This window comes from Paenibacillus sp. J2R1T-4 (assembly GCF_059692235.1).
Genome location: NZ_JCAUBA010000006.1, coordinates 115,343 through 230,685, shown reverse-complemented (window position 1 = coordinate 230,685; position 115,343 = coordinate 115,343). Strand labels below are relative to the sequence as shown.

Annotated in this window: 104 protein-coding genes and 1 other RNA gene (1 of these 105 cut by a window edge); 87 read left to right on the top strand and 18 right to left on the bottom strand. The window is 47.2% G+C overall.

What is annotated here, in order from left to right; all coding sequences use genetic code 11:
• The 6 genes from AC58QD_RS13140 to dnaJ all read left to right on the top strand — a co-directional run.
• Nucleotides 1-373: the 3' portion of an N-acetyltransferase gene (locus AC58QD_RS13140; protein ID WP_497333833.1), read on the top strand. Its footprint begins 95 nt before the window's first position; only the last 373 of its 468 coding nucleotides appear in the window; the start codon falls outside the window, past its left edge; the stop codon is at nucleotides 371-373.
• A 117-nt stretch (nucleotides 374-490) separates the two neighbouring features.
• Nucleotides 491-1,516, top strand: coding sequence for a heat-inducible transcriptional repressor HrcA (gene hrcA, locus AC58QD_RS13135; protein ID WP_497333831.1), 1,026 nt, complete (start codon nucleotides 491-493; stop codon nucleotides 1,514-1,516).
• Between the two features lie 33 nt (nucleotides 1,517-1,549).
• Nucleotides 1,550-3,082: a TCP-1/cpn60 chaperonin family protein gene (locus tag AC58QD_RS13130; protein WP_497333984.1), complete on the top strand. Its 1,533-nt coding sequence runs from the start codon at nucleotides 1,550-1,552 to the stop codon at nucleotides 3,080-3,082.
• 97 nt (nucleotides 3,083-3,179) lie between these two features.
• Nucleotides 3,180-3,818, top strand: coding sequence for a nucleotide exchange factor GrpE (gene grpE, locus AC58QD_RS13125; RefSeq protein WP_497333829.1), 639 nt, complete (start codon nucleotides 3,180-3,182; stop codon nucleotides 3,816-3,818).
• Between the two features lie 57 nt (nucleotides 3,819-3,875).
• Nucleotides 3,876-5,717 carry a molecular chaperone DnaK gene (dnaK, locus tag AC58QD_RS13120; protein WP_497333827.1) on the top strand — a complete coding sequence of 614 codons (1,842 nt, stop codon included), beginning with the start codon at nucleotides 3,876-3,878 and terminating at the stop codon, nucleotides 5,715-5,717.
• A gap of 87 nt (nucleotides 5,718-5,804) precedes the next feature.
• A complete protein-coding gene (dnaJ, locus tag AC58QD_RS13115; protein ID WP_497333825.1) occupies nucleotides 5,805-6,953 on the top strand; it encodes a molecular chaperone DnaJ in 1,149 nt (382 codons plus the stop codon).
• A 69-nt stretch (nucleotides 6,954-7,022) separates the two neighbouring features.
• Here the strand turns inward: dnaJ and AC58QD_RS13110 are convergent, their stop codons facing one another.
• Complete coding sequence (locus tag AC58QD_RS13110; RefSeq protein ID WP_497333824.1) at nucleotides 7,023-7,388, bottom strand: c-type cytochrome; 366 nt, start codon at nucleotides 7,386-7,388, stop codon at nucleotides 7,023-7,025.
• Nucleotides 7,389-7,575: 187 nt separating this feature from the next.
• Between AC58QD_RS13110 and lspA the strand changes: the two genes are divergently transcribed.
• From lspA to AC58QD_RS13090, 4 genes are all read left to right on the top strand, one after another.
• A complete protein-coding gene (gene lspA / locus AC58QD_RS13105) occupies nucleotides 7,576-8,064 on the top strand; it encodes a signal peptidase II (protein WP_497333822.1) in 489 nt (162 codons plus the stop codon).
• A 76-nt stretch (nucleotides 8,065-8,140) separates the two neighbouring features.
• A complete protein-coding gene (locus tag AC58QD_RS13100) occupies nucleotides 8,141-8,326 on the top strand; it encodes a hypothetical protein (protein WP_497333820.1) in 186 nt (61 codons plus the stop codon).
• A gap of 141 nt (nucleotides 8,327-8,467) precedes the next feature.
• Entirely contained in the window at nucleotides 8,468-9,445 is a 978-nt protein-coding gene (locus AC58QD_RS13095; protein WP_497333818.1) for a formylglycine-generating enzyme family protein, read from the top strand.
• Nucleotides 9,446-9,542: 97 nt separating this feature from the next.
• Nucleotides 9,543-10,814, top strand: a complete 1,272-nt coding sequence (locus AC58QD_RS13090) for a glucuronate isomerase (protein ID WP_497333816.1) — start codon at nucleotides 9,543-9,545, stop codon at nucleotides 10,812-10,814.
• Between the two features lie 52 nt (nucleotides 10,815-10,866).
• Here the strand turns inward: AC58QD_RS13090 and AC58QD_RS13085 are convergent, their stop codons facing one another.
• Nucleotides 10,867-11,817: a helix-turn-helix transcriptional regulator gene (locus AC58QD_RS13085; protein WP_497333814.1), complete on the bottom strand. Its 951-nt coding sequence runs from the start codon at nucleotides 11,815-11,817 to the stop codon at nucleotides 10,867-10,869.
• A 115-nt stretch (nucleotides 11,818-11,932) separates the two neighbouring features.
• Here AC58QD_RS13085 and AC58QD_RS13080 point away from each other — a divergent pair, with 115 nt between their 5' ends.
• On the top strand, nucleotides 11,933-13,012 hold the full coding sequence (locus AC58QD_RS13080) for a Gfo/Idh/MocA family protein (protein ID WP_497333812.1): 1,080 nt from the start codon (nucleotides 11,933-11,935) through the stop codon (nucleotides 13,010-13,012).
• Nucleotides 13,013-13,096: 84 nt separating this feature from the next.
• On the opposite strand, the gene AC58QD_RS13075 is transcribed toward AC58QD_RS13080, so the two are convergent.
• From AC58QD_RS13075 to AC58QD_RS13065, 3 genes are all read right to left on the bottom strand, one after another.
• A complete protein-coding gene (locus tag AC58QD_RS13075; RefSeq protein ID WP_497333810.1) occupies nucleotides 13,097-13,834 on the bottom strand; it encodes an anti-sigma factor domain-containing protein in 738 nt (245 codons plus the stop codon).
• Between the two features lie 3 nt (nucleotides 13,835-13,837).
• A complete protein-coding gene (locus tag AC58QD_RS13070; RefSeq protein ID WP_497333809.1) occupies nucleotides 13,838-14,404 on the bottom strand; it encodes an RNA polymerase sigma factor in 567 nt (188 codons plus the stop codon).
• 159 nt (nucleotides 14,405-14,563) lie between these two features.
• On the bottom strand, nucleotides 14,564-16,603 hold the full coding sequence (locus tag AC58QD_RS13065) for a plastocyanin/azurin family copper-binding protein (protein WP_497333807.1): 2,040 nt from the start codon (nucleotides 16,601-16,603) through the stop codon (nucleotides 14,564-14,566).
• A 262-nt stretch (nucleotides 16,604-16,865) separates the two neighbouring features.
• Between AC58QD_RS13065 and prmA the strand changes: the two genes are divergently transcribed.
• From prmA to AC58QD_RS13050, 3 genes are all read left to right on the top strand, one after another.
• A complete protein-coding gene (gene prmA / locus AC58QD_RS13060) occupies nucleotides 16,866-17,849 on the top strand; it encodes a 50S ribosomal protein L11 methyltransferase (protein ID WP_497333805.1) in 984 nt (327 codons plus the stop codon).
• Between the two features lie 15 nt (nucleotides 17,850-17,864).
• The gene (locus AC58QD_RS13055; protein WP_497333803.1) at nucleotides 17,865-18,527 is read left to right on the top strand and encodes a site-2 protease family protein; all 663 of its coding nucleotides are present in this window, start codon (nucleotides 17,865-17,867) and stop codon (nucleotides 18,525-18,527) included.
• A gap of 171 nt (nucleotides 18,528-18,698) precedes the next feature.
• Nucleotides 18,699-19,568 (top strand): AraC family transcriptional regulator, encoded by an 870-nt coding sequence (locus tag AC58QD_RS13050; protein ID WP_497333801.1) that lies wholly within the window; start codon nucleotides 18,699-18,701, stop codon nucleotides 19,566-19,568.
• A gap of 112 nt (nucleotides 19,569-19,680) precedes the next feature.
• Here AC58QD_RS13050 and AC58QD_RS13045 read toward each other — a convergent pair whose 3' ends face one another.
• Complete coding sequence (locus AC58QD_RS13045; RefSeq protein WP_497333799.1) at nucleotides 19,681-20,640, bottom strand: alpha/beta fold hydrolase; 960 nt, start codon at nucleotides 20,638-20,640, stop codon at nucleotides 19,681-19,683.
• A 290-nt stretch (nucleotides 20,641-20,930) separates the two neighbouring features.
• On the opposite strand from AC58QD_RS13045, the gene AC58QD_RS13040 reads away from it, so the two are divergent.
• The 4 genes from AC58QD_RS13040 to deoC all read left to right on the top strand — a co-directional run bounded on the left by AC58QD_RS13040 (nucleotide 20,931) and on the right by deoC (nucleotide 24,320).
• Nucleotides 20,931-21,692 (top strand): RsmE family RNA methyltransferase, encoded by a 762-nt coding sequence (locus AC58QD_RS13040; protein ID WP_497333797.1) that lies wholly within the window; start codon nucleotides 20,931-20,933, stop codon nucleotides 21,690-21,692.
• 4 nt (nucleotides 21,693-21,696) lie between these two features.
• Nucleotides 21,697-23,073, top strand: a complete 1,377-nt coding sequence (gene mtaB, locus AC58QD_RS13035; protein WP_497333795.1) for a tRNA (N(6)-L-threonylcarbamoyladenosine(37)-C(2))-methylthiotransferase MtaB — start codon at nucleotides 21,697-21,699, stop codon at nucleotides 23,071-23,073.
• A gap of 99 nt (nucleotides 23,074-23,172) precedes the next feature.
• Entirely contained in the window at nucleotides 23,173-23,607 is a 435-nt protein-coding gene (locus tag AC58QD_RS13030) for an NUDIX hydrolase (protein WP_497333793.1), read from the top strand.
• Nucleotides 23,604-24,320 carry a deoxyribose-phosphate aldolase gene (gene deoC / locus AC58QD_RS13025; protein ID WP_497333791.1) on the top strand — a complete coding sequence of 239 codons (717 nt, stop codon included), beginning with the start codon at nucleotides 23,604-23,606 and terminating at the stop codon, nucleotides 24,318-24,320. The genes AC58QD_RS13030 and deoC overlap by 4 nt, the downstream gene beginning before the upstream one ends.
• On the opposite strand, the gene AC58QD_RS13020 is transcribed toward deoC, so the two are convergent.
• A complete protein-coding gene (locus tag AC58QD_RS13020; RefSeq protein WP_497333982.1) occupies nucleotides 24,274-25,260 on the bottom strand; it encodes a Na/Pi cotransporter family protein in 987 nt (328 codons plus the stop codon). The two genes, deoC and AC58QD_RS13020, sit on opposite strands and share 47 nt — an antisense overlap.
• Before the next feature lie 145 nt (nucleotides 25,261-25,405).
• Here AC58QD_RS13020 and AC58QD_RS13015 point away from each other — a divergent pair, with 145 nt between their 5' ends.
• Nucleotides 25,406-26,839, top strand: a complete 1,434-nt coding sequence (locus tag AC58QD_RS13015) for a class I SAM-dependent rRNA methyltransferase (protein WP_497333789.1) — start codon at nucleotides 25,406-25,408, stop codon at nucleotides 26,837-26,839.
• 130 nt (nucleotides 26,840-26,969) lie between these two features.
• On the opposite strand, the gene mgrA is transcribed toward AC58QD_RS13015, so the two are convergent.
• Nucleotides 26,970-27,959 (bottom strand): L-glyceraldehyde 3-phosphate reductase, encoded by a 990-nt coding sequence (mgrA, locus tag AC58QD_RS13010; RefSeq protein ID WP_497333787.1) that lies wholly within the window; start codon nucleotides 27,957-27,959, stop codon nucleotides 26,970-26,972.
• A gap of 298 nt (nucleotides 27,960-28,257) precedes the next feature.
• On the opposite strand from mgrA, the gene AC58QD_RS13005 reads away from it, so the two are divergent.
• Nucleotides 28,258-30,015: an ABC transporter ATP-binding protein gene (locus AC58QD_RS13005; protein WP_497333785.1), complete on the top strand. Its 1,758-nt coding sequence runs from the start codon at nucleotides 28,258-28,260 to the stop codon at nucleotides 30,013-30,015.
• A gap of 5 nt (nucleotides 30,016-30,020) precedes the next feature.
• On the top strand, nucleotides 30,021-32,042 hold the full coding sequence (locus tag AC58QD_RS13000; RefSeq protein WP_497333783.1) for an ABC transporter ATP-binding protein: 2,022 nt from the start codon (nucleotides 30,021-30,023) through the stop codon (nucleotides 32,040-32,042).
• A 212-nt stretch (nucleotides 32,043-32,254) separates the two neighbouring features.
• On the opposite strand, the gene AC58QD_RS12995 is transcribed toward AC58QD_RS13000, so the two are convergent.
• Nucleotides 32,255-32,746 (bottom strand): DnaJ family domain-containing protein, encoded by a 492-nt coding sequence (locus AC58QD_RS12995; protein WP_497333781.1) that lies wholly within the window; start codon nucleotides 32,744-32,746, stop codon nucleotides 32,255-32,257.
• Nucleotides 32,747-33,022: 276 nt separating this feature from the next.
• Here AC58QD_RS12995 and AC58QD_RS12990 point away from each other — a divergent pair, with 276 nt between their 5' ends.
• From AC58QD_RS12990 to AC58QD_RS12950, 9 genes are all read left to right on the top strand, one after another.
• Nucleotides 33,023-33,760, top strand: coding sequence for a glucosamine-6-phosphate deaminase (locus AC58QD_RS12990; protein ID WP_497333779.1), 738 nt, complete (start codon nucleotides 33,023-33,025; stop codon nucleotides 33,758-33,760).
• 147 nt (nucleotides 33,761-33,907) lie between these two features.
• Nucleotides 33,908-34,948 (top strand): LacI family DNA-binding transcriptional regulator, encoded by a 1,041-nt coding sequence (locus AC58QD_RS12985; protein WP_497333777.1) that lies wholly within the window; start codon nucleotides 33,908-33,910, stop codon nucleotides 34,946-34,948.
• An 11-nt stretch (nucleotides 34,949-34,959) separates the two neighbouring features.
• The gene (locus AC58QD_RS12980; RefSeq protein WP_497333775.1) at nucleotides 34,960-35,400 is read left to right on the top strand and encodes a VanZ family protein; all 441 of its coding nucleotides are present in this window, start codon (nucleotides 34,960-34,962) and stop codon (nucleotides 35,398-35,400) included.
• 22 nt (nucleotides 35,401-35,422) lie between these two features.
• Nucleotides 35,423-36,091 (top strand): zinc dependent phospholipase C family protein, encoded by a 669-nt coding sequence (locus AC58QD_RS12975; protein ID WP_497333773.1) that lies wholly within the window; start codon nucleotides 35,423-35,425, stop codon nucleotides 36,089-36,091.
• A gap of 47 nt (nucleotides 36,092-36,138) precedes the next feature.
• A complete protein-coding gene (locus AC58QD_RS12970; protein WP_497333771.1) occupies nucleotides 36,139-36,606 on the top strand; it encodes an NUDIX hydrolase in 468 nt (155 codons plus the stop codon).
• Nucleotides 36,607-36,971: 365 nt separating this feature from the next.
• Entirely contained in the window at nucleotides 36,972-40,511 is a 3,540-nt protein-coding gene (gene addB, locus AC58QD_RS12965) for a helicase-exonuclease AddAB subunit AddB (protein WP_497333769.1), read from the top strand.
• Nucleotides 40,512-40,542: 31 nt separating this feature from the next.
• Nucleotides 40,543-44,529 carry a helicase-exonuclease AddAB subunit AddA gene (gene addA, locus AC58QD_RS12960; RefSeq protein ID WP_497333767.1) on the top strand — a complete coding sequence of 1,329 codons (3,987 nt, stop codon included), beginning with the start codon at nucleotides 40,543-40,545 and terminating at the stop codon, nucleotides 44,527-44,529.
• 20 nt (nucleotides 44,530-44,549) lie between these two features.
• On the top strand, nucleotides 44,550-45,746 hold the full coding sequence (locus AC58QD_RS12955; protein ID WP_497333765.1) for an exonuclease SbcCD subunit D: 1,197 nt from the start codon (nucleotides 44,550-44,552) through the stop codon (nucleotides 45,744-45,746).
• Entirely contained in the window at nucleotides 45,743-49,288 is a 3,546-nt protein-coding gene (locus tag AC58QD_RS12950) for an SbcC/MukB-like Walker B domain-containing protein (RefSeq protein WP_497333763.1), read from the top strand. Before AC58QD_RS12955 ends, AC58QD_RS12950 begins: the two co-directional genes overlap by 4 nt.
• Before the next feature lie 74 nt (nucleotides 49,289-49,362).
• Here the strand turns inward: AC58QD_RS12950 and AC58QD_RS12945 are convergent, their stop codons facing one another.
• Complete coding sequence (locus AC58QD_RS12945; protein WP_497333761.1) at nucleotides 49,363-51,159, bottom strand: putative bifunctional diguanylate cyclase/phosphodiesterase; 1,797 nt, start codon at nucleotides 51,157-51,159, stop codon at nucleotides 49,363-49,365.
• Between the two features lie 320 nt (nucleotides 51,160-51,479).
• Here AC58QD_RS12945 and AC58QD_RS12940 point away from each other — a divergent pair, with 320 nt between their 5' ends.
• The 5 genes from AC58QD_RS12940 to AC58QD_RS12920 all read left to right on the top strand — a co-directional run bounded on the left by AC58QD_RS12940 (nucleotide 51,480) and on the right by AC58QD_RS12920 (nucleotide 57,632).
• Nucleotides 51,480-53,792 carry a sensor histidine kinase gene (locus AC58QD_RS12940; RefSeq protein ID WP_497333759.1) on the top strand — a complete coding sequence of 771 codons (2,313 nt, stop codon included), beginning with the start codon at nucleotides 51,480-51,482 and terminating at the stop codon, nucleotides 53,790-53,792.
• Nucleotides 53,793-55,442, top strand: a complete 1,650-nt coding sequence (locus tag AC58QD_RS12935; RefSeq protein WP_497333757.1) for a GAF domain-containing sensor histidine kinase — start codon at nucleotides 53,793-53,795, stop codon at nucleotides 55,440-55,442. It abuts the gene before it with no gap.
• Nucleotides 55,439-56,101: a response regulator gene (locus AC58QD_RS12930; RefSeq protein ID WP_497333755.1), complete on the top strand. Its 663-nt coding sequence runs from the start codon at nucleotides 55,439-55,441 to the stop codon at nucleotides 56,099-56,101. The genes AC58QD_RS12935 and AC58QD_RS12930 overlap by 4 nt, the downstream gene beginning before the upstream one ends.
• Before the next feature lie 174 nt (nucleotides 56,102-56,275).
• Nucleotides 56,276-56,845: an NADPH-dependent FMN reductase gene (locus AC58QD_RS12925; protein WP_497333753.1), complete on the top strand. Its 570-nt coding sequence runs from the start codon at nucleotides 56,276-56,278 to the stop codon at nucleotides 56,843-56,845.
• Nucleotide 56,846: 1 nt separating this feature from the next.
• Nucleotides 56,847-57,632: a VOC family protein gene (locus tag AC58QD_RS12920; RefSeq protein WP_497333751.1), complete on the top strand. Its 786-nt coding sequence runs from the start codon at nucleotides 56,847-56,849 to the stop codon at nucleotides 57,630-57,632.
• Here AC58QD_RS12920 and AC58QD_RS12915 read toward each other — a convergent pair whose 3' ends face one another.
• Complete coding sequence (locus AC58QD_RS12915) at nucleotides 57,633-59,549, bottom strand: FAD-dependent oxidoreductase (RefSeq protein ID WP_497333749.1); 1,917 nt, start codon at nucleotides 59,547-59,549, stop codon at nucleotides 57,633-57,635.
• A gap of 189 nt (nucleotides 59,550-59,738) precedes the next feature.
• Here AC58QD_RS12915 and AC58QD_RS12910 point away from each other — a divergent pair, with 189 nt between their 5' ends.
• From AC58QD_RS12910 to rnpB, 26 genes are all read left to right on the top strand, one after another.
• Complete coding sequence (locus tag AC58QD_RS12910; protein WP_497333747.1) at nucleotides 59,739-60,509, top strand: hypothetical protein; 771 nt, start codon at nucleotides 59,739-59,741, stop codon at nucleotides 60,507-60,509.
• 42 nt (nucleotides 60,510-60,551) lie between these two features.
• A complete protein-coding gene (locus AC58QD_RS12905; RefSeq protein ID WP_497333745.1) occupies nucleotides 60,552-60,902 on the top strand; it encodes a histidine triad nucleotide-binding protein in 351 nt (116 codons plus the stop codon).
• Between the two features lie 149 nt (nucleotides 60,903-61,051).
• Nucleotides 61,052-61,225 carry a 30S ribosomal protein S21 gene (gene rpsU, locus AC58QD_RS12900; protein ID WP_010491812.1) on the top strand — a complete coding sequence of 58 codons (174 nt, stop codon included), beginning with the start codon at nucleotides 61,052-61,054 and terminating at the stop codon, nucleotides 61,223-61,225.
• A gap of 15 nt (nucleotides 61,226-61,240) precedes the next feature.
• Nucleotides 61,241-61,684: a GatB/YqeY domain-containing protein gene (locus AC58QD_RS12895; protein WP_497333743.1), complete on the top strand. Its 444-nt coding sequence runs from the start codon at nucleotides 61,241-61,243 to the stop codon at nucleotides 61,682-61,684.
• A gap of 289 nt (nucleotides 61,685-61,973) precedes the next feature.
• Nucleotides 61,974-63,389, top strand: coding sequence for an NfeD family protein (locus AC58QD_RS12890; protein WP_497333741.1), 1,416 nt, complete (start codon nucleotides 61,974-61,976; stop codon nucleotides 63,387-63,389).
• A 75-nt stretch (nucleotides 63,390-63,464) separates the two neighbouring features.
• Nucleotides 63,465-64,460 (top strand): flotillin-like protein FloA, encoded by a 996-nt coding sequence (gene floA, locus AC58QD_RS12885; RefSeq protein ID WP_497333739.1) that lies wholly within the window; start codon nucleotides 63,465-63,467, stop codon nucleotides 64,458-64,460.
• A 32-nt stretch (nucleotides 64,461-64,492) separates the two neighbouring features.
• Nucleotides 64,493-65,005, top strand: coding sequence for a YqfB family membrane protein (locus AC58QD_RS12880; RefSeq protein WP_497333737.1), 513 nt, complete (start codon nucleotides 64,493-64,495; stop codon nucleotides 65,003-65,005).
• 7 nt (nucleotides 65,006-65,012) lie between these two features.
• Nucleotides 65,013-66,218, top strand: coding sequence for a PQQ-dependent sugar dehydrogenase (locus AC58QD_RS12875; RefSeq protein WP_497333735.1), 1,206 nt, complete (start codon nucleotides 65,013-65,015; stop codon nucleotides 66,216-66,218).
• Between the two features lie 957 nt (nucleotides 66,219-67,175).
• Nucleotides 67,176-67,457 carry a sporulation protein YqfC gene (yqfC, locus tag AC58QD_RS12870; protein ID WP_497333733.1) on the top strand — a complete coding sequence of 94 codons (282 nt, stop codon included), beginning with the start codon at nucleotides 67,176-67,178 and terminating at the stop codon, nucleotides 67,455-67,457.
• Between the two features lie 41 nt (nucleotides 67,458-67,498).
• Entirely contained in the window at nucleotides 67,499-68,683 is a 1,185-nt protein-coding gene (gene yqfD / locus AC58QD_RS12865; protein WP_497333731.1) for a sporulation protein YqfD, read from the top strand.
• 47 nt (nucleotides 68,684-68,730) lie between these two features.
• Complete coding sequence (locus AC58QD_RS12860) at nucleotides 68,731-69,675, top strand: PhoH family protein (RefSeq protein ID WP_497333980.1); 945 nt, start codon at nucleotides 68,731-68,733, stop codon at nucleotides 69,673-69,675.
• Between the two features lie 67 nt (nucleotides 69,676-69,742).
• Nucleotides 69,743-71,980: an HD family phosphohydrolase gene (locus AC58QD_RS12855; RefSeq protein WP_497333978.1), complete on the top strand. Its 2,238-nt coding sequence runs from the start codon at nucleotides 69,743-69,745 to the stop codon at nucleotides 71,978-71,980.
• Nucleotides 71,970-72,533 (top strand): rRNA maturation RNase YbeY, encoded by a 564-nt coding sequence (gene ybeY, locus AC58QD_RS12850; protein WP_497333729.1) that lies wholly within the window; start codon nucleotides 71,970-71,972, stop codon nucleotides 72,531-72,533. Before AC58QD_RS12855 ends, ybeY begins: the two co-directional genes overlap by 11 nt.
• 5 nt (nucleotides 72,534-72,538) lie before the next feature.
• Complete coding sequence (locus AC58QD_RS12845; protein WP_497333976.1) at nucleotides 72,539-73,237, top strand: diacylglycerol kinase; 699 nt, start codon at nucleotides 72,539-72,541, stop codon at nucleotides 73,235-73,237.
• 30 nt (nucleotides 73,238-73,267) lie between these two features.
• Nucleotides 73,268-73,711: a cytidine deaminase gene (gene cdd, locus AC58QD_RS12840; RefSeq protein ID WP_497333727.1), complete on the top strand. Its 444-nt coding sequence runs from the start codon at nucleotides 73,268-73,270 to the stop codon at nucleotides 73,709-73,711.
• The gene (gene era / locus AC58QD_RS12835; RefSeq protein ID WP_497333725.1) at nucleotides 73,708-74,604 is read left to right on the top strand and encodes a GTPase Era; all 897 of its coding nucleotides are present in this window, start codon (nucleotides 73,708-73,710) and stop codon (nucleotides 74,602-74,604) included. Before cdd ends, era begins: the two co-directional genes overlap by 4 nt.
• Before the next feature lie 141 nt (nucleotides 74,605-74,745).
• Nucleotides 74,746-74,880, top strand: a complete 135-nt coding sequence (locus AC58QD_RS12830) for a YqzL family protein (protein ID WP_497333723.1) — start codon at nucleotides 74,746-74,748, stop codon at nucleotides 74,878-74,880.
• Between the two features lie 32 nt (nucleotides 74,881-74,912).
• Nucleotides 74,913-75,659, top strand: a complete 747-nt coding sequence (gene recO, locus AC58QD_RS12825; protein ID WP_497333721.1) for a DNA repair protein RecO — start codon at nucleotides 74,913-74,915, stop codon at nucleotides 75,657-75,659.
• Nucleotides 75,660-75,797: 138 nt separating this feature from the next.
• The gene (locus AC58QD_RS12820; RefSeq protein WP_497333719.1) at nucleotides 75,798-76,607 is read left to right on the top strand and encodes a pyruvate, water dikinase regulatory protein; all 810 of its coding nucleotides are present in this window, start codon (nucleotides 75,798-75,800) and stop codon (nucleotides 76,605-76,607) included.
• Between the two features lie 94 nt (nucleotides 76,608-76,701).
• The gene (locus tag AC58QD_RS12815; RefSeq protein WP_497333974.1) at nucleotides 76,702-77,172 is read left to right on the top strand and encodes a YaiI/YqxD family protein; all 471 of its coding nucleotides are present in this window, start codon (nucleotides 76,702-76,704) and stop codon (nucleotides 77,170-77,172) included.
• A gap of 38 nt (nucleotides 77,173-77,210) precedes the next feature.
• Nucleotides 77,211-79,046, top strand: a complete 1,836-nt coding sequence (dnaG, locus tag AC58QD_RS12810) for a DNA primase (RefSeq protein WP_497333717.1) — start codon at nucleotides 77,211-77,213, stop codon at nucleotides 79,044-79,046.
• A gap of 63 nt (nucleotides 79,047-79,109) precedes the next feature.
• Complete coding sequence (gene rpoD, locus AC58QD_RS12805; RefSeq protein WP_497333715.1) at nucleotides 79,110-80,225, top strand: RNA polymerase sigma factor RpoD; 1,116 nt, start codon at nucleotides 79,110-79,112, stop codon at nucleotides 80,223-80,225.
• 89 nt (nucleotides 80,226-80,314) lie between these two features.
• The gene (locus tag AC58QD_RS12800) at nucleotides 80,315-81,142 is read left to right on the top strand and encodes a hypothetical protein (RefSeq protein WP_497333713.1); all 828 of its coding nucleotides are present in this window, start codon (nucleotides 80,315-80,317) and stop codon (nucleotides 81,140-81,142) included.
• Entirely contained in the window at nucleotides 81,142-81,909 is a 768-nt protein-coding gene (locus tag AC58QD_RS12795) for a tRNA (adenine(22)-N(1))-methyltransferase (RefSeq protein ID WP_497333711.1), read from the top strand. The genes AC58QD_RS12800 and AC58QD_RS12795 overlap by 1 nt, the downstream gene beginning before the upstream one ends.
• Nucleotides 81,885-83,000, top strand: a complete 1,116-nt coding sequence (locus AC58QD_RS12790) for a Nif3-like dinuclear metal center hexameric protein (RefSeq protein ID WP_497333709.1) — start codon at nucleotides 81,885-81,887, stop codon at nucleotides 82,998-83,000. The genes AC58QD_RS12795 and AC58QD_RS12790 overlap by 25 nt, the downstream gene beginning before the upstream one ends.
• Nucleotides 83,001-83,072: 72 nt before the next feature.
• Nucleotides 83,073-83,486, top strand: an RNA gene (rnpB, locus tag AC58QD_RS12785) — RNase P RNA component class A.
• A gap of 210 nt (nucleotides 83,487-83,696) precedes the next feature.
• On the opposite strand, the gene AC58QD_RS12780 is transcribed toward rnpB, so the two are convergent.
• On the bottom strand, nucleotides 83,697-85,553 hold the full coding sequence (locus AC58QD_RS12780) for a S8 family peptidase (protein ID WP_497333707.1): 1,857 nt from the start codon (nucleotides 85,551-85,553) through the stop codon (nucleotides 83,697-83,699).
• 204 nt (nucleotides 85,554-85,757) lie between these two features.
• Here AC58QD_RS12780 and AC58QD_RS12775 point away from each other — a divergent pair, with 204 nt between their 5' ends.
• The 14 genes from AC58QD_RS12775 (at nucleotide 85,758) to AC58QD_RS12710 (ending at nucleotide 96,435) form a co-directional block, all read left to right on the top strand.
• Nucleotides 85,758-86,261 carry a YpuI family protein gene (locus AC58QD_RS12775; RefSeq protein ID WP_497333705.1) on the top strand — a complete coding sequence of 168 codons (504 nt, stop codon included), beginning with the start codon at nucleotides 85,758-85,760 and terminating at the stop codon, nucleotides 86,259-86,261.
• 152 nt (nucleotides 86,262-86,413) lie between these two features.
• Nucleotides 86,414-86,629 carry a DUF1540 domain-containing protein gene (locus AC58QD_RS12770; RefSeq protein WP_497333703.1) on the top strand — a complete coding sequence of 72 codons (216 nt, stop codon included), beginning with the start codon at nucleotides 86,414-86,416 and terminating at the stop codon, nucleotides 86,627-86,629.
• A 14-nt stretch (nucleotides 86,630-86,643) separates the two neighbouring features.
• On the top strand, nucleotides 86,644-87,051 hold the full coding sequence (locus AC58QD_RS12765; protein WP_497333701.1) for a hypothetical protein: 408 nt from the start codon (nucleotides 86,644-86,646) through the stop codon (nucleotides 87,049-87,051).
• 162 nt (nucleotides 87,052-87,213) lie between these two features.
• Nucleotides 87,214-87,909 (top strand): lytic transglycosylase domain-containing protein, encoded by a 696-nt coding sequence (locus AC58QD_RS12760; protein ID WP_497333699.1) that lies wholly within the window; start codon nucleotides 87,214-87,216, stop codon nucleotides 87,907-87,909.
• Nucleotides 87,910-88,042: 133 nt separating this feature from the next.
• Complete coding sequence (locus AC58QD_RS12755) at nucleotides 88,043-89,191, top strand: cysteine desulfurase family protein (protein WP_497333697.1); 1,149 nt, start codon at nucleotides 88,043-88,045, stop codon at nucleotides 89,189-89,191.
• Entirely contained in the window at nucleotides 89,191-90,393 is a 1,203-nt protein-coding gene (gene thiI / locus AC58QD_RS12750; protein ID WP_497333695.1) for a tRNA uracil 4-sulfurtransferase ThiI, read from the top strand. Before AC58QD_RS12755 ends, thiI begins: the two co-directional genes overlap by 1 nt.
• Nucleotides 90,394-90,425: 32 nt before the next feature.
• Nucleotides 90,426-91,091, top strand: a complete 666-nt coding sequence (locus AC58QD_RS12745) for a TerC family protein (protein ID WP_497333693.1) — start codon at nucleotides 90,426-90,428, stop codon at nucleotides 91,089-91,091.
• A 115-nt stretch (nucleotides 91,092-91,206) separates the two neighbouring features.
• Nucleotides 91,207-91,689, top strand: a complete 483-nt coding sequence (locus AC58QD_RS12740; protein WP_497333691.1) for a hypothetical protein — start codon at nucleotides 91,207-91,209, stop codon at nucleotides 91,687-91,689.
• Nucleotides 91,690-91,839: 150 nt separating this feature from the next.
• On the top strand, nucleotides 91,840-93,681 hold the full coding sequence (typA, locus tag AC58QD_RS12735; protein ID WP_497333689.1) for a translational GTPase TypA: 1,842 nt from the start codon (nucleotides 91,840-91,842) through the stop codon (nucleotides 93,679-93,681).
• A gap of 86 nt (nucleotides 93,682-93,767) precedes the next feature.
• Nucleotides 93,768-94,037, top strand: a complete 270-nt coding sequence (locus AC58QD_RS12730; RefSeq protein ID WP_497333687.1) for a YlaH-like family protein — start codon at nucleotides 93,768-93,770, stop codon at nucleotides 94,035-94,037.
• A gap of 63 nt (nucleotides 94,038-94,100) precedes the next feature.
• Nucleotides 94,101-94,559 carry a hypothetical protein gene (locus tag AC58QD_RS12725; protein ID WP_497333685.1) on the top strand — a complete coding sequence of 153 codons (459 nt, stop codon included), beginning with the start codon at nucleotides 94,101-94,103 and terminating at the stop codon, nucleotides 94,557-94,559.
• Nucleotides 94,556-94,831, top strand: coding sequence for a hypothetical protein (locus tag AC58QD_RS12720; protein ID WP_497333683.1), 276 nt, complete (start codon nucleotides 94,556-94,558; stop codon nucleotides 94,829-94,831). Before AC58QD_RS12725 ends, AC58QD_RS12720 begins: the two co-directional genes overlap by 4 nt.
• A gap of 16 nt (nucleotides 94,832-94,847) precedes the next feature.
• Nucleotides 94,848-95,846, top strand: coding sequence for an LCP family protein (locus AC58QD_RS12715; protein WP_497333681.1), 999 nt, complete (start codon nucleotides 94,848-94,850; stop codon nucleotides 95,844-95,846).
• Nucleotides 95,847-95,982: 136 nt separating this feature from the next.
• Complete coding sequence (locus AC58QD_RS12710; RefSeq protein ID WP_497333679.1) at nucleotides 95,983-96,435, top strand: pyridoxamine 5'-phosphate oxidase family protein; 453 nt, start codon at nucleotides 95,983-95,985, stop codon at nucleotides 96,433-96,435.
• Nucleotides 96,436-96,476: 41 nt separating this feature from the next.
• On the opposite strand, the gene AC58QD_RS12705 is transcribed toward AC58QD_RS12710, so the two are convergent.
• Nucleotides 96,477-97,046 (bottom strand): YhcN/YlaJ family sporulation lipoprotein, encoded by a 570-nt coding sequence (locus AC58QD_RS12705; RefSeq protein ID WP_497333677.1) that lies wholly within the window; start codon nucleotides 97,044-97,046, stop codon nucleotides 96,477-96,479.
• 103 nt (nucleotides 97,047-97,149) lie between these two features.
• Between AC58QD_RS12705 and AC58QD_RS12700 the strand changes: the two genes are divergently transcribed.
• On the top strand, nucleotides 97,150-98,481 hold the full coding sequence (locus tag AC58QD_RS12700; protein WP_497333675.1) for a PhoH family protein: 1,332 nt from the start codon (nucleotides 97,150-97,152) through the stop codon (nucleotides 98,479-98,481).
• 32 nt (nucleotides 98,482-98,513) lie between these two features.
• Nucleotides 98,514-99,788: an AGE family epimerase/isomerase gene (locus tag AC58QD_RS12695; protein ID WP_497333673.1), complete on the top strand. Its 1,275-nt coding sequence runs from the start codon at nucleotides 98,514-98,516 to the stop codon at nucleotides 99,786-99,788.
• Nucleotides 99,789-99,853: 65 nt separating this feature from the next.
• On the opposite strand, the gene AC58QD_RS12690 is transcribed toward AC58QD_RS12695, so the two are convergent.
• Nucleotides 99,854-101,152, bottom strand: coding sequence for an alpha-glucosidase/alpha-galactosidase (locus AC58QD_RS12690; RefSeq protein ID WP_497333671.1), 1,299 nt, complete (start codon nucleotides 101,150-101,152; stop codon nucleotides 99,854-99,856).
• A 157-nt stretch (nucleotides 101,153-101,309) separates the two neighbouring features.
• Between AC58QD_RS12690 and AC58QD_RS12685 the strand changes: the two genes are divergently transcribed.
• Both AC58QD_RS12685 and AC58QD_RS12680 read left to right on the top strand, forming a co-directional pair.
• A complete protein-coding gene (locus AC58QD_RS12685) occupies nucleotides 101,310-102,179 on the top strand; it encodes an AraC family transcriptional regulator (RefSeq protein ID WP_497333669.1) in 870 nt (289 codons plus the stop codon).
• 92 nt (nucleotides 102,180-102,271) lie between these two features.
• Nucleotides 102,272-103,192 carry a dienelactone hydrolase family protein gene (locus AC58QD_RS12680; protein ID WP_497333667.1) on the top strand — a complete coding sequence of 307 codons (921 nt, stop codon included), beginning with the start codon at nucleotides 102,272-102,274 and terminating at the stop codon, nucleotides 103,190-103,192.
• A gap of 5 nt (nucleotides 103,193-103,197) precedes the next feature.
• Here the strand turns inward: AC58QD_RS12680 and AC58QD_RS12675 are convergent, their stop codons facing one another.
• Nucleotides 103,198-103,689, bottom strand: a complete 492-nt coding sequence (locus tag AC58QD_RS12675; protein WP_497333665.1) for a hypothetical protein — start codon at nucleotides 103,687-103,689, stop codon at nucleotides 103,198-103,200.
• 142 nt (nucleotides 103,690-103,831) lie between these two features.
• On the opposite strand from AC58QD_RS12675, the gene AC58QD_RS12670 reads away from it, so the two are divergent.
• Nucleotides 103,832-105,253, top strand: coding sequence for an extracellular solute-binding protein (locus tag AC58QD_RS12670; protein WP_497333663.1), 1,422 nt, complete (start codon nucleotides 103,832-103,834; stop codon nucleotides 105,251-105,253).
• A gap of 1 nt (nucleotide 105,254) precedes the next feature.
• Here the strand turns inward: AC58QD_RS12670 and AC58QD_RS12665 are convergent, their stop codons facing one another.
• The gene (locus AC58QD_RS12665) at nucleotides 105,255-106,340 is read right to left on the bottom strand and encodes a hypothetical protein (RefSeq protein WP_497333661.1); all 1,086 of its coding nucleotides are present in this window, start codon (nucleotides 106,338-106,340) and stop codon (nucleotides 105,255-105,257) included.
• Nucleotides 106,341-106,409: 69 nt separating this feature from the next.
• Nucleotides 106,410-107,345: a hypothetical protein gene (locus AC58QD_RS12660; protein WP_497333659.1), complete on the bottom strand. Its 936-nt coding sequence runs from the start codon at nucleotides 107,343-107,345 to the stop codon at nucleotides 106,410-106,412.
• Between the two features lie 85 nt (nucleotides 107,346-107,430).
• Here AC58QD_RS12660 and AC58QD_RS12655 point away from each other — a divergent pair, with 85 nt between their 5' ends.
• Nucleotides 107,431-108,540 (top strand): class I SAM-dependent methyltransferase, encoded by a 1,110-nt coding sequence (locus tag AC58QD_RS12655; protein WP_497333657.1) that lies wholly within the window; start codon nucleotides 107,431-107,433, stop codon nucleotides 108,538-108,540.
• 83 nt (nucleotides 108,541-108,623) lie between these two features.
• On the opposite strand, the gene AC58QD_RS12650 is transcribed toward AC58QD_RS12655, so the two are convergent.
• Nucleotides 108,624-108,854, bottom strand: coding sequence for a DUF2626 domain-containing protein (locus tag AC58QD_RS12650; protein WP_497333655.1), 231 nt, complete (start codon nucleotides 108,852-108,854; stop codon nucleotides 108,624-108,626).
• Nucleotides 108,855-109,104: 250 nt separating this feature from the next.
• Between AC58QD_RS12650 and AC58QD_RS12645 the strand changes: the two genes are divergently transcribed.
• The 6 genes from AC58QD_RS12645 (at nucleotide 109,105) to AC58QD_RS12620 (ending at nucleotide 115,315) form a co-directional block, all read left to right on the top strand.
• The gene (locus AC58QD_RS12645) at nucleotides 109,105-109,758 is read left to right on the top strand and encodes an RsfA family transcriptional regulator (RefSeq protein ID WP_497333653.1); all 654 of its coding nucleotides are present in this window, start codon (nucleotides 109,105-109,107) and stop codon (nucleotides 109,756-109,758) included.
• A gap of 206 nt (nucleotides 109,759-109,964) precedes the next feature.
• A complete protein-coding gene (locus AC58QD_RS12640; RefSeq protein ID WP_497333651.1) occupies nucleotides 109,965-110,933 on the top strand; it encodes a ketopantoate reductase family protein in 969 nt (322 codons plus the stop codon).
• Nucleotides 110,934-110,982: 49 nt separating this feature from the next.
• Complete coding sequence (locus tag AC58QD_RS12635; RefSeq protein WP_497333649.1) at nucleotides 110,983-111,378, top strand: DUF3397 domain-containing protein; 396 nt, start codon at nucleotides 110,983-110,985, stop codon at nucleotides 111,376-111,378.
• 23 nt (nucleotides 111,379-111,401) lie between these two features.
• On the top strand, nucleotides 111,402-111,659 hold the full coding sequence (locus tag AC58QD_RS12630; protein ID WP_497333647.1) for a late competence development ComFB family protein: 258 nt from the start codon (nucleotides 111,402-111,404) through the stop codon (nucleotides 111,657-111,659).
• Nucleotides 111,660-111,894: 235 nt separating this feature from the next.
• A complete protein-coding gene (locus tag AC58QD_RS12625; RefSeq protein ID WP_497333645.1) occupies nucleotides 111,895-113,520 on the top strand; it encodes a response regulator in 1,626 nt (541 codons plus the stop codon).
• Nucleotides 113,513-115,315, top strand: coding sequence for a cache domain-containing sensor histidine kinase (locus tag AC58QD_RS12620; protein ID WP_497333643.1), 1,803 nt, complete (start codon nucleotides 113,513-113,515; stop codon nucleotides 115,313-115,315). Before AC58QD_RS12625 ends, AC58QD_RS12620 begins: the two co-directional genes overlap by 8 nt.
• The last annotated feature ends 28 nt before the right edge of the window (nucleotides 115,316-115,343 follow it).

Below are 115,343 nucleotides of genomic sequence, written 5' to 3'. Positions count from 1 at the left end.
GCCGCGTTCGAGGGAAGCCCTGCTGCGGCATATTCATACATTTATTGTAGCGGAAGCAGATGGACACTTCGTTGGCTGCGGATCGCTGTTCAAGTTAGGTCAAGATTTGGTGGAGATTCGCTCCCTGGGTGTGACGGACGGTCATAAAGGTCTCGGGATAGGTCGTAAGGTCGTTGAATTTCTGGTCGATGAGGCGCGTAAGGAAGGAATTCCTAAGATTATGGCGTTGACCTATGAGGTTGCTTTTTTTCAAAAAAACGGATTCGAGGTTGTCCCCAAAGAGATATTCCCTGAAAAGGTTTGGACGGATTGCGTCCATTGTAAAAAGCAGCATTGCTGTGATGAAATAGCTGTATTGAAGCGCCTTGACTGACTTGACAAGGTGCTTTTCTTTTTGGTATTTTGATAGTAGGAATTAGCACTCCTTTCAGGTGAGTGCTAACGATGGAAGTTGAACGTTCATGCAGGAATCCAGTTGGGGGGCGAGAATATGTTGTCTGAACGTCAGAGATTGATTTTGAGCGCTATAGTAGATGACTATATTCGTTCGGCTGAACCAGTCGGCTCGCGTACGATTTCCAAGCGAAACGATGTAAGCTTCAGTCCGGCGACAATTCGTAATGAAATGTCCGATCTCGAGGAACTGGGCTTTCTGGAGCAACCGCACACGTCAGCAGGCCGTATTCCTTCTAATAAAGGTTACCGTTATTACGTGGACCATTTGGTCAAACGAGGTCACTTGTCCAAACAAGAGCTGGACGTGATCAAATTGTTTTTCGCTGAGAAGTTAGATGAGATGGAGCGGGCTATTCAGCACGTGGCGGTTATTTTGTCGAATATGACGAATTATACGTCCATTGTGTTAGGACCCGAGCTGCTCAGTACAACGCTTAAGCATCTGCAGATTGTTCCGCTGAATGATCATTCGGCCGTTGCTATTGTTGTAACGAACACGGGACATGTCGAGAATAAGGTTGTTACGATACCGGAAGGTGTCTCGGTCTCGGAGATTGAGCGGATTGTCAATATGTTGAACGCTCGACTAAGCGGTGTGCCGCTCGTTCATTTCAAATCGAAGCTCTTTAATGAGATTGGCAGTGAACTGAGCCATTATACGAATCAGTATGAAGAATTGGTTAAACTAATAGAAGGTGTTCTGCTGCATGATGAGGATGACCGAATCTTCATAAGCGGTGCTACGAATATGCTTACTCAGCCTGAATTCAGAGACGTCGGCAAAGTGAAGGGCATTCTAGATTTATTCGATGAAACCCAGACCTTGGTTCGACTCGTGTCAGCGGCTTCTCAGGGCATACAAGTTCGGATTGGAACTGAGAATACGGTCCAAGCGATTAATAATTGCAGTCTTATTACCGCTTCTTATTCTATTGACGGTCATTCCCTCGGTACCATTGGTATTCTAGGGCCAACGCGTATGGAGTACGGGAAAGTGATCAGCTTGCTCGACGTGTTATCCAAGGACATGGCTGCCCTTATGGGACGATGGTATAGGTAACGGAGTTAGACGATTATGAAGGATGAGATCCGTATGAAACAGGGGAATTTAGAAGGCGAGGATCGTTATGCCACACTGCTGAATAATGCAGGGGCGATCCGGGCTATATGCGCAGCTGTCGAAGGAACACTCGGTCCTAAGGGTCTCGATACGATGCTAGTCGGAAGCCGCGGCCAAGTGTTGGTCACCAACGATGGGGCGACGATCCTCGAGCAGATGGATGTAACGCATCCAGCTGCTCGGATGCTCGTGCAGGTTGCGAAGTCGCAGCAGGAGCGAGTAGGCGACGGTACGACTACTGCGACGGTACTGGCCGGCGCGCTCGTTGCGGAGGGCGTTGCGCAAGTGACACGCGGCGTGCCGGTCTCTAAGGTTGTGACTGGGTTGCAGGACGGAATTCGGCTTGCAACGGAATTGTTGCAAGCGCGGAGCCGGACGCTTGCGGGGTTGCACGACCCGATGCTGTACCGGGTCGCCTATGTGGCTGCACGCGAGGACAGGCAATTGGCCGAGCTTGTGATGGCTGCGGCCGAGCGGCTGGGCGTCGACACGTTACGTGATGACGGGTATCGGCTGGCCGACTCGATTGCAGCTCACGACAAGCCCGTGAGCGAGGTGTGGTCCGGCTTGCTGCTGAAGCACAAGCCGATCCATGCGCAGATGCTGGCGATGGAGCTGCAGATGCCGAAGGTGCTAGTTATGCATGATGCGCTGGAGCCGGAGAAGCAGGACGAGGAAGCTATGATGACCGATGCAGGCTTCCAACGCTACCTGCAGCTGAAGGAAGAGTTCCAAGCGAACCTTGGCAAACTGCTCGAGCTCGATGTTCGCTTCATCGCATTAGACCGGGGTGTCGATCAAGAGGCAGAGCAGTTCTGCGCCGACCATGGGATTATCGTGCTGCAGCGCGTACCGAAGCGTGAGCTTCAGCGCATCTGCGAGCACACAGGCGCGCGGCCGATTCGCCGCACGGTGCTGAAGAAGGCGCCCGCGGAGCTTGCGCCTTATCTCGGCGCCTGCGAGACGCTCGCGTATGACGCGCGCATCGAGCAGGTGCGCCTCACGGGCGGCGCGGGCTTGCCCGCCGCAACCGTGCTCGTCGGCGGAAGCACCGCCGACGTCGTGGGCGAGCGGGCGCGAATCGCCCGCGACGCTGCCGCTGCCGTGCAAGCCGCAGTGCGCGGCGGCTACTTGCCCGGCGGCGGCGCCGTGGAGGTAGCGGTCGCGCATGAGCTCGACCGCTACCGCGAGACCGTCAAGGGCATGGAGGCGTTCGGCGTAACAGCCGTCGTGCAGGCATTGCACAAGCCGCTTGCTCAGATGGTGCTGAACGCAGGCTTTAATCCGCTCGAGCAAGTGGAGCAGGTGCGGGCGGCACAGTTGGCTCAGCAATCAGACAGTATAGGAATTGATTGCGATACGGGCCAACTGATGGATGTTCTGAAGAAGGGGATCGTAGACCCCGCACCGGTGAAGATCCATGCGCTTTTAGCAGCAGGAGAGGTGGCTGCGGCCGTGCTGAGAATTCACACAGTCATCAAGATGAGATCTAATGAAGACGGTTGAAGGTGAGCCGTTAGGCGTGCCTGTAATGCCGTTTATTCATAAATCATAAATAGAGAGAATTGCCGTGAGGGCATTGGAAAAGGAGGTGAACTTAAAGGTGACGAAACCAGAACATTCAACTAAAGAACAGATGGAAGAGAACCTTAATAGTTCAAATAGGGAAGAAACGGTCGAGGAGGCTATTGCTGGAATTGATTCCCAGCAAGGTGTAGATTCAGATGACTCGGTGAATGAAGCAGAGCAGTCTTTTGAAGAAACAGGCGATGTTCATGTATTATCCGCGCTTGAGGTCGAGCTGCAAGAGCAGCGCAAGCTAGCTGATGAGAACTACCAGAAGTATCTGCGTACCCAGGCTGACTTCGATAACTTCCGCAGACGTTCCCGTCTGGAGAAAGAGGATTTCGCGAAGTACGCTTCGGCCAAATTAATCGAGCAGCTTCTGCCGATTGTGGACAATTTCGAGCGTGCGCTTGGGGTATCCCGTGAATCCAAGGATAACGATGCTTTGATTAAAGGGGTGGATATGATATTCCGCCAGCTGGATCAAGTGCTTGTTGGGGAAGGTCTTACTCCGATTCAGGCTGTAGGTCAACCATTCAATCCTGAATATCATCAAGCGATTATGCAGGTTGAGTCTGAGGACCACGAAGAAGGTATTGTTTTGGAAGAAATTCAAAAGGGTTATATTCTTAAAGATAAAGTTTTACGTCCATCGATGGTCAAAGTTAGCCAATAATCTAAGTAAGTGCTTAAACACACATATACTACCCATTTTGATTAGGAGGAACATTTCATGAGTAAAGTAATTGGTATTGACTTAGGAACCACGAATTCTTGTGTAGCAGTAATGGAAGGCGGCGAAGCAGTCGTCATCCCTAACGTAGAAGGAAACCGTACTACTCCTTCTGTAGTAGGCTTCAAGAAAGACGGTGAGCGCATCGTCGGTGAAACGGCTAAGCGTCAATCCATCACGAATCCAGATCGTACAGTAATGTCGGTCAAACGTCATATGGGTTCGAACCATAAGACAACGATTGACGACAAAGATTACACGCCGCAAGAAATATCAGCTATGATTCTACAGAAGCTTAAGGCTGATGCAGAAGCATACCTGGGATCAACGGTAACACAAGCAGTAATTACAGTTCCGGCTTACTTCAATGACAGCCAGCGCCAAGCTACCAAGGATGCAGGTAAGATTGCCGGTCTTGAAGTGTTGCGGATCGTCAATGAGCCAACTGCAGCAGCGCTTGCTTACGGCTTGGAGAAAACAGAAGATCAAACTATTCTAGTCTATGACTTGGGTGGCGGTACGTTCGACGTGTCCATTCTTGAGCTTGGCGACGGATTCTTCGAAGTTAAAGCTACAAGCGGGGACAATCGCTTAGGCGGAGACGATTTCGACCAAGTAATCATTGATTATCTTGCTGCTGAATTCAAGAAAGAACACGGGATCGACTTGAGTAAAGACAAATCAGCGGTTCAACGTCTGAAAGATGCGGCTGAGAAAGCCAAAAAAGAACTTTCGACTGTTCTTACAACAACAATCTCGCTTCCTTTTATCACCGTTGTGGACGGCGTTCCCCAGCATCTTGAGGTGAACCTGACTCGCGCCAAATTCGACGAGATTTCCGCTTCTCTGGTTGAGCGTACATTAGGCCCAACTCGCCAAGCATTGAGCGATTCCGGACTGTCGGCCAAAGAGATTAATAAAGTGGTTCTAGTCGGAGGATCCACACGGATTCCTGCCGTACAAGAAGCTATCAAGAAATTAACAGGTCAAGATCCACACAAAGGCGTTAACCCTGATGAAGTAGTTGCTTTGGGCGCAGCTGTTCAAGCAGGCGTTCTGACAGGCGATGTAAAAGACGTTGTATTGCTTGACGTTACTCCGTTGTCACTGGGAATCGAAACAGCTGGCGGTGTATTCACGAAGATGATCGACCGCAATACTACAATCCCGACAAGCAAATCTCAAGTGTACTCCACATATGCGGATATGCAGACGAGCGTAGAAATTCACGTGCTGCAAGGTGAACGTTCAATGGCTGCAGACAACAAAACATTGGGTCGCTTCATGTTGGGCGATATCCCGGCTGCACCGCGCGGTGTTCCTCAAATTGAAGTTACCTTCGATATCGATGCGAACGGGATCGTGAATGTATCCGCCTTGGATAAAGGAACAGGCAAGAGCCAAAAAATTACGATCACTTCTTCAAGCGGTCTATCCGATGAGGAAATTGAAAAAATGATGAAGGATGCCGAGGCTAATGCCGAAGAAGACCGCAAGCGTAAAGAAGCGGTTGAAACTCGCAACCAGGCAGACCAATTGATCTACTCTGTAGACAAAACATTGAAGGATCTGGGCGACAAAGTAGATCAAGGCGAGATCGACAAAGCGAATGCTGCCAAAGAAACGTTGAAGCAAGCTCTTGAAGGCAACGATCTTGAAGCGATTAACAAAGCATCGGAAGAGTTGACTGAAATTGTTCAACAGCTATCCGTGAAACTATACGAGCAAGCGGCTCAAGCAGCACAAGGGGCTGAGGGAGCTGGCGGTCCAGGCGCAGGCGGAGACAGCAAGAAGGACAACGTCGTAGACGCTGACTATGAAGTAGTTGACGAGAAGAAGTAAGTGGTCCATCTTTCTTGGGTAGGAGCTCAAAGCCAGGCACTTTGTTGCCTTGGCTTTGACTTTCGTTCAAGGACTCGCATATAGTTAATGGGTGAGCAGAGCAATTGGGAGGTTGAAGCGGTGAGTAAGCGTGATTTTTACGATGTACTGGGCGTTGACAAAGGGGCTTCTGATGATGATATCAAAAAAGCCTACCGAAAATTAGCGCGCCAATACCATCCGGATGTTAATAAAGCAACAGATGCAGAGCAGAAGTTCAAGGAAGTAAAAGAAGCTTACGACGTGCTTAGCGACGATCAAAAGCGGTCCACTTATGATCAGTTCGGTCATGTAGATCCTAATCAGGGTGGAGGGTTCAACGGTCAAGATTTCGGCGGCTTCGGCGATATCTTCGATATGTTCTTTGGCGGCGGAGGTCAGCAGCGTCGTAACCCTAACGCGCCGCAACGTGGTTCAGATCTTCAATACACGATGACAATAGAGTTCAAAGAAGCGATCTTTGGGAAGGAATTAGATATCACGATTCCCCGCACAGAGACTTGCGACACTTGTCACGGATCTGGAGGGAAGGCTGGTACAAAGCCAGAGACCTGTACCGTATGTAAAGGCAGCGGTCAACAAGAGGTTGTCCAGAACACAGCATTCGGCCGCATTGTGAATCGCAGGGTTTGTTCAGCTTGTAACGGTCAAGGCTCCATTATCAAGGACAAATGTGGAACTTGTAACGGTGCAGGTAAAGTGAAGAAACATCGTAAAATACATGTGAAAATTCCTGCTGGTGTAGATGAAGGTGCACAACTTCGAGTTTCGGGTGAAGGCGAAGGCGGCACAAAAGGTGGACCATCAGGCGATTTGTTCATTGTAATCCGCGTGAAGCCGCATGATTTCTTCGAGCGTGACGGGGACGATGTGTACTGTGAGGTTCCTCTTACTTTTGCACAGGCAGCGCTTGGGGATGAGATTGAGATCCCCACGTTGACCGAAAAGGTGAAGCTTAAGATTCCGGCGGGCACACAGACGGGCACCTATTTCCGTTTGAAGGGCAAAGGGGTGCCTCGTTTGCGCGGTTACGGTCAAGGTGATCAGCATGTCAAGGTAGTTGTGGTAACTCCGACTTCGCTAACTGATCAGCAGAAGGATCTGCTGCGTGAATTTGCAGGGCAAGATGTCGAGAATTCATCCGAGCATCACGAATCGATCTTCGAACGGATGAAGAAAGCGTTCCGTGGTGATTGATAGGTTATAAGTGAAACAGCAAAAGGTGCCTTCCTTAGGGAGGGCACCTTTTGCGTTGAGAATGAGCGGTTACTTATGTTCTGCTAACCAAAGAGAGAGGTTGGCCACTTCTTCTTCCTTCAGGGAGCTTTTGAAGGCAGGCATACCGCCTCTACCGTCCCAAATAATCTTATACAATTGTTCTTTGGTGTACTTGGTTCCTATCTTTTGAAGATTGGGTCCCATTGTTCCCTGCAATTGATCGCCGTGACAGGAAATACATGACTTCTTATAGATAGCTTCAGCAGCCGATGCATCTAACTGTACAGCAGGAAAAGCAGGTGCTGGTGTTTCATGTTTGTCTCCAGGTGCGTTCTGGATCGATGTAACCGTGAGGAGGATAACTCCAAATAAGCACGCTCCAAAAAACAATACTGCCATAATCCATTTCTGCATGGGGATCACTCCTTTTCAAGGTTATATTAACATGGTTTCCCATTCAAAAGAAATAGCTCGAATTAGTCATTCGATCATTGTGGCTTTGACCCTATTTGCTTATGAATCACAAGTTAGTTACACTATATTAGTGGGGAAGTAATTTCTGCTGAGCCTACTCTTATTGTGGGTAGAAGGAGCGATAACTATGTTTTTTTATTTAATTATTTTGTTTACTGTGGCTGTTGACCAGGGTTCAAAGTTATGGATTCGCACACATCTCCATCTGGGAGAGATCATTTCAGCCTGGGAGCCCTATGTCACGTTCACCTATTATCTTAACAGCGGCGCCGCTGGGAGTTCCTTTCAAGGGTATGGCGTTTATTTCATCCCAGTAGGTGTGTTCTTTGTAGCTGCGCTTATTTACTATCGACGAAAAGGTGTGCTGCAAGGAGTTATTCTGGAGAGTGGTGCTGCTTTCCTAGCAGGCGGTGCTATTGGCAATACGCTTGATCGGATCTTGTATGGAAAAGTTACGGATTTCCTGGTGTTCGGTTCAGGTAACGGGGTGCTTAATCTGGCTGATCTTGCATTGAACCTAGGTGTTATTTTGATGCTGTTGGATATGATAATCGGGGCTATAAGAACAAAAATCAAGAAACGCAAAGATACAATTCCCATTGCATCAGGTGAATAATTCAGTTTTGCTCGAAGAACACTACTCTATAGGATTGTACAAACCCAACCCTATGTTAGAGGAAGTGTAAAAAGAGATGGATATTGCAGTATCAGCTACTTTCCCGAGTTCAGCCCATGCGGAATCCGCTGCAGCGAAGCTTCGGGCATTGCGCGTAGATCCGGTGCAAATCGTTGGAGGCGATACGCTCTCCGTAGTAGTTGCTGAGACGATTCACCCGCAAACGATTCGGGTTATTGAGCAGTGCGGCGGACTTCAATAGGGAATAAGACTATACTGAGGAGGCGTTCATGAACGCCTTTTTGTCGTGCTGCCTCTCATTTCATAGCTTCATGCTCGTATGTAAATATGATAGAATGATAGCAAACAAAGTATAGCAATTCAAAAGGGGATGCGTGGCGATATGTCAGACAATGCAACAGGTTCGTGCTGTTCTTCTAGTCGAAGCGCGTTCACTGCGAATGAGAACCCAGTACCGCAAGCGGCGATGAGTAGCAGCAGTTGTGCTCCACTATCGACTCCGGGAAGAGAAGGTATGTTGTTTCTGGATGGGGGCACTTTCTCGATGGGGAATAGCGGAAAAGCTGGCTTTCCGGCTGATGGGGAAGGGCCTGTACATGATGTAACGCTTCGTCCTTTCTACGTCGATCCTACTACCGTGACTAATGCCCAGTTTGACCTATTCGTACGTTCGACTCGCTATAAGACGGAAGCGGAACGATTCGGCTGGTCCTATGTCTTTGCACCATTTTTGTCGGCAGCTAACAATCGACTGATCATGGGATCTCCGCAAGGAACACCATGGTGGTATGCGGTGAAGGAAGCCTATTGGTACCAACCGGAAGGACCGGGCACCGATCTGGAAGGGCGGATGGACCATCCGGTGGTACATATCTCCTATCATGATGCACTTGCCTACTGTAAGTGGATGGGCAAACGCTTACTAACAGAAGCGGAATGGGAATATGCGGCGCGAGGCGGTCTAGACCAGAAAGTATACCCATGGGGTGATGAGCTTACTCCTGATAACGAGCATATGTGCAACATCTGGCAAGGAACTTTTCCAGAGAAGAACACAGCTCGGGACGGCTACATCGGAACCGCTCCGGCTCAATCCTTCCGACCTAATGGATTCGGCCTGTATAATGTTTCCGGGAACGTATGGGAATGGACGTCGGATTGGTTCAGCGCCACAACATATACGGCTGGTCCACGTGATAACCCGACGGGGCCAGATCAAGGAGAGCGGCGCTCCATGCGCGGAGGTTCCTTCTTATGTCACAAATCTTATTGCAACCGATACCGAGTTGCTGCCCGGAGCTCCAACACACCGGACAGCTCTTCCAGCAATATTGGGTTCAGATGCGCAGCCAATGTGTAGAAAACACAGGTTAAGCTGAAATAAATCCATTTACAGAAAATTGAAAGTAAGATAGTCTAATTTATCATATGTATCCATAACTCAGGAGGAAGCTCAAATGGTGATTCAAACGAAGGAACAACTGCGTTCATTTTTGCATGAAACGGTTCAGACGACTCCCATCACAGATATTCACTCGCATTTGTTTACCGAAGATTTCGGCAATCTTCTCCTATGGGGAATTGACGAGCTATTAACGTACCATTATTTGGTTGCAGAGACGTTCCGTTTTCACCCCAATTTGGCGTACGACGCTTTCTGGGCCATGTCGAAGACCGAGCAAGCAGATCTGGTATGGAAGACGTTGTTCCTGGAGCACTCTCCCTACAGTGAAGCTTGTCGAGGTGTGTTAACTGTACTTAACCGGCTTGGACTTGACGTGAGTACCCGTGATCTAGCTTCTTATCGCTCGTTCTTCGCATCTATGAGCACCGCTGAGTATCTGAACCTCGTCTTCAAGCTTTCCAATGTGAATACGGTATGTATGACGAATGATCCCTTCGTTGATGAAGAGAGAGATCAATGGGAGACAATAGGCGAGATTGATCCGCGTTTCCATACTGCTCTCAGGCTTGATCCGCTTCTGAACGGGTGGGACCAAACTTGGCGCCGGCTGAAGTCGTGGGGTTATGCAGTTGAGGAATCTTTTTCTGAGAAAACAATTGAGGGTGTGAAAGCTTTCCTTCGCGATTGGATCCGCAGAATGGATCCGTTATACATGGCCGTATCGTTGCCGCCTTCGTTCCAATATCCGGAAGAGTCTAATCGGGCGCGTGTTATTGAAACTTGTATTCTCCCGATCGCAAGAGAATTCGATATTCCATTCGCTATGATGATTGGTGTGAATAAACGTGTTAATCCGGCTCTGAACGATGCTGGGGATAGCGTTGGACCAAGTGATGTGCGTGCCGTGGAGCGTTTGTGCGCAGCTTTCCCCGACAACAAGTTCCTATGTACTATGCTGGCGCGTGAGAATCAGCACGGTCTCACCGTCGCGGCACGCAAATTCCGTAATCTACACGTATTCGGGTGCTGGTGGTTCTTGAACAACCCGAGTCTGATTGAAGAGATGACACGGATGCGCTTCGAATTATTAGGTGTAAGTGTAACTCCACAGCACTCGGACTGCCGCGTGTTGGATCAATTGATCTACAAATGGGATCACTCCCGGTTCATTATTGAGAAAGTATTGCTGGATAAATACAGTGATCTCATGGACACTGGATGGCAGCTTCGGGAGACTGAAATTCAGCGAGATGTTTCCGATCTGTTTGGAGGATCGTTCTGGAGCTTCCTGGGGCGTCCGAATCCAGCGGCAGTAAAAGGATAATAAGATATGTTAAAAAGTCCAGCTCAAGAAAGATCGCTGGACTTTTTTAATTCTAACAAAAGTCGTTCTGAAAAGCCTCAACCGGCGTGGAGCGGGATTTCTTTCCTTCAAGTGTACGTGTAAGGGCCTTGGCGCTCCGTGCATATTCGGACGGGGTCATGCCTGTTGCCTTCTTGAAATTTTTGGAGAAGTAATGAATGCTGTTGTACCCGAGACGCTCACCTATCTCTGTGAAGTTGTAGGACGTTTCGCGAATCATCACTTTGGCCTCTTCGATCTTCAGGTCATTGAAGGTCTCCATGATGCCGGAGCCATGAGCCGACTTGAAAGCTTTTTTTAACTGAGACTTGCCTACGCACAGTGCAGCGCATATATGATCAACCGTTATGTCTTCGGACAAATGCTCCTTCATATAGGCCGTAACTCGCTCTGTAAGCTCGGCCTCTTTGTTGTTCTGGAGCAGGGAGGGCAGCTTGCTTGGAGTCGCTTCCTTCTGATACTGCTTACGCGCCAGCACAATCAATAACGTCTCGAGATATAATCGGATCAACTGCTCACTGCCGAATGTCACGTTCGAAGATCGGGTTAAGACAGATACTCTCGGCGTATGAATGGGGCGATCAAAAACGTTCCCCCCTTCCTCCATAAGCTGAGCAATTAACCGCCGCTCTTCATCGCCGAGTGAGAATATTTGCCCGCCGAAGCAGTTCATGGCAGGTGCATAACAATCGAATGCCACGATGAATAAATTGGGGGCGGTTACGTGATTTGTCCGAAGACTATGGTACTCGTTGGGACGATAGAATACCAGGTCACCCTGCCTCATTGCATGTTCGCCGGATTCGGTTGTGATTAGCACTTCTCCCTTATCCACATAAGCGAATTCCCAGAAATCATGCTTCTCACCCTGATGGGAGTATTCGTTTGACAGCTCTTTATAGGAGAACGAAATCAGCCTGCGCACAAACAGCTCGTCCCGTAACTCGAACCGTACATATTCCATAGGAACTATCTCCTTTACTCCCATATGACAAAATAAATAACGGATTGAACAACTACTTTTGATGTCCGCTTTTTTATTATAATAGTATCATAGAACTACAGAAAGGTTGAGAGAAATGAATAAGATCAAGATAGGGATTATTGGATGCGGCAATATGGCTGGCTCTCATGCGAGGGGATACGATGATCTGAAGGATCGCATGTCGGTCACCGCCACTTGTGATATAGATTATGAGCGGGCTGTCAATGCTGCGCAATTATATGGAGCAGAGAAAGTGTTTCAGAGCTATAGGGATGTGACCCGGCATGTAGACGCCGTGCTGATCGCACTGCCGCATGACCTTCATTATGAAGCTGGAATGACATTCCTGGAAGCAGGCAAGCACGTCCTTATGGAGAAGCCGCTTGCGAATACGGAGCAGGAATGTATAGATCTGATACAAGCTTCCAATAACAGAGGCAAGGTTCTAATGACGGCCTATCCGGTCCGCTACCACCCACTTGTAAAGCGTCTTAAGGAATTGCTTGACACAAAAGCATATGGGGATGTATTTCAGATCTCGATCTTCACTGAGCAGCATACAGAGTACCCCGACGGCCATTGGTCCAGATCAGGCAAAAAACTGGGGGGCGGTCAGTTATTCAGCCATGGTTGTCACTATGTTGACGTATTACTCTGGCTTCTAGGCCGACCTGTTAGGGGAACACATCTAGGTACGAATTATGGAACGCCTTGGATGGAGCGAGAAGGGACCAGCAATGTATCCATCGAATTTGAAAGCGGAGCTATTGGAATGCATTTCGGCACATGGGGAGCTAGGGCAACGCGGCTAGGGTATTCGATCCACGCTCATTGCACAGGAGGTTTGCTAGAGATCGATATTATGAACCGTAAATTGTACGCTCATACCAAGAGGAAGGATGAGCGATCAGACAGCATGCAATCGCATTGCGATCTATTGATGGAGGTTCACGAGGGAGGAAAGTTCACGCATCACGAAATCAATCACTTCCTGGATTGTATCGAACAAGGGGCCCAGCCCCTTTCAGATGCGGCGGGAAGTCTACAAGGCCTGAGAGTGATCTGGAAGCTGTATGAGGGAGAAGCAGAGAATCGGATTGCGGATCTGCGCGGACTGGGGCTTATGGATGATTGGAGCCGAGTTCCGTTAAGCTATTACGGGAACAGAACATAATGCTGCATAGTCAGGATTGAAGGAATGAACAAACCCCTTGGACATGGTTGCACACGAGGTGCAGCTTTTCCAAGGGGTCATTTATTAGGTGCCGAGAACCTTGCTGCCTCGGGGCTGTTTGCCATTGGCATCCGGCTCTAATGTAACGCCGATCGCATCAAACTCTGTATACCTGGCGTCCATCTCGTAGGTCAGGACACCCGTGCCATTCTCATCTACATAAAATGTACCGCAGTTATAACGTTTTCCATTTTTGATTAACCAAGCCTGATAGGCATTCTCACCTTGGGTTTCCTTAAGGCCCTGGAGTTGGATGATAATATGTTGGGAATCACCTTGCTTCATTACCCAAGCCATCCCTTTGGCAAGCGGCATAGAGCTGTCGGCTGTTTTGAGTTCTAAGGTCTTCAGCAGTTCTGCAGGGGCGCTTGGTCGTACTATCGCTGTATGAACGGGCTGGCGGGTAATAGCCTCATTCCCCACGACTCCAATTAAGATGCCCACTACAATCGCACTCGCCAGTCCCGCGACCCAAGTAAATGGGATTGACCGTTGTTTCTTCGTTGCGGGTTGTTGAACGGTGACTTCTTGATCGAGCTTATCGATAGCTGCCATTACATCTGATTTCAGATCCTGGGGAGCTTCAACTGCTTCCATCTGAAAAGGAAGAGCATTCCAAACCAATTGCAGCTCCTTTAATTCTTCTCTGCACGAGGCACAGGAGCGCAAATGCTTTTCGTATGCTACTCTTTCAAACTCCGAGCTTTCGCCCGTTAAATAGCTGATTAGGCCATTGCAACCAATGGGTTCATGTTCATGCATTTGTCATCCCTCCCTCAGTGCAGTTAAATGCTTGCGCAATACTTTTAAGCATTGATGCAGACGGCTCTTGATCGTTCCAACCGGTTCGTTCGTAAGATGAGCTATTTCACTTAAAGAATATCCCTTCCAATACATCATATTAATCAGCTCAACCTGACTTTCGCTTAAATGGACATAAGCCTGCTGAATCTCTTTCTTTATCCACTTACGGAAAAACTCAGACTCTGGGTCGTTTTCGTTGGAATCCAATGTATGGTCCCACTCCTGCGGCCCCACTGGATAGGAGAATGCTTGTCTGCGCTGCATGCGAATGTGATCAATGGTAATATTGCGGGTTATCGTAATAATCCAGTTCACAAATCGGCCTTTGCTATCATCAAATCCTGTATCCGAGGTCCACAGACGCGTAAATACAAGCTGCACAATTTCTCGTGCTGCTTGTTCTTCCCCGGTCGATTTCATTGCAAATGAAAAGACAAGCTTCACATATCGATTGTAAAGCTCCTCCAGAGCAGGACGCTGCTTATTTCTAACAAACTGCATTAACTCTACGTCTGTTCGACTATGCATCTATCAGCACTCCCTGAGTCGAGAAACGACTTCTCATTAGAATGAATGAATCTTTTACAATATAAAGGATAAGAAGCCAAAAAGCTAGAGAAATACTGATACAATCAGCATTCTCCAGCCTCGGTATGCAATGGCTTGCAGCCTGGTACCTGTTCTGAATTATTGGACGATAATCTTGGCCTTCATAAATGATTTGTGAGGCTCGCAGAAGTACTCGTATTCGCCTGGTACGGTGAAGGTGAAGGAGCCGGATTTGCCTTGTGCAAGTAAGGGCAAGGCAAAGGAACCGTTAACTGCGACTGCATTATGCTCCATCTCATCTTTGTTAATCCAGGTAACAGTCGATCCTGCTTCAATCGTCAATACACTCTGGGAGAAGTCGAAATTTTCGATATTAATCGTGTAGGTCTTTGGTGCAGGGATTGGCGCTGGTGCAGGTGTAGGTGCAGGTGCTGGATTTGGTGCTGGTTCTGGAGCAGGCATAGGCGCATGACTGTGATCGGGAGCAGGCGGTTCCACCACACGGTATGCTACTGCTTCAGGATTCAGCACAAACCATACATTTCCTACATTTTGACCTGTCGTTTCACCGGGATGCTGGTCTTTTACCCAATAATACAGCGGCCATCCTTTATAGGTGCTTTGCATCTTGCCGTCGTTACGCATGAAGGAACCGAAATCACTGCTGTTCAGATCAGAGGAAACAGTCAGGTTCTCGCTGTAGTAGATAGGCCAGTTCTCGATACATTTACCTGTACATGAATTGGGGTTCGTCGAATCCTTCAAGAATAAGTACAACGTCATACCGTTCGCATCTACAAAATACGAACCCAAGCTGTCGGATTTACTGAACTTAACCTCAGCATTAACAGCAGTAGTGCCACTGAATTTGACAGGGTCAACGACGAACCATACATTGTTGACGTTATGTCCAGTGGTATCGCCGCGCAATTTGTCTTTTGCCCAGTAATATAATGGGAAACCTTTATAAGTCGTTTGCTTAGAACCATCAGCGCGAACAAGCGTTCCGAAGTCGCTAGCCGAGGTGCCTGTAGGTGCTGATAATTGAGGAGCATAGTAAGCCGGCCAATTCACCAAGCAGGAGCCCGAGCAATTGCTAACCCCTTTTGTATCCTTATCGAAATAATAAAGCGCTCTGCCGCTTGAGTCAGTTAGATAATTCCCAAGATCGGTCTTGGTCCCGATAGCGATTCCGTTCGAAGGTTTGATTATGTACCATATGCCCCCGACTGCCTCGCCTTTTGTATCGCCAGCATTCACGTCTTTGGCGAAGTAATAGAGCGGCCATCCTTTGTAGGTCGTTTGCTTGGTGCCGTCTGGACGGACGTTCACGCCAAAGTCAGCTGCATTAAATTCGGCTGGAACCATTAATTTCTCACCATAATAAACTGGCCAGTTCGTTAGACACGTGCCAACACAGGAATTCGGATCGGCTACATCCTTAGTGAAATAATACAACGTTTTTCCAGTCGAATCGGCCAAGTAATCACCCAATGAAGCGCTGTGCGCCACATTTAGTCTGGTGTAGCTAAGGGCCGAGAGCTTACTTGAGTCTATGATCTTCTTGTCAACTAGCTCGGCTGCTAACGTTTTCGTGCTGCCGTTCAGCTTAGTATTAAGAGCTTCAATCGTTGCAGTGGCGATATTTAAATTTTTGAACGAGTGTACGTTCGCAATTCTTGTTAATCCTTTTTGTCCGGCAAAAGCAATCGTATTGGCGTACTCGAAATCTGTACCCTGCTTGTAGCCCAGAGCTTCCAACATAACCTTGTAATATTGTTGGGCTGTGATTCCGGCGAGCGGGTCGAATTGACCTCCGCCTACTCCTTCCCACCCTAGCTTGGGATTGGATTTCAGATACGCCAGAATCGGTTGAATGCCTTGCCCTATAAGAGAGGCATCTGTAAAAGTATCGGTTCCGCTGAAAGCTAACGCTTCTTTTTCCAATCCTTTCAATCGAAGAAATAGAATAGCCGCTTGGATTCTGGTCGTTGACTTGTTTAGATATTCCTCTGTCAATCCGTTGCCATCTCCTTGGAGGATACCGAGGTCGCCGACTACTTGTGTTTCCGATTGGATATTCACGTCCGTTGCTGCCATCGCCGTAAAAGCTGTTCCTACCATGACCATAATGAAAACCATAATTGCTGACACAACTAATTTCTTAAGCCTATTCATAGTTTAATATTCTCCTCCTTCAAGATGATATCTTGCACAAATTCCTGGTTCTACCTAGTAAACGAAGGTTAGGTAGAAACGGTTTGATGAATGCGCAAAAAAATTTCAAGATTGCTTTTAAATCCAAACAGGTTTTACTAGCCAGCAAAGAATATAGTACAATAGAAAGGACTACAAGACGTCCCGGCTCTTTAGGAGTGCGGGTCGTTTGTTCGATATCAGAAAGACTTGGGTTGGGAACTATGAAAGGGGTTATTAGGAAATGCTGTGGCAAGAAATATCGATACATACAACAGAAGAAGCAATTGAGATGATCTCCAACTTCTTTCACGAGCTGGGAGCAGGCGGGGTTTCTATTGAAGAATCCGGTACGCTTAACAAAGTTCGGGACACGACTTATGGTCAATTGTACGACACACCATTGAATGATATCCCGGAAGGCGAAGCTGAGATCAAGGCGTATTTCGGCGAGCCTGCAGAGGAAATGGATGGATATGTGGAGCAGTTGAAACAATTCATTATCGTTCTGAGGGATGAAATCGGGATCGATGTGGGACATGCAGCAATTGAGCATCGTGAAGTGGATGAGGAGGAATGGGCAACAGCCTGGAAGCAATACTACAAGCCGCTGCGCATCTCCGAGCGAATCACGGTCAAGCCAACTTGGGAGACATATACCCCGGAACGTGCGGATGAATTAATCATAGAGCTTGATCCTGGAATGGCCTTCGGAACAGGGACTCATCCCACGACCTCGTTATGCTTACAGACGTTGGAGAAAAAGCTGCAGCCAGGCATGAATGTTATTGATGTTGGAACGGGTTCCGGTGTTCTGGCGATTGCAGCAGCCTTGCTTGGGGCAGGAAGAGTGTTAGGGCTTGATCTGGATCCGGTAGCCGTTAACAGTGCTCGTGAGAATGTCACCCTCAACAAGCTGGATGACAAGATTATGATTGCCGAGAGTGACTTATTAGGAATATTGCGGGATGACAGCCTGTCGGCGAATGGGCAGCTTGGGCTCCAACTGCCTGTAGAGTTGGTAGTAGCTAACATATTAGCAGAGGTTATCCTGTTGTTCGTTAGTGATGTATACGAGGCACTCCTCCCTGGCGGCGTCTACATTGCATCCGGCATATTCAAGAATAAGGAAGAGGCTGTGTCACAAGGTTTGTTGGCAGCAGGCTTCATGATTGAATCTATAGAACGCGATCAGGATTGGGTAGCATTTGTAGCGAAGAAGGGATAGGTGGTTCGTATGGACATGGGTTCATTTTTTCGGTATTCGCTGGAAGAGCTCCCGTTTGTCATTCTTGTCTTAATCATTGCCTTTACAGTCCATGAATTCGCGCACGCTTATTCGGCTTACAAATTCGGGGACATGACCGCCTACAATGCAGGCAGAGTCACCTTGAATCCGATGTCCCATCTGGATGTATTAGGCACATTGCTCATCCTGATCGCCGGATTCGGTTGGGCCAAGCCAGTGCCCGTTAACCGGGGACGGTTCAAGCATCCTCGATTAATGGGAGTGATCGTCTCGGCGGTTGGACCTCTGAGTAATTTATTGATAGCGTTCATTGGTGCAGCGATATTTGGCGCTTTGCTGAATTTCGGAGTTCTGGCTGAGGCATCCGATGGCGTGATCAAAGCGGTTCAGATGTTCTTCTTGTATTTGATCCAATTGAATGTGCTTTTATTCCTTTTTAACTTGATTCCTTTACCGCCGCTCGATGGATATCGAATTGTCGAGGATCTGGCTCCTCTGCATGTCAGGCTCAAGATGGCGCAGTATGAACAGTGGGGGATTTATGCTTTTCTAATTATGGCACTCATACCTCCGATCAGCCGTGTGACCATTCAGCCGATCTTAGCTTATACTTCTGATATTACGATTGCTTTGTTGAGAATGTTCGGGGTTATGTGAGGTAGCAACTATATATGGAGGGACTGTCCAAAGGTAGATTAATGACCTGGGGCAGTCCCTTTGTTCAACAATAGAAGACCGTTAATGCTTAACCCTTCATAATTGTGCACGAAATGTCGGATAGGTACATACAATTCCTGCTATTCTATTGGTGAGAGGGAGGTGACATAAATGGATTTGCTTGAAAAAATGAATGGAGCGTTAAACTTTATTGAAGAAAATCTTGATCATGAAATCGACTTTAAAGAAGTAGCGAGGCTTGCTCTTTGCTCAGAATATCATTTTAAAAGAATGTTTTCTTTCCTTGCAGGAGTTACGCTGTCGGAGTACATCCGCCGCAGACGCCTTACTCTTGCAGCATTTGAACTTAATAACAATCATACTCGGGTAATTGATGTTGCAATTAAATATGGCTACAACTCACCAGACTCTTTTACAAGAGCTTTTCAAAGCTTGCATGGTGTAACACCGTCAGAAGCCCGAAATAATGGTCAATCACTAAAAGCTTATCCACGAATGTCCTTCCAGTTATCTATTAAAGGAGGAATTGAAATGAACTATCGAATAGAAGAAAAAGAGGCATTTCGCATAGTGGGTATCAAGAAAAGAGTTCCATTGATCTACCATGGCGTTAATCCGGAGATTGCCTCTATGTGGGAAAATTTAAATCTTGAGACGATCAATGAACTTAAGAAACTTTCTAATGTCGAGCCTCTGGGACTTCTTAGCGCATCCACGAACTTTTCCGAAGGCCGACTTGAACATGGGGAGCTTGATCATTATATCGGTACAGCAACAACCCGTGAATGTCCTGATAACCTAACACAACTTGAAGTTTCTGCCTCAACATGGGCTGCATTCGAAGCCGTCGGACCATTTCCTGATACGCTGCAAAATGTCTGGGGACGCATTTATTCTGAATGGTTTCCATCCACAAGCTATGAACAATCAGAAGGGCCTGAAATCTTGTGGAACGAGTCAAAGGATATAACTTCACCAACTTTTAAGAGCGAAATATGGATACCGATATTGAAAAAGTAATACTAAAAACCTGACCGGTGTGACGGTCAGGTTTTCTTTGAAGTGGGAGGACCGTCCGGAAACCGGATGGTCCTTAAAGTTGGCATGAAACTATATTTGAAATGCTGACAATCTATACGCTGAGCAAAAATTGCATCACCTTGTCCTGGTAGCCAGGCAGACCTTCATGGCCGAAATCAGGGAAGATTTCGAGCCTTTTTGTTGCTGTAATCTTGTTAAAGGTCGCAAACTGCGTTGAAGGCGGACAAACTGTATCCATCAGGCCAACGCCCATAAGCACTTCCCCGCGGATGCGGTTGGCGAGATACTGGATGTCGATGTAGCCGAGCCGAGTGAAGATCTCGTCCTCGCGCTCATGCTGGGGATCGAAGTGACGGAAGAATGTCTTCAGCTCCGCATAGGCGTCCTTGGCTTGGTCCATCTCCCAGACACGGCGGTAGTCGCTGAGGAACGGGAACGTCGCCGCGGCACGCTTGATGCGCGGCTCCAACGCTGCGCAGGCGAGCGTCAGTGCTCCGCCTTGAGAGCCGCCCATGGCAACGACACGCTCAGGATCCACCTCCGGCAATCCGATCGCGATACCGGCCAACTGCGCCGTGTCCAGGAATATATGGCGGAACAGCAGATTGTCCGGGTGGTCGTCCAGCCCGCGGATGATATGCCCTTGGTGTGTATTACCCTTCACGCCGCCGGTATCTTCCGACTTGCCGCCTTGACCGCGGCAGTCCATCGAAAGGACGGAGAAGCCGAGAGAGACGTAGTTCAGCTTGTCCTGCCAGTCCCCTGCATGACCCGTATAGCCGTGGAACTGTACGACTGCTGGATGCGGCTCTTGCACATTCTTCGGACGCAAATATTTGGCATGGACGCGAGCTCCACGTACACCAGTGAAATAAAGATCAAAGCAATCAGCGGTCGGCACCTGAAAAGTGCTCGGGATCAGCTCAACCTGAGGATCAATCGCGCGCATCTCTTCCAGGGCGCGTTCCCAATATTCGTCGTGATCGCCCGGACGCGGGTTGATGCCTTGGTACGTTTTCAATTTCTCAAGCGGCATATCGACTAACGGCACAATAGTTCATCCTTTCGTCTTCCATGAATTGTGAATGTCACTTCCCATGTTAGCGCTATTAATGCGACTCTGTAAAGCAAAAAATGGGACGTAACAACAGGTTTAAGCCTCTTTTATAGACAGGGATCGAAAAGGTCTTCGATAAGAGCTTCAAACCTGGCAGCTATGGAAGAAACTGATCTCTGACTTCATACGGATCCGCCCTATTGTAGCTTTTTCGTACAAAAAGCTGTAAGATGTAGGGTGGACAATGCAACATTAGTCCCAGCTATAATTGAGAGGTTCTGAACATGCAGAGATATTTCATTAACCCCGATCAATTCACAGAAAACGAAGCTATTCTGACCGGTGATGATTCGCATCATTTGCAGAAGGTCATGCGTGCTCGAGTTGGTGAGCAGGTGATTTGCAGCAATGGACAAGGCAGAGAAGCGCTAGTTAAAATTACTGAAATGCAAGCTGGACTGGTGAGAGCAGCTATAATCGAAGAACTGCCTCTTCTAGCAGAGCCAGGCGTACAAGTATGGATTGCCCAGAGCCTGCCGAAAGGCGATAAATTAGAAACCGTGATCCAAAAAGGGACGGAGATTGGCGCCGTCCGCTTCATTCCTTTTTTGTCTGCAAGAACGGTTGTTCAGTACGATGAACGGAAAGAAGCGAAACGAGTAGACCGTTGGCGCAAGATTGCCAAGGAAGCGGCTGAACAAGCCCACCGCAATCGGATTCCTGAAGTGGATGCGCCAATCCCCTGGAAGCAGTTGCTGAAGCAGGCTGGCCTTGCTGATGCGGCGTTCTTTTGCTATGAGAAGGAGAATGGTCAGCATTTGCGGGCTGGACTGAGACACGCGTTTCCAGATCCCGCTGAAGCGAAGGGAAGAACCGTTCTGCTCGTAATTGGACCAGAGGGCGGGTTCACAGAACAGGAATTGCAGGAAGCCGAAGCAGCAGGCTGTGTTGCTGTCGGATTAGGAGCTAGAATTCTTCGCACGGAGACGGCCGGTATGGTCGGACTAACGTGTGTATTATATGAAACCGGAGAAATGGGAGGCTGACGAGATGTCTACAGTAGCGTTTCATACACTGGGCTGTAAAGTCAACTTTTACGATACAGAAGCGATCTGGCAATTGTTCAAGAATGACGGCTACGAGCAGGTTGATTTCGAGCAAACGGCGGATGTATATGTCATTAACACTTGCACAGTTACGAATACAGGTGATAAGAAAAGCAGGCAAATTATTCGCAGAGCGATTCGGCGGAATCCAGATGCAGTAGTCGCGGTAACTGGCTGTTATGCGCAAACTTCGCCAGCTGAACTGCTAGCTATACCTGGTGTTGATCTAGTAATTGGAACACAGGACCGAGATCGGATTCTTCCGCTGATTCGACAGTACGAGCAAGAGCGTCAACCGATCAATGCCGTGCGTAATATTATGAAAACACGAGAATTCGAGGAATTGGATGTGCCTCAGTTCGATGATCGCACGAGAGCGTTTCTGAAGATTCAAGAGGGCTGTAACAATTTTTGTACGTTCTGTATCATTCCTTGGTCGAGAGGCCTTATGCGAAGCCGTAAACCGGAAAGTGTGATCAGGCAGGCGCATATGCTTGTGGAAGCCGGGTATCAAGAAATCGTATTGACTGGTATTCATACAGGCGGCTATGGAGAAGATATGGAAGAATACGGATTGGCCGACCTTCTCTGGGATTTAGACAAGGTGGAGGGCTTGAAGCGAATTCGCATCAGCTCTATTGAAGCCAGTCAGATTAATGATCGAGTGATTGAGGTGCTCAATACTTCACCTAAAATGTGCAGACATTTGCATATTCCGCTTCAATCGGGCAATGACCAAGTACTATCCCGCATGCGGCGCAAATACACCACGGCTGAATTCGGTGAGAAGATCGAGAAGATTCACCAAGCGATGCCTGGCGCAGCGATCACGACCGACATTATTGTAGGCTTTCCGGGCGAGACTGAGGAAATGTTCCGAGAAGGGTTCTCCTTCATAGAACGAATGGGCTTCGCCGAAATGCATGTGTTCCCGTATTCCAAACGGACGGGTACACCAGCCGCGCGGATGGAAGATCAAGTTGACGATGAAGTGAAGAATGAACGCGTTCATGAGCTCATAGACTTATCAGAGCGGATGCAACTTCAATACGCAGAGAAATATGTGGGCAAAATGCTTGAAGTCATTCCTGAGCGTGTATACAAAGGAGCTCCGGACGGCGGTCTGATTATGGGATACTCGGACAACTATTTGAATGTCGTGTTTGCGGGTAATAAAGATATGATAGGCAAAGTATGCCAAGTGACGGTTACGGAGGCCGGCGTGAATGAGTGTCAGGGTGAGTTAGTCCAGGTATTGGATCGCTTGCCGGTTTCATCTCCTTCGGCTCATGCAGCTTCAACTCTTTTGCCAGTAAGTTAGGTAAGGCAATAACAGGAACACAGGCAGGATTTCGTTCTCTAGAGCATTAGGGGCGGAGTCCTTCTTGCATCTTGGAATTTTCGAAAGGAGAGGATTAGGATGAAAGAACTATCCGCAGGAGGCGTTGTTTTTCGCCGTTCAGGTGATGTTTTGGAGATTCAAATCATTCAGGACCGATACGGCAAAGTTACTTTGGCCAAGGGGAAGATGGAGCCAGGCGAAACAGAAGAACAGACTGCGCTGAGGGAGATTGAAGAGGAAACGGGCATTCGCGGACGGATTCACCAGGCGCTCGATGCTGTAACTTATCAATATACCCATCCGACCAAGGGACAAGTGGACAAAATCGTGCATTATTACCTGGTGCAAGCGATGGATGGAACTCATCAACCGCAGGTCGAGGAAATTCAATCTGTTGAATGGGTGTTGCCGGAAGAAGCTTGGCAGAGACAAAAACAGTTCGGATATTCCAACAATCATCAAGTACTTAGACGCGCTCTGCAACTACTAGGAAAAGAGGTAATCGAGGAATGACAGAACAGACAAAAGGACAAGGAACAATTGGGATTACAGAGCTGCCGCGTTATATTGACCATACTTTGCTTAAAGCGGATTCTGCTCTGCCTGCGGTTCATAAGCTATGCCGGGAAGCGGCTCAGTTCGGCTTCTACAGTGTGTGCGTGAACGGGTACTGGGTGCCTTTCTGTCGGGAGGAGCTTGCTGGTACTTCAGTCCAAATAAGCGCGGTTGTCGGATTCCCGCTTGGCGCTAATGCCTCAGTAGTCAAAGCATTCGAAGCGGCTCGGGCAGCCGAGCAAGGCGCCAGCGACATCGATATGGTGCTCGCTGTCGGTTTGCTTCTGGAGGGTAACCGAGCAGCGGTTCAAGCAGATATCCGCGAGGTCGTGAAGGCTGTGGAAGGGCAATCCATCGTAAAGGTGATTCTGGAGACGGGATTTCTTAACGACGCACAGAAGCGGGAGGCGTGCGAGCTTGCTGAGCAAGCTGGCGCGCATTTTGTGAAGACGTCCACCGGGTTTGGCCCTGGAGGGGCCACGGTGGACGATATTCGTTTGATGCGGGCGGCCGTGTCGCCGCGTGTGCAAGTGAAGGCGTCCGGCGGCGTACGCGACTGGGCGACAGCGCTTGCCATGATCGAGGCGGGCGCTACCCGTCTCGGAACCAGCTCCGGCGTCGCGCTTATGAGCGGTCCGGAGGGGACTTCGGCTTCGCCTGCCAGTTACTGATGGCAGGCAGGTAACACAGCGGCAGCGCGATGAGCGAGCAGGCGATGTTGAAGAGCGTCTGCGCATGAGCGATTTGCCCGGAGGGCGAGTCGCTCAGGAGTGCCGACGCTTGGTGCAGCAGCGACAGCAGCGGCAGGAAGAGCAAGGCGCCGCCCAAGTTGAGCGTGATATGCGCCCACGCCACGAAGCGGCCGCTGCGGCTGCCTCCGATGCTGGCGATCAGTGCGGTGGCGCAAGTCCCGACGTTCGCGCCCAGTACGATAGCGATGCCGAGTTCCACCGGCACCGCTTGCACTGCGGCAAGCCCCATCGTCATGGCTATGACTGCGGTGCTGCTATGGATCAGCGCGGTTATGGCCGCGCCGGCTACTACACCCCAGAGCAGGCTGCGCTGCGACTGCTCCACGAACCAGGCGAACAGTCCGCGCGACTGCAGTTCGGGCACGATCGTCTGCATCACCTCGACGCCAAGCATGACAGCGGCGAAGCCGCACGTAGCAAGCGACAAGCACCTTACGCTGTGCAGCCAACGCCGCACTCGGAACACGCGAATCGGGACAAGCGCCAGCGTCAGGAGCCAGACCGCTGCTGCGCCGAGCAAGACAGGCAAAGCCAGCTTTGTAAGATTCAGACCGATTAGCTCAGTCGTTAGACACGTCCCGATATTCGTCCCTAGGATAATGCCTAGCGTTCGAGGGAACGTCATAAGGCCGGCATTTACTAGTCCGATACATATAACCGTAATGGCGCTGCTGCTCTGGAGCACCGCGGTCACTCCTGTTCCGACCAACATGCCGCGAACAGGCGTGCGAGTGAATCGCTCGATGATGCGGGTCAAATAGGGACCAGCCCATTGGTGGAGCGCAAGTTCCATCACTTTCATGCCAATCAGAAATACGCCTAGTCCGATCAATAGAGGAAATATAATGTGTAGAAGCATAGAGTCCAGGTCTCCTTTAACAGTCTCCTTGCATGGTTGTGCAGGGTGTAGGGTCAATAGGAAGCTATATCTATGTAAGAATATGTGTGGAGAGGGACGGGCATGACAAGCAATTGTGTCAGCTTGATAACCTGAGGGGGCAAACATGACTAACGTAGTCTTAGATCGCAAAAGAAAAAAAAGAATCGAACAAGGCCATCCATGGATTTTTCAGAATGAAGTAGAGCGTATCGACGGCGAATATCAACCAGGGGACCTTGTTCAGGTAGTGACCCATCAAGGGCAGTTTCTGGCTACAGGGTACATAAATCCAAATTCGCAGATTGCTGTAAGAATTGTGTCCTATGCGCCGCTTGAGCAAATGGATCAATCGTTCTTCGCGGGACGACTGCGTCAGGCTGCCGAGCATCGATTGCGTTTTGTCCATGATACAGATGCCTTTCGGTTAGTGTTTGGGGAAGCAGATTTCTTGCCAGGTCTGGTGGTGGACAAATATTCAGATATTCTGGTCATCCAGATATTATCACTTGGTATGGACATTCACAGGGAAGAGATCGTAGCCGCTTTGGTGGAAGTATTCCAGCCTCAAGGCATATACGAGCGAAGTGATGTTCCTGTCCGGCGTTTGGAAGGATTGGAGCTGCGAACGGGCATCTTATATGGGGATTGTCCCCGTCATGTGCGCATTCAAGAGAATGGGCTTCACTTGGAAGTCGATATAGTAGAAGGGCAGAAGACCGGATATTTCTTCGATCAACGCGAGAATCGAGCATCTCTCTCCAAGCTGATGAAAGGTTGGGGACGCAGAAGCGGAATCGAGCTGCGTACGGTGGAAGCAGAGGGAGACAAGCCTGCAAGAACCGCTCCTTTCAACGCGAACGGCAAAGAAGTAACATTTCCGTATTGGGATGGGGCAACCGTTCTGGAGTGCTTCTCTCACACGGGCAGCTTCACCTTGCATGCTTGTCAGTATGGAGCGAAGAAGGTAACTTGCCTGGACATCTCCGAGCATGCTGTTGATAATGCAAGACGGAATGTGGCGTTGAATGGTTTTGAGGAACGTGTGGAGTTTGTTGTCGCGGATGCGTTCGACTATTTGCGTGATCAGGTACGCGGACTGGATGAACGCCGCAAGAGAGGGGAAGTCTCGGCGTCGGTTTCTCCTGGTAGTGGTCTCGTTGCTGGTACTAATGCCGCTGTGGCAAAAACACAAAAAGTAGATACATCCAAACCTATGGCGGCCCAAGGACGTACTTGGGATGTAGTGATTCTAGATCCTCCCGCATTCGCCAAATCCAAAGGCTCGATAGAATCAGCCTGTCGTGGATATAAGGATATTAATCTGCATGCAATGAAGCTGGTGAATGAAGGCGGCTATCTGGTAACGGCCAGCTGCTCGTATCACGTTCGTCCAGAGTTGTTTCTTGAGACCATTCATGCAGCTGCTGCAGATGCGAACAAAATAGTGAGGCTCATTGAGTTCACTGGAGCGGGCAAGGATCACCCTCATATTCTAGGTGTAGATGAAGGGGATTATTTGAAGTTTGCGGTATTGGAAGTGCGTTCGCGTTCGATCTAATCAGGGGATATTTTCGCTCAGGCAAAAAGTGTATATAGAGAAATAAAACAACCGCATTCCCTCCCTTCTCATACGAAGGCAAGAATGCGGTTGTTTTTATTCTGGCATACTTTCGTGCATAGAGCAGCAATTACTTAACAAGCTCATCGATTCTGCGCAATTCCTCTTCGGTAAAGGCGAGGTTGTTCAGTGCAGCCACATTCTCATCAATCTGGGAAGAACGGCTTGCTCCGATTAAGGCTGAAGTCACCCGGCCGCCTCTTAACACCCACGCCAAGGACATTTGTGCTAACGACTGTCCGCGATCCGCAGCTATTTCATTTAGTGATCGAATGACATTAAGCTTCTCTTCGGTAATATCCTTGCTTTTCAGAAAACCGCTTGGCTTCGAGGCTCTGGAATCCTCCGGTATACCCGTCAAGTACTTATTTGTCAGCAAGCCTTGAGCCAAGGGGCAAAATGCGATACTGCCGATCCCTTCTTGGTCCAATACATCCTGCAGGCCGCCTTCGATCCATCGATTAATGATAGAGTAGCTCGGCTGATGAATGAGCAGAGGAGTACCCAGCCGCTTCATAATAGCTGATGCTTGGGCTGTTTGTTCGGCGCTGTAAGAGGAAATTCCTACATACAGAGCCTTTCCTTGACGCACAAGCTGATCTAATGCAGCCATTGTTTCTTCTAGCGGAGTCTCAGGATCAGGACGATGAGAATAGAAAATGTCTACATACTCTAGTCCCATACGTTTCAGGCTTTGATCAAGACTTGCCACAATATACTTTTTGGAGCCCCACTCGCCGTAAGGACCCGGCCACATCAAGTAACCGGCTTTTGTTGAGATAATCATCTCATCTCTGTAAGCACGCAGGTCTGCAGCAAGGATACGTCCAAAATGCTCTTCCGCTGATCCCGGGGGAGGACCATAATTGTTAGCCAAGTCGAAATGAGTGATACCAAGATCGAAAGCTCTGGTCAGCATGTCGCGCATATTATCCTGACGGTCAACACCGCCAAAATTATGCCAAAGCCCGAGTGAAATGGCAGGAAGCTTGAGCCCGGACTTTCCGCATCGGTTGTATTTCATTGAATCGTATCGGGTTGATAAAGGGAAATATGCCACTATGTCAGCCTCCTAATCAATAATCGTGCATGCATTCGTCCTCATCATATCTATTTACCTTTGTCGAAGCAAGTACGAAACGAACAATGATTCTTTTAAATCGTATGATCACGGAGCGAGGAAATCAGGAAAAAACGATTCTCATAAGAACTCTCCCTGCTTAAATGGTATGAGATTTGGTATGCTATTAAAGTCGCTCTTTGGCACAAAAAAAGGTATACCAAATATTAGCAGTCGTGTATAATGGGAAAATACTCAATAAATGGAACGTATGTTCCGAATGGACCGGGGTGTTAATATGAATTTTGTATCAAAGTTATCATGGTTTTTCAAAGAACGGTGGATGCACTACTCCTTATCGATTGTCACCATTATCCTTGTGAATTTGATCAGTATAGTTCCTCCCAAGATGCTTGGATCAGTGATCGACTCCATACGATCGGGAACACTTACAGCACCTGATTTGACCACAACGATTATGACCTTAATAGGACTGGCCTTATTCGTGTATGTATTGAATTTCATCTGGGTCAATACCTTATTCGGGAATTCCGCCGTACTTGAGACGAGTCTTAGATCGAAGCTATTCCAACATTTAATGAGGATGACACCTTCTTTCTTCCACCGCAACCGTACAGGTGATTTGATGGCATTAGCGACCAATGATGTGCTTGCCATAAGTCAGACGGCAGGGTTCGGAGTGCTGACACTCATCAGTACACTTGTCGGAACGACAGTTGTTCTAGTGACGATGGTTGTATTAATTGATGTTAAACTTATGCTTGCTGCTTTGTTGCCGCTGCCTTTCCTGGCACTTGCCATTAACATTCTCGGGAAAAGAATGCGTTTCAAGTTTGTGGATGCTCAAGCGTCCTTTGGGCGCATGAATGATCATGCCTTGGAATCGATCTCCGGACTTCGTGTGTTACGTTCTTACGTGCAGGAAGGAAAGGATATGGAAGCATTTGATCGCGTAACCCAGGATGTTATGGAGAAGAATCGGAAGGTTGCGTTCATTAACTCCTTATTCCAACCGATTATATCTACTATTGTGGGCGTCAGCTATTCAATTGGTATAGGCTACGGTTCATATCTGGTCTTTCATAATGAACTTACTTTAGGGCAGCTCGTATCGTTTAATATTTATTTAGGTATGTTGATATGGCCTATGATCTCTTTTGGGGAGTTTATTAATATTTTGCAACGGGGAAGCGCCTCGGCAGATCGGATGTATGCCTCTTTCGGACAACAGGCAGATGTACGCGAATCAAGTGACCCTGTTCAAGTTGAGGTTCCGACTTCGATCGAGTTCCGGGATTTGACCTTCCGATACCCCTCAGCTTCTGTTGATAGTCTGAAGGATGTTTCATTCCGACTGCAGAGCGGAGAGACCCTTGGTATCGTCGGGCGAACGGGCAGCGGCAAGAGCACCTTGTTGAAGCAATTATTAAGGCAATATCCTGTTGACGAACAAAAGGTTCTGATTTCGGGCATCCCAGTCGAACGCATCTCCCTGGATCGGGTGAAAGGTTGGATTGGTTATGTGGCGCAAGAGCATCTCCTGCTCTCTAAGAGCATTCGCGATAATATCGCACTAGGGAAGCATGATGCAAGCCGTGATGAGCTGGATAAAGTAGTAGCAATGGCGTCCTTTACAGAAGATATCGCTCAGATGAAGGAAGGGCTGGAGACCGTCATCGGGGAGTATGGTGTTATGTTATCAGGCGGTCAGAAGCAACGAGTCGGCATATCCAGAGCTTTACTTGTTAATCCTGAGATACTCATTCTGGATGACGCTTTGTCAGCCGTGGATGCAAGGACCGAGAATCGGATTATCGGCAATATTCGCAGCGAACGGGCAGGAAAGACGACCTTGATAGCGACGCATCGTCTATCCGCCGTTCATCATGCTCATTTAATCCTTGTATTGGATGAAGGGCGAATTATAGAACGCGGTACTCATGAGCAATTGATGGCTCTAGGCGGCTGGTACAAAGAACAATATGAACGCCAGCAAATGGAATCATCGCTCATGAATGAACTGGAGAAGGAGTGAGGGCTGTGGAAGATCTGAAGGAGTCAGTGGGTAAGAAATCGGTTATTAATCGATTGGTCAATTATGCACTGTTATATAAAGGCAGAATTTCACTGGCCTTGTTCATTCTCGTAATAGCTGTGGGGACTCAGCTTGCAGGTCCGTATATCGCCAAAGTTATTATCGATAAACACATATTAGCGATAGAAAAGCCATGGTATCAGTTAGGAATCGATCAAGTTCCAGCGGATGCGAAATCCGTTGATTTTCAAGGTAAAGCCTACATTAGAGAAGATTGGATCGACCAGGCGCAGTTGCCTACCGGGACACCTTCTGTCTCTATCAAGCAACGAGAATCTTCCTTTCTCATGACTAATGTTCCTGGCGGGGCGGAAATTCCCCTGAGCTCTCAAGACGTAATGGACTTCTACGAAGAGGATATTAACCCTATCCTAATGTTAATCGGATTGTACTTAGTCTTGCTTGTTGTATCGGGGGGACTGACATTCACTCAGTCTTATATGCTTCAGTCCGCAGCGCTTCATATCATTAAGCGGATGAGGATGGATGTAATGAAGCAGGTTCATCGTATTCCAGTCCGGTATTTCGATAATACTCCTATTGGTCAGGTCGTATCCCGAATTGCTAATGATACAGAAGCGATTCGAGATCTGTTTATGAGCTTTATGGCGACCTTCGTAGTTAGCGGGGTTAATCTAATCGGGATATTCGTAGCAATTGCGATACTCGATCTTAAGCTGGCTCTGATCGCGCTGTTGCTTGTTCCTTTTTTCTACATCGTCATGCGGGTGCATCTCAAATATGCCAAGGGCTATGTGAAGGTAATGCGAGCCCGACTAAGTGATATGAATGCGATGTTGAACGAGACGATTAATGTAATGCCGATTATTCAAGCTTTTCGCAGGGAGAAAGGGCGGATCGGGGAATTTGAAGCACTTAATAATGAGCGTTACGTCAATATGCGCAAGCAGTTCCTGCTCTACTCCTTATCTGCAAGGAACATTGTTGGGTTAGTAGGGAGCTTGTCCACTGCGTTAGTTTTATGGTATTTTGGCGGGTTATCTCTGGAATCTTCGATTTCTTTCGGTGTTTTATACGCATTTATTGATTATTTGGGAAGGGTATTCCAGCCGATTATTGGGATATTCGATCAATTAACGAATGCCCAGAGAGCTTTTGTATCAGCTGAACGGGTATTTGCGTTGTTAGATCAAGAAGGGGTCGATGTCGAGGACCAGCCTCAACAGAAGCGCCCTAATGGCCATGTGAAATTCGATCATGTATCTTTTGCCTATAAGGGTGAGGAATACGTTCTGAATGACATCTCTTTTGAAGCCAAGCAAGGGGAAACGATCGCACTAGTAGGTCATACCGGATCAGGAAAAAGCTCCATTATGAACTTGCTCCTGGGCTTCTACGAACCGACACTTGGAAGTATTTCCATAGACGGAATTGATATCAAGCAACTGTCCAAGCAAGAGCTCAGACAGCATATGGGAATTGTTCTTCAAGATCCATTCCTGTTCACGGGGGACATTGGGTTCAATGTCGGATTATATAATCAGGCCATTGATCAGTCTGCAATACGCAAAGCGCTGCGTGATGTTGGCGCAGAGAACTTCGTAGATCAGCTCCCGGGAGGTCTGAAGGAGCCTGTAGTGGAGCGTGGGAATACGTTGTCTGCTGGTCAGCGACAATTGATCTCATTTGCTCGCGCACTCGCCTTTAATCCAGCCATTCTTATCCTGGATGAAGCAACAGCCAGTATTGACAGTGAGACAGAGGGTGTCATTCAAAAAGCATTGCATGTGCTTAGAGAAGGCCGTACAACCTTCGTAATTGCTCATAGATTATCTACGATTCGTGATGCAGACCGCATTCTCGTGTTGCATCGAGGGGAAATTGTAGAGAGCGGTAATCATGATCAACTCATGGAGCTTCAGGGACGCTATTATAAGATGTACCAACTGCAAAAGGGTGTCGCATCAACAGACGGTGCCGTTAGTATTGCTGCACAAACGCTATAGGATAGATTCCCAATATTACCCCATTGAACCCTCAGTAGTTGCATGGAAACAATCGTTTAGCGCATATAACAACGTTAACAGAGAGAAAGGGATGGTGATTGACACCATCCCTTTCTTTTCAAGTCGCGCAACCTGGAGCACCTATTCTCAGTCTCGTGAACACTCACCTGTACTCAACATTCAAAAGTGAGGGCATTCCCTAGTTAAAACCTTTACAACCAAATCTGAACTTGCTCTCGAATGCTATTTTCTGCAAGGCGTCCCTTTTGTAGAATTGGTGTAGGGACGGAGAGATTGTACTTTATGATTTGCTGATTAATGCGGTTTATATCATCCGTTACATCTTGTTGTCCGAGATTCATTCGTTCGATCAGCAGCAGTATTTGTTTGCGTATTTCGTGCTGTAATTCCAGCCAAGGAGGCAGAACGTTTGCATTTTTCAGCATAGAGTTTAGAGGATCTCCTCCTTTAACAACTACAGGCTTTCCTTTGTTGTCCAGGTTATCCATTCCGCCATTCTGAACACATTCACGAAATGCATCGTCTAGCCAGGTATTCATGTTACGTGCTCTCACAATAGTCTGGGCAGCATCTTCGTTGACTAGTGAAGGTGAAGGTGCTGAGTTTCCACCCTTACTTGTTTCCGTTGCTACAACTACTGTTTTTGTGCTGCCATCTTTCTTCCGAAACCACTTCAGTTGCATGCGAATCCCCATCCCTTCAGCATGTTAACCCTTTCATTACCAATTATAGTATTCAGAATGTATTGGTGTTCGGTATAATAGCGAGAAAATTGTGACAATTCGATGAGGGTTTTGTGTCATACAACAGATAGGAATCATGAACATAATCAATCATCAAATTAACGAAATGAATGACAGAATTAGAAGCGTATGTTACACTTAATGTATAAAAGAAATCGATTACTATTTCATTTAGTTTAGAGAAATTTCATTTATCCCATAATGGAGGTCACAATCATGAACGTACAAGTGAAGGAGACTGCTGAACAATTAGGCACGGAGGCAGCTAACAAGGCGGCTGTTATTATTCGCGATAGAATAAAACAGCAGGGCTATGCAAGAATTGTGCTTTCCACAGGTGCATCGCAGTTCACATTTCTGGAAGCCCTTAAGGAACAAGAAGTCGATTGGAGCAAGGTAGAAATGTTCCACCTCGATGAATATGTAGACTTACCTGAAACACATCCGGCCAGCTTTCGCAAATATTTGAAGGAGCGGTTTTTGTCCTATGCGCCGGTAGCCAAAGCTCATTTGGTTAATGGTGAAGGGGATGTGGCCTCTCATATCGAACAACTATCAGCAGAAATTCGCAAAGCTCCCATTGATCTCGCCTTAATTGGAATTGGTGAGAATGCTCATATTGCCTTTAACGATCCGCCGGCTGACTTCGATTCATTGGACGCTTATAAAGTAGTCGAGCTGGACGATGCTTGTAAGGCCCAACAAGTACGTGAAGGCTGGTTCGCATCTCTCGATGAGGTACCTAAGCAAGCTATTACCATGACCGTTCAGCAAATATTGAGCAGTCAAACCATCATTTCTTGTGTACCGCATCAAGTGAAAGCAGAAGCCATTAAGAAATCACTTGAATCTGGTGTAACAAATCTGGTACCAGCCTCGATCCTAAAAACACATTCGGATTGGTGGCTGTATCTGGATGCGAATTCGGCATCGGGCATTAAACAAAATAACTAGTAATATACAACAACCCCGGTAGTCATTAGGCTGCCGGGGTTGTTGTACGTGACGCTCCAAAGAAAGGATTGTGGTATACTTATATAATAGAATCAGAAGTCCGTATCTTGAAACGGGTCGGAAATTTAATAGATGGTGGTTGTAAAAATGACAAAAAGAGTAACCATTCACGATATTGCCAGAATGGCAGAGGTATCCTCAGCAACCGTTTCGCGCGTATTAAGCAGCAGCACCTATCCTGTGAGCGAAAAACTTCGGAATAAAATCCAACAGCTGGCTGAGGAAATGAACTACATTCCTAATATGATCGGAAAACAACTAAAGACAGACCGAAATATGACACTAGGGGTCATCATTCCATCCATAAGCAATCCTTTTTATGCGTCCGTAATGCTAGGGGTAGAGGAAATTGCCCGAAAAAGCGGTTATCATGTCCTTCTTTGCAACTCGTTGCAAGATGGCAAGCTAGAGGAAGGGTATCTGCAAACCTTATTCGAGAAACAGGTAAAGGGTGTCATTATCTCCTCGATCTCAGGCAATAAGAAACTTATGAATCATTTAATTAGTCTAGGACTTCATCTTGTTGTAATTGATCAGAAGATCGATCTCTCAGATGTGTTACAGATCGAATTTGACTATCGGCAGGGCGGCCATATGGCTGCCGATTATTTGCTGCAGCAAGGACATCGCCGAATCGGTTATGTGACCGCGCCATTTGACAGGCCTAGCCGCATTAATATTTATCAAGGATTCATGGAGGCAATCCATGAGTCGGGTACCCCGTTCAACGAAGATTATTTGCAAGTATCTTCTGTTGAGAAGGGTCTCTATGACGGGATATTCGAGTTTGAGAATGGCAAAGCGCTCACTTGTAACTTACTGCAGCTGCCCGAGCCGCCAACCGCGATTTTTGCATGCAATGATTTGACGGCATTCGGAGTGATCAATGAATTGAACGCTCACGGCTTAAGGGTACCCGACGATATATCGGTTATGGGATTCGACAATATTGAGTTTAGCCAAATGATTACTCCATCACTTACAACGATCAAGCAACCGGATTATGAGATGGGCAAGCTTGCATGCAATATGTTGTTGGAGAAGCTACAGGATGGGAGCAGCCAAGAGGTGGAGGTTATGCTGCAACCGAAGTTAATCGTGCGTAACTCCGTCCGACAACTCGGCTGAAATAGGACAATATGACTTCCAAACGTTTATTAAAAAATAGATTTTTTTACTTTGTAGCTGTGTTGCTCTGTCTGTTCTACGCTTATATCATGATTCAACTCCTGTTTAACAGAGGCAGCAGTGCTTTTTACCCTACATATCGGTATAATCTAATTCCATTTAAGACCATTTCTAATTACATCGTGAATTTCTCACGCTTTAATTTTGAGACCTGGTTTAAAAACCTGTTCGGTAATATCGTAATGTTCATTCCGATTGGAGTATTTGCCCCTTTACTGAATAAAAGATATCTTAGATTTTTCCCCTTCCTAGGGTTTACATTTCTCATTCTTACAGCAGTGGAGACGATTCAATTAATATCACGTGTCGGAAGCTTTGATGTGGATGATCTGATTCTGAATCTGTTCGGAGCCATAATTGGCTACCTATTCCTAAGAGGGCTTATTAAATAAACCGATTCAGGGAGGAGTACCCATGCCTTTTCCAATGGTTCATCTAGCTGTTTCCGTGCAATTATTCGAGCTGGTAAAGATGGAGCCAAACGCAGATTTCCTTCTGGGCAGCCTCTCACCAGACAGTATACATATGCGCACTGGAGCCACAAAGGAAGCAAAGAGCACAACGCATTTGAGGCTGCTCCCTCTAAATATAGTACCTGATGGATTTGATAAACAGAGTCAGTTTAAAGCATTTATAGATGCGAATGATACAGGGGAGCTGTCTCGCAGAGCTTTTCTGTACGGCTATATCTCCCATATCCTCACAGATCTCTACTGGTTGCATTCCTTGCATAGGGTGTTCCGTGATCGAATTCCAGATGGAATGTCCGCGCAGGATAAAAAGAAGCTTTATACCCTGGAGCGATCACAGCTCGATTATAACTTGTATAATAATGCGGAATGGTCCGCTTCGATTTGCAGCCTGGTTATGAGTGGGCAAGGTTTTGATCTATCTGAGCAGATGTTAACGGCCCAAGAGATTTCGGGCTGGAGAGATCAGGTAATTCTAGCCTTTACCCAGCAACCGAAGCCTTATATCGTAACCCAATATATTACAGTGGACGAAGTAGAAGGTTTTGTAAGGGACGCAGCCGATCGATTAGTCAATGACTTCAGCATGATGGGAATTGATCTATCGCTCTAACCCTATTTTGTTGATGTTTCATGCCGAACAAGGGGAGAATGCCACAGATGTACAAATATACAATATGTTTCATTAAGCAAGGTACCAAGCTGCTGATGCTGAATCGGGTGAAAGCCCCGACAATGGGGTTATGGAACGGTGTCGGCGGTAAACTGGAGCTCGGTGAGACTCCGCTAGAATGTGTGATTAGAGAGGCACTCGAGGAAACTGGAATTGTGATAGAAGAGCCTAGCTACAAAGGCATTGTCACTTGGGAGATTGATGAATCCCATACAGGCGGGATGTATGCTTATGTTGCTGAACTATCTGAGGAATACATATATCCCACTCCACGCATGATTCCGGAAGGCATACTCGATTGGAAAGAAATAGACTGGGTAATGGCCGAAGGTAATCATGGTGTGGGTGAGCTAATCCCCCGGTATTTGCCATTGATGCTTAGCAGTGAAGCTATCTATGAGCATAAATGTAAGCTTGTGAACAGGAAGTTAGTAGAGTATGAGACTAGGATGTAAGCTTGTGAACAGGAAGTTAGTAGAGTATGAGACTAGGGAACCCTTACTCTCTTCGGATGTCCTTACACACGCCAACTGAAATCATACGTCAAAGAACTCTGGAGGAATTTTTCACAAGAGTTTTTAATATAGAGCACCTAAGTAGATGAGAGATCTTTAAAAATATAATCAAAAGAATCCAAGTACAACAGCGATTGTAGCCCATTTTTCTGACCTCCCAAGCGTCTAACTGAACTCATCCGTCAAGGACCTCGGAGTAATCTTTCCAGAGGTTTTTTAATAATTCATTCTTTTTCCAAAAGCAAGAGTTGCCCAAATATGATAGAATAGTTAAAAAGAGAACACTTGTTTGTTAGGAGGCTTACATGGCGATTCGATATATAATCGGTCGAGCAGGAAGCGGGAAAACCCGTCGATGTCTGGATGAAATACGGAATAAGCTTGTTCAAGCGCCAGAAGGCGATCCCATTCTATTACTGGTCCCGGAGCAGGCAACCTTTCAAGCAGAAGCCGCATTAGTAGCAACTCCTGAATTAGGCGGTTTGATCCGAGCACAAGTGCTCAGCTTCCGTCGACTGGCGTTCCGTGTGATGCAAGAAACGGGTGGAATGGCTCGAATACATATAGATGATAGCGGTAAGGCGATGCTTCTGCATCGGATATTGCAGCAGCATAAGGATGAATTGCGTATTTTCAGCGGATCTGCGGAAAAGGCAGGTTTTATTGAGAATCTAAACACATTGTTCACGGAGTTCAGACGCTATGGAGTTGATGAAGCGAAGCTTACGCAACACGTGCGCAAGCAAACCAGTTTAGAGCATACTTCTGCATCAACAGCAGATAAGCTCCATGATATACGAATGATTTATGCCCACTTCGAACAAGTATTGGTACAACAATACGTCGATTCCGAGGACTACCTTACTTTGCTTGCAGAGCAAGTGGGGGATACAGGGTTCATGTCGCGTGCGGAGATTTGGATCGATGGGTTTCACGGTTTTACCCCTCAGGAATATCGGGTGCTTGAACAGTTGATGCGTCATTGCCGAAGCGTGACTATAACCAATTGCGGAGAGCGGGATTATGAGGCCTCTGAAGAACCGGACGAGCTTGATCTGTTCAATCCTACGGCAAGGACTCTGATCAGGCTCAAGCAATTGGCGGAGCAAATGGGAGTTGAGCAAGAAAGTGTTCATATCCTGAACGCTGATCCAGCCATCAGGTTCAAACACAGTCCCATGCTTGCCTATTTGGAAGCGAGCTTTGGTAACCGTACTGCACCGCCATTCTCGAATTCTGTAGGTGAATACGTGGATGTTTCCATTCAGAGTGCTGTTAATCGCAGGGCAGAAGCAGAGGGTCTGGCCCGCGAGATGATCCGTCAAGTGAGGGAACGGGGCTACAGATGGCGTGATATGGCTGTACTTGTTCGCAATATGGAGCAGTATAGAGACCTACTGGCTACAACATTTACGGATCATGGCATTCCTATTTTTTTCGATCAGAAAAGGTCCCTACTACATCATCCGTTATCTGAGCTAATCCGTTCGTCCTTAGAGGTAGTGAGCGGTAATTGGCGGCATGATGCGGTGTTCCGTTGTGTCAAGACCGATCTTTTGCTACCGCACGAAAAGTCCGATCAAAAGCCCTATGCGTTGGGACTACTAAGGGGTGGGATGAATCAGCTCGAGAACGTGGTATTGGCGTTCGGAATTCAGGGATATCGCTGGAAGGAGGCGAGGCGGTGGGAGCCTGCTATGCGATCTTCACTCGAAGATAATGGAATAACTCCTGCACCTGACGAGCCACTTACGGAGCTGCTTCATTACTGCCGAGGGTTGATTGTACATCCGTTATCCTCACTGGAGCAATCACTCAAGAAGGCTGACTCTGTCCGAGATATGGCGCAGGGGTTATACATGTTCCTGGCCGACCTGCAGTTAGCGGAGAAACTGGAGCTGCAATCTCAGTCTTATATAGAAGCAGGCAATCCGGAAGCTGCAAAAGAGAATGGTCAAATATGGGACAGTGTTATGGATCTATTAGATCAGATTGTAGAAATGCTTGGGGATGAAAAGCTAACCATATCGATGTTCTCTGAACTGATCGAAACGGGACTCGACCAGATCAAACTCGCGCTCATCCCGCCTGCTTTGGATCAAGTGCTTATTGGCAGCATGGACAGAACAAGGTCCAGCCGGATTAAAAGAGTGTACATATTAGGTGTTAATGACGGGGTCATGCCAGCAAAGCTGAACGAGGATGGATTGTTAACGGAGGCAGAACGGGAACGGTTTATCGAAGGCGGCATGGAGATGGCCGACGGAAGCAAAAGGAAGCTGCTGGATGAACAGTTTCTCATTTATACTGCGCTAACAACTCCTAGCCATCATCTATGGATCAGTTATCCTCTTGCCGATGAAGAAGGAAAGTCATTGCTGCCTTCAGAGGTTGTCAAACGATTGCGCAGGATGTTCCCTATGGCCGCGGAGCAGATGCTGCTCTCAGAGCCGGCAACGGGTGCTTCAGATGATGAAACTTTGGAATTCATAGCTCAACCAGACCGAGTCCTGTCGATGCTGAGCGTCCAACTTCGTGAATGGATCAAAGGTAAGACAATCACGAATGTATGGTGGGAAGCCTACAATTGGTTCGCGGGGCAATCTGCTTGGAAAGAGAAGCTCGAACGGGCATTGCGTTCCCTGCTATACACGAATCATGAGCATTCCTTAACGGTCCCGGTCAGCCGAGCCCTATATGGAGAAAGACTGCGAGCGAGTGTATCACGAATGGAGAAGTTCGTTGCATGCCCGTTCTCGCAATTTGCTTCGCATGGACTTCGATTGGCCGAGCGACGTATATATAGACTTGAAGCGCCTGATATCGGGCAACTATTCCATGCTGCATTAAGCAGAGTAGCAATGCGGCTGCAGCAAGAAGGTGCTGCATGGTCGGCTCTGACAACGGAGCAATGCTTTGCACTGGCATCGATGGCCGTGGATGAGCTTGCCCCCCGCTTACAAGCCGAAATATTATTAAGCTCTAACCGACATCGTTATATTGCCCGTAAGCTTAAACAGATCGTAGGACGTGCTTCTGCTGTATTAGGGGAGCATTCCAGGCACGGATCGTTTGTACCGATAGGATTAGAGTTAGGATTCGGACCTGGTCAAACACTGCCTCCACTCGAATTTCATCTGGATAACGGCTGCACGATGGAGATTATTGGTCGAATTGACCGCGTGGATCAAGCTTTCGGTGATCGCGGGATGCTGCTTCGCGTTATTGATTACAAATCCAGTCCAACCGACCTTAAACTAACCGACGTGTTCTACGGTATGTCATTACAAATGCTCACTTATCTGGATGTTGTAATCACACATGCCGAGCAATGGTTGGGCCGTAAAGCCAAGCCGGCCGGGGTCCTATATTTCCATGTTCATAATCCGATGCTGCAGCGCAAAAATGTGCTGACTGTAGATCAAGCGGAGAAAGAACTATTGAAACGGTTCAAAATGCGCGGTCTTGTTCTGGATGATGCAGATACCGTCCAGCTTATGGATAGCAGACTTCGAGAGCAAAGCGGGTATTCCAACCTGATTCCGGTAGCAATGAAAACAGATGGAAGCTTCTATAAAAGCTCATCACTTGCTACAGAAGAGCAATGGAATGGACTGAGAGGTTACGTACGCAATGTCATCAAAGACATTGGAAGTCAGATTACAGACGGGCATGTAGACATTCGTCCTTATCGTATGGGTCCCAAGTTAGCCTGCACGTTCTGCCCATACAAGCCGGTTTGCAGATTCGAGCCCAATGCAGAGATGCAGTCATATAATCGATTGCAGGTCATCCCCAAAGAACAGGTTTGGCAGGCAGTTGAGGCTAGCCGCATGGACAATTGAAATCTAAGTACAAGATTGAGGAGACTTTATAATGAATGCAGATAGTGAAAAAAAACTTGCAGATTTTGTCTCCGCAACTGGTCTTGGGGACAAGCCTGTTGGCAGTAAGTGGACGGATGGACAGTGGGAAGCGATCCGCACACGCGGGAGCAATGTGTTAGTAGCTGCTGCTGCTGGATCAGGTAAAACAGCGGTGTTAGTGGAAAGAATTATACGCAAGATCACAGACGAGCACCATCCCATTGATGTCGATCAATTATTGGTCGCCACGTTCACGAATGCCGCAGCAGGAGAGATGCGCCAGCGCATTCGTGAAGCTCTGGAGAAGGAGCTGCTGCATCATTCACAGTCTGTGCATTTGCGCAAACAGATTTCACTCATTCATCGGGCTTCCATAACGACCTTACATTCCTTTTGTTTGGAAATTGTTCGCCGTTATTTCTCGCGTGTTCAGCTAGATCCGTCCTTTCGCATTGCTAACGAGACGGAAGCTGAGCTAATGCGGCAAGATATTTTATCTGAGCTGTTGGAAGAGCAATATGGGGTAAGCGAGGAGAACAGTCCGTTCTGGGAACTGGTCGACTGGTTTGGCGGGGAACGAGGAGATGAAGCGATCTCCAGATTCATACAGAACTTGTATGACTTTTCTCGAAGTCACCCTTGGCCAGAGCATTGGTTAGATGAAGTAGTTGCTGCCTTCGATCCCGCGGACTCCACTTCATCCTCACAATCAGGGTTTGAGCAGTGGCAAGCAAGTCTGATCGGAGATGTTCTATTAGAGCTAAGAGGAGTTCGCGGATTAATTCAAGAAGCATTACATCTATCGGAGAGCTCTGGAGGGCCAACAGCTTATATCGATAACTTAAGAGCCGATCTGTTAGTCGTTACTGAATTATTGAATGCTGCTGGTATGTCGTGGGATTTGTTGTATGACCGGTTCCAAACGGCAGGGTTCGGCAAGCTGAATGCAAGCAAGGGCAATGATGTGGACAAGGAGCTTCAGGAGCGGGTTAAGAAGCTGCGGGAACAGGCCAAGAAACAACTGTATACCTTGCAGGAAGAATTATTCCAACGCACACCTGAGCAATACAAGGCGGAATTGGCTGCAATGGCTCCAATTATGGCCAAATTGACAGAGATCGTTATTGCTTTTGGGGTGCGGTTCAGAGAGCAGAAGGCCGCTCGCGGACTCGTTGACTTTGCTGATCTGGAACATTACTGCTTGAGTATACTTAGACATCCCGACTCTACTCCTGAGCATTCGATTCCGTCTGACGCGGCTGTTCAATACCGACAACAGTTCGAGGAAGTATTGCTGGACGAGTATCAGGATACGAATATGGTACAGGAAGCTATAGTGGACTTACTGTCCAAGGAAGCGCCTGGTAATCGATTCATGGTTGGCGATGTGAAGCAGAGTATTTACAGGTTTCGATTGGCTGAGCCAGGGTTATTCCTGCACAAATATAAGATATACCAGAACAATCCCGGGGGGCTCGGACAGCGCATAGATCTCGCGCGAAACTTCCGAAGTCGTCAAGAGGTAGTCGACGGGGTTAACTTCCTGTTCAAACAGTTAATGAGTGTTACGGTTGCAGAGATGGATTATGATGAAGCAGCCCAGCTCGTGTGCGGCGCCGCCTATCCGCCCAGTCCGAATGATTGTTCCATAGAAGTGCTTCTAGTGGATAAAACAGGAGCTGGGAATGGAGCTGAAGCATCTGATGCGGATGGTGAGGATGAGGACGATAACAATCAGACTGGTGATGCAACAACAGATCGTGCTGAGCAAGAAGAGCAAGCGGAGACGGCTCAACTGGAAGCAAGACTTATTGCGGCTACAATACATAAGCTTCGCGGCGAGACGGGCGAGCAGCCTTTTCAAGTGTACGACCGTGAGTCTGGCGGGTATCGTAAAGTTGAATATCGGGATATCGTCATCCTGCTGCGCTCTCCTTCGAACTGGTCTGCCGTTCTGATGGAGGAGTTAAGATTAGGGGGAGTACCTGTGTATGCTGACTTGAACAGCGGCTATTTCACAGCTACTGAAGTAGAGACCCTTCTATCCTTGCTCAAAGTTATTGATAATCCTTATCAGGATATCCCGCTTGCAGGCGTGCTTCGTTCTCCGATTGTCCAATTAACAGCTAACGAGCTTGCGCAGGTTCGGTTATCCAAACGCAACAGCCCCTATTATGAAGCTGTGCTTGCCTGCGTATCTGCAGAGGAAAGCCCGGGGGGGAGCGCTACGAGTGGCGGCTCTGCCGATGAGGTTGATCTGTTGGATCACGAAGCTCTTGAGAAGCTGCGCGGTAAGCTAACCTCATTCCTGTACAGACTCAGCGGATGGCAGGAGGCTGCACGCCAAGGGTCATTGGCGGACCTTATATGGTCATTATTCCGGGATACGGGATTCTATGATTATGTCGGGGGGTTGCCTGGGGGACTGCAAAGACAAGCCAACCTACGCGCCCTGTATGACCGTGCTCGACAATATGAGGCTACCTCTTTCAGAGGACTGTATCGATTCTTGCGATTCATTGAGCGGATGCAGGACAATGGCGGCGATCTGGGAACGGCGAGAGCATTAGGTGAACAGGAAGATGTCGTTCGAATCATGTCCATTCACAAAAGCAAGGGTCTGGAGTTCCCGGTCGTATTTGTTGCTGCGTTGGGTAAAAGATTCAACATGATGGATTTAACCGGTTCATTCCTTATGCACAAGCAGCTGGGCTTCGGACCCAAATATGTCGATACCTCTTTGCGTGTAAGCTATCCGACTCTGCCTTTGTTAGCGATTCGTAAGCGGATGAGGATGGAGATGCTTGCTGAGGAGCTTCGTGTGCTGTATGTGGCACTGACTCGGCCTAAGGAAAAGCTTTTCCTGCTAGGTACACTCCCAACGCTTGACAAGCATGTTCAAAAATGGGGAGCTCTAGCGGAATATAAGGAATGGGCGCTGCCTGACTATGAGGTGGCCAAAGCCCGTTGTTTCCTGGATTGGCTAGGTCCTGCGCTGATACGGCATCCTCATGCCCAGACATTGCGGTCCTGGGGCCAATTGCCAGAATCCATTAGCAGGGGGCCATCCATTATGGAGGAAGAATCCTCCAACTGGTCTATAGGTGTCATAGGGACGGCAACCTTGACACAAGCAGCAGCAGCTATCGAAGCAAGGTTCGCGGATAATCGAATGGAAGCAATAGGTCAACTTGAGCCTGTTGATGATATAGAGAGTGTCCACAGGGAGCAACTGAACAAAAGATTGAGCTGGAGCAATCCTCACGAGAGCCTGTCCAAGCTGTTCTCCAAAACATCGGTAACCGAGTTGAAACGATTGGCGGACCCGCACAGGGACCAGGATGAAGAAGGAGAACCAGCTGTCATTTGGCTTCCGAAGGCAGCCTCCGAACAATCGGTTGGTCCTGGCAGTGAAGCGCGTCAAGTTCAGCATTCCCTCGGTAAGAGACCGAAGTTCATGGAGCAGAGGAAGATGAATGCAGCTGAGCGCGGCACAGTCTATCATGCCATCATGCAGCATGTTCCGCTTCATAATGCGATGATGACAAAAGATATTATCATTGCCACGATGGATCGTATGGTCAACCGTCAGATGATTACACAAGAACAGCGCGGTCAAGCAGATGCGGATATCTTGTTACAGTTCTTCACTTCACCTTTAGGCGAGAGAATTTTGCGTGCGCCGCATGTTAATCGCGAGGTCCCGTTCAGCTATGGACTTAGGGCTGGCGATGTTTATTCGGGTATCGAGGAAACCAGTCAAGAAGAGATGATATTGATTCAAGGGGTCATTGATTGTCTGTTCGAAGAGAATGGAGAGCTAGTGCTGCTAGATTACAAAACCGATGCGATACTTGGAGATGGCTTAGCCAATGTGGTGGAGCGATATCGCCTTCAAGTGGAACTGTATGCTCATGCGATTGAACAGATATGGAAGCGTCCTGTGAAAGAGAAAATGTTGTACTTTTTTGACGGATCCCACACAGTCGAGTTGTAGGTTAAGGAGTGAAAAATTAGATGCGGGTATTACATACAGCGGACTGGCATCTGGGACGTTTGCTTGAAGGCCGCAGCAGGCTGGAGGAACAGGCCCAGTTTCTTGAGGAGCTAGCGGTGCTGGTCAAGGAGCAACAGATCGACCTACTAATGTTGGCAGGTGATGTATATGACTCTGTGAATCCTCCGGCTGCGGCGGAACAGCTGTTCTATGATACGATTGCTAGAATTGCCGATGGCGGGCGGTGTCAGGTTGTTGTTATTGCGGGTAACCACGATAATCCGGAGCGTCTCGCGGCTTCAGCTCCGCTCGCAGTACGTCAAGGAATAACGCTTATTGGAATGCCGACGGCAGATCCTGTGATGGTTGAAGTTGCTCGAACAAGGGAGATAGCCGTTATCGCGGCGCTTCCTTATCCTTCTGAATCGAGGCTGCGCGAACTGCTCACTGATGAATTCGATCAAGAAACTTTGCGAAGCGCCTATTCGGATCGGGTTACCGCTCTAATGCTGAGACAGGCGCAGGCTTTTGGTTCGGATAAGGTTAACTTGGCTATGAGCCATTTATATGTTCTTGGGGGCTATGAATCCGATTCGGAACGGCCCATTCAAGTAGGTGGCGCTTATACCGTCGATCCGAGAGCCTTTGATATAGGAGCTCAATACACGGCATTAGGACATTTGCACAGGCCTCAAGAAGTAAAAGGTCCCGCACGGATCCGGTACAGCGGCTCGCCGATAGGCTACAGCTTCTCAGAAGCAGGTCAAGCGAAATCAGTAACTCTGCTCGATGTTCGGCCTGGAGAAGCACCTGAGGTTACAGAGCTGTTTCTAACTGCCGGAAGACCGCTTGTTCGCTGGCAAGCCAAGGAAGGGCTTGAGCAGGTGCATCGGATGATTGATGAAGGTCGAGATGCAAGGGCTTGGATCGAGCTTGATATCCATCTGACAGAAACAATGGGAATGGAACAAATCCAGCAGCTGCGCAAAAGACATGCAGGAATTGTTACGATTCGACCGATCTATCAGAGCACAACAGAGTCTCAATCCGATGAAACGGATGTAAGGGAGAGGCTTCCTGCTGATGAATTGTTCAGGCGCTTCTATACGCGTCAGACTGGCGGTGCTGAAGCGGAGCCTGAGCTCGTCCAGCTGTTCATGGAGCTGCTGCTTGAAGGAAGTTCCGCAACAGATGAGGAAGGAGGAAAAGAAATTTGAAGCCGATTCAGTTAACGATCGCGGGTTTGCAGAGCTATCGGGATAAGCAGACCATAGATTTCACTAAGCTTTGCGATGCTGGTGTGTTCGGGATATTCGGACCTACAGGCAGCGGCAAATCGACCATATTGGATGCGATGACGCTTGCCTTGTATGGTGAAGTAGAGCGTGCGAGCGGTGGAACGCAGGGTATTCTGAATCATGCGGAGAACACGCTGTCCGTGTCTTTTACGTTCGAGCTTTCCAGTCCTTCGGGACGCGAGCGCTATCGTGTTGATCGTCAATATAAACGCAGCGGTGATACTTCTCTGCTCCAAACCGTAAGTCGGTTTGTCCAGTTGGGCATGGGTTTAACTGCTAATGGTGAATCTGTTGATGTTGAGGGGAGCGTAGTATTAGCAGATAAGAGTAAAGAAGTAACTCGCATGGTTCAAGAAACATTAGGTCTCTCCATGCATGATTTCACTCGAGCTGTAGTTCTTCCTCAAGGGAAGTTCGCCGAATTCCTGTCGCTGAAAGACAGCGAGCGTCGACAAATGCTTCAGCGCTTGTTCGCATTAGAAGCTTATGGGAACCAATTGAACGGAAAGTTAAGCGGACGCGTAAAGGCTTCGGAGTCCACCCTGAAGCAAATTGCAGCCGAACAGCAAGGGCTGGGCGATGCATCGGAGGAAGCGTTGATGACAGCGATAACAAGGCTGGATGAAGCGAGGCGCAAGGCGAAGCAACAGCGCGAGCGGTTGCACGCAAGTCAGACCCGGCGCGATGAGTTGAAACAGCACTGGGACTGGCAGCAAGAGCGCGACAAGCTTGGGCTTGAATTGGACAAGCTGGCTTCCCAGGAGGGGGCAATCGCGGACTGGGAACGATCCCTTCTGCTAGCAGAAGCGGCCGATCGGCTGATGCAGTTCCTGCGAGAGCGGGAGGAGACCGCACGCTTATCCGAGGCTGCCGGCCGCGAACAGGAGGCTGCGGCTGAGGCCCTGGCTGCGGCAACGAACGGGCATAGCGCCGCGGTTGCCGCACATGCCGCTGCGCAGCAGGCGCTGCTTGCGGGCGAGGCCGGACTATCCGTCCGGCTCGAGCGGCTGCGCCAGGCGCTGGCGCTGCAGCAAGAGCTGCAGCGCCTCGCGGCCGAGCTCGCGCAGCTGAATGCGGCCCGCGAGCAGACCGCGGGCGCCCATGCCGCGAGCACAGCGCGGCTGCAGCAGCAGGCGGAGCTGCGCGAACGCGCGCAGCTGAAGCAAGCTGAGCTGCAGCAGCAGCTCAAGCGGCTCGAAGTGCCGGCCGGGGACCGGCACAAGCTGCAGGCAGCTGCGCTCGACAAGCAGCAGCTCGCAAGCGCGGCGCTGCAGGCGGCCGAGCTGGCCGCCGAGGCCGCCCGCAGCGCGCAAGCGCTCGAGCGGCTGCAGCAGCAGCGCCGCGAGCTTGCAGCGCGCGACGCCGCGCTCGGCGCGCAGCTCGCCGCAGACGTGGCCGGCGCTGCCGCCGAGCGCGAGGCGCTGCGCGAGCTGGCGCGCGAGGCGAGCCGCCTGCAGGCGGCAGCCGCAAGCGAGCTCGCGCGCCAGCAGCGGCAGCGCCGCGAGCGCGAGACCGCGCGGCTCTCGGCGCTGCTGGCGGCGACGCTCGCGGAGGGCGAGCCGTGCCCGGTGTGCGGCTCGCACGAGCATCCGCGGCTCTCGGCCGAGCACGAGCATGCTCCGGCAAGCGCTGCCTTGCTCTTGCAAGACGAGCAGGCAGACGCCGCCATCGAGCAGCTCGAGCAGCTCCGTGAGCCGCTTCAGCAATTGCAGTTCAAGCTGTACCAACAGGCGGAGAAGCTGGATGAGTTGGCTGCGCGTTGGAAAGTTGACACCTCCAATTCAACCGCTCACAACGCTGAATCGTATGCAGAAGCGGCTGCTGCCCATGCAACCGTTATAGACCCGCCGATTGACTTATCAGCAGAGGCTTACTCTATTGCGTCATCAACAAGCGCAGAAGACTCTAGCTCCGTTACAATTCCGGTCATCACAGAAGCTGTCGCCAAGCTCGATGATCGCACAGCCGCAGCCATGAACCGTGTTGGCCGAATCGAGGAAGCGTTCAAGCTGCAGCAGCAGCAACAACGCCAACTGGAGCTGCTTCACAATGAACTTACAGCTCGTATGGAAACCGCTCAAGCTGCTTCTGCTAATGCTGCTGATAAGCAGCAAGCGCATCAATCGCATATCGGTCAGCTGCAAACCGCTTGGTCTGAGCGCTACGATGGCAAGTCCGTCGAACAAATCGAGCAAGAGTTATCTTTGCTCCATGATCAAGATCGTCAAGCGGAAGAGCTGCGAGAGCGATTGGCTAAGAGCGTTCCGTTCCTGGAGAATACAACGAAGCTAATGGATGACTTACATAAAGAGAGCGTACAATTGGAGAGGGAGCTTGTACAGCTCCATGCCCAGTGTGATGCCCGAACACATGCGGCAGAAGAGAAAGGCAAGCAGCTTCGAGAATGGATGGAAGATGGCGATGATGTTGCCAAGCAAATGAGTGACACGCAGTCACAGCTTCAAACGATCCGTGTTAATGAGCGATCTGCAAGACAACAGGTTTCCGAGCTGCAATCGTCCCTTCAACAATGTATTGAACGTCAGAGCACAGCGGCTCAAGCTAAACGATCGGCACACGAAGCAGCAGCCAAAGCTGACCGTTACTGGCAGGAAGCAATTAGCAGCACTATATTCACTTCTCAGAAGGAAGTGGAGGAAGCTAGACTGCCTGAACAAGAGAGAAGCTCGAGACAATCGAGCATTCTTCTTCATCGAGAACAAGAGCAGAAGTGCAAATTGAAAGTACAAACACTGGATGAACAACTGCAAGGCTTGGTCATTACGGAAGAGCAGTGGAATGAATGTCTGGCTGAATGGTTGTCTGCCAAAGAGCAGGATGAAGCTGCGCTGCAGGAGACAGCTAAGGCAGAACGAGATCTGGAAGATGTAGAAACGAAGCACGTGAAGTGGAGCCAACTCCAGGGTAGACGAACGGAGCTGGAAGTTTTACTTGCACGGTTGGCCAAATTGCAAAGTGTGCTTCGAGGAAACGCTTTTGTAGAATATGTCGCCGAAGAACAGTTAACGGTTGTAAGTCGAGCAGCCTCACAGCGCTTAGGCGATCTGACGGGGCAAAGATATGCGATTGAGGTTGATTCTACGGGTGGATTTCTGATTCGGGATGATGCGAATGGGGGTGTGAAACGTCCTGTTTCTACCTTGTCTGGAGGAGAGACATTCCTTGCCTCACTTGCGCTAGCCCTAGCGCTATCGGCACAGATTCAACTGAGAGGCCGATATCCGCTTGAGTTCTTTTTCCTGGACGAAGGCTTCGGCACATTGGATCAAGAGTTGCTGGAGTCGGTTATTGCCTCGCTGGAGAAGCTGTATATGGAAAGGTTAACGGTAGGGGTGATCAGTCATGTTCCCGAGCTTAGGGCCAGATTGCCCCGCAGGCTGATCGTACAACCTGCAGATGCAGAAGGCGGCGGAAGCCGCGTAACAGTTGAATCTGGTTAATGCACTGCGTTTTGAATCTAGTTGCATTTCGTTTTGAATCTGGTTAGTACAACGTTTGAAGCTACGTTCTTTCCCTAGAACATTAAGCTTTCTTCTGACATATGTAAGTTCAGCCAGTCTTCGAACGTATCCACAGGCATCGGCTTGCCGAACAAGTAACCCTGAATCTCGTCGCAGCCTTGCTGCTGCAGGTAGGCGTATTGCTCCTCAGTCTCCACGCCTTCAGCGGTCACCTTTAATTTGAGGGTGCGGGCAAGTACAATAATAGCGGTTACGATGGCGGCATCGTCGGCATCCTCGTGAATCCCGTTAATGAATGAGCGGTCTACCTTCAAGCCGTCAATAGGGAATCGCTTCAAATAACTAAGTGATGAATAGCCTGTTCCGAAGTCGTCGATGGATATCTTAACACCCATTTCCTTCAGATCGCGCAGCATCAGAATGTTACGATTGACATTCTGCATCGCTGCGCTTTCTGTTATTTCTAGCTCCAGATACTCAGGAGCTAGCTTCGATTCCCTTAAGATGCGGTGAACCAGCACAGGGAGATTCTGCTGTCTGAATTGGAGCGGTGATAAGTTAACACTGACCCGCAACGATGAATAACCTTCGAGCTCTTGCCACATCCGCACTTGCCTGCATGCTTTGCGCAGAACGAGCTCTCCTAAAGGCACAATCAACCCGGTCTCTTCTGCGAGCGGAATGAAATCAATGGGCTGAATAAGTCCGAGCTCTGGATGAATCCATCGGACAAGCGCTTCTACACATACTAGTTGTTCAGAACGGGTGCTTACCCGCGGTTGATAATAGACTACTAGTTCGTCTTTCTCCAAGGCCTTACGCAGCATAGCCTCCATGGCAAACCGTTCATAAGGCATCTGAACACCTTCTGGGGGGCTGTAGAACTGATAATGATTGCGGCCTTGCTCCTTGGCGCGATACATAGACACATCCGCATTCTTCATCAACTGTTCACTGGTTCTTCCATGATCCGGGTATAGGGCGACTCCAATACTTGTAGTTATGTACAATTCCTGTTCGTTCAGGATTACTGCATCTTGCAGAGACTGGAAAATAGCTTTGCATAAGTTGACGACATCCTCCATTTTCTCGAAGTGAGGGATCAGGATGGCGAACTCGTCTCCCCCCATTCGGGCTAATGTCGCTTTGCGCGGCAAGATAGCTACAATTCGCTCGGATACTGTTCGGAGTAAAGTATCCCCGGCTTCGTGCCCCATCGTATCGTTCACATGTTTGAATTTATCCAGATCCAAAAAAAACACGGCAACTGGTGAAGATTTAGATTTTGTTTTTTGCAGAGCAGTGTTCAATCTATCTTTGAAAAGCTCTCGATTAGGCAAGCGAGTCAAGGTGTCAAAGAAAGTCATACGGTTAAGATTCGTTGATACTCGGCTGATAAAGATAATGAGCAACAGCAAGCTCAACACGATAAGGAACGTATCAAAGGAAAAAAAAGAGCCGCCCTGTGTCAGATTAAACAGGAACAGTGCGAATGCCCCGAAGAGACTAAGAACGAGCGTGGAGCCGATCCCAGTTTCGGAAGCATAAAGAGGCACGATGAACAACAATAGCCAGGTAGGCCTCAGATTCGACATCCAATCCGGCAATACGAACACCATAATCAATAGCAATAAATCAACAGCCATCAGCAGAAAAAGCCCAGGCATTTTCATAAAACGGGTCAGATCTTGAACCGAGAACGCTCTCCACAAGAGGAAGGTTGTGAAGGCAATGGCCAGGCCAGCTATGAGCAGAAGCACCGATTGTGGGTCTCTTCCGTAGAGCAAAAACAGGAGTATCGGTACTATGGAATGACCGAGCGCAAAAGCTTTGGCGTTCTTATGAATCATGATACACCCCTAAACATGATGGAATTACAAGTGCTGCTCTTATAAAAATAAAACTCATTTTCAGATGATAGAAAGAAGTAGAAATATTTTCTAGTTACCCTTTAGGAAATTATAACTGATTTTAGGATCAGATTCTATGACAAAACTATATAATTTGTCGAATCTTGTTTGAAACTGCTCTACAATATGTAAAAACAGATTGTTAACTGGAAAACTCTGTTATACAATCCTTTTGCGGTTTGATAGTATGTTAGAGAGTAAGATTAGGGCTCCAGGCAACGGTTCTGCACGATTTAATACTTGTCGAAAAGGTGAGTTTGATGAAGAAGATCACTCTAGTCAGCGCCGCTATTCTTCTATTCCTATTGATTCAAATATGGTTTCTATTTCTAACTTTCCGCTATCCTCATACTGGTATTTTAATAGGGCAGGACAAACAGAACCAATGGGTGATTACGGCTTTTGAAGAGAGTGCTGTATCGTCTAGAGTTGGAATGGAAATTGGTGATCGTGTTGTTAGTGTGAATAATAAGCCGACTGAGGAACACTTCTCGGTGAAGAAATGGCGAACGATCGATCAAGCGGATCGAATGGTCATCGAACGGAGCGGTGTCATAACGGAAGTTACCATGGAGAGGACTAGAAGCTTCATAGATTACATGTCGCTGACTGCGGAGTTCGTCTGTTTCAGTATCTCAGCAGCTATCCTGCTTACTATGAGAAGCTCTCGGTCGGCGATCTATTTAGCTGTTGTATTCCTAACGATTGGGCTAATCTTTATGAGTCTGCTAGCTTCCATTCGAGGTGATTATTTAGGAAAAGTGATCATCAACACTTCAATGATGGTACTTCCAGTCGTATTCTATCATTTCTTGCATGTTTTTTTTCTTGAAAAAGGCCATGTGCGGTCTTCGAAGAAGTTCCTCCATACGTTGTATGGGGTAGTATTGGTGACGTTTTTTTTACGCTTGATTCTTTTCAGTGCAAGTGATGCTTACCCTTATTATGCTTATAGCAATACAATTACGATAGTTGTCTTCTTGTTGGGGATGGGCTTGAATTTCTATAGCTTAACATCAATGCTCATAAGACATTGGAGAACGAATGAGGCCGTAAGCCAACTGATCAAAGCCGTATGGCTATCCATTCTTATCTCTTTTTTCCCATTTTCCTTCTTGTCTTTTTTGCCCATCCTATTGTTCAAACAACCTTGGGTTTCTACTTTTCATACGGGTATCGTAATTTTGTTTTTCCCTCTATCCTTTACTTATTTGATCGCTACCAAGCAGTTGTTTGATATCCATATTGTCCTTCGTCGACTGTCGATGACCACTGTTATTGCCTTAGTCCCAAGCTTGCTGATTACTGCCCTGGATATGAGCATTTATCGTAATGAGACTACCCTTGCGCATGCCTTCTCCTTGTTCTGTGTCGTCCTGTTCATAATTTCGATCGTACTATATGCCTTGGAGTATTTCTCTACCAAATTAGAACGCATCATGTTCCCGCGCAAGCATGTCTTACAATCAGCCTTGAAAAAAATTTCCAAGCGGCTTGGGACGATAACTAGTTTTCGCGAGCTAAAAGAAACGATCCTGGTGGACATCGTTACAGCTTTACAGCTGCATGGAGGTGCGATCGTATTCCGGTATAAAGAGGAACATGAGGTGTTCGGGGTTGGGCAGATTGATCTGGCTGAGGTCGAAAAGCTTGTAAGGGAAGAGCACGAGGAACATCCTGAATATTTAATCTACGAGCTCAATTCTAATGAAGAGTACACCGGTTATTTGATTATTACACGCAAAAAAACGAACACTCTGCTAGGAATGGAGGATTTGCAATGGTTGAATCTGATTATCAGCTACTTATCCGTCAGTATTGAGAATATATTCCTGATCCGGAAGCTCACCATGAAGCTGGAGCATTTGGCTGCTCAGATGCCGAGTGAGCATGACGCCAAGGACTTGACCTGGTTCCGCAAGCTGATGTTCGAATTACAGGAGAAGGAACGAATTCGAATGGCTAACGATATTCACGATACGACGATGCAAGATTTATTTTTCTTGAAACGACGACTTCATAATGTCCTGAGCCGATCCATTCAAGCAGAGGAGGACAGGCAGCAGATGACCGGGTTAATTGACTACTTGGAAGTTATCAATACAAATTTAAGGCAGAGCTGCTTTGAGCTTCATCCCCACTTACTGCGTGAAATCGGTCTGCTGCAGACGCTTCACAAGTTAATTGAGCAGGAGCGCGCGGCTAGTCCATTCGAGATTGAACTGTTTACGGAGCAGGCGGAAGCTGCAGAGCAATTCAACCTGGATTCCAAGAGGCACATATTCCGTATCACGCAGGAACTGTTGAATAATGCTAAAAAACATTCATCTGCTAACAAAGTAATTATTCAATTATATTGTGTCGGCGGGTTATTCTATTTATCCTATGAGGATGACGGAATCGGGTTCGAGCCGCTTTTTGCAGGGAATGAAACGAATCTATCAGGAATAGGAGTGGAACAGATGCGCAGCCGTATCTTAACCATGAATGGGAAACTTGAGCTGATCTCCGGGGTTGGGATTGGAGTTAAGATTACAATTGAACTCCCGATGCAGGAAGGGATGGATACATAAATGAAACACTATAACCGGGAAGAGCAACTACTAGCCCTGCAGAGCATCTCGGAAATATTAAACCGATCCAACGAGACTCATGAAATGCTACAGGCGGTCCTGATCAAGCTGCTCGAAGTAACAGGACTTACAACCGGCTGGATGTTCCTTGCGCACGAGGAGCCTCATTATACTTTTATTGCTAGCAGCGGGTTACCTCAAGCGCTGAGTTGGGGAGAAGCAACCCCGATGTGCACGGGCCGATGTTGGTGTCTGGACCGCTTATGGGATGGGCGGTTAAGCCGCGCAGCCAACATCATATCCTGCAAGCGCATTGAGAACGCTGAGAAATACATGTGGGGGGACACGGAGAATATTGAACACCATGCCTCTGTTCCTTTAAAGGCGGGGGATGAACTGATGGGGGTGTTGAATCTCGCCGCACCTGGAAAAAAGCATTTTTCAAATGAAGAGCTTCTTTTGTTGCATACAGTTGCCTATCAAATCGGCTCTGCAATCAAGCGCACTATGTTCTTTCACTCAGAACGCAGAAGAGCGGATCGTTTAATGAAATGGAATGAAGCATCTCGGTTCATCTCAGAAGGGATTGAGACCGGACTTCTACCAGAGCAGATCGTGCACGGGATTGGCACGTCATTCGGTTGGCCTAATACAGTTCTGTTCTTACATGATGGACAAGCTTTATACTTAAGTGCGCGGTATTGTTCGGGCAATAGTATTTCAGAGGGTGTCAGGATGAGTCTCTCGAATATCAATCCGGTGACTACTGCGTTTACTGGGTCCACTACGGTGCTCCAGATTCATAATGTAAAGCCCTATCAAGAGCTGGAGGCCGTAGGGATTAAACCGTTCCAATCGGCGCTCTCCGTGCCTCTCTATCGGGCTAATTCGGTCTTTGGCATCCTGCTTGTAACAGATGAGCAGCCGCGTCAATTCGATCAGCAGGATGCAGAGGTGTTAGAAGCTTTATCTGCACAGCTTGCTCTTAGTATGGAGAAAGCGAAGCTAGTCATTCAGCGCCGCGAATTAGCCAAGCAAGAGGAGCGTCATCGGCTCGCAAGGGATTTGCATGACTCCGTGTCGCAAACTTTATTCTCGCTAACACTTACGGCTCGCGGCGCTGCCTCACTGCCAGAAGGAAACACAGAATTACTGAAGAACACTCTGCTAGAGATGCAAAATTTATCTCAGCACGCGCTGAAGGAGATGCGCTCGCTAATCGCCAATCTTCGCCCTCCAGGCCTTGAGCATGGACTTGCAACAGGTTTGCAGAAATATGGGGAGAAGCTTGGGCTGAACATAGCGACTAATGTTACAGGAATTCACGAGCTTCCGCAGACGGTAGAAGAAGCGTTATGGAGAATCGGACAAGAGTCTATGAATAATGTGAGTAAGCACGCACAAGTCAATGAGGCGAAGCTCACCCTTCATTACAAGAGTGAAAGTGTGCGGCTGGAGGTTTCGGATCAGGGTAAAGGCTTTGTTCCCGGTCGTTCTGCATCGGAGGAGGGACAATCTGCAGGTATGGGCTTGGTCAGTATGCGGGAGCGTGCTGCTATGTTGGGAGGTTTTGTCCATATTATCAGCAAGCCTGGAGCAGGGACAACGATTGTAATTGAAATCCCATTCATTCGGAGTGAACCTATATGAATCGAATTAAACTTTTATTAGTGGATGATCATGCTATTTTATTGAAAAGCCTTGGATTCTTCTTGAATACACAACCGGATTTGGAATTGACTGGTGAAGCGCGAAACGGCGAGGAGGCTCTGTTGAAGGCAGTAGAATTGCAGCCTGACCTCGTCTTAATGGACATGCTCATGCCTGGAATGAATGGAATCGAGACTACAAGACGGATGCTTGAGCTTGTCCCTGGAATGAAGATTCTCGTTCTCACGAGTATGGCTGAACAGGATTATGTGCGCTCGGTGCTGCAAGAGGGAGCAATTGGTTATTTGCTCAAGGATATAGAGCCCGATCAGCTCGTTGAGGCAATCCGCGGTGCGTATCACGGCAATGTGCAATTGCATCCCGAAGTGAAGAACCTGCTCTTGGCCGGACTGACTTCTGCTCCTGTTGAGAAGCAGCAGGCAGTCACCGGATCGGATGCAGTCCTGTCAACTCTTACATTACGAGAGAAGGAGGTGCTATCGCTTATTGCTAAAGGATTAAGTAATAAAGAGATTGCAGCCTCCCTGATCATCTCGGAGAAAACGGTGAAAACTCACGTTAGCAACATACTAGGGAAATTGGAGTTAGATGATCGCACGCAAGCGGCATTATTCGCGGTAAAGAATGGTTTTGCATAGCCAGGAGCAGGTATTAGACTAAGCCTCCTACATCCATAGTCTTAGACAGGTCCGCTATCAGGCGGACCTATTTGCGTATGACCGATTACACCCATTGGCTGAAGCTTTGGATCCTGGATCATTGTACGATGGGTCTAAGAATAAATAGAACGAACATCCAGGAGGCGAATGGATATGAAACTGGTAGGATTCAACGGCAGCTTGTCATCAACATCAAATACGGTTAAGGGAGTAAAGGCTGTGCTTCAATATTGCAGGGAGCGTGGCGAAGAAACAATCCTGTTCGATCTGAGGGAAACCCCTCTTCCTCTGTTCCACCCTGAAAAAAGAGATGAACGAGCAGATGAACATGTATACAGGTTCATTAGTTTGCTTGATGAAGCAGATGGAATTGTGCTTGGCAGTCCGGAATACCACAACATGATGGGAGGCTCCTTCAAAAACGCGATGGAGTGGGTGGGGGGGAGACAATTCAAGAACAAACCTGTAGCCCTTATATCCGCTACTGGTGGACCATCCTCCATGACAACTCTTGGAGCGATGCAAGCGATGATCAGAAGTCTGCATGGCTGGGTTATACCGGTGCTCGGTTCCATTCCAGGCAGTACGGAATTCAAGCCAGGCGGAGAGTTCAAAGATCCTTCGATGCAGCTTCGGTTTATGAATATGGGGGCGGAGTTGATCACTATGGCCGCGCTGCTGAGACAGAAACGGCTTGACTGGGAACCGCCTGGAGGGCTATAAGATGATAACTCACTTTGCAGAAGTTACCCTGCCTACATGCTCTATTCATGGTGTCAAATTGTTCTACGGCGGTCAGCTTGGACTAACTATGCTTCAGGAAAACGATACATCGATTGTTTTTCGCGTAAATGCCCATACACAACTCACCTTTATAGAAAGCTACGAGAAGCTGGCTCCTGTACATCTGGCATTCGAAGTACCCATGTCCGCCTTTGAACAGACCGTCCAAATGTTGCGTCAACAATGTGGCCTTCCGCTTGCCTGGCCCAGTGGAGATTCTGTTACAACCTTCTCTGACGGTGTAGCGATTTATTACAAGGATGGCGATGGGAACCTATTAGAGTGGATTGCTCATCATACGATTCGCGAGGATGTTCTGTTGCCAGAGGGACCTCTCCACGTGATGTATCTGAGAGAGATCGGGCTTCCGGTTCAGGATGTGCCGGAGGCTTCCAACTGGCTTATGAACAATCTGGAACTAGAGCTGTCTAGAAGTGACGGATTGTTTGCTTTTGCAAGGGGAGGGACCGCACATGCCGTAGTAGTCTCCGTTAAGCGCAAATGGATCCCCATAAGCATGGCTGCTATCCCGCCCAATATCCGAGTTGTATTTGGAACACCCGATCATGGTTACATGGAAAGAGTCGTCCGGAAGCTAGAGGGCTTAAGCCATCCTTATAGTGTCCGGGATAAGAGTATAACATTTGATTATTCCGGCTATCCGTTCGAGGTCATTTACAGACCTGAGCTCCCAGCTTCGCGAATGGCAGAGCTGGGTTTGCCCTAGTCAGGTTAAGACTAGCTGTTTGACATCTTTCAAGAGCAGCTGCGCTACATGGCGTGCGCTTGAGAATGCGCGTTCTGCCAACTCCCCTTTTCCAACACAGCCGTCGCCGCAGAAATAGAAGGGTACGTTCTCGATCCGATTAGGAAGCAACCGGTTCGTTTGTACATTCTTTACACTTGCGACCATCGCTTTTTTGGACACACGCTTCACGGCAACCTCGTCACGCCAGCCTGGGTAGTGACGATCGAATAACTGTTCCATTTGTAACGTTTTCTGATCCAGATAAGCCTTACGTTCGGCATCATCCGTGAACTTATCAGATAAATAAGCAATGCCTTGCAACAGTTGACCGCCATCAGGAACGAGGGTATGGTCCGTTGCGGACACATCGCTGATGAACAGCTTGTTGTTCATATCGCTGATGTAAGAGAATGGTCTGGCAACAACACGGTTAAGCCCCACATCGTAGACCATAACCTCGGTTGCGGTATTATTCTCATAGGGAGCCAAGAAAGGTTCCCAAGCTGTGCTTTTGAGCAGTTTGGCTACTTGTTGGACGGGCATTGCGAATACAATTCGATCAAAGCTTTCTTCGCGTGTTTTGGTCTTCAGAATGAATTTTCCTGTCTCGTATCGAATTGCTTCGATCCCTTCTTGCAGAGCTATATCCCACCGACCGGATAGTTCAATCTTCTGCTTCAGCTGATTGGAGATAACTGCCCAACTGCCCAGCACATAGTTCACAGGGCGGTTAGATAAGAACAAATTGTGGTAGTACTCGCTAATAACGGAGCCAGACACCTGTCTTGCATCCTCTGGAGTGATGAAGAAATTGGAGCATACCAGGTGCTCCCACAGCTCCTTAAGGTCTTCATCGGCATCCGAATACGTCAAGTAGTCGCCAAGCGTCCGGTAATTTTTGAGCTGATGAATATTAGCGATGATAGCTGTGATTTCACCGGCAAACCGCACTTTCTGTAAAGGACTAAGCAGATCGGTTCTCATCAGGTTCACAAAGTCGAGCGGGGCTGGCGTAAGCTGATCGTTCTTCTCATAGAAAACCTTGCGTTTGTCAACTTGCTTACTGCTGAAGGAGAGCCCTAGTTCTTTTTCCATCACGGTAAGCTTGTGCCGATCAATTCCATAGATGGCATGCGCACCATAATTCAGGGTAAATCCAGCCTTCTCGTATGTGAATGCTCTTCCTCCTAGCTGAGGACTGCGTTCGAACAATATTCCTTTCACAGCCTGCTCCTCTGACAAGTAAGCAGCAGCTGTCAATCCAGCCAACCCACCGCCAATAATGGCCACTCTCATTTTCATTTCCTCCTTGTGACTTGGTGCAACTGCTAATGGCGCGACCGGCTCATTTGAGCGGATTCCTGTCCATAGCAATGCGAAGTGACTATGAATTTTTGCAACCAGATCCATCTCTTCCGACATGCACCATTCCGCAACAATGCCATTATAGGCCGATACAAGCAGATTGACCTTATCCGTGTCGGGCAACCACCGCAAGAGACTGACGATGAGAAGCTGCTGCAGAGCTCGCTGCTTGCTGCTTAAAGTCTCATTTTGCATGGAAAGAGCGGTCAGACTGCGTACAAGACGCGGCATGTGCTGTATAGTAGACGCCAAGTCTATAAACAATCGATTAATGTGACTTTCCAAGGATTGGACATGCGTTGGGGTTCTCTTCATCCATTCCTCAATAACACTGGTCTGAAGTTCCCCGACTTGGGCCAGAATATCCTCTTTGCTCTGAAAATAATGATAAAAGGTGCCCTTCGAAGTGTTCGTGGCCGCAATAATGTCATCCACCGATACGTTCTCGTAGCCTTTTGCAATAAACATGTTTAATGCCGCTTCGATCACATGATCACGTTTTTTGCGAGTAGAGGCGCGCATAAAGTTCATTAACTTCACTCTCCAGCTCTGTTATTAAGCATATTGTACTTTATATTAGACTCGCGGTCTATATGTGCATACAGCTATTATATTCAGGGCTTCTGTGGCTCTATGCAACATTTGCTGCAAGTCCGGTTTGTTTCTGTTATGATTAGAAAAGGTTTTTTATTTTCTTCTCGGAGGGAGTTCCTCACATCCATGTCTACTTACATTCGATATACCAGCATTGAAGATATTAACGAAGTTGTCGATTATTTCATGAATCATGATGAGAAGTTAATCGGCAATCCTTTGTTTGCTGACGGTTCAAATGTCGGTATTTTGAAGCAAAGCTTGTTTAATGTGTTATCTAAGGTTGAGAGCGAATCAGAATACGAGGAAATGCTCAACTACAAGCGTCTTTTGTATCAACAAATCGTGCATTATGCGGAGACGCTCGAACAGATTGAGGAGCTTAAGGAAGACCTGCATGAACTTATCATTCATAACATCTATTTGGGGACAGAGCTTAAGCTTCTTACTTGGATATTCACGGAGAAGTATAATCGCGAGCCTGATCTCAGCAACAAGGATAACCATACCCCGCAAGGGTTTTTACGTTATCTCAAGTTGAATTGCAAGCCAGAAGTAACCGCTCATTTCATCGGGATGGCTTTGCAGCAGTACTTGCAGACCAATCATCCGGAAGAGCCTTACTATGCGGGTGAAGCATTCTTTACCCAGAGCTACAACTATATTGTGGAGCTGGTATTAGAGACCGATGAGACGGAGAAATTGCTGAAGACGATTCAAGAGCAGCAAGAGGAATTGCTATGGCTGAGGGATATGCTTATGTCAACCGAGGTTCAGCTTCAGAAGGATGGAGAGAACCAGACGTTATTGGACAAGCAGACCAAAATGGCCTCTGATTTCATGACAGAGAAGCTCGAGATGGAATTTTTATCGACTGTCATCCTGCGGTTGTTCTAAAACATTTTGCCTTAAACATCTTTCGTAGGAGAGTGAACTGGAATGGACTGTATCTTCTGTAAAATCGTAAACGGCGATATTCCTTCTCAGAAGCTTTACGAGAACGAGCATGTATATGCGTTTCGTGATATTGCGCCAGCAGCCCCTGTTCATGCTCTTATTATCCCCAAGAAACATATTGCAACAATGAATAATGTAGAAGCGGGCGATCGCGAGGTTCTAGGAGAAGTATTGCTGGCGGCGCCATTAATTGCCGAGCAATTAGGAGTTGCAGAGAGCGGCTACCGGCTCATTAATAACTGCGGCTCGGATGGCGGACAAGTTGTATATCACATCCATTTTCATCTGCTCGGCGGAGAGAAAATCGGCGGTTTGAACGTCAAAAACAGCTAGCAGTAACAAGGACGACAAGGCGGAGGAGAATCCCCAAGAAATAGGTTCTTTTCTCAGGTTGACACTCCGATTCTGTTTCCCGTATAATGTAGTTTGATAACCGTGTTCTTGTTCTTGGGACGGTCTGTTCGGAGGGAGGGAAAAAACTAGTGTCTGAAACTCGAGTTCGTAAAAATGAAACCATCGATGCTGCACTTCGTCGCTTTAAGCGTTCCATCGCGAAGGACGGCGTCTTGGCAGAGGTTAAGAAACGCAAGCACTATGAGAAGCCTAGCGTTAAGCGTAAGAAGAAGTCCGAGGCTGCTCGCAAGAGAAAGTTCTAGGAGGATTTTGCTGCAATGAGCTTAAACGAACGATTGAACGAAGATATGAAGCAATCGATGAAGAATCAGGACAAGTTCAAACTCTCCGTCATCCGTATGGTTCGGTCGACGATTAAGAATGTTGAAATAGATCTTAAACGAACGCTTGATGATAATGAAGTGCTTGATATACTCAGTCGTGAGATCAAACAACGCAAAGATTCCCTCCAAGAATTCGAGAAGGCAGGTCGTGTTGACCTGACTGAAAGTCTTAAACAAGAAATTGAGATCATTGCCCTTTACATGCCGCAGCAGTTAACTGAAGAAGAGATCAATGTCATCGTACAACAGACCATCCAGGAGACGGGTGCTTCTTCAAAAGCGGAGATTGGAAAGGTAATGAGCGCTCTGATGCCTAAGGTTAAGGGTCGTGCCGATGGCAGACTGGTTAACCAAGCGGTTCAGCAGTTTCTCGGATAAGCCGAGCCAATGTACGGATTTACTTTCTACAATAACGTCTAACAACCTGAGACTGTCGCTGATGCGGCGGTCTTTTGTTCTAAGCAGATACTGAAATCCTCATAAGGAATTGTAAGCGTCGTTATTTATGAAACATTTATACATAGAGTACGTAGTACCGTTTATAACAATATCAGAAAGTTCAAATATTCATCTTTTCTGATATTTCTACGCCAACGGTTGGTACCCAGCAGGGAAGCAATGCCGTAGATATTGGGTGGGATATAGACTAATGGAAAGGAGGAGTTGCATGAATACAAAGACGATCCGACATCATATCGGACGTTGGCTCATTCTGATGTTCGCGATGTCCATGACGTTGTTAGCAGCAATCCCTGTTATGGCGGATGTTAATCCGCCGAAGGCTCCATCCGCAGATGGAGCGAGAGCGGACAATGCAGGGGGAAGGTTGGTATATGTTGTCCCTGTACATCAGACTGTCGAGAGTGGATTGCAGAGCTTCCTGGAGCGTGCTTTCAAAGATGCGGAAGAGGCAGATGCCAGATTAATCGTGCTCGATATCGACACTTTGGGGGGGCGTGTGGACTCTGCCGAGGAGATTGGCAGGCTAATCCGTCAAAGTCAAGTGGAAACCATTGCCTTCGTGCACGGCCGCGCAGTATCTGCTGGCTCTTACATCGCATTGAACGCCACGAAGATCGTAATGGAGCCTGGGAGCTCAATGGGTGCGGCTGCAGTTGTTGATGGCAGAGGCGACGAAATCGAGAATGCCAAGATTGTCTCTCATTGGGCTAGTGAGATGCGTGCCGCTGCCGAGCTCAGAGGCCGCAATCCAAGCATTGCCGAAGGGATGGTCGATAAGAACACGGTTGTCGAAATGCCTCAGATTAATCGGACATCAGCCAAAGGGGAAATCATCTCTTTAACGGCTGAAGAGGCGCTGAAGGTAGGTTATGCGGAGAAAGTGCTGGGAACGGTAGAGGAAGTGATTGCTTTCTCAGGTGTGAAAGACCCGGTAACGATTCAATTTGAACCTTCTTTCGCAGAGAATCTTGCTCGATTCCTGGTTAATCCTGTTATTATGACCGTGCTGCTGTTGCTGGGGATAGCCGGGGTAGTTATTGAACTTTTTATGCCGGGCTTTGGAGTACCTGGGTTTATAGGGATTGCAGGTTTCGGATTGTATTTCTTTGGCCATTATGTAGCGGGTTTCGCGGGGGGCGAGGATGTGACGTTATTTATTATTGGCGTCGTTCTTTTGGTAATTGAGATCTTTGTGCCAAGCTTTGGTATACTAGGTATATTGGGGATTGTGTCCATTATTAGCGGAGTAGTTATGGCAGCTTATGATGGTCAGAACGCACTCCTGTCACTAGGAATTGCTTTTGTAATATCCGTCGTGGTGATTGCCATTTTTATCAAGGTCTTTAAACGCCGGGGGATCTGGAACAAATTTATTCTCAAAGAAGAGCTAACTACAGAGAGCGGGTTTATTTCACAAGAATCCAAGGATCATCTATTAGGATCGGAGGGGGTTACTGTAACTCCTTTGCGGCCTTCTGGAACGGCCGAGATAGGCGGAGCGAGAATTGACGTCGTTACCGATGGGGAGTTTATTCTTGTTCATACCCCGATTCGAGTTGTGAAGGTTGAAGGCGGGCGTGTAGTCGTGAAAGCGACTAATGTTCATGTGGATGTGACCTAACATGACTGTACAGCTTGGGTACGAAGTGTAACTTATGGATTTGGTTTATAACATTTAAGGAGATGATGTACTGAGATGGAACCGTCATTGATCACTGGTTTATTGATTGTTGCACTAGCTATTATTGTGTTGTCCGTATTCCTGAGCTTTTTCCCGGTCATGCTGTGGATCTCGGCCCTGGCTTCAGGTGTGCGTGTAGGAATCTTCACTCTCGTTGCCATGAGACTGCGTCGAGTTATTCCAAGCAGAATTGTGAACCCTCTTATTAAGGCTCAGAAAGCTGGATTAGGTCTTAACCTTAACCAGTTGGAAAGTCATTACCTTGCAGGCGGTAACGTTGACCGTGTAATCAATGCCTTGATTGCCGCTCAACGCGCTAACATTCCGCTTCCGTTCGAACGGGCGGCTGCAATCGATCTAGCTGGTCGTGATGTATTGATGGCCGTTCAAATGAGTGTAAATCCTAAAGTTATTGAAACCCCGATTGTAGCAGCTGTTGCAAAAGACGGGATCGAAGTAAAGGTACGCGCACGTGTTACGGTTCGAGCTAACATCGACCGCTTGGTCGGAGGTGCTGGTGAGGAAACGATCATCGCTCGTGTTGGTGAAGGGATTGTAACAACGGTAGGTTCCTCCATTTCTCACAAAAACGTACTGGAAAATCCGGACATGATATCGAAGACCGTACTTGGCAAAGGGCTGGACGCTGGAACTGCTTTTGAGATCTTGTCTATTGATATCGCGGATGTAGATGTAGGCAAGAACATCGGCGCCCACCTGCAGACGGAGCAAGCGGAAGCAGACAAACGGATCGCTCAAGCAAAAGCAGAAGAACGCCGCGCCATGGCAGTTGCCCAAGAGCAAGAGATGAAAGCCAAAGTTGTAGAAATGCGCGCGCGCGTTGTGGAATCGGAGTCTCAAGTTCCTCTTGCTATGGCTGAAGCTCTTCGTGAAGGCAAGATGGGTGTAATGGATTATATGAACTTGCGTAATATCGAGGCCGATACTCATATGAGGTCCTCAATCGGCAAGTCCAGTCCAACAGACAAGAATGATAAAGACTCCTTGTAAGCTGGATGGTACCCGAAAGGAGGCTTTGAAGGATGAATATATTTGATTTCTTAATGAACAATATCGGATTTGTGATTGTAATCGGTGGCTTCCTGCTCACTATGTTATCCAGGCAGAGAGCCAAGAACGGGGATCCAAGGAGCAATCCGAAGATGCCTTCATTCGGCGGAAGCCCAGATGGCAGCGAGCCGGGCCAATGGATTCCTGGCCGCAAGTCGAGAGAGACGACTGCTGAATCGCGCGAAGCGCCTAAATCAGTCGTACCTGAGGTTTACCGCCGCGAAGAACCCCAGCCTGCTGCCAGCCGTTCAGGCTGGGAGCGCCCTGAGCGGCTTGTGAGCAGCGGTATCGAAGCAGTAGAACGCGGCGGGCTAGTGTCCGCTAGCAATCGGGCTGCTGAGGCGGCTCAGCTCGCGGAGACCCGCGACATAGCCAATTCGGCTGCAGCCGAAGAAGCATTCGCGGAGACCGTTCGCCGCGGTGTTATCTGGGCGGAGATACTTGGTCCGCCCCGTGCCAAACAACCTTATTCCCATAGGAAGTGAACAAGGCATGAAACAATCAACCTATTATTGCGCCGCCGTCCTGATGGCGGCGCTTCTTGTATGTTCGGGCTGTGAGTCGGCTACCAAGGGACCAGTAACCACACAACCGGTTGCAGCTACCTCCACTGCTCAGCCAACACAACCCAATCCCTCACAAATGTATAGTACGGAGATTGCTGCACAGGGATTGGACGTCCCGTGGGATATCGCATTTGTGCCGGACGGACGAGTCTTCGTGACTGAACGTACGGGGAGTGTACGGGTTATAGAACAAGGTAAGTTGCTTAATGAACCTGTACTTTCGTTGAAAACCGCAGGAGCTTCCTTTGTCAATAAAGGAGAGAGTGGATTGCTTGGCATCGCTGCTGATCCGAACTTTCCGCGTAATGGCATCCTGTATGTGTATCACACGTACGAGGATAAAGGAAGTATGCGCAATCGAGTCATTCGCCTCATCGAGAAAAACAATAAAGCAGTACTCGATAAAGTTATTATCGATGGAATTCCAGGTCAGTCTAACCATGACGGAGGCAGAATTCGCATCGGACCTGATGGAATGCTGTACATCACAACAGGTGATGCTCAGAATACGAAACTGTCCCAAGAGTCGGACAGCCTAGCAGGCAAAATCTTGCGGCTGACGCTGGATGGTGCCGTTCCAGCTGATAATCCTATCAAAGGATCACCCGTCTTCAGTCTGGGACACCGTAATCCGCAAGGGTTAGCCTGGCATCCAGTTACGAATAAATTGTATGCTTCCGAGCATGGACAGTCTGCTCATGATGAGATTAACTTGATTGAGCCGGGAGTCAATTACGGCTGGCCGCTCATTCAAGGCGACGAGACGACAGCTAGGGCGGGTTCTAATGTTCCTGCTGACGTCAAGCTCCATCTGCCGCTTTTACACAGCGCTAATGAGACGTGGGCTCCTTCCGGGATGACCTTCGTGAAGCAAGGACCTTGGCAAGGACAGCTCCTTGTAGCGAACTTATCGGGTTCCCAACTTCTTAAGCTAACCTTAAAGGAAGGCGATGCGACTCAGTTCTCTAAGGTGGAGAAGCTGTACAAGAACGAGTGGGGCCGCTTGCGCAACGTCTCAGAGGGGCCAGACGGCTCGATCTACATCCTCACTAACAATCGGGATGGACGAGGCTCTCTCAAGTCTGGTGACGACAAGATCATCCGGTTGAAACCACCTTCCACCAATAAGTAATCCTCAAACAATACGCAGTTCCCGAGTAATCAGGGAACTGCTTTTTTTTATTAACTCTAGGGATCGAGCCTGCACTCCGTGTCCCCCCCTGCAGAACTCTGCACTCCGTGTCCCCCCCTGCAGAACTTATTAAGTAATCCCTTCTACAAAACGCAGCTCCCGAGAATAACAAGGGAACTGCTTTTATTATTTATTTTCAGTAAGGTCCGAGCCTGCACTGCGTATCTCAAAAAGGGCATGGGGATGGAGCGGAGAAACGAAGTGTTCGCCTTTGTGCTTGGGTCCCAACCTCTAAAAATATAATCAAAAGGAACCCAAACACAACAGCGATCGTAGCCCATCCCCGTGCCCTCCCAGCACAACTTGTCAGTGCCTCCTGCAAAATGCAGTTCCCACGTATAACAAGGGAACTGCTGCTCTTTATTATTATTTTCAGTAGGGTCCGAGCCAGCACTACGTACCTCAAAAAGGGCATGGGGATGGAGCGGAGAAACGAAGTGTTCGCCTTTGTGCTTGGGTCCCAACCTCTAAAAATATAATAAAAGGAACCCAAACACAACAGCGATCGTAGCCCATCCCCGTGCCCTCCCTGCACAACTTGTCAATGCCTCCTGCAAAAAGCAGTTCCTGTGTATTACAAGGGGACTATGTTTTTTCTAATTATTTTCAGTAGGGCCCGAGCCTGCACTGCGTACCTCAAAAAGGGCATGGGGATGGAGCGGAGAAACGAAGTGTTCGCCTTTGTGCTTTGGGTCCCAACCTCTAAAAATATAATCAAAAGGAACCCAAACACAACAGCGATCGTAGCCCATCCCCGTGCCCTCCCTGCACAACGTCAATCCTGGTCTAGGAGCCCTCCAAACTGCCTTATCCTACAGTCATTCATGTTATAAATCCCTGCTTCCCCGCATATGGTGTAAGAAGCTATGTCATTTTCTTGAGGGGGAGAGGCCCTACATGTTGCGCTTGAACCGACGACTAAGCAAATGGACCGCCAAACTACTTGACCTTCCCCAGGATGTTGTCTTTGATCTCCCGAGATTCACCATGATCGGCAACCGCCAGTTGTATATTGAGAATCATCGGGGTGTGGCACATTTCTCCAGTGAATTGCTTAAGCTGAATCTGAGTCAAGGATCGGTTGAAGTGATTGGCAAGCAGCTTGTCATCCGGGCAATCCTGCCAGAGGAAGTGTTTATTGAAGGAATAATTGCGGATATTCGCTATTCAGATACTTGAAGTTATGATCTTGGTGCAATGATAAGGGAGGAAGAATACCGTTGAAAACGACTACCTTTAACCGGATTCGGGGTTATGTTGGCATTGAGTTGCGTGGGGACCAACTGGAAAAGCTGCTGAATATACTGATCGAGAAAAAGATGACAATATGGGACATCCGCCGTACGGACGAGCATAAGGTAAGGCTATTTATTGTGTTGCGCGATTTTTTTCGATTAAAGCCGTTATTGAAACAGACAGGCTCTCGTTTGCATGTTGCGGAACGCCATGGGCTTCCCTTTTGGTTGGACAAGCTTGGGAGCCGAAAGATGTTCGCCGCAGGTTTAATTGCCTTTGTGATTTGTCTGTACTTGCTGTCCTCGTTAGTGTGGAAAATCGATGTCGAAGGCAACGAGACGATTGCTCGAAGTGATATTATTCAGGCAGCCAAGCAGCAAGGTCTATTCCGTTTCCAATGGAAATTTCGCATGCAAGAACCGGACGTGCTGTCCAAGGCGATCCATCTTGAGCTTAAAGGTGTGTCCTGGGTCGGTGTAGAGGTGAAAGGTACAAAGGTTAACATAAAGATTGTAGAGGCTACGCGTCCAGATAATAGCCCTCTGATGAATCCGCGCCATCTCATCGCTTCCCACAACGCTATGATTACAGAAATATTCACCGAAACAGGCAAACCGATCGCACGGCCTAATATGAACGTCAGGAAAGGCGATATTCTTATATCCGGAATCATAGGGGATGAGACCAATCGACAAGTTGTAGTCGCAAAGGGAACGGTTCGCGGGATCGTATGGCAAGAAACGACCGTGGAAATGCCGTTGGTATTGAAACAAAAAGTTTACACAGGTGAGTCAAAAAAACGGTCTTATCTCGTACTCGGGAGCCGAGGAATTCAAGTGTCCGGCTACGGGAAGCCAGCATACGAACAATCAGAGGTGCAATCCGACCGAAAGGTGCTGCAATGGAGGAAGTTCACACTTCCGATCGGTTGGTTAAAGGAAACGGTCATGGAATCACGCATAGAGGAGACCGTCCTGGATTCAGAAGAAGCGGTGAAGATCGCGCTTGAGCAAGCTCGATCCGAGGTGCTCTCAGTAGGGGGGAAGGACGCTAAACTGCGCGGAGAAAAGATTCTTTTGCATGAAAAGTCGGACAATGGTAAAGTTTATATGAAAGTACTGTTTGAAGTAGAGCAAAATATTGCAGTAGAACTGCCGATTGTGAACTGAAGGAGAATGAGATATTGTCAGAGAACGTTAACTCCAATGGACTAAAGATGACACTGAAGAATGCTGCAGAAGGGCTCGCGTTATTGGGTCCCGGAGACAAATTCATTCGGTTGATAGAAAGTAAGACCAGTGCTCATATTTATAGCAGGGAAGCAGAGCTCGTTATTCAAGGGGACGCTGCGGAAACAACCTGGCTGGAGCAGCTATTCGATGTATTGTTACAGTTAATACGCAGCGGCTATAACTTAACGGAACGCGACATTCAATACGCCATTGAGCTTGCCAAGGAATTAAAAGCGGATCAATTGCTTGATTTACTGCGCGGTGAGATTGGGGTCACCTTCAAGGGCAAGCCCATCCGAGTAAAGACGATTGGCCAGCGTCATTATGTATCGACGATCAAGAAGAAAGATATCGTGTTCGGAATTGGTCCTGCGGGTACTGGAAAGACGTATCTAGCCGTCGTTCTTGGTGTTGGAGCGCTCAAAGAAGGACAAGTGAAACGAATTGTGCTTACTCGCCCTGCCGTAGAAGCTGGGGAAAGTCTGGGCTTCCTGCCAGGGGATCTGCAAGAGAAGGTTGATCCTTACTTGCGTCCTTTATATGATGCGCTGAATGATGTATTAGGGCCTGATCAAGTGGCTAAGTCATTGGAACGCGGATTGATCGAGATAGCTCCACTTGCATATATGCGCGGGCGTACGTTGGACGACTCGTTCATTATTCTAGATGAATCCCAGAATACGACCCCGGAGCAGATGAAAATGTTCCTGACTCGTCTAGGATTTGGCTCCAAGATGGTCATAACAGGGGACGTCACACAGATCGATTTGCCGCGCGGCAAGAAATCAGGACTAGTGGAAGCGGAACAAATACTGAAATCGATTGAAGAGATTGGAATAGTTCATTTCAATGAACAGGATGTTGTCCGTCACTCACTCGTACAAAAAATCATCGTAGCTTATCAGTTGGAACGAGACAACCTAGGCTAACCGAACCTCATTCCTGTGGGATGAACAAAGGGGATAGAACGTTGTGACTCAGAATCAACGGGTTTCCATGAAGGGCAAAACATTTTCTTACCGGTTGAACGGTTGGAAGTATAATCACGGTATCAGAGCAGTGCTCCTATTCGGGCTTGCGGTTCTTTTTTATATTACGTTATCTGAAAAGTGGATCCCTCAACGCTATGATATTCAGATGAATACGGTAAGCGAGCGTGTTATTCATGCTCCCATGCAGATAGAGAATTCGATTGAAACTCAGAAGGCAAAAGAAGAAGCTGGCAAGAGAGTGCAGCCGGTTTATACGATTATTCCGATGAAGAATGAACAGTTGATCGAAGCTATTTACGAGAAGCTTCGTCAGATTAATGCGGATGAACAGATTGCTATGAATGATAAAGTGAACCTGTACAAGACACTTTTGCCTTCCCTTTTTCAGACCCATACTACTGGTTTGTATCGGACCATCCCGTTATCAATCTCGAATGATATTTTCATAGCGGAGATGAAAGCGCGGCTTGAGGAGCAACAATATAGAATCTCGGAGGAAATATATTTCAAGTTTCCGAGGCTGCTTAAGGAAGACCTCAGCGCAATGGAGCCCGTAACTAGAGATATTGTCAATCGGCTTATGTCCGACGAGATTGTAAATGCCCAGACAGCAAGAACGAAGGTGGCTGAGCTAGTAAATGCTTCTTCGTTGACTAAGAATACGACGAGGGAACTAGTAACAGAGATTGCCCGTTTCGTCTTAACGCCTAATTCTTTCTTGAACCAGAAGGTTACAGATGAGGAGAAGGCCAAGGCCCGGGATAATACGAAGCCTGTTTATATTGACAAGGACGATGTTCTGGTCCAAAAAGGCGAATATATTACCGAAGAGTTATACCAACGTGTAAAAACAGCAGGATTACTCAAGGATAAAGTCAGTTACCGGCCTCAGCTCGGACTTGCTATGACCGTTGCTTTGATGGTCACGGCCTTATACATGTTCATCCGTCATAGTGAACTGCCGATACGTCAAAATAATATGCAGCTTATCATGCTCATTGCCATTTATGTGTTAAATGTAGTTGGAATGAAAATAGTGGCGATGGGGCAAAATCTGGAATATCCATATTTGGGATATATAGCCCCTGTAGCGATGGGCAGCATCTTGATCGTCCTGCTGTTAGACTTTCCGCTTGCAGTTATATCGGCCCTATTATTTAGCCTACTGGCGAGCGTAATGTTTAACATTAACAACGAACAGCTCTTCGATTACCGTTATGGTTTCGTTGCCATCGTTGTAGGACTTGGCGCGATCTTCGCAGCCCAAAGAGCCAATCAGCGTTCTTCCATCCTAAAGGCAGGCATTATGGCTTCCTTATTCGGTTCGATTGCCGTAGTATCTCTGATGCTGCTGAGCAATGACTATACACGCAATGAGGTCCTGTATTCGACCGGGTTTGCCATTGCGGCTGGCTTGCTTACAGCGGTGCTTGTTATAGGACTGATGCCGTTCTTTGAGGGGGCCTTCGGCATATTGTCACCGCTCAAGCTGATTGAATTGTCCAATCCTAATCACCCTTTGCTGCGCAAGCTGCTAACCGAAACGCCGGGTACTTACCATCATAGTGTGATGGTTGGCAATCTATCGGAAGCAGCAGCCGAATCGGTAGGAGCAGATGGCCTTTTGTGCCGTGTGGGGTCGTTCTATCACGATATTGGCAAAACCCGTCGGCCCAGTTATTTCATCGAGAACCAGACGAATATCGAGAATCCGCATGATCGGATAGATCCTACCTTGAGCAAATCGATCATTGTGGCCCATGCGCGAGATGGTGTAGAGATGTTGAAGGAGCTGCGTATTCCGAAGCCTATTCGTGATATTGCCGAACAGCATCACGGCACGACACTGCTCAAATACTTTTATCACAAAGCGCTGAAGCAGCAAGAAGCAGATCCCGATGAACATGATGAACCCATTACGGAGGAAGACTTCCGTTATCCAGGACCTAATGCGCAATCCAAAGAAGCTGCTATTGTCGGTATTGCCGACGGTGTAGAAGCAGCGGTTCGATCACTCCGCAATCCTACGATTGAGCAGATTGATTCGATGGTGCGTAAGATTATTAAGGAAAGACTAGATGATGGACAATTCAACGAGTGCGATATCACTTTGAAAGACTTGGATACGATCGCCAAGACTTTGAATGAGACCCTGCTTGGTATTTTCCACTCAAGGATCGAATACCCGAACGAATTGCCAGCAAAACGAGAGAGCAAGGGAGCAACCAATCATGAAGCTTAAACTCGAGATTTCAAATGAACAACAAGCGCTAGGCATTTCAGATGAGCTGATCACAAGATTGGAGCAGTTGCTGAAGATAGCCGGAGAACTGGAAGATGTGAGCGCTGGTGAAGTTGCGCTAAGCTTTGTTGATGATGAAGCTATTCAAGCCTTGAACAAAGAATATCGCGGACTTGACCAACCTACGGATGTATTATCATTCTCCATGCTTGAGGCGGGTCAGGATGAGATCGAAATCCTTTACGGTGAAGAGGATGAATATGAGGTTGAAGAAGAACACTCTTCTGCATCGGATGCCAATGACCATGCAGAGGAGGACAACGACGATGGCGACGTTGACTTTCCGGAACCATTAGGGGATATAATAATATCTATGCCGACAGCGATTGCTCAGAGTGAGGAATATGGCCATTCCATTGAGCGTGAAATCGGGTTTCTGTTTGTTCATGGCTTTCTCCACCTGCTTGGTTACGATCATCAGGATGCGGATGCAGAGAAGCAAATGTTCGCCAAGCAGGAGAAAGTGCTGCTCGAAGCGGGGTTAACGCGTTGAAAGATGTGAAACGATTCCGCCGCAGCTTCAGGTATGCCTATGAAGGCCTGCAATATGCGCTATCGACACAACCGAATATGCAATTTCACTTCTCCTTTGGATTGATTGCGCTAATTCTTGCCTTGTTACTCGAGATTCCAAAAGGTGAGATTTTGTTCGTACTCCTGGCGGTTACTCTAGTAATCGTCACGGAGCTCATTAATACAGCAGTTGAGAAAGCCGTGGATCTGGCGATGCCTGAGCGGCATCCGCTTGCCAAGATCGCCAAAGACGTTGCCGCAGCCTCCGTATTAGTGTCTGCGGTTTTTGCTGCTGTTACAGGTATGATTGTATATTATGAGCCGATTGAAATGTTGATTAGACATGCTGCCAGGGAAGAGGGGGCGGTATCGCCAGGAATGATCTGGACACTAATCGCTCTTGTGGCTATGCTTGTAGTCGTTTTGCAGAGCCGTTTTTCCCACAAGTATGTGAAGCTTCAGATTAAACCAAGTCTTATCGCAGCGGTGTCCTTTTCGATTTCAACTTGGGTGACGATATTGACCTCTCAACCTTTGATAGCTCTGCTTGGGTTCAGCTTATCCATTCAAATGATGTTCATCTTATACGATAAGGGCCGTACTGGAGTCGTTTCCCTACTTACAGGCGCTCTGCTTGGAAGCAGTATTACCATCCTGGTCTTTTCATTTCTTCATTATTTCTAACTTCAAATCCTTATTAAGCGAGGGTGAATTATGACGGAGAATAAGCTTTCAGATCTTCTGCCCTTTGATCCAGATTTCCTGATTCAACACGCCATTCAGGCTGCAAGCAGGGCTTATGCGCCTTATTCTCAATTTCATGTCGGCTCCGTTCTAGTCGACGAGCATGATCAGCTGCATTACGGGTGTAACGTGGAGAACGCGGCTTACGGACCAACCAATTGCGCTGAGCGAACCGCTCTATTCCGGGCGATTGCGGATGGACTTGCGCCCAAGAGCTTCCGTGCTATTGCCGTCGTTGGGGATACGCTTCAACCCATCAGTCCTTGCGGAATATGCCGACAGGTCATGGTAGAGCTGTGCAGACCGGATATGCCGGTGGTTCTGGCTAATACGCAAGGGAAGTACACGATTACTACAGTAAGCGAATTACTGCCGGGTGCATTTACATCGGAGCATTTAGAGGAGGATTTATGACAAAAGGTTTCAAATCGGGGTTCGTTGCGATTATCGGCCGACCAAACGTAGGAAAATCAACATTACTGAACCAGATCATTGGTCAAAAAATTGCGATTATGTCGGACAAGCCGCAAACGACAAGGAATAAGATTCAAGGAGTATACACAACAGAAAAGCTGCAGATTGTGTTCCTGGATACACCAGGCATTCATAAACCGCAATCGAAGCTTGGCGGTTACATGATGAAGGTTGCCCAGAGCACATTTCATGAAGTAGATGCGATCCTCTTCGTGATTGATGTTGTTGAGGGATTAGGCGGTGGAGACCGCTTCATTATCGAACAGCTTAAAGATGTGAAGACACCGGTTATGTTAATACTGAATAAGATCGATAAAGTGCATCCAGAAGCATTGCTTCCGGTCATTCAGACTTATAAAGATTTGTACAAATTTGCTGAGATCGTGCCTGTGTCTGCGATGAGCGGCAATAATGTGAACACACTGTTAGAACAAATTGGACGGTATTTGTCGGAAGGGCCGCAATATTATCCGTCTGATCAAGTAACTGATTATCCTGAGCAGTTCATTTGCGCAGAGTTAATAAGGGAGAAACTGCTTCACCAGACAAGGGAAGAAATCCCGCATTCCATTGCAGTAACGATTGAGGCCATGAAGGTGCAGGACAATGGATTAGTCGATATTTCCGCCGTCATATACGTAGAACGTGATTCTCAGAAGGGAATCATTATTGGCAAGCAAGGCGCATTGTTGAAGGAAGTCGGACGCCAAGCACGCAAAGATATCGAGGCCTTGCTAGGATCCAAGATTTTCTTGCAATTGTGGGTTAAAGTGAAGAAGGATTGGCGTAATCAGGATCATGTATTGAAGGACCTTGGTTTCCGGCATGACTAACTTTTTTGTAGACCAAAGCATGTAAGGCCCATAATCGAGTCAACTCATTCGTTCCAATTATTGTATCGGATACTGGATTCATTCCCCGCTAATGCTATCTAATGAGCAGCAGGCCGATACACATTAGGAGGGAATAATACAATGCGCGATTTCTCGTGGAAGTATTTTACGTTGACTGGTGATGTGGAGTCTTATCTGCTTTACAGGGAAGTGAATGAAGGCGGGGACGAGGAGCAAGACGAATCGGAACTGCTGCCTGATGAATTGGACGGATAGCCGTCAGGCAAGCAAAGGGAAGAGTGAGAGATATGCTGTATCGGGTGGAGGGCATTGTAATCCGCAGCTTTCCCTACGGGGAAGGCCATATCATATTAACTTTGCTTACTAAAGAATACGGCAAGATGAGCGTGATGGTCAGAGGAGCTAAAAAGGCGAAAAGCCGGCACTCGGCTATCACGCAATTGTTTACATACGGGGAGTTTGTATTTTTCAAATCAGGCTCAATGGGCAATTTAAGCAATGGAGAAATCATCAAAGCTTATCAGAAGCTAAGGGAAGATATTCATAAATCGGCATATGGCGCTTATATGATGGAGCTTACCGACAGGTTGTTGGGAGATCAGGATCGAGTTGGTTGGGTATTTGATCAATTACTAGCAGCTTTGGATGCACTTGAAGACAATAAGGATGAACAAATCGTTTCTCATATTTATGAGATGCGCATGCTTGGTCTTGCCGGGTATACACCGGATTTGACGCAATGTGTATCCTGCGGTGTGGTGAATGGGGAGATGTCGTTAAGTGCTATACAGGGCGGATTGTTATGTCCCAAGTGCCGTTATCAGGACCCGGCTTCTATCCTTATTTCAGCAAGCGTTCTCAAATTATTGCGCCTGTTCGTTCGGATGGACATTGCTCGATTAGGCACGATTGAAGTGACGGATACGACGAGATCGCAGTTGAAGCTTTGCATACGGCTTCTCTATGATGCTCATGTAGATGTCAAATGGAAATCGAGAAGCTTTATCGATCAAATGGATAAGTATGGCATATGAGGTGTGAATAATTGACAACATCATGCTCGTCTGCTACTATATTCATCAGCAGAAATAGGTTCTCCCGTTCGTCCGTTCTAGGGTGTTCGGGAGTTTTTTCTTGTTCTATTACCCGAAAGCTCTCAAGGAGATGATCTGATGAGCTCCAAGAAACCAATTGTGTACGTAGTTTCAGACTCGGCTGGAGATACCGGTGAGTCGGTTCTCAGGGCCGCAGCCATTCAATTTCATCCTCTGACAGTTGAAATCCGCCGTGCTTCTTACATCATGGACAGGGAAGCTGTCGATCGTGTGTTGGATGAGGCGCGCCGGGAAAAAGCGGTCATTTTATTTACACTTGTTATCCCAGAGCTTCGAGACTATTTGACTTCTAGAGCAAAAAAATTCAGTGTAGCTACGATTGACCTGCTTGGTCCGATCATCAGCCGTCTCGAAAGTGTGCTTAACAAGGAAGCTCTGCATCAACCTGGATTAATTCATCAGTTGGATGAGGATTACTTCAAAAAAGTCGAAGCTGTTGAATTCGCGGTTAAATATGATGACGGCCGTGATTCCTCAGGGGTGCTGCAAGCAGACATCGTACTTGTAGGGGTATCGCGCACTTCTAAAACTCCTCTGTCTATGTATTTGGCTCATCGCACATTCAAAGTGGCTAATGTGCCTATTGTGCCAGAGCTTAAGCCGCCGGAGCAATTGTTCACCATTTCCAACAAAAAGATTGTGGGACTCGTCATAGATCCCGATAAATTGAATATGATTCGCAAAGAACGTCTGAAAAGCTTGGGACTGTCCGGGAATGCTATGTATGCGCAGGTTGAACGAATAAAGAAAGAACTTGACTACGCGCATGAGATTATGGCCAAGCTCGGCTGTGTGGTAATCGATGTATCCAACAAGGCCGTAGAGGAAACAGCCAGCGTAATCTTGGGGTTGTTTCGCAACCGATAGTTTTCTTACTAACAGTAAGCAGGATTTTGTGAGTTTTCATCGTATATATTATTACGGTGTAATCATTCTTGGCAGGAAATTGGTGAATAAACAAATGAGCAATGACCGATGTCGAATCCTAGTAGATGCGGACGCCTGTCCGGTTAAGTCTGAGATCATTGAAGCGGGTAGAGCCTTTGGCGTTACTGTTACGATGGTCGCTTCATTCGATCATCGGCTGCAGTCAGCAGATGGAGTCGAGATTGTGCAAGTGGATCGATCCGATCAGTCCGTTGATTTGTATATAGCTAATCAACTGCGTCCAGGTGATATTATGGTTACCCAAGACTTTGGTTTGGCCACGATCGGGCTAGCCAAGAGAGCGATTGTATTGTCTAATCGTGGACAACAATACTCGGATCGCACGATTGACTTTCTGCTGGAGAGTCGTCATGAAAGTGCCAAAAGGCGCAGAGGGGGCAAACATTCTAAAGGGCCAAAACCGTTTACGGATGAAGATCGACAGCGTTTTCTACAATCTCTGACAAAAGTTTTACATGGTTTGCAGGAGAATACCTCCATTTAGCGAATACGTATAAGGGCACTCACAAGAAGGTGAAAAGGATGAGTAATGGACAAATTCCTGAGGAAGTCATAGAGGCTGTCCTTAAACACCACGACATCATAGACGTTATTGGCAAATATGTTCATCTGTCGAAGCAAGGTCGTAACATGAAGGGATTATGCCCCTTTCACTCGGAGAAATCGCCTTCGTTCACCGTCCATCCAGAGAAGCAGATCTTCAAATGCTTTGGTTGTGGTACAGGTGGGAATGCAATAACGTTTCTGCGAGACATAGAAGGGTATTCTTTCTCTGAAGCAGTGCGACATCTTGCTGAGGAAGCTGGCATCCCAATAGGGTGGCAGGAAGTAACTCCAGAACAGACCGAGAAGCAACTAGAGCGTGATCATTTGCTGAAAGCTCATGAATTCACTGCCATGTTATACCATTACATTCTTAATAACACCGAACAAGGCAAGAACGCTGTACAGTATTTGAAGTCGCGAGGCTTCACGGATAGTCTGATTGAGACGTTTCAAATTGGTTATGCGCCCGCCAGATGGGATACACTCGTTGTGCAATTAATGAAAAGGGAATTCAAGATGCCGCTTATGGAAGCGGGCGGGTTACTTTCTGCCAAGTCTTCTGGTGATGGTTACGTAGACAGATTCCGCGACCGGATCATATTCCCGCTACGGGATGCGAAGGGGAAGGTGATTGCCTTCGCAGGAAGAACGATGGGTAACGAACAACCGAAGTACTTGAACAGTCCAGAAACAATCTTGTTTCGTAAGAGCCGCATTCTTTACAACTTTCATCAGGCCAGACAAGCCATCAAAAAAGAATCATCCGTTGTCGTATTCGAAGGATACGCGGATGTGATCAAAGCTTGGTCGGCTGGTGTCCATAACAGTGTAGGCACGATGGGTACTGCGTTGACGGAAGAACATGCCAGACTGATCCGATTATCAGCAGAAGAAGTTATAGTCTGCTTCGATGGAGATGATGCAGGGCAGGCTGCCTCTTATAAGAGCTTAAGCATCTTGGAAAAGGCAGGATTAAACGTTAAGGTGGCTGTTGTCCCAGATCGATTGGATCCGGACGACTACATTACGAATTATGGCGGCGAACGATTCACAAGAGAGCTGCTGGACGATGCATTACCCGCAGTGAAATTCAGGCTCCATCATCTACGGCGCAACTTTAATTTCCAAGAGGGCGATGCCAAACTACGGTATGTGAGAACGGCCATCCGCGAAGTGATAGCAGATCTGCCATCCCCTACAGAACGGGAACATTACTTGAAGGAGTTGTCGGCTGAGCATCAATTGAGCTTGGAATCGATCAAACAGGAAACGAATCAGATTCGCCAGGAGTTGCAAAAAAAGCGGCAAAATGGGGATAATAACGAAAATTCGTGGAATAATGTTAGGAATGACGGGGGAGAAGGCGTTCCTCTACCGAAACTTAGCTTGAAGAGTGACAAAGCAGAATCCGATTTGTTAACGGCTATGATGCATGATAAAGAAGTTGCCGCATATGTCCAAGAGCAATTAGGCGATGCTTTCAATACCGAAGCTCACGCAGCGTTAGCTGCTTATTTATATGCCTATTACGCGCAAGGGTTCGAACCAGATGCGAGTCGGTTCATAAGCTCGTTGCAGGACGAGCGGTTGGAGAGAGTCGCAAGTTCGATTCTGATGCCTGACTTCGTCAAAGGAGTCAACGCTCAGGTTATAGATGACTGCATTCAGGTTGTCAAATCCGTACCGAAGCTAAAGGCAATCGAGCAAATGGGGCAGGAACAATTGCGTGTAGAACGTGAAGGCGACATTATGCGAGCTGCACAAATAGCATCACAGATTATTACCCTGAAAAGTCAACTAAAAGGCTCTTGATAGCCTAACCATACCACCCGGGGGGGTTGTAGATGTTGATGATTAGGGAGGAGGGAGCTTCGAATGGCGAACGATCAACATACTGGATTAGAGACAGAACTGACACTGGATCAGGTCAAGGAACAGCTTATTGAACAAGGAAAGAAACGCTCTTCGTTAACTTATAAGGATATTATGGAGAAAATGGCTCCATTTGACCAAGACCCGGAGCAGATGGATGAATTTTTTGAACACCTTTCAGAGCTCGGTATTGATGTAGGGAATGAAGCCGAAGATGGGATGGCTCCTAATCAAGAAGATGAGCATGATGAATTCCATTTGGATGACGATCTGTCCTTGCCGCCTGGCATCAAGATTAACGATCCGGTACGGATGTACCTAAAAGAAATTGGACGCGTTCCATTGCTGTCTGCTGATGACGAGATCGACTTGGCTAAGCGCATTGAGAAGGGCGACGAAGAAGCCAAACGCCGGTTGGCGGAAGCGAACTTGCGGCTAGTAGTCAGTATTGCCAAACGATATGTAGGTCGAGGCATGCTCTTCCTGGACTTGATCCAAGAAGGCAACATGGGGCTTATTAAAGCCGTTGAGAAATTTGACTTCACCAAGGGCTTCAAATTCAGTACTTATGCCACATGGTGGATTCGTCAAGCGATTACACGCGCAATTGCTGACCAAGCACGGACGATCCGTATCCCAGTGCATATGGTGGAAACGATAAATAAGCTGATCCGAGTTTCTCGACAGCTTCTGCAGGAATTAGGACGCGAACCTACTCCGGAAGAGATCGCAAAAGAGATGGATTTAAGCACGGAAAAGGTTAGAGAAATCATGAAGATTGCACAGGAGCCTGTATCGTTAGAAACTCCAATCGGGGAAGAAGACGACTCGCATCTCGGGGACTTCATTGAGGATCAAGAAGCATTGGCGCCAGCTGACGCTGCAGCATACGAGTTGCTCAAGGAACAGCTCGAAGACGTATTGGATACATTAACTGAGCGGGAAGAAAACGTACTGAGACTTCGTTTCGGCTTGGACGATGGCCGGACTCGCACATTAGAAGAAGTAGGCAAAGTATTCGGCGTTACGCGTGAGCGGATTCGTCAAATCGAGGCAAAGGCCCTTCGTAAACTTAGACATCCTAGTCGCAGCAAACGATTAAAAGACTTTTTGGAGTAATAGTATCAAATGTTGAGACCTTCCTGCTTGCAGTAAGGTCTTCATTTTTACCTTTATCACTGTGCGATGTCTAGGAGGAAAATAGAACCATGGATTCGGAGAAACGCAAGCTGATCGTTCGAGAAATCGAGCATTGGCGAAGAAGTAAGCTTCTTCCTGAGCATTATTGCGATTTTTTGCTTAACCTGTACATGGATGAGACGGTGGAACGAGAGAAAAAAGTAGGTGGTGTATCGGTTCAAGCGATCCAAAACAGCAGATGGTATATATGGCTCCTAATCTTTGGATTGATTACCGCTTTTTTCTTTCTTGCCCTTCATTTTAACTCTTTTCCAATTCCAATGCAAATCCTGTTTTTAGGAGTTGCAGTACTAGGTTGTTACGTCTCCGGCCTTGTAATGAAAGGGAAAAAGCCCCTATTGGCTTATGTTCTAGTCGGTGCTGGTTCGGCTTCACTGCTTGGTCTGGGTGTCCTGCTTATGCAGTTTTATGATAATGATGATCCCATTCTGATGATTGCTTATGTTGCCTTCTGCAGCTTAATGTGGATTGTGATTGGCGCTGCGGCGCGAATGAACATATTTCAGTTTTGCGGATGGATTGGACTAATGCTGGTGTATGCATGGTTGTTGCAGTCTAGAGATATGGAATCGACTTGGATTAACGCACAGCTTAGCTGGTTACCATTCTGTGTCTTGTTCGGCTGGGTTGGTTGGCTGTTTCAAATCAGGAAGATGCCATCCGGCTCCATCATGCTGCTGGTTAGCTTCGTTCTCTTATTAACACCAGAAATATACGGATTCTATATGTCGGGATCGATTGATCCTTGGTTCCAAGGGTCTTTGTTCGTAAAGTTAGCGGCGTTAGGAATGATCTTGTATGGAACACGAAAAAAATGGATTGAGTGGGTTGCTTAATGGTTAAATTATCAAATCGATTACAAACAATTGCGCATCAAGTGCCGAAGAATAGCCGTCTGGCTGACATTGGTTCTGATCATGCGCTATTACCTGTTTACTTAATACAGCAAGGAAGAGTGCCTTTTGCGATTGCGGGGGAAGTGAATCCTGGTCCTTTTGAGGCTGCTGGGAGGCAAGTTAAAGAGGCAGGCCTTGCAGAGCAAGTCCAAGTGAGGCTAGGGGATGGACTGCAGGTAATTGAACCTGGTGAGGTTGAGGCTATTACGATCGCAGGGATGGGCGGCGCATTAATTGCTCACATACTGGAGCAAGGGAAACAGAAGCTTAAAGGCGTTCATACTCTAGTGCTTCAGCCTAATGTCGGTGAAGATCAAGTAAGACGATGGTTAGTGCTCAATGGATGGAAGCTAACGGATGAGATCATCCTGGAGGAAGACGGCAAATATTATGAAATTCTAACTGCAGCTAATGCTGCAAATGAAATCGATCAAGAGTCGGTAAAATCGCCGTATGCACCACAAATGTTGGAATGCGGGTTGACTGTTGATGAAGCATTATTGTATCGTATGGGACCCTACTTATTGCAGAAGCCCAATGATGCTTTTTTTGCCAAATGGCGTTCCGAGCTTGCGAAAGCGAATGTTGTCGCCAGTGAAATGGCTCGATCGGACTCAGAATCAGCCAAACAAAGAAGAGAAGCTTTATTGGAAGAAATAACCAGAACCGAGGAGGTGTTGGCATGCTTGCGCATGGGCAGACCGTAATTCAACTGTTCGAGCGAATGGTGCCGAAGCAGCTGGCAATGCCTGATGACAAAATCGGTCTCCAATTAGGGACTCTTCAGAAATCTATTCCTGCTGTGCTCATAGCGCTTGATGTCACGGACGAGGTTGTAGACGAGGCTATCCGCTTAGGGGCAAATCTTATTATTGCTCACCATGCTATCATTTACAGGCCTTTATCTAATCTCCAGACAGATACCCCTGCAGGACGTCTTTACGAGAAACTGATCAAACACGATATTGCTGTCTACATTGCTCACACGAATTACGACGTGGTTGAGGGCGGAATGAATGATCTTATGGCTGAAGCGCTTGATCTGACCGTAACCTCACATCTGGAAAGCATCCATACAGAGAAGCTGAAGAAGTTGGTTGTATTCGTCCCTAAGACCCACCACGAGATCGTCCTGCAAGCTCTGTTCCAAGCTGGGGCTGGACACATCGGGAAGTACAGTCATTGCAGCTTTAATCTGGACGGAACTGGAACTTTCATGCCTGGTGCGGATACAAACGCGTTCATAGGACAAGTGGGTAAGCTTGAAAATGTGGAAGAAGTGAGAATAGAGACCATCGTTCCGGATTTTCTTGAAAAGAAAGCTGTTCAGGCCATGCTGAAAGCTCATCCTTATGAGGAAGTCGCGTATGATCTGTATACTTTGGACCGAAAAGGCAGATCATTCGGCTTAGGCAGAGTGGGAACGCTGCCGACGACTGAGACATTGTCGGCTCTTGTCGAGCGTGTCAAACAGGCTTTTGAAGTTCCATACGTACGCGTAGTTGGCAATCCGGATAAAGAAATTCGCAAAGTCGCTGTTCTTGGCGGATCTGGGAGCCGTTATGTGAGGCACGCACAGTTTGCAGGAGCGGATGTTCTTGTAACAGGAGACATTGACTATCATACAGCACATGATGCTTTGGCTGCTGGAATGGCCATCATCGATGCGGGGCATAATGCTGAGAAAATCATGAAACCAAGTGTGACAAGGAGATTGTTGGAAGCTTTAGAGAAAGAGAAGTACTCTACAAAAGTTTTGGCATCTCAGATGAATACCGAACCGTTCCGTTTTGAATGAATAGGTCAAAATGGAAGTAATACTTAGTTGCGTACAAAGCCAGTGTCAGGTATACTAGCAAATAGAATTCGGAAAGCTTGACAGACAATCGCCGGTGCTTAGCACGGGAGGAAAGTCCGGGCTCCACAGGGCAGGATGCTGGATAACGTCCAGTCAACGCGAGTTGAAGGATAGTGCCACAGAAATGGACCGCCGATGGCGCAAGCGCTCGCGCTTGCGATCAGGTAAGGATGGAACCGTGGTGTAAGAGACCACGAGGGGATATGGTGACATATGCCCTGGTAAACCCCATCTGGAGCAAGACCTAAGAGAACGCAGCAGGCTTCGGCCTGCAGCCTTAGCCCGAGGTGCGTTCGGGTTGGTCGCTTGAGCTTGTCAGCAATGGCAGGCCTAGATAGATGATTGTCGCTTCAACAGTGGGAGGGGAATGTGGTCCCCGTATACACCACCAGAAGCACAGAACCCGGCTTACGGCAAGCTTTCCGATCCACCACACATTTTATAGCATGAAATCACTCTTGATGGTTGTATATGCATACAGAAGCCGCCCAGAACATGGGGCGGCTTTTTAACGATCCTTCCGGGAAATTCAATCGTTGTGCACGCGGCATAACCAAAGAGGGTCTGCCGGAGTTAAACAAACTCCAGCAGACCCTTTTTTTACTGTTTGAAAAACAATCTGATATACAGCAGAAGTTATTCCATATTCTTATATTTCTCGGCGATTCTAAGGAGCATTCGATCGACCCAATCCGACTGGGAGGATAAGGATTGGTTACCTTGATCAGCCATTTCGAGAGCTTTCGTTACATCGATTTGGCCGTATCCAAAATACTTATCTTTTCCGGCTGTACCTAAGTCGCTGGCCGATTTTCGCATAATGTCCATCACTTCTGTATTCTTAAGCAATGGATTCACGGAGCGAATTAGCGCAGCTAATGCTGTAACATGCGGGCTTGCCATTGAAGTACCGGATAAAGCCGCATATTGATTATGTGGATACGTACTGGCGATGTTAACCCCTGGAGCAGCTACATCGATGTAATCCCCATAATTAGAGAAAGAGGCTTTTTGTTTAGCACTATCTGTAGCTGCTACCGCGAATACTTCCGGATAGGCAGCAGGAAATCCTGGTTGTTCCGTGTTATCATTCCCGCTCGCGGCAATCAGTACAACGTCCCGGTCATAAGCGTATTTAATCGCATCATGAAGAAATTTAGCCTCCGCATAATTACCCAGGCTCATATTGATCACTTTTGCACCATTATCAGTGGCCCAGATAATTCCTTGGGCTACCGAATATGTGCTGCCGGCTCCAGTTTCATCCAATACCTTGATTGGCAAAATTTTGTTATACCAGGTCATGCCCGCAACACCCTCACGATTGTTCACCAAAGCAGAGATTACCCCAGCTACATGTGTGCCGTGCCCAACATCATCCTGAGGATCGCTGCCTTCACTAACCACATTGTATCCTGGCAGGAGCTGCGGTTTTAGATCGGGATGATTGAGATCTACCCCTGTGTCAATTACACCGACAATAATCTCCTGATTGCCTCGATTGATATCCCAAGCAGGTATTGTACCGATGGCCGGTAAATTCCACTGATATTTTTTGAACAAAACATCATTGGGTTCTGTAGCTGGGACTTCTTCATTAGTCATATATAGAAAATGGGGCTCAACAAAATCAGTATTCCAGTTCGTGAAATATTTCATCATCTGCTTCGTTTCCATCTGGTGTGAGCGGAATACATACGTGTTACCAAGCTTCCGCACCGGCTCGCCTCCAAGCTCCTGTTGAATTCGGGCAAGCTCTGCTTGGGAAGGATCGACCTTAAATTTGACGACTACTTCATTTACATGATAATGGCTCGTCCCTTCATTATCTTCAGGGTGATCTACACGGACATCCCTCAACGTGTCTGAGTCGACAGATTCGATCTTATATCTATTGTCGCTTGGATAAGGCACTAACCGTAGATCTTTTTTTAGACGAACCTCAACCTTGCGTAAGAGGTCTTGATGAATAAGGCCGACAAGAGCGGCTTGACCTTCTTCTGAAGGAACACCTAATACGAAATATAACTCATCCCCCGAGCCTATAGCGTCAGACTGGAAATGCTGTTTCTGATTCACCTGTTGCCTGGCTTGTGCAAGCAACGTTTCTGCTTTCTGCTTCACACTTGCTGGAATTGTACCTTCACTGACTTGTGGAGCGGTATTCCCAGTGCTCTCCTTCAACCACTCTACATATTGAATATGTTCATGCTCCTGCTGTAGTGAAGTCAAAGCAAACTTGACATGTTCTGGCAAATCCGTCTGTATTTGATGAAGGGCTGCTTGGAAATCAAGCGTGCATTGGGAACGGCAAAGTTCGTCTGTGAGCTGCACATCTTGTTGAAGCATGGATTGTTTGATTTGCATTTCTTGAGCAGCATTTGGATTCTCTACATCAGAATTGCGACCCGGATTTGATCGATTGTAATTGGTTGCGAACACAATTAACCCGAATAATGCCACGACGGACAACACCGCACCAGTCTTTCTCATGACAGCCTCCAATAAGTGAAATAGTCTTGTTACTTATTAAGGTGAGGTATCCGAGGCGGATTTATGCATGGGGTCAACAATAGCACAGCTTGAAATTGTATCAGGATAAGCTTACTTTTCATTTGAAAATATGGTAGGATAAAAGTAATGCACTAAAAACAATCAGGAAGTTGGCAGGCGACACTGATTGAGGGAGGGTCATAAATGGTATTGCATCAAGTAAAAAATTTATGCGAAACATCACGTACCAAATTAAAAGAAGCCATTGCAAAGATGGAACTTTTCTTAAATCACTACAGCCTGCCCCAGTTAAGCGTGGAGAACGATCCCGCAATGGAGGAGTTCTACCGGGGGTATTTGTCTGATGTGAGGCATTTGCTTGTATTCTGCGAAGTGGCTTATGAGAAGCTCGGGATGAACCTGCGCCGCCCACACTTCAATGAGGATTATGCGGAAAAGGTCCTTTACGATGTGTATCACAATTGCGTGAATGGCTTTTATTACCCGAAGAATGAATGCTACTCGGAAGATGGTCGGTATGCCTACACGGGTCAAGATGCGATAAGATTCCGTAAGAAGCCTAGCCGTGAATCCCGTAACTTAACAATTGAGCTGTCTAAGATTTTTGAAGAATTGCGCGAAGACCTTACGTATTATGAGACAGATTACATGACACAACGCCGTATGCAGGGAGATCGGATGAATTGATCCGCTAATGCCCCGGTAAGAGCCCCGAACCTCGATGGTTCGGGGTTTTTATGTTGCTTTATTCAACTTTTATACAGCACTCCCTTTTCCAATCGTTCCTAAGGATATCTCCGTGGAAGAGGGGGTAACTTGTTAATGGGGGTGATTGACGAATGGCAAAGCCAATCGTGAAATGCAGTGTATCCAATTGCACATTCTGGGGTGAACAGAATCAATGCAGAGCCGATTCCATTATGATTGAAATTGACAGCCATGCATCAGCCAAGTTCAATGCGGAGTTTGCTGGAGAGGGTTTTGATACGGAGCATCAGGATGTTGCAGACAAATCCTCAAGCACTTGCTGTCACACGTTCAAACCGAAAACCTAGGGAGGGATTTCAATATGGATGTGGAAAGCAGAGATCAGAATTCAAAGGAACAGCACTTTAAGCATTCAGAGGTTGAGATGGAAAGAGAACGCCACAAACACAAAGAAGAGTATGCTGTGGAACTGGCTGCTGCACCTTTGTTAATGAAGCAGAAAGAATTGAATTCGCCTGAGGATGATCGTCCGCATGATCATGTTAAGTCTGTTGATCATGTGGAGGAACACAGCCCGAGCCGTACGATCGGATGGGTAGCCATGACGCTTGCCATCATTTCCTTGTTTTTCTTTCCTGTTTGGTTGGGGGGAAGTGCTATTGTACTGGGAATTATTGCTTATGTCCGTGGAACCCGAGCATTAGGTGCTTGGTCAGTAGTTATTGGAGGAATATCAGCACTGTCCTATATCGTCTTAATTCCAGGCTAGAATTTCTCATATAAGCAGTTGGATAAAATTGGATCTTTATTGGGCTGCCTCTATAAGAGGGACGGCCTTTTTGTTTTATAGATTTTCTGTTGAGATCACTGTTCGAATGGAATAAAAAGGTGTACAATGGTTACAAACTATGTCTGGGAGTTGGCTCTTGCAATGAATAGCATTGATCCAAGGTATATGAAACAGCTGCTTCAAGCTCAACTGAAGCCAGATCTGGATGGCTTATTGTCCAAAACGGCATCCAGCGAAGAGAAGATGGACTTTGCGAGCCTCCTGGGAAGCTTGCTTACCCTCACGGACAGTGAGAAGCAGCCTGCAGGATCATTATCAGCTTCTGCATCATCACTGGCTTCTATAGCATCATCCATTCCTTCATTCGGGCTTCAGAAATTGACAACGGCACCTCCTGCGATTACACATAGCTCCGCAAGCTCCTATGATGACATCGTTCAACAAGCTTCCCTCCTGTATGGGGTGGATGCCGAGCTGATCCATTCCGTCATCAAGGCAGAATCCGGGTACAGATCCAGTGTAGTTTCCTCAGCAGGCGCCAAAGGTCTTATGCAGCTAATGGACGGAACAGCCAAACAGCTTGGAGTAACGGATTCATTCGACCCGACACAGAATGTGTTCGGCGGAACTCGTTATTTGGCCTCTCTGCTGCAACGCTATAATGGGAATGAAGCTGTAGCGCTTGCTGCTTATAACGCAGGTCCTGGAAGAGTCGACTCACTAGGGATTCGAACAGATGAACAACTGAAGTCGAAGATGAATCAGCTTCCAATGGAAACGCAGAAGTATGTTGCAAATATTTTATCCAACCGCAATAAGAATGGACTTCCGCTTTGATTAGTTATGCCTTATTGGATGGATTGTACGATAAGACATGAGCTACGGTCATGGTTCGCCTCATTCAGCTGTCGAGGGCGAACTTGATCGTCTTTTGTTTTTTGTCCCAAATAATGATGAAGGAGGCTTCCTTGTGTACACCTATTACTTTGATCACTGTGCCACAACACCTCCTTATGCTGAAGTTACGCAATCAATGATGGAGGTTATGCAGGCTTACTTCGGTAACCCGTCGTCTATCCATGGCGCAGGCTTAGAGGCAGAGCGGCTGGTGTCCAAGGCGAGAGCGGTTATTGCCAAATCTCTGCAAGCTCAACCAAGTGAGATTGTATTCACTTCCGGCGGGACTGAGAGCAATAATTTGGCTGTAAAAGGCGCTGCTTTTGAATATTCAGGGAGGGGCAAGCATATAGTCTCTACGGAGTTGGAGCATTCGTCTGTCTTCGAGCCCTGCAAGCAATTGCAGAAATTAGGGTTCGAAGTAACATTTCTGAAGCCGGATGCCAACGGATGTATACTAGTTGAAGATGTACAAAATGCGATCAGGAAAGATACTTGTTTAGTAAGCATCATGCAGGTGAACAATGAAATGGGAGCCATCCAACCTATTCGTGAAATCGGTAATCTCCTGAAGCTGTATCCGCGCATTGTATTCCATGTTGATGCCGTTCAAGGCTTCTCCAAAATACCTGTTTGGCCTGGTGAATGGGGAATCGATCTGTTGTCTGTATCGGCACATAAGCTTCGCGGCCCCAAAGGCATCGGCTTTCTGTATGTGCGTGACGGGATTCGCCTGCAGCCGCTCCTAGCGGGGGGAGGACAGGAACACGGATTACGCTCTGGGACTGAGAATGTTCCTGCAATAGTCGGAATGGCTAAAGCAGTACGTATGAGTACGGAAGGAAGAGCAGCAGCGTCCGCCCATATGCTCAAGTTGCGAAGCCGGTTATTGAACCGACTGGCCGACAATCCATCTATTCGGATAAGCGGGCATGAATCGGATGAGAGAATGGCGCCTCATATATTGCATTTTACGGCTCCAGGATTGAGATCTGAAGTAATTGTACATGCACTGGAAAAAGAACATTTCTTCATCTCGAGCAAATCAGCCTGCGCTTCTGGCGAGGTTGAACCGAGCAGGGTGCTGCTGTCGATGGGAATGGACCCGGATCGAGCTGCAAGCGGAATCAGAATTAGTTTTTCAGCAGACCAACAGGTTGAAGAGGTGGATCAGCTTGCGACTGTGTTGAACCGAGTCATAGAGGAGTTGGCCAAGTTATAGTGAACAGAGATCTAATCCTTCTCCGTCTAGGAGAGCTTACATTAAAAGGCAGGAATCGCTATCGTTTCGAATCTCAAGTTATGCAGCAGCTGAAACGCCTGCTTCAGCCATACCCGTCTGTAACCGTACGCCAGGAATTCGGCCGAGTGTACATAGACCTGGGAGAATACGCATTTGAACCAATCGCTGCAGAGTTATCGAAGGTGTTCGGGCTTCACTCCTTCAGTCCAGCCATTCGTTGCGGCTTAGATATGGATGAGATTAAACTGGCCGTTCTGGAGTCCATGAACAGCTTAAGAGTCAAGCCCGAAACGTTCAAAGTAAGTGTCAGACGAGTCAATAAAGACTTCCCCCTTGACACCTATGAGCTAAATCGATTGCTAGGCGGAGCTATCCTGGAGAGCATTAGCGGATTGAAAGTGGATGTACACAACCCCGAGTTGGATATTCGCGTCGAAATTCGGGACAAGGAGACGTTAGTATTCTCGGAGGTTTTTCCAGGGCCTGGGGGTTTCCCGCTTGGCACGAATGGCAGAGCAATGCTCCTGCTGTCTGGCGGAATTGATAGTCCAGTGGCAGGTTGGCTGGCTATGCGCAAAGGCCTGAGGATAGAGGCTGTGCATTTCCACAGCTATCCGTTTACCAGCGAGAGAGCCACAGATAAGGTAATCGAGTTGACTCGAGTTCTAGCTCAATATGCAGGAAAAATAACTCTGCATCTTGTTCCTTTCACAGATATTCAAACCCGACTAAAGCAGGAATGCCATGAGAATTTACTAATTACACTCATGCGTCGAGCCATGTTCCGTATAACCGAGCAATTGGCGGAACGACAAAACGCATTAGCGATTGTGACTGGCGAAAGCCTCGGTCAAGTTGCCAGTCAAACACTGCCGAGTATTCATGTAATTGGCAAAGATGTAAGTATCCCGATCTTGAGACCTCTCATTACGATGGACAAGTCAGAGATCACGAAGCTAGCCGAGCAAATAGGCACTTTTCCAATATCCATTCTTCCCTATGAAGATTGCTGTACTTTATTCGTGCCGAAATCTCCTTCAACCAATCCGAATCTCACAGTAGTGGAGAGGCAGGAGCAAAAGATGGATTGGCTCCCAGAAGCCATTTTGTCCGCTATCGCCCAAACGGAGACCCGATATATGGCCCCCGAGGCAGAGGAAGAAATAGATCGATTGTTCTAAATTCATTCTATTATTTAGGAGGCGCACAGGTCATGGAATGGTTCATGCTGTTCTTGCAAATTATGTTAATCAATATTGTACTAAGCGGTGATAATGCTGTAGTTATTGCTCTTGCTAGTAAAAACCTGCCAATCGAGCAAAGGAAAAAAGCAATTTGGTGGGGAGCATTCGGTGCTGTTGCTCTCAGACTGATCCTTACCGTTGTTGCGGTTGTTTTATTGAAAGTGCCGTATATTCAGGCATTAGGCTCCATTCTGTTACTATATATCGCGATCAAGCTGTTAATTGAAGATGAAGGAACGGCCAAGGTGAAAGAGGCGAGTTCTTTAGGTAAAGCGGTTTGGACGATTATTATCGCAGATTTAGTCATGAGTCTTGATAATGTGCTTGCCATTGCTGCCAAAGCAGAAGGAGATATTACTGTCATTATCCTCGGGATTGGACTTAGTATCCCGATTATCGTCTGGGGAAGTACCCTCGTCATGAAGCTCCTTCACAATTATCCTATATTCGTTTATTTGGGAGCGGGTATACTGGGCTATACGGCCGGTGAAATGTTCGTAGGTGATCAAAAGGTGGACCATTATGTGTTACACGATATTGAAATGTTCCATTTCCTTCTGCCGATCCTTACTACTATTGTTGTGATTGCAGCAGGATTAATCAAGAAATGGAAATCAAGGATATCAACGGTTTAGGAGTTATCTATTTTCTACGAAATGCACCCTCTAGCATTTTTTGTCTCTTTTCGATAAAATAAAGCTAATTATGTCGCATTCGGTAGGGTGCGACGCTATTCGGGAGGGGACGCAATTGACTAATAATCGGTACTCCATTGGTATCATCATTGTAGCGGTGGGGATCCTGTTATTGCTAGGCAGAATTGGTTTTTTCGGCTTCATTTGGGGATTATTGTGGCCGGTGTTCATTCTTATTCCCGGTATTTTACTGCATATGCTGTATTTTGGAAGGATGCTGCCTCCTGCTGTTCTTATTCCAGGCGGGATTCTAGTTGTGATATCGACACTTTTCTTTTTCTGTAATTTGGTTGGGTGGTCAGCAATGGAGTATTTGTGGCCAGGATTCATCTTTGCCGTCTCCGTAGGGCTTTACGAATTCTACTTATTCGACAATAGCAAACCAAGAGCGGCTTTGACCGCCTCCATTATTTTAGCCATTTTATCCGCATTGTTCTTCGGCATGATGATTATGTTTACAGTAGGGATCTACATTATTGCTGCTATCCTGATTATTGGAGGAGCCTTTCTCATCATGAAGCCGCGACGCTCCTGGTGATAAGCAACCGAGGCTTTACTTGCGTAATGTCGAAAAAAGGAGTACAATAATTGAAGTGTGTCAAGCGTCGGCGCGTCGTCCGGCGCTTTCTTTTATGAAGCAAATGCACCACTCATATAGACAAAACAACATTTTGAGAGGATTGAATTTATGCATTCCAGAGATAAACTTCGCAACATCGCCATCATCGCGCACGTTGACCATGGCAAAACGACATTAGTAGACAAATTGCTCCAACAGTCCGGTACTTACCGGGAGAATGAACAAATCCAAGAACGTGCAATGGATTCCAATGATTTGGAACGTGAGCGCGGGATTACGATCCTCGCTAAAAACACGGCCATTAATTATAAAGATTATTTAATTAACATCGTGGATACTCCGGGCCACGCCGATTTCGGTGGAGAAGTTGAACGTATTATGAAGATGGTTGACGGCGTCTTGCTAGTTGTAGATGCTTTCGAAGGCTGTATGCCGCAAACTAAGTTCGTGCTAAGAAAAGCATTGGAGCAGAACTTGACTCCGATTGTTGTATTGAACAAGATTGACAGACCGAATGCACGTCCTGCTGAAGTAGTTGATGAAGTGTTAGAGCTATTTATCGAACTGGGGGCGAATGATGAGCAATTAGATTTCCCTGTCGTATATGCTTCTGCTCTTAATGGTACGGCAAGCAATGACCCTGAACAACAAGATGAGAACATGGAAGCTCTCTACCAAATGATTGTCAGCCATATTCCTCATCCTACAGAAGATGCTGAGCAGCCGCTTCAATTTCTGGTAACTTTAATGGACTACAATGAATATCTGGGTCGGATCGGTATCGGCCGTGTGAATCGAGGTATTATCCGTCAAGGTCAGACAGTAGCCGTAATGACTCGTGAAGGCGCAACTAAGCAAGGACGCATCGAGAAACTATTCGGTTTCCAAGGCTTGAAGCGTGTGGAGATTGAAGAAGCGGGTGCAGGAGACATCATTGCAATTGCAGGTATTAAGGAAATTAATATCGGTGAGACCATTGCCGATCCGTCGAATCCGGAAGCTCTTCCAGTATTGAAGATTGATGAGCCAACGCTCCAAATGACTTTCCTGGTCAATAACAGTCCGTTCGCAGGAAAAGAAGGCAAATGGGTTACATCCCGTAAACTTCGTGAACGTCTTTTCAAGGAAATCGAGACGGATGTAAGCTTACGTGTGGAAGAGACAGACAGTCCAGATGCATTCATCGTATCCGGTCGGGGTGAATTGCACCTAGGTATTTTAATCGAGAACATGAGACGTGAAGGCTTTGAGTTGCAAGTGTCTAAGCCTGAGGTCATTATTAAAGATATTGACGGCGTGAAGTCTGAGCCGCTTGAGCGTCTTCTGATCGACATTCCAGAAGATAGCATGGGCGCTGTTATGGAGAGTCTCGGTACGCGCAAAGCTGAAATGCTCAATATGACGAATAACGGAACAGGTCAAGTTCGTCTAGAGTTCCTTATTCCTGCGCGCGGGCTGATTGGTTACAGCACCTATTTCCTTACATTGACACGCGGCTATGGAGTAATGAACCATGCTTTTGATAGCTACGGTCCTTATGCGGGAGCCGGAGTTGGAGGTCGTCACACAGGTGTACTTGTATCCATGGAGACCGGTACTGCACGAGCATACGGTATATTGTCGATTGAAGACCGCGGCATTTTGTTTATCAGTCCTGGTACAGAAGTATACGAAGGGATGGTCGTTGGCGAGCACACGCGTGACAATGACATCGTAGTTAACATCTGTAAAGAAAAGCCGCTTACGAACATGCGTGCTTCGAGTAAAGACGACACTGTTAAGATTAAAACACCTCGTTCTTATTCCTTGGAACAAGCGCTTGAATACTTGAATGATGATGAGTTTTGCGAAGTGACTCCAAAATCGATTCGTCTACGCAAAAAAATTCTCAACAAGAGTGAGCGTGAACGTGCCGAGAAGAACCGTAAAGTAGCAGAAGCGAACGTATAATTCATGTAACAACATATAGAGAAAAGTCGCATAGGCCGATGCTGATCGGCCTTTTGCGGCCCTATTGGCAGGGAGGCCGATGATCTATGCAGAACTGGCTAGCCGAACATTTGTGGGTCACTTATTTGATTATCTACGTATTTCTCGTATACATTTATAATAAGGTTTTCCGCACGCGTAAACTCCCAGTACTGAAAGCAGCCATTGTATACATAATGATGGGAGTAGGAGCATTCATTCTACTGTTGTTCCAAGTTGACTTGGAGCTGCCTATCGTACTTTGTCTAGGTGTAGCAGTAGCACTGATGTTTATGGTTCGGATCCGTTATTGGGTAGAAAGCAGACAAAAGAAGTAATCTACTTTCCTTTCCTGCTCGCCGGGTGTCGGACATGTTGTTGAGAGGGCGGGGTGGGAATCCATGAACATGATGTGGTTGTGTCCAATAAATGGTCTGGAGCCATTCGTATTAGGAGCTGGACGAATTCCGTGTTTTCCGAGTGCGGAGCTGGATTCTTTTCGCAGCGAGCTAAGACGGATTCATCCCCGGTTGTTAATGATGTTCAAGGCAAATGTGCTGCTCGGGGAACCGACCGAATCCGATCTTTTCGCTGACAAAGCGGAGCGTTGTGGAATGGGGAAGGTTCCTTTTTCATTGGCTGAGAACAAGGAGATCCGCTTTGATACGCCCTCCCTCGCGCTTTCTTCATGTGCAAATGCGTTCATCGCGCGGCTCCTGCCGCAGGCTGAAGCTAGCCAGCTGATTGATGCAATGGGTCCATTAAAGTCAGCTGAGCAACAAATATGGCTTCGTGCGATGCAAGGCTGGATGCGTCAAGGAAAACACGTCATACTCATTCAGGAGGATCAGTTGATATGAAGCAAAGAGACGCACTCTACAATTGGTTACAGATGAAAATTGTTTCTGAGGAGCGCCCGGATGACGGGGCTGCTGAAGAGACATTGAGGTTCTTCGAGGAAATCCTGCGGGATGATCACCGGATAACTAATTTTATGGTTGACAGTATGGATAGTACAAGCATTACTGTTCGTTATGAATTAGACGGAGCTGCAGCACAAGAACGATTCGACCGTGAACTTGCGGAGCAACTGCTGCAGGAAATAAGTTCGAACCCCAAATATAATGAATAAGGGAAGGGGAACTCACATGCCCCCTGCACAATCTGAATCAACAACACTTACTCCAAGAAAAACTTCAAGAAAATCAAATCGGAAATCAAGATGGCTGTTGAAAACATTTCTTACTTTGTTCTCGATTGTTTTATTAGCGGGTCTTAGTTATGCAGGGTACTTATATATACAAATCAACAATGCCATTGAAAGTGTCGGCACCGATACTCCTGTTATCCCAGAGCAATCAGCTAAGAAGAAGCCGCTCACCGTTCTCCTGCTTGGTACAGACACACGTGCAGAGACGGGAAGCTTGAATACAGATGTAATCATGGTTGCTTCCCTGAATCCGGAGACGAAATCCGCAACTGTACTTTCCATCCCGAGAGATACCCAGATTAAGCTGTCTGGTGTAAAAACGAACAAAGCTAATGCGTTTTATGCAAATTTCATGGCAGCGGATAAGAAGACGGCAGATGCAAAAACGAAAGATTTGTTTGGTCGGTTTCTTAATATAAAAATTGATTATGTATCGAAGATCGACTTCAAAGGATTCGAGCAGGTCATAGACAAGCTAGGCGGTCTTACGATTGATGTTGATATGGATATGTGTTACACCGATCATGCGGATGGAACGAATATTAAGCTTAAAAAAGGTGTCCAGGAGCTTAATGGAGAGAAAACATTAGATTTTGTGCGTTACCGCAAGTCTAACTGCGGCACGGCAGAATCTAACGATATGGTGCGCAATGAGCGCCAGCAGCAAGTTATTGACAAGATGATTGGAAGTCTGAAATCCATAGAGGGTGTTCTCAAGCTGGGTCAGGTGATTGAGGCGATGGGCAACAATATGAAGACAGATATTCCTAGCGCCCAAATCAAAACGTTTATTGGGACATATATCGGGATCGATCGCGATAAGATAAATTATATTCATCTCGAAGGTGATTGGCAGAGCCCATACATCATCTTGAAGAATGAAGATATTAAAGCTGCGCAGACCGCTCTGAAATTAACACTTTCCGAACGTCAGTGATCTCGTTACTGGGCTAGTTATCCAGTGAGAGTAAAGGAAAGTGGCGGTCTATGGTTGCTGGACCGCTCGATGTGGTATAATGGAACTAAGCAATTCGTTGCTTATACTCCGTCATGACTATCAGGAGGATGAATGTATGGCCGAACCGGTTACCGCTTTGTCGGAGCAATTAATGAACCATTTCAGTGAAGAGAAGCTGGCACTGCTCAGCACGATCGATGCAGAGACAGGGGTGCCAAGCCAGAATGCCATTTCGTGGGTACATGCTGTATCCGACGGAAAGATTCGGTTTGCAGTGGATCAACGTTCCCGCATTGTAACGAATGTGAAGAACAATCCGCTGGTATCGATATCTGTGTTTGCTGGAGGATCAATCTATGCGATCTCCGGAAGGGTTCATGTTGTAATTGACGCCCTTGAAGGTGTTCCGTTCAAGCTGACTTGCTTGGATTTGGACATCGAAGCGGTTCGTGATGTAATGTTTTATGGTTCACGCATATCCGTACAACCTGAATATGAGAAAACATACGACAAACGCGCTGCCGATAAGTTAGACGGACAAGTGTTTGACGCCATGAAAAAAGCCTAGATCCAGTGGACTAGGCTTTTTGTGTCTTTATAAGGGTTGTCCTACATCTCTTTGTTGTTCAGCTTCTGACGGTCTTCCGATTCTGCAGGTGTATTATTTTGCGGAGTAATGTCTTTGGGGATCTGAGGAACGATCCTTCCGAGAATATCCGCTACTTCTTCTGCAAAACCTGCAATGGGTCGACCGCGATTAATGTCTTCGCGCATCTCAGCAATACGTCCATTCAGACCTAAGTCTGCTGTTACGAAGGCGTGAACGCCGTATGGATCCTTCCGCAGCGCTTCTGCCACCGAATATTTGATCACATCCACCCTGGACCGATCGAGCTTAGGATCTACTGTAATACCTACGATGGCTGTGTTTCCCAGCACGACGCATTTGACGTCTTGCACCTGAGGAACACTGGCTGCAAGAGCCTCCAAGCGCTCCCTAACTTCTCGTTTATTCGTAATAGGCGGCTTCTCTGGAACGGTTTGTTGAACTTTAACTTGCCCTGTTCTGTTATCTGGAGCATTGTTCGCCCAATCCTCTGAGGGAGTTGATTGTTTGTTGTTGTTCCCGCAGCCTGTGAGTACAGACAACAACAGCACCATGATAATCCAATATCGCATCGCTGATCGCTCTCCTGTCTTTTCCTTATTCGTCACCGTTAGTTTGTCCGCTTCATAAGCAAATATGTACGATTGCAGACACCAGGCCAGGGAGGAAACTCAAATGAGAAAAATCTATGTATTGGACACGAATGTGCTGCTCCAAGATCCAAATGCCATTTTTGCCTTTGAGGATAACGAGGTCATCATCCCTGCGATTGTGTTGGAAGAGATTGATACAAAGAAACGGAATGCGGACGAAATTGGCCGCAACGCTCGGTATGTGTCCCGTTTGATGGATGGATTAAGGGAAAAAGGGCGGCTGCATGACGGAATTGAGCTAGACCAGGGGGGCAGTGTAAAAGTAGAGCTGAATCATCGCAGCTTCATGAGAATGCAGGAGGTATTCGGTGAGATTACGAACGACAACCGTATATTGGCGGTTGCGCTTAATTACCATCAGGAGGAGCAAAGCAAAGAGAATCCAAGGCCGGTGACGCTTGTCAGCAAAGATACTCTTGTCAGAATAAAAGCGGATGTGCTTGGCCTTAATGCGGAAGATTATTTAACCGATCGCATTGTATCCTTGAATGATATGTATCCGGGGTACTTGACCATTCATGTGCATCCAGGCATCATAGACAACTTTTATAATGCCAGATTTTTACCCGTATCCAGCTTAAATCTTCCCTATGCCTTGCATCCGCATGAATTCATTATTCTGAAGGATGAGCTTGGGACCTCGAAGTCAGCCTTGCTCAAAGTGAATAGTGATGTTAAGAAGCTAGAACCGTTGTACCTAAGTAACGAACCAATCTGGGGAATCGGGGCGCGTAACGTTCAACAAAGGATGGCGCTCGAGCTGCTGCTTAACGATGACATTCCATTAGTAACCTTGACAGGTAAGGCCGGCACTGGGAAAACTCTGCTAACGCTGGCAGCAGGACTTATGAAGATTGAAGACGAACATAAATATAAGAAATTATTAATCGCTAGGCCAGTTGTCCCCATGGGCAAAGATATCGGCTACTTGCCTGGTGAGAAAGATGAGAAGCTTCGTCCTTGGATGCAGCCCATCTATGATAATCTGGAGTTCTTGTTCGATACAAAGAAACCAGGAGATATCGAGAAAATATTAGCTGGGATGGGCAGCATTCAGGTTGAAGCGCTCACCTATATTCGCGGCCGCTCTATTCCAGGGCAATTCATCATTATTGATGAGGCGCAGAACTTATCGAAGCATGAGGTGAAGACAATTGTCTCTCGAGTTGGAGAAGGCAGTAAAATTGTATTAGTGGGGGACCCAGAGCAGATCGATCATCCTTATCTGGACTCTTCGAGCAACGGACTTACCTATGTGGTGGAACGCTTCAAGAGCCAGGGATTAAGCGGACATATCAATCTGGAACGGGGAGAGCGCTCCCACTTGGCGCAATTGGCCGCAGATTTGTTGTAATCAAACAAGCACACAATGGGGGATTCAAGTACATGCTGTCGACACACAACCGAACAGAGCTATTACACTTTTACAAACATCACATTCATCATCAATTGTTGCCATTCTGGCAAAAAGCGGTTGATGAACAGCATGGCGGCATTTTCACCTGTTATTCGAATGATGGAAGTACACAAGTCAGCCGTGACAAATACACTTGGTCCCAAGGACGTTACGTATGGCTGTGGGCCAGGCTTGCAGAATGCTGCAAGAGAGGTTTGCTGGATGGAGACGCAGATGTTTATCTGCGACAGGCGGGGCAGGCGGTTCAGTTCTTACGCAACCATGCCTTGTTAGATAACGGCAATTGCGCATTCCTGCTCTCTGAGGACGGAACGCCTAAGGAGCCCATCACTGGAATGGGATACGATACTAGCTTCTTCGCTGATTGTTTCGTAGTGCTGGGCTGCGGGGAATACGCTCGCGTCAGCATGGATGCGGACTCCTTGGAGTGGGCATTGCAGCTATACGATTCGATCCGGAACCGATTGGCTTCCGGCACGCAGCGCAGCGAGCCGTATCCGACTGTGCCAGGCCTGGAAGCGCACAGCTTCTCCATGATTATGTTGAATGTCTCTCAGGAGCTGGCAGAGGCGTTAGCCGCGTTACAACATCCGAGAGAACAAGAGGTACGCGGACATACAGAAGCTTATCTGAATCGCATTTTGACGGTATTCGCGCAACCGGATCATACAGTATCAGAGCTCATTGCGGTTGATGAACATCTGGCAGATACCGTAATGGCCCGCCACCTCAATCCTGGGCATACGATTGAGTGCATGTGGTTCGTCATGACCGAAGCTAAGCGGGTTGGCAACATGACTGCGATTGAGAAAGCGGTGCATGTGACCAAGAAAGCGTTCGAGCTAGGCTGGGATGACAAATATGGAGGCTTATTGCATTATGTTGATCGCGACGGAGGTTCTCCGCAAGGGCGTGAACTAGGTGGTAATAGCTTCGAGCGCAATATTATTGAGACACCGGAGACGAAGCTTTGGTGGCCTCATTCCGAAGCGTTATATACATTATTGCTCGCCTATGAGATTACTGGTGATCAGGAACTAACAACGTTGTATGAGAAGACACATGCCTATACTTTTGCGACGTTCCCGCATCCGGATCGTGCAATAGGTGAATGGATTCAGATCCGTGATCGGGCAGGGGAACCGTTAACGAAGGTGGTCGCTCTGCCAGTAAAGGATCCTTACCACATCCTCCGCAATCTCCTGCTCATTGTAGAGCTGCTCAGCACCGAGGAGAAGGAATAAGTACTATAGACGCCAAACAACCCTGCAGAGCGCTTATACGCGCTTGCAGGGTTGTTTGATTAGTCTTACTTGAACTTCGGAAGCCAATCTCCATGAGCTTCGATCATCGCATCACACATAGCCACGATATCATCCATCGACAATTCGGCTGCTGTATGCGGATCCAACAAGGCTGCATGATAAATATGTTCTTTCTTTAATGTGCGGGCCGCTTCTATCGTAAGTAATTGCGTATTGATGTTTGTGCGATTCAGGGCAGCCAGCTGCGGCGGCAAATCTCCTACGTAAGTAGGTGTAACACCATTAGAATCAACGAAGCAAGGAACTTCCACACAGGCTTCCTTTGGAAGATTCGTAATGAGGCCTGTGTTCATGACATTGCCTCCGATTTTGAAAGGCACGTTCGTTTCAATCGCTTCCATAATTCGAGAGGCATATTCATGCGATCTTTGGTGTTCCAGCTCACGATTGTTCACAATCTCTTCGCGCATCGTTTTCCATCTCTCGATCTGATTAATACAACGGCGAGGATATTCATCCAATGGGATATTGAAGCGCTCGATCAATTCTGGATAGTTCCGTTTGATGAAGTAAGGGTGGTATTCAGCATTATGCTCGGAAGACTCGGTCACATAATAGCCGAATTTCAGCATTAGCTCGAGACGCACCATATCTTTATGCTTTTCTTTCTGTTTCTCGATTGCGCGTCGTTTGATTTCTGGATATAGATCGACACCATCCTTGGTGACTTCTAACAGCCATGCCATGTGATTAATACCAGCAATTTTAGCTATTACGCCGGTTGTATCAATATCCAAGTTTTTGAACAGATGAGGGACACATACTTGAACACTGTGACAAAGACCGACCGTCTTGACTCCGCCATCCGTGTTGAGAACATTCGTTAGAACGGCCATAGGGTTCGTATAGTTGAGGAATAAAGCATCAGGACACACTTCTTGAATATCGCGAGCGAAATCAAGAACTACTGGAATCGTACGCAGGTTACGGAAAATCCCGCCTATTCCAATCGTATCGGCAATCGTCTGGCGAAGACCGAATTTCTTCGGGATTTCGAAGTCTGTAATCGTACAAGGATCGTAGCCGCCGACTTGGATTGCATTTACAACAAACTTGGCCCCGCGCAGGGCTTCTTTTCGATCACTATAAGATTTGATGCTGCAAGTACTCCCAGATGTTGCTTTTAAATTAAGAAGCATCTGCTCGGAATCGCTGAGTCTTACTGGATCAATATCGAACAGAGCAATTTCGAAATGTTGCAGGGCAGGTGTCATCATGCAATCGCCTAACACATTTTTAGCAAAAACTGAGCTGCCGGCGCCTAGAAACGTTATTTTAGACATAAGGTCATTCACTCCCTATATTTAGTTCTTTCGCTTTCTACTATACTCGTAGTTGATTAGGTGAAACTATGGAATAATGCGATGAGGATATGGACAAATGTAGTTTTTTTGATACGATAGACCTGTACATATTACGAATGAAGGGACCGACTTAATCGTGAGTTCACCAACATATAACGTAGCCATCCACCCCTTTCCAGGTAAAGGAGAGCTTGTTGTTCTGTTCGCAGGTCATGAGCAGACGGCTCCATCCCATCAAGTAGGACCGCAGGTGCGTGACTATTACCTGATTCACCATGTGCTGAGCGGTAAGGGGACTTTCCAGTGCATGGGCAGCCAATATGACATTCGAGCAGGTCAGAGCTTTGTTATATTTCCAGGGGAACTGATTCGCTATGAATCCGATAAGGAAGACCCTTGGAGCTACAGCTGGATTGCTTTTAAAGGGACGATCGCAGATCAGCTGTTGAGCGGGCTCGGTATATCCCAGTATCATCCGGTTGTCAATCCAGTCAATTCTCGACGAACAGCGGCTCTATTCCGCAGGCTGCATACCGTGTTGGGCAAAGCGGATGCGAGCTGTGATCTGGAAAGCGGTGGGTTGATGCGAATGACACTCGCGGGTTATGTAAAGGAAGGACAAACACCGGTAACCGCAGGTAAAACAACCCATAATCCAATTGAGGAGCAGGTGGAACGCACAATACGTTGGTTGACGCTGCAGTATGCTCAGCCCATCTCTATTCAGGAGATTGCGCACTCACTCGGGTACCATAGAACACATTTATCGAAAATTTTCAAACAATATACGGGAGTGTCTCCCATGCATTTCTTGCTCAAAATTCGAATGGATCGCGCCAAGCTCCTTTTACTAGAGGAGTTGACGATCGAGCAGGTAGCATCTTCTGTTGGATATCCGGACTCTTTATATTTCTCCAAGCAATTTAAGAAGTGGCATGGCTGTACTCCAAGTGATTATCGCAATAATGTCCATACTCGGGTGCCCGACTATAACGATTGCAATTAAGGCCTATCTTACGAAGTGCATTTAATTCACAAAATGCTAAGTTTATGCTTACGAAGTGCATTTGTTTCACAAATGCTTAAGGAGGAATACTCATGCTAGAGGCCCAAGAGAATGCAAGCAGAAGAGAGCAGCTTTATCAATTACTAGGAAGATTACCTGATCGGACGAAACCGATACATGAAGAACTAGTGGCGGTTGAAGAGCGGCCCACTTGTCTAGTAGAGCACTTATATCTGGATTTGAACGGAATCGAGCGCGTTCCCGCATACTTCTTGCGCAGTAAGAATCAACAAGCTGAGAAGGCGCCTCTAATTATTTATCATCACTCCCATGGAGGTCGCTACTCGGTAGGAAAGGAGGAGTTGTTCGCAGGGGCTCCTTATTTGCTAGAGCCTTATTACGGAGAAACTTTGACGGATGCCGGGTATTCCGTGTTAGCCATTGATAGCTGGATATTCGGAGAACGCAGCGGGCGTTCAGAATCCTCCGTCTTCAAAGAAATGCTGTGGCACGGCCGCTCTATGCTCGGGATGATGGTCTACGACAGCTTGCGGGCTCTGGATTATGCGGTCAGCCGTCCAGATGTGGACTCTTCAAGAATCGGTACACTTGGTATGTCAATGGGAAGCACTCACGCTTGCTGGTTAGCAGCACTTGATCCAAGAGTGAAGGTGACCGTTGATCTATGCTGCATGACTGATTATCAAGCTCTGATCGAGAGCGAGGGGTTGGACGGTCATGGCATATACTATTATGTTCCTGATCTGTTAACCCATTTCACAGCCTCTGACATTCAGTCTTTAATCGCCCCGAGACCTCACCTGAGCCTGGCTGGCAATCTAGATAAGCTAACCCCGACGGACGGGTTAGATCGGATAGACAAGGCCCTGCGTAGTGTATATGAGAAGCAAGAGGCAGCTGAAGCCTGGCATATGAGTCGTTATGATGTCGGCCATGAAGAGACAGCCGCAATGCGTGAGGAAGCAATGGCTTTTCTAAGAAAATGGTTATAACCGCCTTATTCTATGGAATCCAACCATATCAAGCTGCAGCGGTATGCTTTTGCGATGCCTTCCATTAGGGGCTTGAACGTCTGGTCGACGGCATAACATTCTGCATCGTTGCCCTCAAATTGTGCAATAAGATGTTCTTCCATCTGTAATAGAGCTTGTTCTAGTTCTTTGTGCTCATCTGCGCGACTGAATTGGAACAAGCTTATTAGGTGTTGGTATAAATAGCGATTCCCACTGCGGCTCTCGAAGCCGTAGTCATCGTATGCAGCATAAGTCACTGCATCATCCGGAAGCAGGAGCAAGTCCAATTCTTCATACTCAAATTTATAATGCTGCATGAGCTGGGCAACTGCTTCTCGCCCGGATTCATCGGACACGATTAACGTTTCTTTATCCCTATCGAATAGAGGGACATCGGCCAATGCTTTCACAACCTGTGAATAGTAGCCTGGTCTTTTTCCTTCTGGTAATTGCATTTCAATGGCGATTTTGTGCATCTGGACCTCCACTATTTTTTCGCGTACGCGAATTTATTTGGTTCTACTATAAATTATAGTTCACGAATGCACAATTTTCATATATCATAGAAATGTTATTTAAGACTTTAGAACTAGCTAGGCCAAAGGAGTGCGAACCGAATTGCGCGACAGACGATGGCTGATGATTGCCTCAATCCTGTGTGTATCCGTTATTGTGCTATTCTTAACTGGTAACGTTTTCAATAACCGTATTCTAGTAGCAGATCCAGCACAAGGCCGTAATTCTGATGAACCGATACCGGAGCTACGACCCGGCGTAAAAGAAATTACGGTACAAGTCTCTATGGATGAAAAAGAATTCGCCGTTCTTAAGCAGCTTCGGCAACAGCACCAATCTATTCATACTGACCTATCCATAAATCTTGAAAATATTCCTAATCAAAATGAGGCATACACGAAGTGGAAAAAAGCATCCCAGCTTGGTGAGGCCCCCGACATTATGCTGCTCGATAACAATTGGGTGACTGAATTTGCTGCGCTTGGTTACTTGTTGCCGGTCGACTCGTTCCTGACAAGCGAACTCATTGCTCTGCAGATGGAGCAGGCGGTCAGTCAAGTGAAATGGAACGGGTATACGTGGGGTGTGCCAAAGGATGTAGATACTTATTTAATGGTCTACAGTGCGAAGAGGTTGGCAGAGCATGGATTTGAAAAGCCGCCTGCACAGGCTGAGGAGTTAATATCGCTGCATACCAGCTCTTCCAAGCCGGATGAAGGCAAATACGGCATATACATAGATTTTGAAGACCCGGTCGCATTCTTGTCACTTGCCAAGTCACTTGGCGGGGCCAAGGCTCAAGGGAAGACAGCCCCGTTGAAATTGACAGAGCCAGCCGTGACCAAGGCGTTTGACGCGTTGCTTGCAGCCCCTCGGGATACCGGGAAGGAGGATACAAAGTGGCTCGTTAAGTCATTTCCTTCTATATCCACTCCTACATGGAAGCCATGGGATCTACTCCAGCAGGGCCGCATGTCTGGGATGCTAACGACCCTGTCGGAATATAAGCTATATGGCAAAGACAGAGAAGGTCTCATCATGACTGGTTTGCCTTTTCCTAAGGGTGAAGCGATCTGGAAGAGCTCTTGGTTAAACGGGCGCAGCTTCTCGATCTCCTCCCGCTCGGATTTTCCTCAGGAAGCTTTTGAATGGATTAAAGATCTGACCAATACGGCCTCTAATTTGAAATTCTGGATTGAAGGCTACAAGCTTCCTTCCACAACGAACAGTTATCTTGTAGGCGGAATCAAGAATGACACATCTGTACAAAGTGTAGCTGCTTTTCTTGACAAAGATGAAGCAACAGTGAAAAGTCCGGTATACAATAGACAGCTGCAGCAATTAGAGACCGGCTTGGACCGATTGAGGAAAGGCGAGATCAGTTGGAAGATGTTCTCTGAGCAAATAGAACTGCAGTGGGGAGGCGGAGCCGTCTCGGGAGCAGCATCTAACACTGCTGCGGCAGGTTCATCCAATCAACTCCCATCAGCAGCACCTGTACCAAGCTCGGCCCCTAAGAATTAAGCTAGAGCCCTAATTTTAATGTGACCGTCAAGGTTCGATCTTTGACCTTCAGCTCTGAGGCTTGTAGAAATGAAGCGATCTTGCTTGGGTAAAAGCTTAGATCATGTTCTTTCGCGAACGACTGCGCAGTGGACTCCGGGAGCTTTATCCCGTTATATGTTATCTCACTCAAGTGAAATCGAATGGCGTTTTTGGGCTTTAATTCAAGCTCATAAACGCCTTTTATTTTTAAGGTCAACTCCCCTTGTTTCCCAATGGCTGTAATAATTCCATCCTCAAATGAGAAGTTTAGCTGCTGAAGAGCTGAGCTCTGTGCATGAATGAACGCATTCAATTCACTATCCCGAATCTGGAAAGTATAAGTAAAGCCCTTCATAGTTAAAGCATTAGGAGTTGCGGCTATTAGGTCAGGGAGCTTCTGCATAGTTCTGGCAAGTTCAGCAAAATATTGCTTGAACAACGGCCGTCCCTTGGTCTCCCAGCTCTTGTTTAACTCCAGCATTTGCTGGGTCACACTATCCTTGTTAGGTAAGGAAGCAAGCTTACGGGCGACTTCGTCCTGAAGTGCAAGGATTTGTCTTCGCTGATCTTCGTAACGGGATCGAATGGTTTGAAAGTCTTTTCTGGATTGCTCGAGCCTATCATTCAGTTCCGTTTTTGCTCGGAATACTTGAACATAACGCTCAAGCGTTGCGCGGTCACGTTCGGTTACGATCTGCATTTGCTCGAATACATATAAGGCGTCTTTCCATGTTTTTGCCGACAGTACCATAGACCATAACGGAACACGATCTCCTGTGTAAGAGGCTTGCAGCAATTGCTTTACCCTTTTGCTCTGATCTTGTATGCGCTGGTTGATCTCGATAAGACTTTGCTCCGCACTCTTAATTTGCTGGGACACTTCTCCTTCTTTCTCTTGCAGCTTCATGATTTCGCGATCCAGCTCGTATAGGCTAAGTCCCTTTTCTAATAAAAGTCCGGCTTGCCCGAGATCCTTCTCGGTCTCTGCGTGAGCGTACCCACCTCCAAGCACTAATACACAACTGATCAAAAAGACGGTGCCCATCCGGCGAAAGAATTGAATCATACTTTGTCCACGCCCTTTCCGTACTTAATGTATCGAAGGGAACGTGGATTCATGACAACAATATGAGTGTTATTTCATAAAGCTTTTGAGTATTTCATCAATAGGTAACGCGTCAGCCGGAACCTCTTGTGTGAAAGAAGGTACTTGATTGATTTGTCCCCACTTATTATTAAACTTGACGATTTGTTCGTGAGATGTTTTCCCGTTTTCTAAAAGCACAAAATGAATATCGGCCTGCAGTTCCTCCAGAAATCCATCCTTCCGCACGGAGGTTCGAATGTACCCAGGGGCTTGCAAAGCAAGGGTTGTATGACTCCATTTATTCTTGAACCCATCCGCTTGGGACTTCGTAATCAGCTTCTGCTTGAGCAACTCATCGCCCCATTCCAACAGCTTGCTTTGCAACAAAGCGGATAGAACCTTGGCGTTGCTTTCTGTAATCGCAATGGAAGCCCAGTGAGGATAATTGTCGTCCACGGTCTCCTCCATACGCTTGAACCATTTAGCCTCGATACTCGTAAGCCACCCTTCAATCCATCTTGCATAGGTTTGCGAGGATAGAGCCAAGCCGGAGGCAGCGGCAGACAAATCTACAGAGATATACTCATTGTTCGGGTTGAGCAGTGGAATCTGCATATACAATTTGTTATTGTTAAGGATAACGGGAATTTCGGGTATAACCTTCCCCCCAGTTGGTGTAAGCATGAGCTTGGATTCCATCCGGAGTGGATTAAGGCTAACTGCACCGGACCATTCCATATTGCTATTCGTCAGGGAATGAAGAAGAGAAGCGGTTAATGGATTCGAATCGGAGAGAGGGAGTGTATCATCCAGCTTCAGTTCCGATCGCCCTGCGAATGTATAGCTATAAATGTCAGCCTGCTTATGTAGAGCTTCTAGCACTTCCTCTTTGATCTTAACATTGTCAGAACAGCCAGTTACGAGTAAAAGTGTACTCCATCCAGCGACGACAACAGCAGTCAAACGCTTCGTTAGCGGTTTCATTCAGACAACTCCCTATCATAGGATGGTTAAATATCTCAGCAAAAGAAAATGTGTCTAACATACTATAAACGGAAGTGGAATGCAGATGACAAAAATGATCAGCGGGGTGATGTCCACCCTAATAGACTTAATGGAGAGAAGCTCGGATAAACGCATTACATTTCATGATTTCATGGCCGTTTGTCTGTACGACCCTGAGCATGGTTACTACAATACAGATCGAATCAAAATTGGCAAAGAAGGCGACTTTTATACTAGTTCATCCCTAGGCTCCTTCATGGGGAAAATGTTAGCGAAGACTTTTATTCGACTCCTCCGGGAAGAGGGATGGGATCAAGGAAACTGGCAAATTGTTGAATGGGGAGGCGGGACTGGCCGATTATCCTTACATATTCTAGATCATCTTAAGGTAACAGACCTTTCATTATATGAAAAGCTCCAGTATACAATCGTTGATCGCAGCTCCTTCCATCGCTCCTTGCAGCAAGAAGCCCTTCTTCTTCATCCGCAAGTGCGTTTTCAAGAGCCGGAGCAATGGCTTGCCCATCACCAATCGGTTCCTACTATCGTATGCTCGAACGAATTGTTGGATGCGTTTCCCGTCCACCGAATTCGCTATTATCAAGGTCGGTTCGAGCAAATATTTGTAAACTGGGACAGCAAGAGAGAACAGTTTCAGGAGCAGTACGATGAACGGCTGGAACCCGAACTGCTGAACTTCATTGAGCAAGAACAGCTGCCAACAAGGGAACGCCAACATTTCGAAATTAATCTTGAAGCCGACCGATGGATTCGAAAAATGGCTGAACGGCTGAACCCGGGCGCCTTAGTTACGATAGATTATGGTGATGTAAGGGAGGAGCTGTACGGACCTCACCGCATGAACGGTACACTGATGTGTTATAAGAAACATCAAGCTCATGATAATCCTTATATAAACGTCGGTGAGCAAGATATAACAGCACATGTGAATTTTTCTTCTTGTATTCATTCTGGGCTTCAGGCGGGCTTGCAGAATTGGGAGTTGGAGACGCAGAGGCAATTCCTGGTTTCTAATGGTATTCTGGAGCTTCTGGTGTCGCATGACGGCTCCGATCCATTCGGATCCGCGGCCCGCAACAACAGGGCTATCCGTCAGCTGCTTCTAAGCGATCAGATGAGTGAGTTGTTCAAAGTGTTAATCCAAAGAAAATAATAATGCATAAATAATAAAAGGTGAACGATAGGCTGTTAACAACCAGCCATAACGTTCACCTTTTCTTGATTTCGCATCGAAAGCTACACCGACATTTTGAAGAACGACCAGTACGTAAATCCTGTAAAAGAAAGGACCAAGTACCCCCAGAAAATCAATATGTAGGCGCGTTCGGACAAATTCATATACCCTAAGATGACGAATGCAGTAGTCTGAAAGAAGAATAATAACGCCATTTCTTTCATATCTCCAGCCAAAGCCATCAGACCAATTGCAAGAGTCCAGAAGCCCAAAACCCGGAACATGCGTGCCACGATGAATCCCCCTCTCTGTCGAAACGGTCAATTTTCTACTGTCATTATACCGTTACGGGCTATAAGTGTAAACTGTGAAGCGTGACGATTTACCAAACTTTTTCTTTAGTCTTCCCAAAATGTCCACAATCATGTATGAGTGTCTAAAAAAATGGTAATACCAAATAGTATCAAATAGATTCTATGAACTCTATTATGGGCATAAAGATTAAAAAGTGGCTACTTTAAAGTTTGTTGGGAGGTTGTAGGCATGACGGCAATACGACAAGATGCCTGGAGTGAAGAAGACGATCTAATATTGGCTGAGGTGACCTTACGCCATATACGGGAAGGCAGCACGCAACTGGCTGCATTCGAAGAAGTAGGAGACAAGATTGGGAGAACGTCTGCAGCATGCGGGTTTCGCTGGAATAGCTGTGTGCGTAAAAAGTATGATGCGGCTATCTCGATTGCCAAAGCGCAACGTCAAAAACGCAGCCAATATAAAAAACATGCTGGAAGCGCATCTGTTGCAGCAATTGCTACCTTGGACCAGGCCGATTCCCTGAGCACTTACAAAAGTGAAGGCTTGAGTGAAGAATCGATTTCCATTGATGCCGTTATTCGATTCTTGCGTCAGTGGAAAGGAACCTACCAAGATATGACTAGGCATATCAAGTCCATCGAGAAGGAGCTTCGAGAAAAGGATGAAGAGCTTAGTATACTCCGCCGCGAGAAAGATAAGCTAAATCGGGAAATGAACATGGTGCAAACTGATTATCGAGTAGTCAATGACGATTACAAAGCGCTTATCCAAATTATGGACCGTGCTAGAAAGCTTGCCTTTCTCGTAGAAGAAGAGGATGAGCAGAAATCCAGATTCAAGATGGACGCCAATGGTAATTTGGAACGGATAGATGGATAACAACAATAAGATCCCTGGCTTCTTCTGATGCCTGCGGATCTTATTTTTTTTCACTAGGTTGGGGCAGGTTTCACGTCACTTTGTGGGGTGTGAGTGTCGGGGTCCCCGCAAAGTCATCGGATTAAGCTTCGTAGGTTTCACATCACTTTGTGGGGCATCTATGCTATGATTGTTGGAAAGTTTTATTCGAAATGAGGCGCGAAAAGATGGACATATGGTGCGTAGGCGGAGGATCCATTGGGATGCTGTTAACGGCCAAGCTAACTCTCGCTGGCTATAAGCTCACTCTGATTACCCATACGGATGAACAAGCGGAGTCGATTACACAACATGCAATAACCCTGATAGAAGTGAAGGATGGACAAGAATTCAAGGCCGTACCCTCAAATACAATTTCATACTCCAGATTAGTTAGCAATCCTGACACATGGATTAGCCAGAAACCGGATTGGATATTGTTGACCGTGAAGCAGCAGCACCTGACAGACGCCTTGTTACAGCAAATCGGTGACTGGTGCAGCAGAGGAAGCAGATTGTTGTGCTTCCAGAACGGGGTAGGTCATGTCGAACGATTGGCACCTTATGTTCCTATGCATTTACTAGATCTAGCAGTGACGACTGAAGGAGCACGCAGGACCGGTCCTGCGAAGATCGAGCACACGGGACACGGGATAACAAGATTAGGCAGTGCACAGGAATTGGAAGAAGGAGAGCACAGCAGAGCGATCCGATCTTCGCAAAAAAAACTAGCCAAAATGTTGAATAAAGCAGGATTCGAGTCCTTGTTGTCGAACAACATGAGGGAGGTAGCTTGGAACAAATTGCTAATAAATGCCGTCATTAACCCGCTAACCGCTATTCTGCAGTTTCGTAATGGAGAGCTTGTAGAGTCGGAACCATTAATCCCTCTTATGCGCGCCTTGTATGAGGAGGGGGTTCAAATAGCAGACTCTCTTCAGATTCGAATCCAAGACGATGTATGGGAACAATTGCTTGAGGTTTGCCGGAAGACGGCAAATAACACCTCATCAATGCTTCAGGATCTAACCGCAGGAAGAATCACGGAGATAGAATGGGTTAATGGTGCACTTATACATGAGGCTCATGCGCAATCGATCTCTGTGCCTACAAACGAAGCCATATATCGACTTGTAAAAGCGTTGGAGAAGCGGTAAGGGATCGGGAAGACGCCATTATCCTGGCATACGGAGCGGTGATAATGCTGTGAGAGCTTTTGCTAATATTTGGATTCATGTATACGCTTTTACTGCATTTGTACCTTTTTTATGGTTTTTCGTCCTATGGATTGTTTTCTACCTTAGGACTAGAGAAAGTAAGAAAGCAACCAAAATAGCGATGGATGTTACTACTTTTCTGCTAATTGGTTCTGTATCGGTCATGTACACGAATATCTTTCATAACAACTTCGGTTTTTTTATGATCTTGTTATTTTTTCTGATTGGATATGGATTAATTGGCAATTATCAATACAGGTTACGCGGGGCAATCAATCATATCAAAATCATCAAGGTAATATGGCGATTAGGTTTTTTTCTGTTGAGCACGGTCTATTTCATTTTTCTAATAATTGGGTTTATTCAGGCCATGAGAGATGTATAAAGGATTGAAGGGGGCATGGTGGGATGACGCTTCACAATATGATGGAAGAAATCGTAAGAAACTGCCTGAAAGACTTGATTCAACACCAACCTAAGCTAGCCGTATTAGACGATAAAAAGTTCGATGATGTGATGGCAATTACACTGAACAAGCTGCCGGCCAAGTATGTATCAACCTCTCGCGGAGAAGTATTTGCCAAGACACAGCTTCGCTTACAGGTGGAGACGGATGTGTATAGGGAACTGACACTAGCGATTGAACGGGTAACGACGACAGAATAAAGCAGCTTTACTTATAAAATACCGTACATAACTACTGCAGCTTTTACCTTAAGGTGAAGGACTGCGGTTTTTTGCTTTGGCTAATTATATCCTATAATAGTTTATTTCCTTCCTAGAGCTTATTTGTTTCCCTTATGATAAGATCACATTGATATGTCAAAAATATGAAAAGTCGGATTCTCGATGGCAATTCCAAAATTATATTTGCATGATACGTGACAGGAGATGGGGCACTATGGTACAAGTCCTAGTAGTTGATGATGAGAAAGAAATCCGCAATGGTCTTGTAACTCAGATCCCTTGGGCCGATTGGGGGATTGATGAAGTGTATCATGCAGATGACGGGGATACGGCCCTTGCACTTGCCTTGCTCCGCAGCCCCGATTTGATTGTCACTGATATTCGAATGCCTCGAATGAGCGGTTTGCAATTGGTTGAGGAGCTTTTCCGTAACGGATTTGCAGGGAGCATTATTGTAATTAGTGGATATGATGATTTCCATTTTGCCAAAGAGGCCTTCAAGTTGGGCGTATCTGACTATTTGCTTAAACCAATCAATAAAGAGGAACTGTCCAGGGCAGTTGCAGTTTCCTTGCATCGGATGAGGGAGCTGGACAGGCAAGAACAAAATCAGAACTTGTTTAGACAAAATTTTGAGCAGGCGCTGCCCAAAATGAGAGAAGAGACCCTGCAGGAATTGATCGAGAAACCGCACCACGAAGGTTTAGGATTGCGTATTGAGAACAAACTAGGCCAATTAAAGCTGGACTGGTTGATATCGGTACAACTCCATTTGATCGTAATTGGGATCGATGACCTGAAAGCGCTAACAGAAAAGAAACCTCCGGGAGAAAAAGAACTTATTTTGTTCGCCGTTGGCAATATACTGGAGCATATGTTCAATGAATACCATGTGGATCACTACGTTCTTTTCCGGTCTAAACAAGACAATTGGATCGCCTTATTCGCTAGCGGCCCAGTCTTTGATTCCTTCACTAAACTGGAGGCGTTTTCTGCAGCTGTCTGCGAGCATGTTAAGAACAACACAAAGATTCACATCCAAATCGGAATATCTCAAGAGACGGGGATACTGGGCCGATTGTACGATATGCATCAACAAGCAGTTGAATCATTAGTTTATTTGAAAGTGCATGGAAACAGGCCTGGAAGCGAAGAAGGCGAATTTAGCGGCACCGGCGGGATCAACTTGGCTAGTACCAAAGAATTGATGGAACAGTTGAAATACGGAACGGCAACGGATATTTGCGAGGCGATGGACAACTACCCGATATTGGTCAAGTCATGGAATATCCACCACCCGAAGGACCTGCAGCAATACACGTTCGAATGGTTGTTAGAAGTGTTCCGGACTGCTCAGAAGATGGGCTGGAAAGAATCATCCTGGGAGAAAAATCCGATCGCAATTTGGGAACACCTGGAACGTTTCGATACGCTCGAGTCGCTCCAGCAACAGATAACCGTTCAACTGCTGCAAGCAGCGGAAAGCATGAAGGGTCAATTCGGTTCACTCAGCCAAATCGTATACGAAGCACAGTGTTTCATTCAGCAGAGGTTCAATGAAAATCTGACGTTACAGATGGTAGCGGACCATGTTCATGTGACGCCCGTATGGCTGAGCAAGCTGTTCAAGAAAGAATCAGGTATGAACTATTTGGAATATTTGACAGAAATCCGGCTCAATAAAGCTGCCGAGCTTTTGATGGACTTGAATCATAAGGTGTATCAGGTCAGTTTCTTGGTCGGTTATCAGGATCCGGTCCATTTCTCCAGACTGTTCAAGAAAAAATTCAGCTGCACTCCGCAAGAGTATCGTAACAATCGGGGGAATCAGTTTGAGTAAACATCGTCTGCTGAGCCTGAGCGGATTCTCGATCCGGCATCAAGTCATTCTCCTTTTTTTTGTTGTCATTGTGCTGCCATTTTTGTTTATAGGCTACTTTGCCTACCAAAAATCTGTGCAAGCGATCGAAAACGTCAGCTCCATCGTGTCCTTGGAGATGATCAACAAGAATGCTAAAAACTTGGACAATTTTTTGAATTTGGTCGATGCAGCCCAGAACGAAATTATGTCCTCCGCGGAAATGCAAAATTTGTTAAGTGCCGAGCCCAATACTACACTGGAAGAAATGGAGATTGCGGCCGAGTTGAACCAAATGACCTTTTCCCTGAGCAGCAATCCCTATGCGTATTCCATTCGGATTTTTCCGATCGAGCCTTCGAGGTATCCAACCTTCACCTATTCGATTTATCAAGGAATTGACATTGAGAAGGAGAAGTGGTTCCAACAAGCGAAGGAAATGGCTTCGCCTTTCTGGCAGCTATTCTTGCCCAATGACAACCCGGTTCTCTATAAAGAGCCGATCTTCTCGAAGATCAAACGGTTGTACAGTTTGGGAAAATCACAGACACTTGGTTTTGTCTCTGCTGATATTAAAGTGAGTACGCTAGGCGACTATTTGGCTCCAGTGAAGATGCTGGATCAGCAGCAGGTCATGCTCATCGACGAAAACAAGGTGATCTTGTATCACCACGATCAATCATTGATAGGAACCCAAGTTGCCCCTATCGAGTTGACACAATTATTGAATAATAGCGACCACGATTCGAAAAAGATAGAGATAGATGGCAGTGAATATATGGTGACATACACCAAAATCCCAAATAATGATTGGAAACTGATAAGCATGCAACCGTTATCCGTTTTGACTCAGCCGGTTACAGAGATTGAAAGGATAAGCTATCTCTTTCTTTTCTTTTACTTTCTATTATCCGTGCTTACGATTGCGTACTTGACGGTTCGGTTTACTAACCCGATTCTCCGACTGGTGAAGTCCATGCGTCAAGTGGAGCAGGGGGATTTCTCATCAAGCTGGCCGCAGGTTCGCCGTCTGGACGAGATTGGGTGGTTGTACCGAGGTTTTGATAACATGGTCAAGCGAATCGAACAGTTGGTTCAAAACTCTGAGAAGGCAGCCAAGGATCGAAAAGAGTTGGAGTTCCAAGTGCTTACGCATCAAATAAACCCTCATTTTTTGTACAATACACTTGAAGTTATTCGCTGGAAGGCAGAAAGTCGGCAAGCAGACGATATAAGCGATATGGTTAGATCTCTCGGGAATTTGCTTCGTCTCAGCTTGAATGACGGCAGGGAATTGTCAACAGTCGCACGGGAAATGGAACATATACGATCCTATGTGAATTTACAGATCGCGCGCAATGATGTATCGATTCGTGTCGCTTATCTGATCGATGACGATATCTTGAAGCTTCCTTGTCTGCGGTTATTATTCCAGCCTTTGGTGGAAAATTCGATTGTACACGGCTTGCCTTATCTTGGAGAGGGAGATTCACTCAAGATCGTAATAACAGGCAAAATGGAGCAGTCGATGCTCCGATTCGAGATCCGTGATAATGGTCCAGGCATTCCGAGTCACATCCGGACCCACTTGTTATCACAGGATCCTGTCGAATCGAACGAACGGAAGGGAGTCGGCCTTCGTAACGTTCACGAAAGATTGGTGATATACTTCGGAGACAGGTATGGTCTCCACATTCAAGACAAGGCAGGGCCGGGCGCTGTTATCGAAGTAAGCCATCCGATGTTGACGGAGGATCCAAAAGGTGTGGACATGTGAATGGTATATGCAAGAGCATCTGACTCCA

Excerpts from the sequence above, each read along its gene's own strand:
- hrcA (WP_497333831.1), top strand. The coding sequence starts at position 491 with ATGTTGTCTGAACGTCAGAGATTGATTTTGAGCGCTATAGTAGATGAC.
- AC58QD_RS13130 (WP_497333984.1), top strand. The coding sequence starts at position 1,550 with ATGAAACAGGGGAATTTAGAAGGCGAGGATCGTTATGCCACACTGCTG.
- dnaK (WP_497333827.1), top strand. The coding sequence starts at position 3,876 with ATGAGTAAAGTAATTGGTATTGACTTAGGAACCACGAATTCTTGTGTA.
- dnaJ (WP_497333825.1), top strand. The coding sequence starts at position 5,805 with ATGGGTGAGCAGAGCAATTGGGAGGTTGAAGCGGTGAGTAAGCGTGAT.
- AC58QD_RS13110 (WP_497333824.1), bottom strand. The coding sequence starts at position 7,388 with ATGCAGAAATGGATTATGGCAGTATTGTTTTTTGGAGCGTGCTTATTT.
- lspA (WP_497333822.1), top strand. The coding sequence starts at position 7,576 with ATGTTTTTTTATTTAATTATTTTGTTTACTGTGGCTGTTGACCAGGGT.
- AC58QD_RS13100 (WP_497333820.1), top strand. The coding sequence starts at position 8,141 with ATGGATATTGCAGTATCAGCTACTTTCCCGAGTTCAGCCCATGCGGAA.
- AC58QD_RS13095 (WP_497333818.1), top strand. The coding sequence starts at position 8,468 with ATGTCAGACAATGCAACAGGTTCGTGCTGTTCTTCTAGTCGAAGCGCG.
- AC58QD_RS13090 (WP_497333816.1), top strand. The coding sequence starts at position 9,543 with ATGGTGATTCAAACGAAGGAACAACTGCGTTCATTTTTGCATGAAACG.
- AC58QD_RS13085 (WP_497333814.1), bottom strand. The coding sequence starts at position 11,817 with ATGGAATATGTACGGTTCGAGTTACGGGACGAGCTGTTTGTGCGCAGG.
- AC58QD_RS13080 (WP_497333812.1), top strand. The coding sequence starts at position 11,933 with ATGAATAAGATCAAGATAGGGATTATTGGATGCGGCAATATGGCTGGC.
- AC58QD_RS13075 (WP_497333810.1), bottom strand. The coding sequence starts at position 13,834 with ATGCATGAACATGAACCCATTGGTTGCAATGGCCTAATCAGCTATTTA.
- AC58QD_RS13070 (WP_497333809.1), bottom strand. The coding sequence starts at position 14,404 with ATGCATAGTCGAACAGACGTAGAGTTAATGCAGTTTGTTAGAAATAAG.
- AC58QD_RS13065 (WP_497333807.1), bottom strand. The coding sequence starts at position 16,603 with ATGAATAGGCTTAAGAAATTAGTTGTGTCAGCAATTATGGTTTTCATT.
- prmA (WP_497333805.1), top strand. The coding sequence starts at position 16,866 with ATGCTGTGGCAAGAAATATCGATACATACAACAGAAGAAGCAATTGAG.
- AC58QD_RS13055 (WP_497333803.1), top strand. The coding sequence starts at position 17,865 with ATGGGTTCATTTTTTCGGTATTCGCTGGAAGAGCTCCCGTTTGTCATT.
- AC58QD_RS13050 (WP_497333801.1), top strand. The coding sequence starts at position 18,699 with ATGGATTTGCTTGAAAAAATGAATGGAGCGTTAAACTTTATTGAAGAA.
- AC58QD_RS13040 (WP_497333797.1), top strand. The coding sequence starts at position 20,931 with ATGCAGAGATATTTCATTAACCCCGATCAATTCACAGAAAACGAAGCT.
- mtaB (WP_497333795.1), top strand. The coding sequence starts at position 21,697 with ATGTCTACAGTAGCGTTTCATACACTGGGCTGTAAAGTCAACTTTTAC.
- AC58QD_RS13030 (WP_497333793.1), top strand. The coding sequence starts at position 23,173 with ATGAAAGAACTATCCGCAGGAGGCGTTGTTTTTCGCCGTTCAGGTGAT.
- deoC (WP_497333791.1), top strand. The coding sequence starts at position 23,604 with ATGACAGAACAGACAAAAGGACAAGGAACAATTGGGATTACAGAGCTG.
- AC58QD_RS13020 (WP_497333982.1), bottom strand. The coding sequence starts at position 25,260 with ATGCTTCTACACATTATATTTCCTCTATTGATCGGACTAGGCGTATTT.
- AC58QD_RS13015 (WP_497333789.1), top strand. The coding sequence starts at position 25,406 with ATGACTAACGTAGTCTTAGATCGCAAAAGAAAAAAAAGAATCGAACAA.
- AC58QD_RS13005 (WP_497333785.1), top strand. The coding sequence starts at position 28,258 with ATGAATTTTGTATCAAAGTTATCATGGTTTTTCAAAGAACGGTGGATG.
- AC58QD_RS12995 (WP_497333781.1), bottom strand. The coding sequence starts at position 32,746 with ATGCAACTGAAGTGGTTTCGGAAGAAAGATGGCAGCACAAAAACAGTA.
- AC58QD_RS12990 (WP_497333779.1), top strand. The coding sequence starts at position 33,023 with ATGAACGTACAAGTGAAGGAGACTGCTGAACAATTAGGCACGGAGGCA.
- AC58QD_RS12985 (WP_497333777.1), top strand. The coding sequence starts at position 33,908 with ATGACAAAAAGAGTAACCATTCACGATATTGCCAGAATGGCAGAGGTA.
- AC58QD_RS12980 (WP_497333775.1), top strand. The coding sequence starts at position 34,960 with ATGACTTCCAAACGTTTATTAAAAAATAGATTTTTTTACTTTGTAGCT.
- AC58QD_RS12975 (WP_497333773.1), top strand. The coding sequence starts at position 35,423 with ATGCCTTTTCCAATGGTTCATCTAGCTGTTTCCGTGCAATTATTCGAG.
- AC58QD_RS12970 (WP_497333771.1), top strand. The coding sequence starts at position 36,139 with ATGTACAAATATACAATATGTTTCATTAAGCAAGGTACCAAGCTGCTG.
- addB (WP_497333769.1), top strand. The coding sequence starts at position 36,972 with ATGGCGATTCGATATATAATCGGTCGAGCAGGAAGCGGGAAAACCCGT.
- addA (WP_497333767.1), top strand. The coding sequence starts at position 40,543 with ATGAATGCAGATAGTGAAAAAAAACTTGCAGATTTTGTCTCCGCAACT.
- AC58QD_RS12955 (WP_497333765.1), top strand. The coding sequence starts at position 44,550 with ATGCGGGTATTACATACAGCGGACTGGCATCTGGGACGTTTGCTTGAA.
- AC58QD_RS12945 (WP_497333761.1), bottom strand. The coding sequence starts at position 51,159 with ATGATTCATAAGAACGCCAAAGCTTTTGCGCTCGGTCATTCCATAGTA.
- AC58QD_RS12940 (WP_497333759.1), top strand. The coding sequence starts at position 51,480 with ATGAAGAAGATCACTCTAGTCAGCGCCGCTATTCTTCTATTCCTATTG.
- AC58QD_RS12935 (WP_497333757.1), top strand. The coding sequence starts at position 53,793 with ATGAAACACTATAACCGGGAAGAGCAACTACTAGCCCTGCAGAGCATC.
- AC58QD_RS12930 (WP_497333755.1), top strand. The coding sequence starts at position 55,439 with ATGAATCGAATTAAACTTTTATTAGTGGATGATCATGCTATTTTATTG.
- AC58QD_RS12925 (WP_497333753.1), top strand. The coding sequence starts at position 56,276 with ATGAAACTGGTAGGATTCAACGGCAGCTTGTCATCAACATCAAATACG.
- AC58QD_RS12920 (WP_497333751.1), top strand. The coding sequence starts at position 56,847 with ATGATAACTCACTTTGCAGAAGTTACCCTGCCTACATGCTCTATTCAT.
- AC58QD_RS12915 (WP_497333749.1), bottom strand. The coding sequence starts at position 59,549 with ATGAACTTTATGCGCGCCTCTACTCGCAAAAAACGTGATCATGTGATC.
- AC58QD_RS12910 (WP_497333747.1), top strand. The coding sequence starts at position 59,739 with ATGTCTACTTACATTCGATATACCAGCATTGAAGATATTAACGAAGTT.
- AC58QD_RS12905 (WP_497333745.1), top strand. The coding sequence starts at position 60,552 with ATGGACTGTATCTTCTGTAAAATCGTAAACGGCGATATTCCTTCTCAG.
- AC58QD_RS12895 (WP_497333743.1), top strand. The coding sequence starts at position 61,241 with ATGAGCTTAAACGAACGATTGAACGAAGATATGAAGCAATCGATGAAG.
- AC58QD_RS12890 (WP_497333741.1), top strand. The coding sequence starts at position 61,974 with ATGAATACAAAGACGATCCGACATCATATCGGACGTTGGCTCATTCTG.
- floA (WP_497333739.1), top strand. The coding sequence starts at position 63,465 with ATGGAACCGTCATTGATCACTGGTTTATTGATTGTTGCACTAGCTATT.
- AC58QD_RS12880 (WP_497333737.1), top strand. The coding sequence starts at position 64,493 with ATGAATATATTTGATTTCTTAATGAACAATATCGGATTTGTGATTGTA.
- AC58QD_RS12875 (WP_497333735.1), top strand. The coding sequence starts at position 65,013 with ATGAAACAATCAACCTATTATTGCGCCGCCGTCCTGATGGCGGCGCTT.
- yqfC (WP_497333733.1), top strand. The coding sequence starts at position 67,176 with ATGTTGCGCTTGAACCGACGACTAAGCAAATGGACCGCCAAACTACTT.
- AC58QD_RS12860 (WP_497333980.1), top strand. The coding sequence starts at position 68,731 with ATGACACTGAAGAATGCTGCAGAAGGGCTCGCGTTATTGGGTCCCGGA.
- AC58QD_RS12855 (WP_497333978.1), top strand. The coding sequence starts at position 69,743 with ATGAAGGGCAAAACATTTTCTTACCGGTTGAACGGTTGGAAGTATAAT.
- ybeY (WP_497333729.1), top strand. The coding sequence starts at position 71,970 with ATGAAGCTTAAACTCGAGATTTCAAATGAACAACAAGCGCTAGGCATT.
- cdd (WP_497333727.1), top strand. The coding sequence starts at position 73,268 with ATGACGGAGAATAAGCTTTCAGATCTTCTGCCCTTTGATCCAGATTTC.
- era (WP_497333725.1), top strand. The coding sequence starts at position 73,708 with ATGACAAAAGGTTTCAAATCGGGGTTCGTTGCGATTATCGGCCGACCA.
- AC58QD_RS12830 (WP_497333723.1), top strand. The coding sequence starts at position 74,746 with ATGCGCGATTTCTCGTGGAAGTATTTTACGTTGACTGGTGATGTGGAG.
- recO (WP_497333721.1), top strand. The coding sequence starts at position 74,913 with ATGCTGTATCGGGTGGAGGGCATTGTAATCCGCAGCTTTCCCTACGGG.
- AC58QD_RS12820 (WP_497333719.1), top strand. The coding sequence starts at position 75,798 with ATGAGCTCCAAGAAACCAATTGTGTACGTAGTTTCAGACTCGGCTGGA.
- AC58QD_RS12815 (WP_497333974.1), top strand. The coding sequence starts at position 76,702 with ATGAGCAATGACCGATGTCGAATCCTAGTAGATGCGGACGCCTGTCCG.
- dnaG (WP_497333717.1), top strand. The coding sequence starts at position 77,211 with ATGAGTAATGGACAAATTCCTGAGGAAGTCATAGAGGCTGTCCTTAAA.
- rpoD (WP_497333715.1), top strand. The coding sequence starts at position 79,110 with ATGGCGAACGATCAACATACTGGATTAGAGACAGAACTGACACTGGAT.
- AC58QD_RS12800 (WP_497333713.1), top strand. The coding sequence starts at position 80,315 with ATGGATTCGGAGAAACGCAAGCTGATCGTTCGAGAAATCGAGCATTGG.
- AC58QD_RS12795 (WP_497333711.1), top strand. The coding sequence starts at position 81,142 with ATGGTTAAATTATCAAATCGATTACAAACAATTGCGCATCAAGTGCCG.
- AC58QD_RS12790 (WP_497333709.1), top strand. The coding sequence starts at position 81,885 with ATGCTTGCGCATGGGCAGACCGTAATTCAACTGTTCGAGCGAATGGTG.
- AC58QD_RS12780 (WP_497333707.1), bottom strand. The coding sequence starts at position 85,553 with ATGAGAAAGACTGGTGCGGTGTTGTCCGTCGTGGCATTATTCGGGTTA.
- AC58QD_RS12775 (WP_497333705.1), top strand. The coding sequence starts at position 85,758 with ATGGTATTGCATCAAGTAAAAAATTTATGCGAAACATCACGTACCAAA.
- AC58QD_RS12770 (WP_497333703.1), top strand. The coding sequence starts at position 86,414 with ATGGCAAAGCCAATCGTGAAATGCAGTGTATCCAATTGCACATTCTGG.
- AC58QD_RS12765 (WP_497333701.1), top strand. The coding sequence starts at position 86,644 with ATGGATGTGGAAAGCAGAGATCAGAATTCAAAGGAACAGCACTTTAAG.
- AC58QD_RS12760 (WP_497333699.1), top strand. The coding sequence starts at position 87,214 with ATGAATAGCATTGATCCAAGGTATATGAAACAGCTGCTTCAAGCTCAA.
- AC58QD_RS12745 (WP_497333693.1), top strand. The coding sequence starts at position 90,426 with ATGGAATGGTTCATGCTGTTCTTGCAAATTATGTTAATCAATATTGTA.
- typA (WP_497333689.1), top strand. The coding sequence starts at position 91,840 with ATGCATTCCAGAGATAAACTTCGCAACATCGCCATCATCGCGCACGTT.
- AC58QD_RS12730 (WP_497333687.1), top strand. The coding sequence starts at position 93,768 with ATGCAGAACTGGCTAGCCGAACATTTGTGGGTCACTTATTTGATTATC.
- AC58QD_RS12725 (WP_497333685.1), top strand. The coding sequence starts at position 94,101 with ATGAACATGATGTGGTTGTGTCCAATAAATGGTCTGGAGCCATTCGTA.
- AC58QD_RS12720 (WP_497333683.1), top strand. The coding sequence starts at position 94,556 with ATGAAGCAAAGAGACGCACTCTACAATTGGTTACAGATGAAAATTGTT.
- AC58QD_RS12715 (WP_497333681.1), top strand. The coding sequence starts at position 94,848 with ATGCCCCCTGCACAATCTGAATCAACAACACTTACTCCAAGAAAAACT.
- AC58QD_RS12710 (WP_497333679.1), top strand. The coding sequence starts at position 95,983 with ATGGCCGAACCGGTTACCGCTTTGTCGGAGCAATTAATGAACCATTTC.
- AC58QD_RS12705 (WP_497333677.1), bottom strand. The coding sequence starts at position 97,046 with ATGCGATATTGGATTATCATGGTGCTGTTGTTGTCTGTACTCACAGGC.
- AC58QD_RS12700 (WP_497333675.1), top strand. The coding sequence starts at position 97,150 with ATGAGAAAAATCTATGTATTGGACACGAATGTGCTGCTCCAAGATCCA.
- AC58QD_RS12695 (WP_497333673.1), top strand. The coding sequence starts at position 98,514 with ATGCTGTCGACACACAACCGAACAGAGCTATTACACTTTTACAAACAT.
- AC58QD_RS12690 (WP_497333671.1), bottom strand. The coding sequence starts at position 101,152 with ATGTCTAAAATAACGTTTCTAGGCGCCGGCAGCTCAGTTTTTGCTAAA.
- AC58QD_RS12680 (WP_497333667.1), top strand. The coding sequence starts at position 102,272 with ATGCTAGAGGCCCAAGAGAATGCAAGCAGAAGAGAGCAGCTTTATCAA.
- AC58QD_RS12675 (WP_497333665.1), bottom strand. The coding sequence starts at position 103,689 with ATGCACAAAATCGCCATTGAAATGCAATTACCAGAAGGAAAAAGACCA.
- AC58QD_RS12665 (WP_497333661.1), bottom strand. The coding sequence starts at position 106,340 with ATGATTCAATTCTTTCGCCGGATGGGCACCGTCTTTTTGATCAGTTGT.
- AC58QD_RS12660 (WP_497333659.1), bottom strand. The coding sequence starts at position 107,345 with ATGAAACCGCTAACGAAGCGTTTGACTGCTGTTGTCGTCGCTGGATGG.
- AC58QD_RS12655 (WP_497333657.1), top strand. The coding sequence starts at position 107,431 with ATGACAAAAATGATCAGCGGGGTGATGTCCACCCTAATAGACTTAATG.
- AC58QD_RS12645 (WP_497333653.1), top strand. The coding sequence starts at position 109,105 with ATGACGGCAATACGACAAGATGCCTGGAGTGAAGAAGACGATCTAATA.
- AC58QD_RS12640 (WP_497333651.1), top strand. The coding sequence starts at position 109,965 with ATGGACATATGGTGCGTAGGCGGAGGATCCATTGGGATGCTGTTAACG.
- AC58QD_RS12630 (WP_497333647.1), top strand. The coding sequence starts at position 111,402 with ATGACGCTTCACAATATGATGGAAGAAATCGTAAGAAACTGCCTGAAA.
- AC58QD_RS12625 (WP_497333645.1), top strand. The coding sequence starts at position 111,895 with ATGGTACAAGTCCTAGTAGTTGATGATGAGAAAGAAATCCGCAATGGT.